Below are 115,343 nucleotides of genomic sequence, written 5' to 3'. Positions count from 1 at the left end.
GCGCGGATCGTAGCGGTCGAGCGTGCGCAGCGCCGCGTCCCAGTTGTCGTCGGAAGGCAGCCCCTGCCGGAACAGATCCGGAATCGTCGCGCCGATCATCGTGTCGTCGCTCCAGGCGGCGGAGCTCGTGTAGCCCCAGCCCTTGGACCACTCCGGCCGCACGGTCGCGTAGCCGCCGCTGTAGTTCGACAGCATCCACTGCTCGATGTCGCGATAGAAGCGGTTCGCATCGGGCGTGCCCGGCAACGTCAGGATGTCGAACCAGATTGCGACGTCCCAGTCGGGATGGTCGGGCCGTGGCCGGAGCGCGGACAGCGACGGCGCCGTCGCGCCCGGAGCGACTTCGTCCGGCGAATCGACGCCCGTCACGCGAATCTCGACGGGGCCGTTCATCGGATAGCTGCCGGCCGCGCGATAGTCGGCGATACGCTGCCGATACGCGCCGACGAACTCGTTGATCGCGCGCTGCACGTTCGCGCGGCTCGTCAGCACCGCATAGCCGTTCGCGGTCACGCGCAGCGTCGTCGGCCGCACGTAGTTCAGCACCGTGCGCGACCACCCCCAGAGATTCGTCGCCGGCGCGAACGGGTTAGTCAGGCCGAGACACGTGATCGCGTATAGCGTCTTGCCGAACAGCGGCGTCAGCTGGAATTCGCCGTTCAACACGATGCGGCTCACCAGATCGGACAATTCCCTCGGTAGCGAATCGGAGAACGGATAGTTGTACGGCTGATCGACGGCGCGCGCGCCGGCCGGCCGGTTCGGCCGGACGCTCCAGACTTTCAGCCACGGAGCGCCGGTGAACGGATACCAGATCGCTTCGATGCGGCCCGAGCGCCGCAGGAACGATTCGACGGTTCGGCCTCGCGCGCCCGCGCGGGCGAACAGCTCGGATGCGGGGATATCGACGAAGCTCTCGCATTGCAGCCGCTGATTCGCGCCCGCCTGCAGCGTCGCTTCGATGATGAACGCGCGGCCGACGTGCGCGAGGAACGGGCCGATGTCCGGATCGGTCCGCTCGAACGTGCGCAGTGCGTAACGGCCCGACGGCGCGTCGTGAACCACCGCGGTCAGCGACAGCACCGCGTTGCTGAGCGAGCCGTACGTGTGCCCCGGCAGCCGCGTTTCGCCCGCGGCCGGCAGCGCGGTGCCGTGCGCGCCGATCGCGAGCGCGCCGCCGAGCGTGATGTCGCCGGGCGCGGGAAACGCCGTCATGCCGAGCCCGTACTGCTCGAGCGTCGCGAGCAGCGTGTCCATCGACACGCCCGCCTGCGCGGTGACGCGCGCGGGCGTAGTCGACGCGTCGACCGACACCGCCGTCAGATGCTTGGTCGTGTCGACGAGCAACACGCGGGCGTTCGCATCGTTCGCCGCGACCGCGAGCGGCGACCAGTTGTGCATGTGGCCGAGCGCTCGCGCGCGATAGCCGTGCTGCGCCGCCCAGTTGGCGATCGCGACGACGTCGGCGGGCGTCGCGGGCGCCGCCGTCCACAGGTTCGCGACGGCGATTTCGCCGCTCCAGTTGCGAAACGCCTGCTTGTAGAGCGCGATGTCGGCGGGGAAATTCGGCGGCGTCGAGCCGGCGGGCTGCGCGTGCGCGGGAATCGGCCGGATCGGCGTCCATCCGGCGACGACGCCCGCGCCGGCGAGACGCGCGAGATCGCTGAGAAACGCGCGGCGACGAAGACGCGGCGTCGGGTCTCCATGGATCTTTTTCATGGTCTTCTCGAAATATTATTTATTGCGTAATAAAGGAGCGAAACGTTGGAGTGAGCCGTAATGCGTTTCCCTCTTCGACTACGTGCTTTTTGTTCGATACGCGTTATTGTTTTTGAAAAGATCGTTGTTGCTCGCTCGGAAGCCATTGGATGATAGGCGCCGAGGCAGGCGCGTCAAGCGGATCGGCGCGGCGATAGCGCGGACGGAAAAAAAGGCGGATGGCGAGATGGCGGGGCGGTGCGACGCGCCGTCGCGACCGCACGAGCGAGCGGATCGCCGTGCGTTTTCAATCGCTCGCCGGCGCGGACGCGAAGCGCCCGACGAGCACGCCGGCGGCGATGCCGATCGATGCCTGCACGCGGTGCGTCGAAAGCGGTTTCCACGGCGCGCCGCGGAACTTCGGAATCCGCACGGTTGTTTGCCCGCGACGCTGGCGTTCGCCGTGCCGCGCTTCGAATGGCTCGAACGTTTCGAATGGTTCGAGTACGTCAAGCGCCTCGAATGCTTCGCTCACGTCACGCGCGACGCGGCGAGCTTCTGGCCGTCGCCGAGCAAGGAGAGCGCCGCGTCGATCCGGCGCAGGTCGTCGTCGAGCGCCGCGCCGCCGATCTTCTTCTTGACGACCGTATAGCCGCGGTCGAGGTCGCTGCGCATCTCGTGCTTCAGCTTGCCGAGATCCCGGCCGGGGTAGTAGTAGCCGCCCGCCGCACAGACGAACACCTTGCGGTTCGGCGTGCCGTCGCCGTGGCGTTCGGCGAGCAGGCGAAAGAGCGGCTTGTCCTCGATCTTCGCGACCGCGTCCCACTCGGCCACGGCGAGCGTGCCGATCGCGACGGCGCGCTCGCCGTGGCCGCCCGGCTTCTCGTTCGCGAAGAGCGCCGCCTAGATCCGGTGCGGATCAAGATTGTCGCGCGCGTCGTCGACGAGGCTCGCGGGGGCGGCGTCGAGCAGACGGGCAATGAAGCGCTCGCGCAGCAGCATGCGCTGGCCGTAGCGGCTGTTCGAGTTGAAGCCGTGGCCGGCGACGGGCTTGTCGTCGCGGACGACGTCGGTGATCACGGCGACGACGCTCGGCGTCATCTTGCTGAAGTCGATATACGCGTTGCGGCTCGGAGAACCGATCGATACGGCTTGCTCGCGGATGTCTACGATTCTCATCGCGTCTCCCGGGCGCATCGGCGGCCGATGCATCGTTGGCGAAGGCGTCGGGGCGCACTCGGGCCCGACGCACTAGGTTGGTCGCGCGAGCCGGGATTGGAATGAACCGCGAGTCACTTGTTTATTGACTTTTAGTGCAAGCCCATCAGAGCGACGGCCCGACGTTCTTCGTGCTCGTCGCGCGCCTGGGCCCGCCGGCGCCGGCGGGCGACACGCCTGCCGCCGCGTGAGGCGGCTGCCGCGCGTGAGATAATCGCCGCTCCATCGCCAACGATGATGCGGCCCCGCCGCGCCCGATACGTTGAATCTCCAGCCCGTTTCCATCGACCAGATCGACGATTTCGACGAGATCGTCGACGTCCGCACGCCGCTCGAGTATGCGGAGGACCATATTCCGGGCGCGCTGAACGCACCCGTCCTCAGCAACGAAGAGCGGGTGATCGTCGGCACGATGTACAAGCAGGTGTCGCCGTTCGAGGCGACGCGCGTCGGCGCGGCGATGGTCGCGCGCAACATCGCCGCGCATCTCGACACGACGTTCGCCGACCGCCCGCGCAACTGGCGGCCGCTCGTCTATTGCTGGCGCGGCGGCAAGCGCTCCGGATCGATGGCCGTCATGCTCAACATGATCGGCTGGCGCGCGCGGCAGCTCGACGGCGGCTACAAGGCGTACCGCCGCTCGGTCGTCGACGCGCTCGGCCGATTGCCCGCCGAGTTTCGTTACGTCGTCCTGACGGGGCACACCGGAAGCGGCAAAACCCGGCTGCTGCACGCGCTCGCGCAGGCGGGCGCGCAAACGCTCGATCTCGAAGCGCTCGCCGCGCACCGCGGCTCGCTGCTGGGCGCGCTGCCGAGCGGCGAGCAGCCGTCGCAAAAGGCGTTCGACACGGCGCTCGTCCGCGCGTTGCGCGGCTTCGCTCGCGAGCGGCCGGTGTTCATCGAGGCGGAGAGCCGGCGCATCGGCTCGATCACGTTGCCGCTCGCGCTGCTCGCCAGCATGCACGAGGCGGATTGCGTGAACGTCGAGACCCAGCGCGAAGAGCGCGTCGAGTTGCTGCTGCAGGATTACGGGCATCTGATCGACCGGAGCGCGTTCTTCAAGGTGCAGCTCGAGAAGCTCGTGCCGCTGCACGGTCACGCGCGCATCCGCAAGTGGCACGAGATGCTCGACGAGGGGCGTCTTGGCGAGCTGTCCGAAGAGCTCGTCGACGTTCACTACGATCCCGCGTATGCGCGCAGCAGCCGCGAACATTTCGTTCGCCTGCCGCGGGCCGAGCATTTCCCGTTCAGGCCGACTGCGGCCGACGTCGTGGAGCAGGCGAGGGCGTTGCTCGCGCATCTCGACGCGATGAGCGCGAGCGTCTGACGCAGGCGGGATTGAGCGGAACGTGGCGCGGATCGCGCGCGAGTGCCGTTTGCAGGACGCTGCGCTGCGCGCGCCGAACGAGCGGGCTGCAGCCGCCGCGCATCGCATGGCGTGAATTCGCGAGCATCCGTTTGGACGGATGACGGCGCACATGCCGGCGCATATGCGCCGATCGAGCGATCAGCGATCCTGAACGACGAGATTCAAACGGCGATTCGAGCGCGCGTTCGAACGACGCATCGGCACGCATGCGCCCGATCGCCCGGCGCTTGCACGGCCGATTCTTTTCGAGCGCGGCCGGTGCCGCTCAATGCCCGATCGCATCGCCGCCGTCCGGCGACGCGGGCTGCTCTCGCACGCCGCTCGCGATCGGCGCGCCTGACGCCGCATGCGTGTCCCGATGCTTGACGGCGTGCTCGACCGCATGCTGCGCGGCGGGCACGACGACGGTCGGAAAGATCGCCGCGAGGGCGACCCACAGCACCACACCTGCAACCATGATCGATCTCCGAAAGAGTCGCGCGGCGGCGACGTGCGCGTCGATGCAATCGATACGAATCGAGCCGCATGCGAGCGCATCCGTCGAGTGCATGGCGATGCGGAAGGCTGATGCACCGCTGCGGTGCGTGCGGCAAGAATCGCGTCGCGCATGCGTTGCACGGCACGGCACGGCGAACGCATCGATGGATCGGTGCGCACTCTCACGCAACCGCCGCGCTCGCCTCGGCATCGGGCGATCCGCGCGCGACGCACAGGCGCTGCGACTCGTTCGGCGCCACGCGCATGACGAGGTACTGCGATCACTGTACGAGCAACGCCGCCTCGGCTTTTGATCGAACTCAATCGGAGCGGACCTGACATCGCGCGGCGCGATGACGGGTGGATGTCGTGCGCTTAGTGCGTTTCGTGCGCGCCGCTCGCGGCGGCGGGCCGCGGGGCGAGGGGCGAGGGCGGTGTGCGTCGGCGTGGAGATGGCGTCGCCTGGTCGAGGCGGCTGCGGCGTTTCGCCATCGCGTAGAGCGGCCGCGATGTCAGACGATTCGTCGCGATCGCGAGGCGCGACATCGCGGCGGCGTCGCGCGCGATTCGCGGATAGTCGCCGGCAAGCGGTCGCGCGCGCGACGGATGCGCTGGGTCCGGTGGCGCCGCACGTCGTCGATCCTTGGCCGACGAGCCTTCGCCCGATGCTCGCATTGCATGCGCGGCCCGATGCGGTGATCGCGCTCGTCACGCGGTACGGCAGGACGCCGGGCGGCGCGACCGCGCGCCGCCAAGCGGGCGGGCGCACGCGCAAGCTCGCCGCCGCCTGTTTCGGATCGTCGGGAAACGCGGTCGGGCCGGCGAATCGCGTTGGACAGGATGCACCGCCGCGTGCCGAGAATTATCGGCGGGCCGAGCCGAAAAGCGGGCGCGAGCCCGACGCGCACGATCGCGAATGCCGCGAGCGCGAACAGCCGGTTCGCGGGGAATGCGGCGGGAAATCACGCGTTCGGTTACGCAAGCGCGGTCGCGCGCGGCCGCGGCCGGACCGGCGCGCCCGCCGCTGCCCGGACGACCGTCGCGACGCCGATCGGCGCGAGCATGAGCACGAGCACGCGCGAGCCTCGGTGCGCCGTTACGCGCGCCGTCGCCGACGTCGGATCACGACGCGCGCGCCCGACTTGCATCAGCGGCATCGAAGCGCCGTTCTCCGGAACGTCGCGCGCTTGCGAAATGACGCGAACGCATGCGTGTAGATCGGGTTATTCGCACTGCAACTTCTGCGCAGAGCGCGTAAATTGAAAGAGACGCGTCGCGCTCGAGCGACGGCGCGACCGTGGCGGCGAGCGTTGACTCAACGCAACGTTTCGGCGAAACCGCGGTCGAGAATGATCGGATCAGCCGCTCTGTGCGGCGTCGCGCGACGGCCTGTCGCGAACGGCGCGCACGCCCGGGCTGCGGTCGTCCGGAGACGATTCATGCATCCTGCGAAGACGCCCTTTCTCGCCGTGCGCGATCTCGCTCGCCCGCTGCGCGGCGACGCGGGGGATTTCGACGAATTGATCGACATCGCGAACGACGCCGATGTGGTGCTGCTCGGCGAGGCGACGCACGGCACGCACGAGTTCTATCGGATGCGCGCGCAGATCACCGCGCGCCTGATCGACGAATGCGGTTTCGACACCATTGCGATCGAAGGCGACTGGCCCGATGCGTGGCGCGTGAATCGCTACGTGCAGGGCGACGCCGCGATCGGCGGCGTCGACGCGGCGCTCGCGGACTTTACGCGTTTTCCCGCATGGATGTGGCGCAATCGCCCGATGCGCGAATTCGTCGGCTGGATGCGCGATCACAACGCGACGCTGCCGCGCGAATCGCGGGCGGGCGTCTACGGGCTCGATCTGTACAGCCTGTACCGCTCGGCCGATGCGGTGATCCGCTATCTCGACGACGTCGATCCCGATGAGGCCGAATTCGCGCGGCGGCGCTACGCGGCGCTCGATCACGTGCGCGAGCCGGGGGCGTACGGCTACGCGGTCGCCACGGGCGCGCGGCCGGCCGCCACCGTCGACGCGGTCGCGCAACTGCTGCGGCTGCGCGCGAACGAGGCGGCGTATCTCGCGCAGGACGGCATCGACGCGCTCGATGCGCAGTTCTTCGCCGAGCGCAACGCGCAGGTCGTCGTCAACGCCGAAACCTATTACCGCGCGATGTTCGGGCCGCGCGCGAACACGTGGAATCTGCGCGATTCGCACATGCGCGACACGCTTTTCGCGCTGCGCCGCTACCGCGCGCGTCGCGGCGGCACGGGGCGCGCGGTCGTCTGGGCGCACAACTCGCACGTCGGCGACGCGCGCGCGACCGAGATGCACCTGCGCGGCGAATGGACGCTCGGCCAGCTCGTGCGCGAGTCGCTCGGCGAGCGCGCGCTGTCGATCGGCTTCACCGCCTACACGGGCCACGTGTCGGCCGCGTCGCAATGGGACGGCGACGTCGAACAGAAATGGATGCGCCCCGCGCTGTCCGACAGCTACGAACGCCTCTTTTATACGACCGGGCTCGACCGTTTCTTCCTGCCGCTGCGCGAGATCGTCGCGCAGCCGCTCGGCGAAGCGCTGCTCGAGCGCGCGATCGGCGTGATCTATCTGCCGCGGACGGAGCGCGACAGCCACTATTTCATGTCGTCGATCACGGGGCAGTTCGATGCGCTGTTCCATCTCGACGAAACGAGCCCGCTCGAACCGCTCGCGCCGCCCGATGCGTGGCATCCGCGCGAAGAGCCGGTGTCCGCGCCGTGACGGCGGCGCGACGTGGAGATGACGATGCAGATTCAGGAAGTACGGATACCTCTCGGAAAGGTCGAATTGAACGGCATACTCGCGACGCCCGAGCATGCGTCGGGAATCGTCGTGTTCGCGCACGGCAGCGGCAGCAGCCGGTTGAGCCCGCGCAATCAGGAGGTCGCGGCGGTGCTGCAGCGCGCGGGTCTCGCGACGCTCCTGTTCGATCTGCTGACGATCGAGGAGCAGCGGCGCGACGCGGTCACGGCCGAGTACCGGTTCGCGATCGCGTTCCTCGCGCGCCGGCTCGTGAGCGCGCTCGACTGGCTGCGCGAGCGGCGCGACGTCGGCGAGTTGCCCGTCGGCCTGTTCGGCGCGAGCACGGGCGCGGCGGCGGCGCTGATCGCGGCGAACGCGCGCGGGCGTGTCGTGCGCGCGGTCGTCTCGCGCGGCGGCCGTCCCGATCTCGCGGGCGACGCGCTGCCGCGCGTGCGCGTGCCGACACTGCTCATCGTCGGCGAGCGCGACGAGGAGGTGATCCGCCTCAACCGCCTCGCGGCCGGCTGGCTCATCGGCGAGTCGAAGCTCGTCGTCGTGCCGGGCGCGACGCATCTGTTCGAGGAGCCGGGCACGCTCGACGAAGTCGCGCGCGTCGCGGCGGATTGGTTCGTCGCGCATCTGCCCGAAGACCGGGATGCGCACAAGAGGCATCGAAGATGACGAAACCCGTTCGCGACGGCGCGCTGCTGACCGACCTGTACGAATTCACGATGCTGCAGTCGTACTTCGACTGCGGCATGAACGACGCGGCGACGTTCGAGTTCTTCGTGCGCAAGCTGCCCGCGCATCGTAATTTCCTGATGGCGGCGGGCCTCGAACAGGTGCTCGACTATCTCGCCGACCTGAAGCTCGACGCCGGCGAGATCGAGGGGCTGGCGAGCACGGGGCTCTTCAGCGACCGGTTTCTCGCGTCGCTCGAATCGCTGCGCTTCACGGGCTCGGTCCGCGCGATGCGCGAAGGCACGCTGTTCTTCGTCGACGAGCCGATCCTGCAGATCACCGCGCCGATGCGCGAGGCGCAGCTGATCGAAAGCCGCGTGATGAACCTGCTGCACTACGAATCGATCGTCGCGAGCAAGGCGGCGCGCGCGGTGCTCGCGGCGCCGGGCAAGACGCTCGTCGATTTCGGCCTGCGCCGCGCGCACGGCGCGGAGGCGGCGCTGCTGTCGGCGCGCGCGAGCTACGTCGCGGGCTTCACCGGCACCGCGACCTTGCTCGCCGGCTTGCGCTACGGCATTCCGGTGTACGGCACGATGGCGCATTCGTACGTGCAGGCGCACGCCGGCGAGTCGCTCGCGTTCGAGCATTTCGCGCGCTCGTTTCCACGCAACGCGATGCTGCTGATCGACACGTACGACACCGAAGCGGCTGCGTACAAGGTGATCGACGTCGCGAAGAAGCTCGCGCGCGACGGCATCGAAGTGAAGGGCGTGCGGCTCGACAGCGGCGATCTCGCGCAGCACGCGATGCGCGTGCGCGCAATTCTCGACCGGGCGGGGCTCGATCGCGTGACGATCTTCGCGAGCGGCAATCTCGACGAATACAAGCTCGAAGAGCTGATCGGCAAGGGCGCGCCGATCGACGGCTTCGGCGTCGGCACGCGAATGAACACGTCGGCGGACGCGCCGTACGCGGACTGCGCGTACAAGCTGACCGAATATGCGGGCGTGCCGCGCCGCAAGCGCTCGGAGGGCAAGGCGACGTGGCCCGGGCGCAAGCAGGTGTACCGCCGCTATCGCGACGACGGCGTCATCGACGGCGACAGCCTCGCGCTCGCCGACGAAGCGCATCCGGGCGGCGCGCTTCTCGAGCCGTTCGTGATCGACGGCGAGCGCGTCGCGCCGCTGCCGAGCCTTGCCGGCATTCGCGCGCACGCGAGCAAGGAGCTCAGCGCGCTGCCCGCGGCGCTGCGCGATCTCACGCACGCGGCCGAGTATCCGGTCGCCGTGACCGACGCGTTGATCGCGCTCGCGCAGCGGATCGACGCGCGCACGGCGAGCGAAGCGCGCGCATAGCGCGACGCGCGGGCCTGCGCGCATTGCGCGTGGACGCGAATCCTTGCATGCGTCGGCATGCATTCGAACGAGCCGCGGCATGACGACTTCGTGCGCGTCGCGGCGAAGGAGGCGTGATGAACGATTATTTTCGCGATCGCGTCGATGCCGGCCGGCAGCTTGCCGCGCATCTCGCCGATTATGCGAACCGCAGCGACGTCATCGTGCTCGCGCTGCCGCGCGGCGGCGTGCCGGTCGCGTTCGAGGTTGCGAAGGCGCTGCGCGTGAAGCTCGACGTGCTGATCGTGCGGAAGCTCGGCGCGCCCGGCAATCCGGAGCTCGCGATGGGCGCGATCGCGACGGGCGGCGTCGTGCAGCTGGAGCGGTCGGTGCTGCACGCGATGCACGTGAGCGATCGCGAGCTCGCCGACACGATCGAGCGCGAGCGCACCGAGCTCGCGAGGCGCGAGGCGGCGTATCGCGGCCGCCGCGCGCCGCCCGATGTCGAGGGCCGCACCGTGATCGTCGTCGACGACGGCATCGCGACGGGCTCGACGATGCTCGCCGCGCTCGAAGCGATGCGCGCGCACAAGCCGGCGAAGCTCGTCGCGGCGGTGCCCGTCGCGTCGCCGAGCAGCGCGGAGAAGGTCGAGGAGGTCGCGGACGCCGTCGTCTGCGTGATGCGGCCGGACTGGCTGATGGGCATCGGTCAGTTCTATCGGAATTTCGACCAGACGAGCGACGACGAGGTGCGCGAGCTGCTCGGCCGCGCGAGCGAGTGGGAATGGTCGGGCGCGGACGGCGCGCCGACGCCGGACGCGGGCCCGTTCTGAGCGCGGCTGGCCGCGCGGCGTCGAGCCGGCGTTCGATCGATCGAACGCGCATCGCGTGCGCTCAGCCCGCGGCGGCGGCCTTACTGCCCACGTCATTCGCACCCGGCTCGGCGGGCGCTTTCAGCAGCGGCTGCAGCGCCGGCGCGAGCGTCTTCAGCAACTGCACCGCCATCGCGCTCGTGAAATCGTAGCGCGCCGCGTACGGCTCGTGAACGTACGCGGTCAGCACGCCGAAGAACCGATCGTCGATCGAGAACGCGAACGTCGCGCTGCGATTGACCTTGCGCGATTCGATGAGGCGCGCGCCGCGCGCGTACACGTTGAAGCGCTGGTCGCCCGTGCCCGTCTTGCCGTACACGGGCAGCGTCGGGCCGTTCGGGAACGCGAGCCCCTGCGCGAGGCGGCGGCCCGTGCCCTTCTGCACGACGTCGCCGAGCAGCGCGTGCACCTGGTTCGAGATTTCCGGCGACAGCAGCGGCTGCGGCGGCGCGGCGGCGCGCACGAAGCGCGTCTCGTACGGCGTGCCGGCCGCGAACTCGAGCGACGAGATCCGCTCGTTCGGCACCTTCTCGCCGTTGTTCGCGATCAGGCCGACGAGCTTCGCGAGCGCGGCCGGCTGATCGCCCGATGCGCCGATCGCCGCCGCGTACGACGGCGTCAGGTGATCGAACGGGTAGCCTAGCGCGCGCCACGATTGCCCGATCTCGTCGTACGCGCGCAGCTCGACCATCCGCTTGATGCGGCGGTCCTGCGTCGCGTGGTAGCGCGTCTTGAATAGCCACGAGTACGACGTGATCCGCGCGTCGCGGCTCGCCTTCTGCACGTTGTCGAGCGATGCGTCCGGATGCTTGCGCAGATACGCGAGCGTCCACAGCGCGAGCGGGTGCACGCCCGCGATGTAGCCGCGGTCGTTCAGGTTGAAGCGGTCGATCGCGTACTTCGTGTAGAGCTTGTCGAGCGCGTCGTCCGACAGCTTCGCGGCGGCCGGCGTGCCGTGCAGCGTCGCGCGCATTTTCGCGTCGAACCACGGGCGCGGCGCTTCGGGCGCGACGCTGCGCAGCACCGTCGCGACGCGCGGCGGCGACTTGCGCACGTTGTCGAGCATCGCGGCGAGCGCGTCGTCGTCGGGCTTGCCCGCGTATTTCGTATAGAAGCGCTTCACGTACACGCGGCTCTCCGCATCGACGAAGCGCATCAGATAGCGCTGGCGCTGCGCGGGATCGTCGAGCCACGACGTCGACGGCCCGCTCGTGCGGATCATCTCGTAATGGACGATGTCGCGCATCAGCCGCACGAACACGAGGTTCACCGAGTTCTGGAACGCGACGTGCACGGTCAGTATCCGGCCGTTGTCGGATTTCTCGAAGTTCGTGAAGCTCTGCGCGCCGCCGCCCGTGTAGAACGTCTCGCCAGGACTCGCCGAATACTTGCGCTCGACGGACGCGGCGAGCATCGCCTGCAGCGAACGATCGTGCGTATGCGCGAGATAGTCGAGCGCCCAGCGCGTGAGCGCGTCGGTCGGATCGGGCTTCACCTTCGCGAGCTCGGCGGCGCTCATGCCCGCGTAGCGCGCGTGCAGCTCGGAGACGATCTGCAGATACGTGACGATCGTGCGCAGCTTCGCGGTCGAGCCGAGATTCAGGCGCGCGCCCTGGTTGATGTCGAACGGCTGATCGACGCTGTCGGTTTGCACGCGCAGGAGGTTCGCGCCGTTGCGTCGTTCGTACAGCGTGAAGCTGTACAGGATCTTCGACGGATCGTCGCCGGCGCGCAGCATCTCGAAGCCGTAGAGGCCGGCTTCGCGCGCGCCGTCGCGCGTCGCCGCGCGCGCGAGGCCCGCCGCGACCGCCTGCTGCACCTTGTTGTTCAGCGTATCGGTCGCGCGCAGGTCGAGGCGGTCGAGCTGATAGACGTTGTCGATGCCGAGCGCGCCGAGCAGGTGCGAGCGCGCGGACGTCACCGCCTTGCGCGTGACGAACGATTGCGCATCGGGCGCGGCGGGCGGCGCGCTGCGCTCGATGCGCGCGGCGAGCGCAGCGTCGCGCAGCGCGGGTGAGATCACGCCGCCCGTCGCGACGAGGCGCAGGTAGCTGTCGGTGAGCCGCTGCAGCGTCGGGAAGCCGCTGTTCAAAAAGTACGACGGCGCGCGCTGCGCGATCATCAGCGACAGCATCTGCCGGAATGCGACGCCTTGCGCTTCGACGTTGTCGGGCGTCGTCGGCGCGGCGAGCAGCCGGTTCACTTCGTCGAAGTCGCGGCCGTACCACGCGGCGAGGCCGTCGCCGATGCCGGTGATTTCGCCCACGCGCGCGCGCGCGGCGAGCGGCACCGAGTTCAGGTAGTGGACGACGATCGCGTGGCGCGCGGCCATCGTTTGCGGGCCGTTCAGATACGCGCGCACGGACGCCGACGCGATCTGCCGGAGCTTTTCGGGCGGCGTCGCCGTGCGGCCGTCGGGCGAGTGGCGGAACTTTTCGAGCTGCGTCGCGAGCGTGCTGCCGCCGGGCGTCGCCTGGCGGCGGTTCACGAAGCGCAGCCCCTGGTCGGCGAGCGCGCGGCTGAAGCGCCCCCAGTCGATCGCCGGGTTGCGGTTCGGCTGATTCGGGTCGAGCAAATAACGATCCTCGATGAAGAGGAGCGATTGCACGACGAGCGGCGGGATCGACTCGAAGCTGTCGTACACGCGGTGCGGATAGACGACGCCGAAGAGCGGCGAGCCCGTCGAATCGACGATCGACAGGCCGGCCTGGTCTTTTTCGCCGTACGGCAGGAACAGGCCGTCGTCGGCGAGCGACAGCATCCGGTCGGACGCGCGCGCCTGCGACGCGACGACGAAGCCGCGCGACAGCAGCCGCTGCTGGAACGACGGCAGCAGCGCATAGCCGAGCCGCAGGTCGTACGGGCCGTTTTCGGGGAAGCGGATGCGGTTGCTCGCGCCTTCGTCGACGCTGTAGCCGACGTCGCGGGTCAGTTCAGACAAGAAACGCGCCTGTAGCCGGGAGGTTTCGATCTCGATCTGAACGACGCGCGCGATGATCGCAAGCGCGACCACGATGATCGCGATCAACGACCATTTGAGCGCCTTCCAGAACGACAGGGTTCCGGTGGGGCGAAGGGGAATCCGAATCAGCGGCCGATTCATGGCGGCGTCTCCCGGAGAGCTGCGGCACTCGCCGAGCCCATTTCGCTTAGTTTAGTACCGAATTGTGGAAGCCACTGTACGGGTTGACTCTGAAAAACCACAGTGGGTGTGGAAACGTTTCCGTATGCGTCGCGCAGCTCGCGGCAGTGGCGGCGGCGATGTCCGGAAATGGTGCGGCGCGCACCGTTCGCGGGACGCACGGCGGCGCTCGCGCCGCCGGCCGCGCGACGGCGGCGTCGCGGAGGGCGCGCGGCGGTGCGATTTGCGCGGTGGACGTCGTCGCGAGGCGACGCGGCAGCGCGAAGGAGGGCGGTAACGGAGGCGGCGCCCTGGATGGCTTGCGTCGCTTGATGCGGCGTCAGCCGGACGGTGTCGTCTGCGCGGACTTCATGTCCGCGCGGGCGGAGGTGACGATCGTTGCTTGCCGCTTGCCGCTTGCCGTCTTTCGCCTGTCGCTTACCGTTTGCCGCAGCATCGCCCGTTGCCCGTCGCCCGTTGCGCGAACGAACGTTGCTACACGAGCTGCGCGATTGCGCCGCGCGGCTCGCATCGGTGCAGCGCGCGGCCGGTGTCCCGCGAATACACGACGAGCCGGATGAAGCCGTTCGGCGGCGCGTGCAGCGCGAAGAAGCCGTCCATCACGTCGATGAACACCTTCAGGCTGTTCGATGCGAACGCGGCTTCGTCGAGCGTCAGCTCGACTTCGAGGCCGCGCACGAACGTCGGCATCGGTTTCACAGCCATCCAGCGCACGGCGGCCTTGTGATCGAGATTCGCGATGCCGTCGATTTGCGCAACCGCGCTCGACGAGCGCGCCGCATATTGAACGAGCAGCGACTTCAGCGCACCAAGCCCCGACGGCCGCAGCAGCAACGCGTGCGGCGTCATCGCCGCGATCAGCCGCCAGAGCGCGCCGTGGTCGCGCGCAAAGCGGCGGGTCGGCGTCGGCCGGCGCAGGATCGCGATCCTGCCCGGCAGATTGTCCTTCTCGTTGAACAGGTCGCCGTCGGGATCGCCGATCGGCAGCGTCTGCGGATAGTCGCCGTTCGTGCAGGTGAGCTCGACGTTCAACTGACCGGCACGGGGCCGCACGAGCGCGCCGTCGGCGTCGACGAGCCTGAGCGCCGCGGGCGCCGCCGGGCGCGCGCCGTGCGCGAACGGATCGCGCTCCGGCGCCCAGTAGAGCGGTTCCTTGCGGCCGCGCTGGCCGTGCAGCAGCGAGTGATACGGCGTCACGTCGACGCTCGCGCCGTGCTCGCCTTCGCGCGCGATGCGCACCGCGTCGATCGATCGCACCTCGATGCCGTTCGACTTCAGCGCCTGCGGCGCGACGGGATAGGCGGCCGCGGCGTCGCGCAGCGAGATCGGCATCGCGTCCTGGCTGAACAGATTGACGATCGGCGTGCAGAAGAGGCGCAGGTTCGAGGCGGACAGCGTGTCGAGCACGCGCGCGCGCCGCGAATCCATCGCGACGTCGACGACGGGCAAGTGCAGCGTCAGGCGCCGGCACGGGCCGGCCGCGCGCGCGATGCGTGCGACGTCGATGTCGACGAAATCGAATTTGGCCGGGAAGGCGAAATATTCCATCAGCAGCCGCAACGGCGACGCGTCGCGCGCGGGGGCGAGCAGCGCGTCTTCGTCCGCGAACCCGACGGGCGCGAGCGGCACCTTCGACAGCGGCTTCCAGCGCCCGTCGCCGTCGAGCTCGACGAACGCGGCGGGCACGTGCATCGCGAACGTGTCGAGAAGCGCGGCGACGAGCGGCGCGTCGCCGTGCAGATGCACGCGCAGGCTGCGCGCGTGCGATGCCGACAGCGCAAGTTGCGCCGGCTGCGCTGTCGGCGAATCGAACGTGATCGACACGATGCCCGTCGACGACGGCGGCATCTGCGCGGCGGCCGGCGCGGCCGACGCCGGCCGAAAGCGTGCGTCGACGATCGACACGGGCGCGAGCGCGACGTCGTACGCGGTGCGGAACCGATTTGCGCCGACCCGGCTTTCGAGTGTCGTGCCGCGCCGGATCGTCACGCTTTCCGTCAATTGGCTGAACAGCGACGCCGCGTCGAACTGCGCGATCGAGCACGCGGGAAACGGGCGCAGATAATCGGGGCACGCGGTTTCGACGAGCGCCTCGGTGAACTCGGGATACTCGTCGTCGAGCGTCTCGCCGATCTGCGCGCTCAGCAGCGCGAACGACTGGAGCATGCGCTCGACGTGCATGTCGTCGGTCTGGCCGTCGGCGATCCCGAAGCGCGTCGCGATCTTCGGATGACGGATCGCGAATTCGCGCACCGCGTTGCGCAGCAGCGCGATCTCGCGTTCGTAGTAGGGAAGGAGGTCGTTCATCGGAAAGAGGCGGTCGGGATTCGGGCCGATCGGCGCGACCGGCCGCGGGGCTCCGTGCGGCGCGCGGTCATGCGCGCGTCGCGCCCGACGCCGACGCGATCGCGCGTTCCGCGAATGGCGGCGGGGCCGCCGGCGTTCAGTCGACGGGCGCATGGCGTCGCAGTGCCCATCGCGCGCCGGACGCCGGAATCGCCGTCGAGATGCGCGGCCGCGCGGCGATGCCGAATACGGCCGAAGCGCGCCGTCTCGAAGCGTTTCGATGCGGCGAGCGAGAAATCATTACCGCGATTGTCGAGGTACGCGTCGAGTGGCCACATTATTGCCGCCTTGCGTTCAAATTCGCGCCGGGGAATGATTCAATATCGTTGTGCAGCCGATATCGGCATGCGCCTGATTAAACCAGGATTCGCGGGCGGCAAGGATGAATATTCCACGTGATCGTGCAACCGCGTGATATGTAAGGTATTTTTAATGCCGGAAACAGTCGTCGCGCCAATCGTGGAGGCGATGCGGCTCGGCCCGGATTCATGCCCGGGGATTTTCGGCGTACGCGCGAATTGGTGCAACCGCTCGTCATTCGTTCGAGTATGGTGCCGCACGATCCGGTCATCGAATTGAACCATCCGGCGAAGGCGGCCGATTATGGTTTGGTTTGCGCCGGCGCGCAGATACGGGCGCGGCGCGGTTCTCGTCATTCGCGATCGCCGCGGGCGGGGCGCGATCGGCGACCGGCCGAGCGGCGCGCCGGCGGACGCGCGCAAGCAACCGTCTCGCAGGCGGGCGCGGCGCCTTGACGGAAGCGCCGCCGCTGCAGAATATTCGGGGCAGGTCGCAACGACGGCACGCGATGCGTTCGATCCGTTCCAGCAGACCGATATCGACGAGCGGCGCCAGGCCGCCCAACCCGCCAGCGCGTTCGCCCTTCGCCCGGAACCGGACGGGCGCCGCGCCGGCGCAACCCACGGACTCGCGCAACCATGGCTTCGACCCGGAATCGCATGCGGCGCCACCTGAAGATCCTGTCGGGCCTGATCCTGCTCTGCGTGCTGCTCGCTTTCGCGGGCGCGACTGCGTATCTGCGCGCGAGTCTTGCGCAACTCGACGGTGACGTCCGCGCGCCGCTGCTCGGCGCGCCGATGACGGCCGAGCGCGACGCGTTCGGCGTGCCGACGATTTCCGCGCGGGAGCGCGTCGACGCCGCGTACGGGATCGGCTATCTGCATGCGCAGGACCGCTTCTTCCAGATGGACATGCTGCGCCGAAGCGGCGCGGGCGAGCTGTCCGAGCTGTTCGGGCCGATCGCGCTCGACGTCGATCGCGACCATCGCCTGTTCCGGTTCCGCGCGCTCGCCGCAGCAGTTGTCGCGCACTTGCCGGCTGACGACTTGCGCGTGCTCGAGCGCTACACGCAAGGCGTGAACGACGGCCTCGCCGCGTTGCGCGCACGCCCGTTCGAATACGCGCTGCTGCGCATGCAGCCGCAGCGGTGGCGGCCCGAGGATTCGCTGCTCGTGATCTGGGCGATGTACTTCGATCTGCAAGGCCGGCTCGCGTCGCGCGAGTTCGCGCGGCACTGGCTGCGAGCGCACTCGACGCCCGAGCAGCTCGCGTTTGTGCTGCCGACGTCGAGCCGCTTCGATGCGCCGCTCGACGCGCCGGGCGTCGCCGCGCCGATCGCGCGGGTGAGCGCGGCCGCGCCGGCATGGCTGCGCGAAACGAAGCCCGCGGCGACGATCAACAGCGTGTCGCTCGACGAGCAGTCGTCGGTCGGCAGCAACAACTGGGTGCTCGCGGGCAGCCGCAGCGTGGGCGGCGCCGCGATCGTCGGCGACGACATGCATCTGTCGCTCGGCCTGCCGAACATCTGGTATCGCGCGGCGTTCAGGTTCGCGGGCGGCGCGGGGCCGGCCGCGCGGGTCGTCGGCGTGACGCTGCCCGGGCTGCCCGCCGTCGTGGTCGGCAGCAACGGGCGCATCGCGTGGGGCTTCACGAACGGCTACGCGGATTGCCTCGATCTGCTGCCGCTCGAGCGCGACGTGCGCGACCCTGATCGCTTCAAGCTCGGCGGCGCGTGGCAGACGGCGCGCGCGCGCGTCGAGACGATACGCGTGCGCGGCGCCGCGCCCGTCGAGCTGACCGTGCTCGAGACGACGGCCGGCCCCGTGCGCGAAATCGGTGGCGAGTTCTACGCGGCGCACTGGATCGCGCAGGCGAGCGGCGCGGCCAACCTCGAATTCATGAAGATGATCGATGCGGCCGGCATCGAGGACGCGATCAGGGTCGCGAACGCGGCGGGCCTTCCCGCGCAGAACATCGTGATCGGCGACAGCTCGGGGCGCATCGGCTGGACGATCGCGGGCGCGCTGCCCGATCGCCGGGGGCGGCCTGACGACGGTGGCGACGACGCCTCGACCTGGCAGGCGGCGCTGCCGTCCGACGCGTATCCGCGCATCGTCGATCCCGCGGGCGGCCAGCTCTGGACGGCGAACAACCGGCAGCTCGCGAGCGACGCGTACCGGCTGATCGGCGACGGCGGCGCGGATCTCGGCGCGCGCGCGAGCCAGTTGCGCGACGGCCTGACGGCGCTCGGGCGCACCGACGAGCGATCCGCATACCGGCTCGATCTCGACGATCGCGCGCGCTTCATGTCGCTCTGGCGCGACCGGGCGCTGCGCGTGCTCGACGAAGCGGCGCTCGCCGGCCATCCCGAGCGCGCGGAGTTCCGGCGCCTGCTCGCGAGCGGCTGGACGGGGCGCGCGAGCGCCGACTCGGTCGGATACACGCTCGCGCGCGGCTATCTGTACCGGCTCTACGACGTGCTCTTCGGCGGACTCGACGCGCGCCTGAAGCAGCAACAGCGCGACGCCGACTACGCGCTGGCGAATCCGCGCTGGCCGGTCGTGATCGCGCGGCTGCTCGACGAGCAGCCGCCCGCGTGGCTGCCCGCCGACACGGCGAGCTGGCGCGACGTGCAACTGATGGCGATCGATCGGACGATTGCCGCGCTGACCTCGAAGGGCGCGCCGCTCGCCGAAGCCACCTGGGGCGAGCGCAACACGCTGCGGATCGCGCATCCGTTCGCGCGCAGCGTGCCGCTCGCGGGGCGCTGGCTGTCCGCACCCGCCGATCAGGTGCCGGGCGATGCGAACATGCCGCGCGTCGCCGCGCCGAAGTTCGGGCAATCGGAGCGGATCGTCGTTTCGCCGGGGCACGAGGAGCACGGGCTCTTCAACATGCCGGGCGGGCAGAGCGGGCATCCGCTCAGTCCGTTTTTCCTCGCGGGACACGAGGCATGGGTGAAGGGCGAGCCGATGCCGTTCCTGCCGGGGCCGACCGAGCACACGCTGCGGTTCGCGCCATAGTTCGGCGCACGAACGATCGGCGTCGGCGCATCAGCGCATCGGTTCACGGCGGCCGTCGATCCGGCCGCGTGCGGGCGGCGCGCCGGATCGCGCGACCCGCAGGACTATTCGGCGAAAGCGAATAGTCGCGAAGCGGCTTGAACCGGCGCCGTCGCGTGCTCTATTCTGTCCTGTTGGCGATTCGAAGGGGGACAGCATGGACCGCATTCAGGCAATGGAAGTTTTCACCCGCGTGGTCGATGCGAACAGCTTCACGCGGGCCGCGGAGACGCTCGGGATGCCGCGCGCGTCGGTGACGACGATCATCCAGAATCTCGAGGCGCTGCTCGGCGTGCGCCTGATGCATCGGACGACGCGCCGGCTGTCGCTGACGCCGGAAGGCGCCGCGTACTACGAGCACTGCATCAAGATCATCACCGAGATCGCGGAAACCGATGCGAGCTTTCAGATCGGCAACCGCAAGCCGAGCGGCGCGCTGCGCGTGCATATGCCGAGCTCGCTCGGGCGGCGGCTCGTGATTCCCGCGCTGCCGATCTTCCGTCAGCGCTACCCGGACATCGTGCTCGATCTCGGGCTGTCCGATCGCCCGGTGGACCCGGTCGAAGAGGGGATCGACTGCATGATCCGCGTCGGGCCGCTCGAGGATTCGTCGATGGTCGCGCGGCGGATCGGGATGCTCAAGCGCGTCACGTGCGCGTCGCCCGATTACCTGAAGCGCTTCGGCGAGCCCACGCAAATCGAGGAGCTGGCCGCGCACCACGCGGTGAACTTCCGCGCGAGCCACGGTTCGCGGCCGGTGCCGTGGGTGTTCGTGATCGACGGCAAGCCGGTCGAGGTCAGGTTGAACGGCGCCGTGACCGTCAACGATTCGGATGCCTACGTGACCTGCGGCGTCGAAGGCTTCGGCATGATCCAGCCGACGCTGTTCATGGTGCTGCCGCACCTGCTCGACGGATCGCTGCGGGAGGTGCTGCCGGGCTTCAATCCGAAGCCGAAGCCGATTTCGATCGTCTATCCGAACAATCGGCATCTGTCCGCGAAGGTGCGCGTATTCGCCGACTGGATCGCCGAGCTGTTCGAATCGACGCCCGCGCTCGAAGGCGGCGAGGATTGGCGCGGCGGCGTCGCGGCGCGGGAAGCGCAGGGGAGGCGCGGGCAGGTGGCGGCGTAGCGTTCGCGATGCGCGCGTCGGCGCGCGCCGAAGGTGCATCGAAGGTGCGCCTAACGCGTGCGGAACGCGCGCCGGCCCGACGAGCGCCGCTCCATGCCTGCCTGCGCGCGCCGCGCCGCGAATCAGTTGCGCAGCCGGCGGACGATGCGGCTGAGCGCGTCCAGATGAACCGGCTTCGGGACGAACTCGTCGAAGATCGCCCGATCGCCCTTGAGCAACGCGGATTCGTACGCGCTCACGCCGAGTATCGACGTCTTCTTTTGCGTGCCGGCCGACGTCGCCCAGCGGATCTGCTCGGCCACTTCGAAGCCGCTCAGATCGGGCAGCTCCAGATCGAGCACGACGATGTCGTGCTGGCGCTCGCCGAAGCATCGCAGCCCTTCCTTGCCCGTGCCGCGCAAATCGACCTGAATGCCGAGGGCCGTCAGCATCGCGCCGAGCGTTTCGCGCGCGTTCTCGTTGTCGTCGACGACGAGCGCATGCAGGCCGCGATGCGGCGTCTGCAATGACGGTTGCGCCGCGTCGCCGGACACATCGGCGCTGCCGGGCAGCTCGACGGGCAGCGTGACGACGAATTCGCTTCCTTCGCCGACGACGCTTCGGACCTCTACATGTCCGTGCAGCGCGACGACGAGCTCCCGCACGACCGCGAGCCCCATGCCGATGCCGTCGACATGGCGGACGCCGGGGGCGTTCACGCGAAAGAACGGCTCGAAGATCTTCTGCAGCATGTTCTTCGCAATGCCGACGCCGGTATCGCGCACGGCGATTCTCATCGCGCGCTTCGCGGCGGTGCCCGTCAGATCCGCCGAAATCGAAATCGTCCCGCTGTTCGTGTATTTGATCGCGTTTTCGATCAGGTTCGATACGATCTGCTGGATCAGCTTGCGGTCCGATTTGACGACGAGATCGGGCGGCTCGACGCGCAGCGCCGCCGTCAGGTGCTTGTCGCGGGCCCTGGCGCGCAGCGGATCGAGGACCTCGGTCAACAGCGGCGCGACCTGGACGGTCTCCGCTTGAACGGATCGATTCGTGGACCGAAGCTTGATGTAGTCGGTGAGCTCCTTCACCTGCGCTTCGAGCGACGCGGCCGAGTTCTGCAAGCGCTTGATCGTCTTCGTGTTGGCTTCGGACTGCGGGCGCGCGAGCAGAACCTCGATCGATCCGCAGATCGCCTGCAACGGCGTGCGCAATTCGTGGCTGACCATGCCGAGGAACGCGTTCTTCGCGGCGATCATCTCGAATGCGCGGTCGGACGCCTGACGTTGCGCGTCGAGCGCCGCCTGTTGCCGTTCGAGCAGGCTGCCGCGCGTGCGTATCGTGTAGAAGAGGAGCAGGAACAGCGCGCCGAGGATGACGCCGAGCACGCCGCCCAGCATGACGATCGCGCGCCGCTTCTCCTTGAGCTGATGGAACGTGAAGTCGCGCTGCTCCATTTCGATCGAGCGAAAGTAATTCGCGAGCGCGTTCACCTTCGGCCAATGTCCGGCAAGATCGCGCAGGACGCGTTTCGCATCGTCCGGGCGGTCGCGCAGCGCGGGAACGTCGCGACGCAGGCTCGTCATGAAGCGGGCCAGCTCGTCGATGTCGTCGCGAGCCTTGGGGATGCTCAGCCAGTAGGCGGACACCTCGGACGGCCGCTGGAGGAAGCCGAACGACGCTTCGAGGCTGTCGAGCTGGAGCAGCACGCCGTCGAAGTCGCGATCCTGACGGGCCGCGTAGAGAATCAGTTGCCGATCGAACCGGCTGAACGAGTTTCGATATTGCGCAGCAGTCCAGAACACACCTTCGCGCGGGCCTTCCAGAATGCCTTCCTTGACCGACGTGCCGAGCAGGTCGTACAGCAGGAACGCCCACGCGGCGAAGCCCAGAATCCACAAGGACCCCAGCGCGACGATGATTTTTTCATTTCGCCATCGAACCTTGCTCATTTCACGGTGAGCCCGATGATCTGCCATGCAAACTTCGCTTCGCTGATCGGCGTCTTCAGCTCGTCGGGGAACCGGTCGCGCGGATACATGATCCACAGCGGCCCATAGCTGTTGTTGTCGAGCACCTTGCCGTTCATCTTCCGCGCGAGAATGACGCCGTATTTGTCGGCATCGGAAATCGGGATCGTGAACGTGTATTCGTCGATGCAGTGGAATTCGATTTGCGTGCCGGTCGCGCCGACGGTCTTGAGGATGTCGGTGAGGCGCGGGCCGGTGAACGTGGCGCTTGGCGTCCAACTCGTGGACGTGGTGATCGAATGCTGCGGCAGGGCCATCAGATCCGCTTCGGAAAAGACGTACGCGTGCCGGCCCGATTGATTGGCATGCCTGATGTTTCCGTCGACCGTGAACTTGAAGGGGGCGGCGTAAGACGAGATCGCGACGCCCAGCAGCAGCGTCAGCGCGAAGCTCTTCATCCATTCGATCGACATTCGCATCGCTTCATCCTCTCAAAGTGGTGGTTCAGCTTGCATGCGCGTTGGGCGGGTACGCGATCTTCAGCGCGCGCGCCACTTCGGCGAACAAGATCGGCAGCCTGATCGGCTTTTCTTCGCAGCGGGCGTTGAAGCTCGATACGACTTCCGCGATTTCGTCCTCGCTTGCCTCGCCGGTCGAGATTTTTCCGGTCAGCAGGAAGATCGGCGCGTCCGCGTTTTCGCTCGTGCGGATGCGGCGCACGAGGCCGGCGGCGGTTTCCGCGCCGAGCATCCAGTCGAGAATGTATCCGTCGAAATCCTCGACTTCCAGCGCGTCGCGAAAGGACGCGCTGTCGTGATATGCGATCGCGGCGACGCCCTTCTCCGCGAAGTACTCGCAGATCGTTTCGGCGATGTCGGGCGAATCGTCGACGACCGCGACCCGCACTTCGTACGCGCTGCTCTCGCTCGATCGAAGCTCGACGACGTCGACGGGATAAGCGCGGCCTTCCGGCGCGTGCTTATTTTCATAGACGACCCAGCTGTCCTGCCATTGGAGCGCGACGAAATCCGAATCGGGCTGGTTGCTGGCCTTCGTCGAAATCGCCGCGCGGCACCGGAAGCGCCGCGTCTCGATGACGAGCGTCGCATCGTGCATCTCGACCGCCGGGCTCGACTGGGCGCCTTTGTCGTCGAGCAGGATCGCGGGCGGCACGCCGAAGTACGAAGCGATGTCCTGAAGCTGCGACAGATTCCATGGAATCTGCCCTTTCATCTTGCGCGTGACGACGGAAAAACTCAGGCCGAGGATATTGGCGATCGTCGTGTTGTGGCTGCGCGGCGCAATGCCCGTCCGGGTGAGGAGATCTCGGACTTTGATCGCGGTGATCAAGTCGGCGTTGGCTGGGTCCGGTTGGGTCATCTTGATGCGCTCCTCGCTGGATTTTTGGGTGGAAGAATAACAAACGTGACGCAATGTGCAAGCTTCTTCCGCCTGAATTGCCTTGACATGCCAATTTTCTGCATTATTATGACGTTTCGCGTCACCATTGTTTGTTGCGTCACATTGGATGACGGACGATGCATGGCGATGCAGGCCTTCGATGCGAGAGAAAAACGAGTGCGTCGGGCCGAAAGATTCGACATAGGGAACCTGAGAGAGTCCTTGAGCGGTGGCGTCCGATGGCGGCGGTGTCGTACCGCTGCGTCGGGCGTGTGGCGTGGTGTGGATTCAAGCGATTTCGATTTGCAGTCCAAATAAAAACTCGAGGTCACACCCAATGCACTGCCGTTTGTCCGCATCGTCGCTGCTGGCCGCGTGTGCGCAGAATTCGTCCGCGAGCGACGCGGTGCGGATATGCGACGACCACGGCTGTTCCGAACGGCCGAAAAATCAGGTTTCCTACGAGTTGGAGAGCGACGTCGTGGATCAGGAAGACTCGCGGATCGCGGCATTGAAGGGGCGCGCGAAGACGCAGCCGAAGGTGGCTTGCGCCCCGGGCCTGCGATGCTTCCGCGGTGACGGCGTGCGGCAGGGCAGCTATCAGGCGCTCATGTGGACGGGCAATGCGGCGTAGCGCGGCAATCTGCGAGCGCAGAAAGCGTTCGGCGTGTTCTATCTGTTCGGTCCCGAGGGGGCGGCCGGATTCGCGCGAGGCGGACAAATGGCTGCGCGATTGCCGCGGGTCGTGACGACAAGGAATCGGAGAAGCTGCTCGAGCAGGTGCGGGGCGGCGAAGCAGGTGGACGGGGACGACTTCAAATGGCGCACGCGATGGCGTGACGTCTATTAGGACTACCGGTATTCGGGCTACCCGTACTTGGGCGTCTGGCGTCAGTCGGACGGGTGCGGGTATTGACCGGGTATCGGCCGAAACGGGGCGATCGCAGGAGACCAACTCATCGCACGTCTTGCCGGGGGCTTCGCGGCGTTTGCACGAGTGCGTGAGCCGAAAACAGAGACCAACGATATCGATAAGCACGTGAAGATCATCCTCTCCAACCTGCTCGTTTTGAAGGCGGCGGGCTTGACGGCGCACGCCTCGCGGCGTGCGGCGTGCGGCGGCATCGTGACGCCCGGCGGCCAGAATGCGGGCGCGACGGGCGCGGCGTGCGGCGCGGTGAACGCAAGCGCCGATTCGATGCTGCAGCATTGCAGCGTGCCGCCCGGCACGATCGCGGTCGACGACGGCCGCAATGCGGAATGGTGGGGGGCGAGGGGAGCTCGAGGGCGACCCATTCAGGCGCGATGCTCGCCGGCTTCGGCGGAAACGTCGGCGGCGGGTCGAGCGGTTTTTCGACGTCGCCGGAAGGCAAGGCGACCGCGGTCGCGTTCGTCGGCGCATGGAACGAACTCGTCGTCGCGGTGCGCAATTACAAGGCGCAGGACGTGAAGGGCGGTTTCGGGCGCGGCGGCCAGTTGCAGGTCAACTGACTAGCTGACGAACCGACGAGCGAGATGGACGCGCCGCCGATGCGCTCGCTTGCGGGCGACGGCGGTCGGCGGCGCGGGGTCTTTCGTCTTCGATGGAGAGAAGCGGCGGCAGGTTGCCGCATCGCCTGCGGTGATTCGCGGGCGGGGTCGAAGGCGAGGGAAGGGCCGGCATCGCAGGCCGAGGTTCGGTTCGGGGACCGGATTTCGGTTTGGCGGGGTTCCGGGTTCGTGACGAACGCGGGCTGCCGCCTGTTTCGGGCGACTCGAAAGCTGCAGCATACGCAGCCGGGCGCTTCGATCGATGCCGGCGATGTGGTGGCGACTTGCGCGCGGGAGCGCTGCGCCAAGTGGCTGGCTGAGTAGTAAAGAGAAAGCCCCCGGCGATCGGCTGATCGTCGGGGGCTTTGAGTTTTCCGGAGAGTCGGGAACTAGAATTCTGGGCCCGGAGATGACGCCGCGCTCAGCGCGGCCCGGTTGGCGTGCACGGCGGCCCGAGCGGCGTGCCGTACAACGGATGATCGCTCATCAGGTCGAGCTTCTCGATCGCCCAGCCCGAAGGTTGACGTCGGAACGTCAGGTAATAGCGGCCTGTCGCGAGCAGCTCGACGCGTCCTTCGGACAGCGTTGCGTCGCGCGTCTGCATCCAGTTGACGGCGGCTTCCGCGCGGTCGCCGGCGATGTCGATGAGCGGCGTCACGAGATTGTGCCGCGCGGTCGCGGTCGGTCGGCTCGTCGCGTTGCCGAACAGCACTTGCGCAAATCGCGTGAGCTGCGCCTGGCCGCGGACGAAACAGCCGGGGCCGTCGTCGGCGGGCTTGCCCGCGTTCCATACATGCTGCGTCCACACGCCGTCGGGCGTGAACATGCGGGTGAACCGGTCCACCCGGCTTTGCGTCGATTCGCCGACGGTGTCGGCGTCGAGCGTCGCAACGTACTGCGCAATGAGGTACTGGATCTCGATCGCGTCGGCCGCTTTCGCCGGCGTCGTTCTCTGGTTGTTGGAGGTCTGGGCGAGGCTGGCGCAGGACAACGCGGCGAACGTGAGCGTGCCGATCAGCCGGCCGGCGCGAAGCGGGATTCGATTCACGATGACGTACCTGTTCTAATGATGACGCGGTAAACGGAAGAAACGGGCGAACTTCGGCGGGTGTTGCGCGGTACGCGCCGACGCGGGCCGGCCGAGCGTCGGCGACAAAAGAGGGCGTTCGCGGGCCGCGAGAGCGCGGGCGGCGCGGCAGACCTTCTGCATGACGAAGGAATGTCGCGCCCGGCCGTTCATCGGTTGCCGAGCCGGAGCAACAGCGCAAGGCCGCCGACGAGCGCGCCCACCGTGCAGATGCCGGGCCAGCCGGCGTGGTTCAACGCGACGTTGCCCGCCTCCGCACCCGCGGCGACGCCGAACATTGCGCCCGTGATCAGGATGCCGTTCAGGCGGCTGCGTGCGGCGGGGTCGATCGTGTTGACGATCGTCTGGTGCGAGACGAGCGCGGCCATCACGCCGAGGTCGAATAGCACGGCGCCGATCGCGAGCGCGATCATCGAGCCCGAGAAAATCCACATGCCGACGAACGAGCTGATGACGAGCAGGCAGCCGAGCCGAATCGCATGGATCGGGCCCGCGCGGTCGGCGAATCGTCCGAAGAGCGGCGCGGCGAGCGCGCCAGCCGCCCCCGCGACGCCGTACGCGCCCGCGACGCCCGAGCCCTGGTGAAATGGCGGTGCGGCGAGGACGAGCGCGAGCGTCGACCAGAACGCACCGAGCGACATCGCGAGCAGGCCCTGCGTGTAGACGGCGCGCCGCAACGCCGCATGCCGGCGCCATAGCTCGAAGAGGCTCGCCATCAGCTTCCCGTAGCGGCCGGCGACGCTCACGCGCAGCGGCGGCAGGAAGCGCCACACCGCGAGCACGATCAGGCCTTCGAGCACCGCCGCGACCGCGTAGATCGCCCGCCAGCCGAGCTGCTGCGCGACGAACCCGCCGAGCGTGCGCGACAGCAGCACGCCCGTCAGGAGTCCTGTCGTCACCGTGCCGACCATGCGGCCGCGATGCGCCTCCGGTGCGAGCTGCGCCGCGACCGGGATGAAATCTTGTCCGACGCTGCTGAACAGGCCGATCGCGGCGCTCGTCGCGAGAAGCGTCGCGTAGTTCGGCGACAGCACCGTGGCGGCGAGCGACACGATCAGCAGCAGCCCCTTGGTCATGATCAGCGAGCGGCGGTTCAGCATGTCGCCAAGCGGCGCGAGCAGCAGGATGCCGAGTGCGTAGCCGATTTGCGTGAGCGTCGGCGCCCAGCCGATCAGTTGCGAAGGGACGTCGAATTCACGTTGGACGAGGCTCAGGATCGGTTGAATGTAGTAGACGTTCGCGACGCCGATTCCGGTCCCGACCGCCAGCAGCAGGACGAGACGTCGAGACAGGGTCTCCTGACCCATGGGCAACGCGGCAGGTGTCGTCAAGATGCGCTCCTTGCTTCCCAGGTTGAACGGGCAACGCCCTCGGACGGGCAGTGCGCAAGTCTCGCGCGAGGGGCGTGCGTGCGCGAACTCACATCAAGTCGAGCCGCCGAATGCAGATGCGGCCGCTTGCGTCGATTAGGTCGCCAAATATGATCTCATGCAAATAAATCTTATGCGATATTTTTTGTGTTGTCTCACGTGATAGTAACCAAATAATTCAATAAAGAGGGCCGACTCCAATTCGAGTTTCTGCCCGATTTGGCATCAAAATTCGGCGATTTTGGTCGAAATTCACCATATCGACTGGAAATTTTGTTGTTGTTGCGAATTGAACATATGCGATCTAATATTGCGCTGCATCTCGTCGAAATCGAAACAACCTACGAAGTCGTTTCCTCGTTAAAGCGGCATTTTGGGAGTGCCTGCGGATGCATATTCCACCCCGTTTTTCCTATCGCCGCCCAGTCGAGCTCGATCGCGACGCAACGGCGCGCGTTCCCGTCGTGATCGTCGGCGCGGGGCTGATCGGCCTCGCGCTCGCTTGCGATCTTGCTCAACGAGGCGTGGCGAGCGTCGTGCTGGAAGCGCGTGACGCGCCGATCGACGGTTCGCGCGCGATCGTTTTCGCCCAGCGCAGCCTCGAGATCCTCGCGCGAATGCAACTCGGCCCGCAGTTGCTCGAGAGGGGCGTGAACTGGAAGGTCGGCCGGCTGTACCACCAGGCTCGGGAGGTGTTCAGCTTCGATTTCCAGCCGGAGCCGGGCTTCGCGTGGCCCGCGTTCATCAACGTCCAGCAGTCGTATATCGAGGAATGGCTCGCGCAAGCCTGCGCGCAGAGCGGTCTCGTCGAGCTGCGCGCGCTTCATCGCGTCACCGACGTGGAGAGCCGCGCCGACGGTGCGACGGTCGCGATCGAGACGCCCGACGGCGAGTACCGCGTCGATTGCGACTGGTTGATCGCGTGCGACGGCGCGCGCTCGACGGTGCGAAAGGTGCTGGACCTGCCGTTCGTCGGCGAGATGTTCCCGGACCGATTTCTGATCGTCGACGTCGAGATGCACGATGCCGAGCTCCGCGCCGAGCGGCGCTTCTGGTTCGACCCGCCGTTTCATCCGAACCGATCCGTACTCCTGCACAAGCAGCCTGACAACTTGTGGCGCGTCGATTTCCAGCTGGGCGTCGACGCCGACCCGGCGCTCGAGCGGCAGCCCGAGCGGGTCGAACGGCGGTTGCGCGCGATGTTCGGCCAGCGCGCGGCATTCAGGATCGATTGGGTGAGCGTCTACACGTTCCGTTGCCGGCGTTTGGAGCGTTTCGTCCAGTCGCGCGTCGTGTTCGCCGGTGACAGCGCGCACGAGGTCAGTCCGTTCGGCGGACGCGGCGGCAATGGGGGATTGCAGGACGTCGACAATCTCGGATGGCGGCTCGCGGCGATCGTGCGTCACGGCGCATCTCCTTCGCTGATCGATTCGTACAACGAAGAGCGGGTGTTCGCCGCTGACGAGAACATTCTCAACTCCACGCGCAGCGCGCGCTTCATCTCGCCGGAGAGCCCGGCCGTCGATACGCTGCGGCGCGCGGCGCTCGCGCTCGCACGCACGACGACGTTCGGACGTGCGCTCGTCAACTCCGGCCGCCTGTCGCGGCCGTCGGTGCTGACGGACGTCGGGCAGTTCGCCGGCGCGTCGGCGCTGCCCGGCGTGCTGAAACCCGGTTCGCCCGCAATCGACGCGCCCGTCAAGCGTGCAGGCGAGCCGGACTGGCTGCTCGCGCACCTGGGCGGTGCCGGTTACACGCTGCTCGTCTACGGCGAGCCCGACGACGCGGCGCTCGATGCGCTCGGCGCGGCGCCGAGCGCGCATCCGCTCGACGTTGTCGTGGTGTCGCCCGTACGTCACGCACACGAGCCGTCGGGCCGCATCGTCCTGTGGGATCACGAAGGCTTCGTCGCGCTCCGCTACGGGCTCGCATGCGGCAACGTGCTGTTGTTGCGCCCGGATCAGCACGTGCTCGGCTCGTTCGCGCGAGTCGATTCGCCCGAGCTACGCGCCGCGCTGCAACGGACGGTCGGCGTATCGGTTCCGATTTCGTCAGAGGAGGCGTAAACATGGGCGCAACCGCAACCGAAAACCTGGCCGGGCACCTGACGGGCGTCCGCGTGCCGGAACTTGCCGATCCGGACGCCCGTTTTTCAATGCTGGCCGATGCGTGCCGCGATCTCGACGACGCGCAAGGGCATCTGTTTCATGCGCAACTCGTTCTCGTGCTGATGCATCACATTGCAGACCCCGAGGTGTTGCGCGAGGCGATCGAGATCGCGCGCGCGGGCCTCGACTGATCCGTCGCAACGAGGGCCGCCGGTCCGCCGCGCGCGCGGCGCGCGCCCCCGCTATTGCGGCGATCCACCGCAACGCGGCCGCCGCACCGCTTCAACCACTTCAATGTGGGTATTCCGTGTACGAGGGCACGAAACCATGTTAAAGACTCCTGAATATCGAAGCGATTCCCTATACCGACAAGGCTTCGAAGATCCTCCCGGGCGCATCTTCGTGAGCGGCCAGCAGGCGCTCGTGCGCCTGCTGTTCGCGCAGGCGGCGGCCGATCGCGCGATGGGCCTGAATACCGCGGGTTTCGTGAGCGGTTATCGAGGCTCGCCGCTCGGCGGCGTCGATCATGAGCTTTGGCGTGCGCGCGAGCGTCTCGAGCAGGCGCACATTCGCTTCCAGCCGGCGATCAACGAGGATCTGGCCGCGACGGCGCTGATCGGCACGCAACGGGTCGAATCCGACGCGACGAGACGCTACGACGGCGTATTCGGGATGTGGTACGGCAAGGGGCCCGGCGTCGATCGATCGGGCGACGCGCTCAAGCACGGCAACGCGTACGGCTCGTCACCGCACGGCGGTGTGCTCGTCGTGACGGGCGACGATCACGGATGCGTGTCGTCGTCGATGTCGCATCAATCGGACCGCACGCTGATCGCGTGGGGCATGCCGGTGATTCATCCGTCCGGGCTGGCCGATTACGAGCGCTGCGGGCTTTGGGGCTGGGCGTTGTCGCGCGCGTCGGGGCTGTGGGTCGGCTTCAAGGCGATCACCGAGACTGTCGAGGCGTCGGCTTCGGTGCCGACGTTCGAGCCGCCGCGCTTCACGATGCCGACCGTCGACTCCGGCCCGGACGGCTTGCATTGGCGCTGGCCCGATTTGCCCGGCATGCAGATCGAGCGACGTCATCCGTACAAGCTAAAGGCCGCGCGCGCGTTCATGCGCGCCAATCCGCTCGACGAAGCGGTGACGACGCCCGCGCGGCCGGCGCTCGTGATCGCGGCGGTCGGCAAGGCGTATCGAGACGTGTGCGAGGTGCTGCGGCAGGGCGGCGTGACGCTCGACCGGCTCGAGCGCGCGGGCGTCGCACTCCTGAAGATCAACGTCGTGTATCCGCTGTCGCCGCTGCTGGAGACGTGGGCGCAGCGAGCGGGCAAGGTTCTCGTCATCGAGGAGAAGCAGCCGGTCGTCGAGGAGCAGCTCAAGAACAGCCTTTACAACGCGCGGCACGATCGGCGCGCGACGATCGTCGGCAAGACCGACGAAAAAGGCGCGCCGATCGTGTCGGAACTCGAGGAACTGCGGCCCTCGCGTATTGCGTCGCTGCTGGAGCGGCAGTTGAAAGCGTTCGACGTCGCGCTGCACGTTCCGGCCAATTGGCGCGAGACGCCCGCGGCGCGTCCGGCCGACTGGCTCAGACGCACACCCTATCTCTGCTCGGGCTGCCCGCACAACACGTCGACGCGAATACCGGAGGGCAGCGAGGCGCGGCTCGGCATCGGCTGCCACGCGATGGCGGCGCGGATGCCCGAGCGCGCGACCACGGGCAGCGTGCAGATGGGGGGCGAAGGCGTCGACTGGCTCGGTCAGGCGCCGTTCGTCGAGACGCCGCACATTTTCCAGAACATCGGCGACGGCACGTTCTTTCACTCGGGCTTTCTCGCGATCCGCCAGGCGATCGCGGCGGGCGCGACGCTCACTTACAAGCTCCTCTACAACGACGCGGTCGCGATGACGGGCGGGCAGCCCGTCGATGGCCAGCTGACCGTGCGCAAGGCCGCCGAGCTCGTGCTGAGCGAGGGCGCGCGGCGCGTCGTCGTGCTCGCCGACGATCCCGCGCGCTATCGTGCGAGCGGCAGCTTGCCGAACGGCGTCGAGCTGCATCATCGCGACGAGCTCGACGACGTGCAGCGGCAATTGCGCGAGACGCGCGGCGTGAGCGTGTTGATCTTCGATCAGGTATGCGCGACCGAGGCGCGGCGCAGACGCAAGCGCGAGCCGGCGCCCGACGTGCAGACTCGCGTCTTCATCAACGAGGCGGTGTGCGAAGGCTGCGGCGATTGCCAGGTGAAATCAAACTGCCTGTCGGTCGTGCCGGTCGACACGCCGTTCGGCCCGAAACGAAAAATCGATGCGCACGCGTGCAATACCGATCTGTCGTGCATAAAAGGCTTCTGTCCGAGCTTCGTGACGGTCACGGGCAAGCCGCGCGGACGGCGGCGCGAGAAGGCGGACCACGCGGACGTGATCGCGCGCGCGGAGGCGCTCGCCGCGCCGGTGTCGCGTGCGCTCGACGATCCGTACGAAGTCATGCTGGTCGGCGTCGGCGGAACGGGCGTCGTGACCGTCGCGGGCGCGATCGGGCTCGCCGCGCATCTGGACCGGCGCGCGGTCAGCGTGCTCGATTTCACGGGCTTCGCGCAGAAGGGCGGCGCGGTGTTGAGCCACATCCGGATCGCGCGCGAGGCGGAGGTGCTGCATCAGTACCGAATCGACCGCGGCGGCGTAGATGCGCTCATCGCCGCCGACCTGCTCGTCGCATCCGAAGACGATGCGCTCGCATCGCTCGCGCGCGACAAGACGGTCGTCATCGCCAGCACCGCGCAGACGCAGACGGGCGCGATGCTGCGCGACGTCGACGCGCGCATCGAGTCGGACGCCATCCGGAAGCTGATCGAAACGATCGTCGGCGCTCAGCGTTACGACGCGATCGACGCGAAGGCGCTCGCCGCGGAGCTGCTCGACCCGATGCAGGCGAACATGCTGTTGTTCGGCTATGCGTGGCAGCGGGGCGCGGTGCCGGTGTCGCTCGCGTCGCTGCGGCAGGCATTGAATCTGCAGGGCGGCGCGACCGCGAAGTATCTCGCGTTTTCGTGGGGGCGGCTGTGGGCGGCCGCCCCCGCGTTTGTCGCCTCCCATCTCGGCGCGGCGGGCGCGGCGCAAGCGGGAGCGTGGCGTCCGGTCGACTTCGTCCGCCGCAAGAAGGAATCCGTCGACGAATTGATCGAATCTCGCGCGGCGTTGCTGGCGCAATATGAGAACGCGAGCTATGCGGCGCGCTACCGTCGAATGGCCGAGCGCGTGCGCGCGGCGGCATCGCCGCTCGGTGACGATTCGTTGGCCGAAGCGGTCGCACGCACGCTGTTCAAGCTGATGGCGTACAAGGACGAGTACGAGGTTGCGCGCCTGCATACGTCGAAGGCGTTTCTTGATGAGCTGCGCGAGCAGTTCGAAGGCCCGGCGAAGCTGACGTTCCATCTCGCGCCGCCGACGCTCGACGCGCTTTCGAAGCCAGGCGAGCAGCCGCCGCGCAAGCGCGCGTTCTCGGGCTGGATCGTTCCGGTATTCCGGGTGCTGGCGGCGAGCCGCGCGTTGCGGCACACGCCGTTCGATCCGTTCGGATGGACGACGGAGCGCCGCGACGAGCGACGACTCGTCCGCGAATACGAGCAGACGCTCGAGCGTCTGTTGCTCAAGCTGGAGCGCGACACGCTGGCGGAGATCGTCGCCTGGGCGAAGGCGCCGGACGCAATTCGCGGCTACGGGCACGTGAAGGCGCGCGCGGTCGAGAAGGTGCGCGAGCGGCAGGCGCGGCTAGTCGAGCGAATCCTTACCGGCCGCGCGGAGGCGGCGGTGCCCGTCGCCGTTCCCGCGCTCGACGAACGCGGCGCGGAAACGGTCGAGTAGGCGCGAGAAAAAGAGAAAAGGCGAGAGCCGATGCGCGGGCCGAACGGCCCCGCGCATCGGCTCTCGTGTCGTTCAGGGCGGCGCGCATCCGCTCCGATCGCGGAGCGGATGTTCTTACGCGGGTGCGTGCAGCAGCTCCGCGAGCCGCGCGTATTTCGGATTCCGATCGGATCGATCGACGATCCAGTCGACGATGGCGAGGCGGTTCGCGCTCACGTGCGCAAGGCCCGAGTATGCGACGCACTTGCCGAACTTCGCGACCAATTCGTCGAGCTTCATCGGATTCTTCGGATTGCCTTTCGCATATGACACTTCACCCGAGAGGACAGCGCCGTTGACGCGCTGAATCGCGATCTTGATCTTGCCGTGCGTGCCGAGCGCGGCGCATTCGCAATCGGGGGCGGCGGCCGGATGGATCTTCCGGCTTACGGCGATCACGTCGGGCCGGCGAATCGCTTCTTCGGTGAAATCGCCGATGAAGAGATCGCCCGTCGCGAGCACCGTCGCGACGTTGTACGCGATGCTGAAGCGCGCCTCGACGACGCTCGTCGGCGCCTGCTTGCGCTCGACGGGCGCGCTGACGAGGTCATGGATCTGCCGGTTGGTCCGGATGTCGACGCGCTCGATCTGCGACGCGCTCAGGCGCTCCCCCTTCGTCAGCTCGAGCGTGAGTGCGGCCGCGGATGTGTTCGGGCGGCAGGTCGGAAACGGTTTGAACGCGATGCCGTCGACGTTGGCGAAGGTCTTGCCGAGATCGGCGTCGATCGTCTCGATCGCGGAACCCGGCTCGAACGCCGAGTAGTAGCCCCAGCGGCCCGTGAGAAAATCGCGCGCGCCCGTGAAGCCGTGTGACGCGAGTACGACCGCGCGAACCGCGTTCGTGGCGACGAGCCCTTGCTGATAGAACACCGTCGGCGCGCCGTCGATCATGCATTGCGTTTCGCCGAGCGCGGACGTATAGGCGATGCCCATCGCATGGCGCAGCGTGTCGCCCTTGAGCCCGTACAGCATGCCGGCCGCGGCCGTCGCGGCGATCACCTTGCATAGGTCGTAGCGTCCGCTTTCGAGCAGCGTCTCGCGGCGCGCGCGCGACAACCGGATCGACAGGTCGAGCCCGGCGATGTATGCGGTGAGAAACGACTGGTGGTCGATTTCGTCGCCGCGCAGATCGGCGATGGCCAGTAGCGGCGGCAGGATCGCGACGCTCGGGTGTGTGCCGAGCGGATCGGCGACGTCGTCGAAATCGAGCGCGCGCGCCGACGCGCCGTTCAGCAGCGCGGCGGCGGGTGCGGGCAGGCGGCTCGCGCGGCCGAGCACGCGCGCTTCGGGCAGCCCGCCCCAGTGCTCGACGATGCCGGCGAGCAGCGCGACCTCGGCGTCGCGCGAGCCGGCGATCGACACGCCGAGAATGTCGATCAGCGAGTGTTTCGCAATCTCGATCGCGGCGGGATCGACGGTCGAATAGGTGAGGGCGTCGCAGTACTCGGTGATGTGGGATTCGAGGCTCACGGCAACTCCGCGGTAGTGTGGAGATTCAGATTCGGGAGAATGACCCGGGTGCGGCGGTCATGCGGAATCGGCGTGTACGTCGGCGAAGCTGACGAGCAGCGCGCCCGCCTCGACGTTGTCCGCGACGGCCACGTGCACGGCTTCGATCCGGCAACGGAGCGGCGCGGACAGCGTCATCAGCATCTTCATCGCTTCGATGCGAACCACGGGTGCGCCTTCTTCGACGACATCAGATTCGGCGACGAGCACTTCCGCGATGCGCGCGGGCATCGGCGCGGCAATCGCCGTGTGCGTCGACCGGCCACCGCCGCGCGATCCGGCTGCGCGTCGCCGCGCGCCGCGCGTGTCGACGGTGCGACGGATGCCGGCATAGTCGAGCGTGACGCCGCCGTTTGCGGCGGGCGAGACGAGGATGTCGTGACGCGTGCCGTTCGCGTCTGCGACGAGCCGAACGACGCCGTCGGGCAGCGACTCGCGAGATACGAGGCGAAGCAGCAACGAGTCGCCGTCGTTGAACGTCGCGCGATAGGTGCCGGCCTCGAGCGTGCGGACGTCGATGCGCGCGGGCGGCTCGTCTTCCGGCGCACCGCTCAACGTGCCCGTGTAAGACGTGTGAAGCAGGGGAAGGCTCATGCCGGGCGCTCCTTCGTCATGGTTGGCATTGCAGATCGATTCGACGCCGTCACGATGCCCAGGCGCGGCGGTCGTTTCGCGTCACCCACGCGGAGGGTGCCGATGCATCGACGGCCGGCTCGCCTGCGCGCGCCGGAAGCGGCGCGCCGCTGCAGTGAGCCGCAAGAGCCGCGAGCGCGTGCAACACGCGCGCGGTGTCGTCCGGCACGCGGTGGGCGAACGGGAAGTCTCGCGTGACCGACAGGTCGTAGCGCCCGAGCTTGAACGGCGGATGATCGACCAGCCACAGATGGAACGGCACGTTCGTGCTGAAGCCCGCGATCATGAGCTCGCGCAGCGCGTTGCGCGCGCGGCGCAGCGCGCGCTCGCGCGTTGCGGCGTCGACGATCAGCTTCAGGCACAGGCTGTCGAAACGCGTCGATTGCCGCGCGCCCGCGTGCACGCCCGAGTCGATCCGGATGCCGGGCCCTTCGGGTACGCGGTAGTGCGTGACGCCGCCGCCCGTCGGCAGGAAGTCCGCGTGCGCGTCTTCCGCGCATATGCGGAATTCGATCGCCGAGCCGCGCAAACGCACGTCGTCTTGCGACAGGCTGAGCGGTTCGCCGGCCGCGGCGCGCAACATCTGCTCGACGATGTCGACGCCCGTCACGGCTTCGCTGACCGGATGTTCGACCTGAATGCGCGCATTCATCTCGATGAAGTAGAACCGCTCGTTGCCGTCGACGAGAAATTCGACCGTGCCCGCGTTGTCGTATCCAACCTCGCGCGCGACTGCAAGCGCGGACTCGTGCAGCCGCTCGCGCAGCGCATCGGACAGCGCGGGCGCGGGCGCCTCCTCGACGATCTTCTGCCGGCGCCGCTGCACGCTGCATTCGCGCGTGCCGAGATGCAGCAGATTGCCGCGACGGTCCCCGAGCACCTGCACTTCGATGTGGCGGATTCGCTCGCCGAGGAAGCGCTCCAGATAGATGTCGTCGCTGCCGAATGCGAGCTTCGCCTCGCGGCGCACCTCGGCCAGCGCGTCGTCGAACTGCTCCGCGCGCTCGACGACGCGTATGCCGCGGCCGCCGCCGCCGAGCGCCGCCTTGATCAGAATCGGAAAGCCGATTTCGGCCGCGGCCGTTGCCGCTTGTGCGTCGTTGGCGACCGTCGCGCCCGGCACGACGGGCACGGCTGCGCGTTGCGCGGCCGCGCGCGCCTCGATCTTGTCGCCGGTGCGGCGAATCGCTTCGGCATGCGGACCGACGAAGACGAGCCCCTCGGCCGCGCAAGCCGCCGCGAACGCCGCGTTCTCGGCAAGCGGGCCGTAGCCGGGCGCGACCGCGTCCGCGCGCACCGCCTGCGCGATCGAGATCACGGTGTCGATCAGCGTCGCCGGATTCCACGCGTCGATGTGGAACGCCGAATCGGCGGCGAGCACGAAGCCGGCGTTGTCGTCGTCGTCGGTGTAGATCGCGACGGTTTCGATGTCGAGCAGCCGGCAGGTGCGCACGAAGCGCAGCGCGATCTCGCCGCGGCAGCAAAGCAGGACGCGTTTCACGCTCATGTCGCGAGCTCCGACGGCGTTTGCTCGGCTTGCTTGAGTCCTCGCCCGAGCACCGTATGCGCGCGCGTGAATTCGCCGGCGCTCACGGCGCCCGCGACCGACACTTCGCCCGCGAGCGCGACGGCGGCAGCGATCTCGGCGAGCTTGCGCGCATCGTCCTCGCAGCCGAGCATGCGCAGGCATTCCTGTTGCGCGGGCAGGCGCGTGCCACCGCCGACGACGCCGACGATCACGTTCGGCAGCGTGACGGCCGCGAGCAGATCGCCGTTGTCCAGAACGTCGAAGGTCGTGCATGCGTTCTTGAACGATACGGTAACGAACGCCGGGTCCTGGCCGCACGCGATGAAAAGCGCGGTCAGCGCGTTCGCGACATGAATGTTCGGCGCGGTTGCGCCGCGCTGCGCGAGCAGCGTGTTGCACGCCTGCAGGAAACGGCGCATCCGCGCCGGAGTCGTGCGCAGACGGGCCTCGACCAGCGCGGCCGGAATGCGCACGCTTGCCGATACGTAGCGGCCCTTCGCCTGATCCGCGACGAAACGCTTGTCGCCGCCGAGCGTGTTCAGGTAGCCGTCGACGAACTGCGGGCAATGCTCGGCGATGTAGCGGCAGGCCGCCTCGTTCGCCTTCGTCGCCATGTTCAGGCCCATCGCGTTGCCGGTCTCGTATGTGAACGCAAGGCCGACGAGATCGCCCTGCAACAGCGGCGTGACTTCGAGCAGGCGCGCGTGACGGCTCGTCGCGTTCGCCGCGTCGACGACTTGCGCGACGTGCTCGCGCAGCCATGCGTCGAATGCGCTTGCGTCGTCGGCCGAGCGCAGCACGATCGCCGAAACTTTGGTGAGCGCGTCGCCGAGAAAGCGGTACGCGGGCCGGGCGTCGGTCGGCTGCGCGTTCGCGAGCAGCGTCGTCGTGCAGCCGCCGCTGTCCGAGATCAGATTCATGCCTCGCGAGAACGACGCGACGAGCGCGCCTTCCGTCGTCGCGAGCGGCACGACGAACTCGCCGCGCGCGTGCGCGCCGTTGATCTTCAGCGGGCCCGCGAGCCCGAGCGGAATGCCGACGAAGCCCGTGAAATTCTCACACGTGCCCTGCACCGCTTCAGGCGCAACGCTCGCGCCGCCGAGATGCGGATAGCGCTTGCCCGTCTCGGCTTCGACCCAGCGCAAGCGCGCGTCGACCTGGGCGGCGGCGTAGTCGTTTTGCGAATCTCTCGGAATGCCCATTTGTTTTCTCTTGTCTAGAGTTGGATGTTCGAATGGCGTCGGCCCGGCGCGCCCGCGATCTTCTCGCGCAGCAGCGTGAACGTCGAGACCACGGCATTGCGCAGTTCCGCGGGCTCGACGAGCCCTTCGATGTACGCGCGGCTCGCCGAATAGCGCGCGCTCGCGTGCGCATTGCGGTATTCGTCGATCAGCGCGCCGCGATGTTCGGCCGCATCCGGCGCGTTCGCGAGCTCCTTGCGGAAAATGACGTCGACCGCGGCCTCCGGCCCCATCACCGAGATCTCCGCGTCGGGAAAGGCATAGATCACGTCCGTCGCGGAGCGGTTCGCGAGCGTCGGATAAGCGCCGCCGTACGCCTTGCGCAACACGACGGCGAGCTTCGGCACGACCGCCTCGCAATACGCGTGCATCAGCTTCGCGCCCGCGCCGATCACGTTCGAGCGTTCCTGCTGTTTGCCCGGCAGATAGCCCGGCACGTCGACGAGCGTGAGGATCGGAATGCCGAACGCGTCGCAGGTGCGCACGAACCGCGCGGCCTTTTCCGACGCGTCGATGTCGAGACAGCCGGCGAGCCACGCGGACTGGTTCGCGACGATGCCGACGCTCTGCCCGCCGATGCGGGCGAAGCCGACGACGATGTTGCGCGCATACAGCCGATGCACCTCGAGGAACACGTGATCGTCGGCGGCCAGCTCGATCAGGCGGCGCACGTCGAACGGCTCGGTCTTGCTCGAGGGCACGATATCGTCGATGCCGTCGAGCGCGCGCGGCAGCGTCGCGGGCCCGAGCGTCGCCGGCACGAGCGACGCGTTGTTCTGCGGCAGATACGACAGGAGCTCGCGCGCGATCGCGATTGCGTCGTCGGCCGATTCGGCCAGAAAGTGCGCGAGCCCGGTTTCGGCCGCATGCAGATGCCCGCCGCCGATTTCCTCCTTCGTGACTTCTTCGCCGGTCGCGCGCCGAATCACCGCGGGGCCCGTCAGGAATAGTGCGGACTCCTTGTCGACCATCACGATGAAATCGGTGAGCGCTGGCGTATAGGCTGCGCCGCCCACACAGTCGCCGAGTATCAGAGAGATCTGCGGCACGACGCCCGACGCGCGCACCGTCTTGTAGAACACGTGGCTGAACTGCGAGTCGGCGTCGACGCCTTCGTGGATGCGCAGGCCCGACGAATGATTGAGCGCGACGATCGGCACGCCGATGCGCAGCGCGAGATCGAGCACCTTGCCGATCTTCAATGCGTGAATGCGGCTCGAACTGCCGCCGAGGAAGCCGCCGTCGTGTGCATAGACGAGCACGGGGCGGCGGTCGATCGTGCCGTGCCCGGTCGCGATGCCGTCGCCCGGCTGCTTGCGGCGATCCGCGCCGAACCATGTGCAGTCGTGTTCGGCGAGCGCGTCGAGTTCGCGGAACGAGCCGGGATCGAGCAGTTCCCGAAGCCGTCGGATATGGACGGGGGGCTCGGCAGCTTGAGGTTGCCGTTCGCGCGAACGTTCTTCTACTCCGGAAAGATCACTCATCGAATCGCCTTGAGATGTGCTTCGATGGCGCAATCGTCTTTCACCCGGTGCAGCAACGAGTCAACGACGATGCTCAGGGTAAGTTGGAGTACTGACCGACTCCGGGAACAATTCACCGGCGAGAATAAATCATGTGCGATTTAGTCGCAATACTCCATATTTTGTCCGCCAAAATGCGAGTCAACGAGTGGGATGAAGGATTGCCGACGCGAGAACGGCCGGGCGGCGAAGGAGGGGAAAGAAAGGCGTGCGGCCGACGGCAGTGCGACGGACGCGAAGAATGGAATATCGGGTGAGCGCGCGGGGGCGGCGCGCGGCTGTTTCGCCGCGGACGTTACTCTTCGGCGGAAGTTGCGATCGTATTCAGCACCGAATCGACGAGCGCGAGCTGATCGGCGCCGACGCCGTGCAGCAGTTTGCCCTTGATGCGCTTGACCATCGTGTCGACCTGCTCGCCGACGCGGCGGCCGGCGTCGGTCAGATACAGCGTTTTCGCGCGGCGGTCCGATGTGTCGTCGCGGCGGACGACGAGGCCGGCTTCCTCGAGCTGATCGAGCAGGCGAACGAGCGAATGGCCCTCGATGCCCAGATGCTCGGCGAGCGTGCGTTGACGCAACCCTTCGCCGAGCTTGTAGATGAGCCAAAGCGGCGTGGACGTCGCTTCCGACAGATTCAGCTTGCTGAGCTCGACGTCCGCGACCTTGCGCCACATGCGCGCCGCTCGCTGGAGGCGCAGGCAGAACGTATCTTCAGCGAGGGAGAGCAAAGTGGAAGACATTCAGTGTGACCAACTCGAAAATGAACGGTATTCGGAGTACGCGGGCCGCCGCGAATCGCGGGGCGCGCAGTGCGCCGCGCCTGCCCGCCCAACGTTCGCGGGACATGCCGTCTCCTGGTTTTGCGGCGCGCATGCTGCGTCTAGAGTAATCAATCCAATATAGCATATGTTTCGCCGCCGCTCGTGTGGGCCCGAGACCTGAAACTACCGGGTTGACGCGCATTCGACTTCCTCGGAGCGATGCTTCGCAAAGGCGAATGCGCGCGCAGTCCGGGTCGTTTGCGCGAGCCGCTCGGACAGGCCCGCGGGCGCGCGCGCGATCAGGTCGCGCCAGTCGGCGAGCCTGCGCTGGAAACGTTCGAGCTGCGCGAGAAGCTCGGACGCGTTGGTTTCGAAGATGCTCGCCCACACCGCGGGTTCGGACGACGCAAGCCGAATCTGCTCGTCAAGACTGCGGCCGATGAACGGCGCGACGTCGCGGCTCTCCGGACGGTCGAAGGCGAGATTCTCGACGAGCGCGAACGCGAGCAGATGCGGTAGGTGCGAAGTCAGCGCGACCATGCGGTCGTGCGTCGCCGGGTCCGAGCGCTGCGGAGTCGCGCCAAGCGATCGCCAGAATGTTTCGACGCGCGCCGTCGCGTCCGCGGGCGTCGCGTTCGTCGGCGTGATCAGGCAGCTCTTGCCCTCGAACAGATCGGCGCGGCCGGCGTCGAGGCCGCCTTTTTCGCCGCCCGCCATCGGATGCGCGGGCACGAACGCGAAGCCGGGCGGCAGCCGTCCCGCGAGCATGCGAATCACCGACTGCTTCGACGACGCGACATCGGTGACGGTCGCTCGCGGATTGCCGCGCGCGAGCCGTTCGACGATGGCGGCCACCGCGCTCACGGGCACGCAGACGACGACGAATTCGGCGCGCGACAGGCCGTCGAGCGAATCCGGCGCGTCGTCGATCACCGAGCCGGCGACGGCGCGGCGCCGAACGTCCTCGTTCGCGTCGAACCCGATCAGCTCGACGCCGGGAAGGCGTTGCCTCGCCGCGCGCGCAATCGAGCCGCCGAGCAGCCCCAGCCCGACGATGCCCACGCGCTGGACCGAAAAGCGTTCCATTCGGCTTTCTCCTCGAGCGAGAAATCGCTCGTCGATCCCAGTATATTCACACTTTACATCTCAAGAGACTAATATTGTTGCGATAAAAAAGAGCGCCCGACGTCGCCGTATCCGGCTGCGCTGGCGGATGACTCCGTCGTTTTCAGGAGAAGCAATGGGTCGGTCCAGATATTCGATCGGCGAGACGCGCAGCGACTGGGTGTCGCTGGCCGCGTCGCACACGCCCGAGCACCGCTTCGCGGCGCAGGCGAAGTTGGCGTCCGCGTTCTCCGCGTTGTTTCTCGCGTTCGCGGCCGAGCATGGCGCAAGTGCGCTGCTGTCGTTCGCCGTCGACTGCAGGAGCACGCCCGAGCCCGGCAGCAAGTGCCTGATCGCATGGAGCGTCGAGGCCGTCGAGCCGCATTCGGGCCTCAACGGCGACGTCGTGCGCTTCAACGGCCGCGCGTGGCTGCCGGATGGCGCGACGGTGTTGTCAGGGACGGCGCGCGCGGTCGTCTTTCCGTCGACTCGCGTCGATTCGACCGATGGTGGGGCCGACGAGAAGCCGTTTCCGCCGCATCCCGCGCCGTTCGCATGAACGTCGCGCGGCAAACGGAAATCGTGCGGCTCGAACGGGGTTTAAATTAGATTGCATGCGATCTAATCTCGTGCGATTATTGGTCGCAAGTGTCGACCGTCCGAGCGATGCGGGCCAGCGAGCCTATCGTTCCGACGGAGCGGCGATGCGCGCGCCAGCCGGTCCGCTCGTCGCTCGCGGGACCTGAGAGTGCGGCGCATCCGATGCGTCGAGCGGCCGTGATGCGCGGCCGCGAGCGATGTCCGGACGTGCGTCGTGACGGCGGCCGAGTCGAACTGCTCGGCCCGCCGATCCAATGATAAGCGGTGCTGAATTGTTGCGGGATCTCATCGATGCCGGGCGAGCGTGCGTCGCTCGTTGCGCCGGTTGCGCGGCGAGCGGCCAAACGATGCGTCTCGGCAATGCGATCAACCATTCCGAAGAGCAGGAGTCAGTCGTGTCCAATGCTTCCGCCGAAAGCCTATTTCGTCCGCCTTATCTGAAGAGCTACCGTTCGTATGCGGAGCCGCTGACGGTCATCTGTTCGCTGTTGTCCCGTGCGGACAACTCGCCGCTCGGCGAACGCCGCAGGGACCCGAACCTGCTGCTCGACGCCCGCGGCGAACTGATCAAGGACCCTGCGGCCGAGACGAGCGCGTTCGAGTCCAACCCGAACGTCGCGTTCGAGAAGTGGACAGAGTACTGGCGAAAAGTACATGGCCCGCGCTTCATCTACGCGCAGCCGCCCGTGGCAAACGGCATTCAGCATCTGCTTCGCTACGACCAGATTCATCGGCTGCCGGCCGGCCCGTCGAGCGGCGCGCCGCTGCCGTACGAGCCGCCCGTCGACGCGAACGGCAAACTGTTCGACACCGTGATCGGCCACATTCCCGAATATCGCCGTCCGCAGTGGGACGGCATCGCGTATCTCGGCTTCGAGAACGTCGCCGGCCTGCAGGCCGTCTTCAGCCAACCGGAGATCGCCGCGAAGGTCTTGCCGGAAGACCAGGCGATCTTTCGCGAGCTGTGCCCGGTGCTCGCGCGCCAGCACATCATCGTGCCGAGCGAGACGCAGCGCGAATCGTTCCTGCTCGTGAAGGTCGCTCGGCGCAATGCGTCGCTGTCCCGCGCGGATTTTCACGACGCCTGGTTGAACCGGTACGCGCCGCGCGTGCTCGAGCAGGCCGCGACGAGCCGCTACGTCAAGCGCTACGTGCAATTGCACAACGTCGGTCCGATTCGGGAAGGCGAGCCGTTCTTCCACTCGGTCGGGCACACGATCGACGGCGTGTCGATTCTCGCGTTCACGTCGATCAACGATCTCGAGGACTTTCTGCTGGACCCCGGTGTGGTGGGGCTCGCCGACGAAGAGGCGAAGCTCGTCGCCGCGGACACGAGCGAATATTGGACCGCACTTGCATATCAAGTGGTCAATCAGATCTTCCCGGAAACGTCGACGCGATGACGACGGCGGCGGGCCCGCGCATCGCGTGCGCCGCGTGGGCCGCTCGAGCGATGCGTCGGCACGCGTGATCGCGCCTGCGCGACGGAGCAACGCTGACGTGCTCGATGCATGACGTATGCAGCGACGAGTGTGGCTGGAGTGAGGCAAGTCCCCGCTGGCGCGAGCCGCGGGCGGTTATCTGCTTTGTCGGAGCCTGACTGTGGATCACTACGATTACGATGTGTTGATCGGCGCCACGCTTCCCGTGGGCCAGGCGCAACCCGAGCCTGCGTTGCATGCCGCCGTCGCGCCGATCGGCGACTGCGGATCGCGTGTCGATCCGGATGGTACGCGAGAGGGCCATCATGACGCACGCTGATTGGTCGCCTTCGTCGTGGCGCGGGCGGCCGATTCATCAGGTGCCGACTTATCCCGACGCCGCGAAACTCGCGGAGTCGGAGGAGCAGTTGCGGCGATTGCCGCCGCTTGTGCTCGCTGCGGAGATTCGCGATCTGAAGGCGCAACTCGCGGACGTCGCGCGCGGCAATGCGTTTCTGCTGCAAGGCGGCGATTGCGCCGAATCGTTCGCCGAATTTCATCCGAATGCGGTGCGTGATCTGCTGCGCGTGTTTCTGCAGATGTCGACCGTGCTTGCGTTCAGCACCGGGCTGCCCGTCGTCAAGGTGGGCAGAATCGCCGGGCAATTCGCGAAGCCTCGCAGTTCGCCCGACGAGACCATCGGTGGTGTCACGCTGCCGAGTTATCGTGGCGACATCATCAACGGCATCGAATTCACGGAAGCGGCGAGGCGGCCCGATCCCGAGCGCGTGCTGAAGGCATACTCGCAAGCGGCAGCGACGCTCAATCTGCTGCGCGCGTTGAGCCACGGCGGCTTCGCCGACATGCGCCACGTGCAGCAATGGAATGCCGGCTTCGTCGCGTCCGCGCCGCAAGGGCAGCGCTATCGGCAGATCGCGTGCCGGATCGAGCAGGCGCTCGTGTTCATGAACGCGTGCCGCGTGTCGCCGGATTCGGTGCGTTCGCTGCGCGAGACCGATCTCTACACGAGCCACGACGCATTGCTCCTGCATTACGAAGAGGCCCTGACGCGGCCGGATGCGCTGACCGAGGATTGGTACGACTGCTCGGCCCACATGCTGTGGATCGGCGAGCGCACGCGCGGCATCGACGACGCGCACATCGAATTCCTGCGAGGCGTCGCGAATCCGATCGGCCTCAAATGTGGTCCCGCGATCAAGCCGGACGATCTGCTGCGCCTGATCGACGCGCTGAATCCCGACAACGAGCCGGGGCGTCTCACGCTGATCGCGAGAATGGGCGCGGAAAAGTTGCCGGAGCTATTGCCGCGCCTCGTGCGAATGACGAAGAGCGAAGGGCGGGAGGTGATCTGGTCGATCGATCCGATGCACGGCAACACGGTCAAGTCGGCGTCCGGCTACAAGACGCGCCGCTTCGAAAGCATCCTGCTCGAGGTCGAACGCTTCTTCGACGTTCACGAAGCCGAGCGCACGCATGCGGGCGGTCTGCATCTCGAAATGACGGGCACCGACGTGACGGAGTGCACGGGCGGCGGACAGCAGATTCGCGACGATCAGTTGTGCGAACGCTATCACACGCATTGCGATCCGCGGCTGAATGGTTCGCAGGCGCTGGAGCTTGCGTTTCTGGTCTCGGAAAAGCTGTCGGCGCGGCGCGATCCGCGCGAGAGCCTGCAGCGCGACGAGCAAGCGGCGTGAGCCGGCCCGGCCGACTGTACGAGTGTCTGTCGTTTCATCCGTCGTGCATGGCGCGCGCGCCCATATGCCGCGCGCTGTGTGCGCCCCATTCAGCCAGCCGACGAGGACTTCATGTCGACGACCAGCGTCTCCAATTTCGATATCGTTTTTGATCCGGTTTCACTCGGCGGCTTACGCGTGCCGAACCGCATCGTCATGGCGCCGATGACCCGGCGGCAGTCGCCGGGCGGCGTGCCGGACCGCGACGTCGCGCGCTACTACGCGAAGCGCGCCGAGGGCGGCGCCGGATTCATCATCACCGAGGGGACGTACGTCGACCATCCGGTGGCGGGCGGGTTCGCCGACGTTCCGCACTTCTTCGGCCGGGAGGCGCTCGAAGGCTGGCGGCGCGTCGTCGACGGCGTGCACGCGGCGGGCAGCGTGATCGCCGCGCAGCTCTGGCATCTCGGCAACGTCAGGCAGCGCGGCACGCCGCCCCATGCGGAGCTGCCGGGCATCGGGCCCGAGCGGGTCGTCAAGGACGGCGTCGTCGCGGTCGAGGCGTTGACGGATGCCGATGCGCGGGATATCGCGGCGTCGTTCGCACGCGCGGCGTACGACGCGGTCGAGGCCGGATTCGACGCGGTCGAACTGCACGGCGCGCATGGCTATCTGCTCGACCAATTCCTGTGGGCCAAGATGAACGCGCGCACCGACGCGTACGGCGGCTCGCTCGAGAACCGGCTGCGCCTGTCGGTGGAAGTCGCCGAAGCGGTGCGCGCGGCCGTCGGCCCGAACATACCGCTGATCTTCCGGTTCTCGCAATGGAAGGTGCAGGACTATACGGGCTTCATCGTCGAATCGTCTGCGGAACTGAAGACGATGCTCGACGTGCTCGTCACCGCGGGCGTCGATATTTTCGACGTCAGCACGCGACGCTTCTGGGAGCCGGCGTTCGCGTCGGAAGGCGACGCCGATTTGGCGTCGCTCGTGCGCGAGCTGTCCGGCAAGCCGGTCATCATGGTCGGCAGCGTCGGCATCGACAGCGCGTTCTCGGCTGCGCAAGTACGCGGCGCGGAGGGTTTGGTGGTCGGCATCGAGAATCTCGATCGCGCGGTCGCGCGCGTCGAGGCGGGGCATGCGGACTGCATCGCGCTCGGACGCGCGCTGCTCGCGGATCCGGAATGGCCGGCCAAAGTGCGGACGGGCGAATTCGATCGTATCGTGCCGTATCGCAAGGACATGTTCTCGACGTTGACGTGACGGCGCCGATGAGACGGCCCGCGAGCGAGCGTCGCGCGCGGCGGGCGGTTTGCCGGCGACGCGTCGCCGTGCGCGACGCACGTCAGCCGCGCACGGCGACGACGATCTTGCCGAACGGTCCGCGGTCGAGATGGGCGAACGCAGCGCGCACATCGGAGAACGGATAGACGAAGTCGATCGTCGGCTTGATCGCATGCCGGTCGGCTGCGCGAACGAACGCTTCGAACGCCTGCCGGCTGCCGACCGATACGCCGTGGATCGACGCGCGCGTCAGCATCAGCGGAATCGCGTCGATGAGCATCTTCGGACTGCCAAGAAAACCGACCTGCACGATATGGCCATGATCCGCGACGGCGGCGACGGAATGTGTGACGTTCTCGCCGCCGATGAGTTCGACGATCACGTTCGCGCCGCGTCCGCCGGTGAGTTCGAGAACCGCATGTTCCCATTCGGGCGCGCGCGTCGTGTTGATGCCGGCCCATGCGCCGAGCGATTTCGCGCGCACGAGCTTGTCGTCGTGACGGGACAGCACGATCGTCTTCGCGCCGAGCGCGCGGGCGATTTGCAGTCCGAACAGTGCGACGCCGCCCGTGCCCTGAACGACGACGGTTTGACCTGCTGCGAGCTGCCCGCGCTCGACGAGGGCGACCCAGGCGGTCACGCCGGCCACGGGCAGCGTCGATGCCTCGACGTCGGACAGCGACGCCGGTGCGCAGACGGCCGCCGATTCCGGCAGCACGACGTATTCGGCGAGCACGCCGGGCAGCGGCCCGCCGAGCGAGCGCTCGCATCGGCGCATTTCGGGAGGCAGCGCGCCGCTGATCCAGGGCGTCCAGAAGTTGCCCATCACGCGATCGCCGCGCTTGAATCGTTCGGTATTCGGGCCGGTTTCGACCACTTCGCCGCACATGTCCGAGACGGGCGTAAACGGCATCGCGGGTTTGGTCGACATCAACTGCCCTTCGATCACGAGCTTGTCTCGATAATTCAATGACGCCGCCGCTACCCGTACCAGCAACTCGCCGTCGCCGGGCTTCGGCACGGGCCGCTGCGCGAGTGCGAGTCGATCGATGCCGAATGCGTCGAGTTCCCACACCTTCATCGTTTGCGCCATTTGGTGTCCCACCCGAAAACGGATTCGCGCCGCCGCGAATTCCCTTGATTCATTCTAGGGGTGGGGCATGCGTGCCGGTGGCGATATCTGTTCCGAACACCTGCGCCATTTCGTCGCCAATTTCATGAATCGAATCAGACTGACTCATCTTCAAGGAATGGTTGCATTCGTGCATGCAGTCGGCGCGGGCAGCTTCACGGCCGCCGCGGCGCGCATGGGGCTGTCCAAGTCGGCCGTCGGCAAGAACGTGGCGCGGCTCGAGGCGCGTCTCGGCGTGCGGCTGCTCGAGCGTACGACGCGCGCACTGACGCCGACGACCGAGGGGCGCCTGTACTACGAAAGTTGCTTGCGGATTCTCGACGAGCTCGGGCATGTCGAATCGGTGCTCGCGCAGCGGCGTCATGAAGTCGCGGGGCCGCTGCGCATCAGTCTGCCGACGTCGTTCGGACGGCGCTGGGTGCTGCCCGTTCTGTTCGGGCTGGCCCGTAGACATCCGCTGCTACAGCTCGACGTATCGTTGACCGATCGATTCGTCGATCTGGTCGATGAGGGAATCGACGTCGTCGTGCGTCTCGGCGAGCTGCGCGACAGCGCGAATCTGGTTTGTCGGCGGCTCGGCGTTCAGCGATCCGTGCTGTGCGCGTCGCCGGCATATGTCGCCACGCGAGGGCGGCCGAGGACGATCGACGAGCTCGAAGCGCACGATTGCATTGTGTTCGCCCGCGACGGGGCGACGATTCCATGGGTGTTTTCCGATGCGTGCAACGGGGCTGTAACGGCGCGAGTGCGTGCGAAGCATACGATCGGGCAGGGCGACGCATTGCGCGATGCGACGCTGGCTGGCGCGGGGCTCGCGTATTTGCCGACGTGGCTCGTCGCCGACGATGTGCATGCGGGCAAGCTCGAAATCGTGCTGTCGGAATTCACCGGGGGCGAGATGCCGATTCATGCGCTTTGGCTCGCGGCGCGCAAACTGTCGCCGAAGGTGCGGGCGGTGATCGACGAGTTGATCGAGTATTTCACGCCGGTTCCGCCTTGGGACAATCGTCCACGCATTACTCTGCCGTGAGTCGACTGCATGCGTCACGGGTATCATCGTGCCTGTGCGTCGCCCGTCGCGGCATTCTTCCGTTTTTCCCCGGTCAATCGATGTCCCAGTCTGCAACGCTCTCCGAGGTTCTTACTCTTGCCGAAGTACAGTCGCTTGCCGACACGAAGACCTTTGCGCGCGGCAAAGCCTATTTCCACGAGGGCGTGGTTTCCCGTCTCGAGGAGCGTGGCGGCGCCGTTCACGCCACTGTACGTGGCACGCATCGTTACCGGGTTGAACTCGGCGTCGATGACGATGGCGAACTCGCTTATGACTGTACCTGTCCGGTGGGAGACGATGGCGTTTTCTGCAAGCACGCTGTCGCTGTTGCGCTCGCCTGGCTCGAGAATTCCGGTGGAGAGGTGTTTCATGCCGAAGAGGCGGCTCCCGGCAAGCCACGCAAGAAGCGGAAGACCTACGAGGAAGTGATTCGCGAATACGTCGCGACGCTCGACAAAAATGAGCTTCAGGAATTGTTGCTCGAAGCCATCGAACGCGACCTGTCGTTTCGTGACAAGCTGCTGTTTGCCGCGCGTGCGACGGGGGCCTCCGACTTGCCCGGCATGAAGGCCGCCGTCAGGCAGGCGACACGCCTTTCCCGGCCACTGGACTGGCGGGAGGCTAGCGCATACGGCGATGGCCTGATGTCGCTGGCCGACATGCTGCGCCGGAGGCTTCACGGACCTCACGCGGCACAGGTAGTCGAGCTATCCGAACTGGCGATTGCGGGCGCCGAAACAAGCCTCGAACAGATTGACGACTCCGGTGGCGACGTGATGCCGGCGATTCTCGAACTGGCGTCTGTGCACCTCGATGCCTGCAAGTTGACTGTCCCCGACCCAGTGAAGCTCGCGGAGCGGCTATTCCGATTTCAGACAGAAGGCAAGTGGGACACCTTTTACAACGTTTTGCCGGCGTATGCGGAGCCACTGGGCAAGAACGGTTTGAGCCGCTACCGCGAGCTCGTCAACGAGGCTTGGGAAGCGCTGCCCGCGCTCGCGCCGGACAAGGAATATCGACGGTCACACGACTCGCCGCGCATGCAGCTCGAACGCGCGATGGGGGCGCTGGCCGAACTCGATGGAGACGTTGATGCGTTGATACGCATTTACTCGAAGGACCTGTCGAGTCCGTACCGCTTTCTGCTGGTGGCGGAGCTTTGTGTCAAGCACGGTCGCCCGGATGAAGGGCTCGCCTGGGCCGAGCGCGGCATCAAGGAGTCCAGCAAGAGCCATGACCAGCGCCTGCTCGACTTCTGTATCGACGCGTATCTGCGTCGCAGTGAATTCGACAAGGCCGATGCGTTCGCGTGGCGCCGCTTCGAAATGCGCCCGACAGCCGAGGCGTTTCCCGCCTTGATGAAGGTTGCCACGGCTACTGGCAGGCATGATGAGATGCGGGAGCGCACTCTTACGCACCTTTGGGCGCTGGTCAGGGAAGAGGAGGCCGCTGCAAAATCGAAGCGCAATGTCTGGCAGCGGTCGACGCGGACCGAACTGGTCAGGATTTTTCTTGCTGGAAAAGAGAACGACGCCGCATGGGAAACGTTTACCGGCGGACCGGTCGTAATGCAGCTATGGCCGGAAATGGCCGCTGTCCGTGGCAAGACACACCCGCACGACGCCATTGCCCTCTATCACAGGCTGCTGCCGGTTGCTGCCGAAAGCGGTACGCGCAACGCCCGATATGACGAGGCGTTTGAAATCGTGCGGGCCATCGGCATGTTGCGGGCGAAGTTGGATGAACGTGCGGAATTCACCCGTGAACTGGAAGAGATTCGGGCAGCATATCGCGCAAAGCGCAACTTCATCAAGCTGCTGGCCAAACTGTCCTGAAGTCGCTCGCAGGTCGTTTCGGGCCGAAGTCGACCGTAACGAACCCATAAGGCGAGACCCCTCGCCACGCATTGCAAGGTCCTCCTGAGAAGGGACGCATCGCAGGAGATATCGCGCTGCATCAGGTGAGACTTTTGGCGTTTAACAGGTGCGGCCGGGCGAAGGTGCGAGGGTAAGCTAAGAAGGTATCGGCGCGGATATAAATCGCCTCTCTATTCTCTTGTGAACGCAGCGCACGGGTGGTAACCGCCGGATAGGCGGCTTAGAAAATACGCAGTCTCGTCTTGACCCTTGTCCCGCTCATCGGACAGCCGGACGTCTCCGTGAAGTCGCTGCGTTCCGTTAGCCGCCGTGCAGGCGGGTTGAACGTAGTAACGAAGAGAGAGCCCGCCTGATGGCGGGCTCTCTCTTTCAATCGCTGTTACGGTCCGTCACTCCTCGCCAAAGTAGTCGAGGTCTATCTTCTTCACGACGTACTGCGTTGTGGCGGCGGCGCACGTGAGCGCACGGGGGCATTGGGCCGGCGAGGTCTCGCGGTATTTCGGGCGGCGGGGGCGCCCTCGCCACTTAGCAGTTAGAACGAAAGCATGACGTTGTGCGCGCTCGCATAGAGGAGGACGATATCGACCTCTCGATGGATTTTGCCGTTACTGCTAGGAAGTGAGGTGACCTTGGCTGCCAGCTCGCGCGCTGCATGGACGACATTCGCGGGACCGTTCGGCGAAGCAAGGTAGTTGCGTGTTTTGCGGCATGCGGCCTCGCTCTTTGTAAGCGCGTTGAAATAGGCAAGAGTGCGCGTCGTGTGGATATCGGGCTTAATGACCTCGAAGCCCGCGTCGACCAGGCCGTGAAACACCGTCGTCTGTCCCCAGCCGATGCCCAAGGTGAAGCACAACGGGGCAATCGCCTGTCGCAAGGCTCTGACATCCGCACACCTTCCGAGGTCTATGCCAATTTTGAACTCGGCAGCACCGGTTTCCTTCGATTGGCTGCGAAACGTGGAATACCGGACCGAAGCAAGGCGTAGGGAGGATATGCCGCGAAAGTTCGCAGCCAATCACCTACGGTCGGGTAAGGGGCGGCGAACTCAGCGGACTGATGCCGTTTCGAGGTCGCGGCCGGGGACGCCGCGCGGCGAGCGCCCAAAGGGCGGAGCCCTCATTCTGGTCTTTGGTGCCGGGTAGTGCTGTGGGAATACGGTCTATCTGTCGGCTGACGCTTTGTGCAGGCGTGCCCGCCGTTGACAGAGGCCAGAAACGACAAAGGGTTAGCCTAAGCTAACCCTTTGATTTGTTTGGTGGCGAATCAGGGACTCGAACCCCGGACCTGCGGATTATGATTCTGCTGGTAAATCCTTGTGGATCAATTGGTTAGGTCGGATTTCGCTCCGCATTCTTGTCGTGCTTGACGGGCGGAAAGGCCCGTCTGATCGTGGCCGGTATCGGCTTTGCGGAGCAAGATTTCGACGTTTTCGGGAAGCTGTTGCTAGCTTGTGCCGGAAGCAGATGAAGCGGCGCTCGTCTATCGCGGTACATCGAATTCAGCGGTCGCCATCGCCGAAGATGGCCGATAAATGGCCGAAATTGCTCGAAATTGCACGAAGGCAAGCGCCTTGGGGAGCATGTGGGCGGTTCTATTCGGTGTACCGCGATAGACGAGTCGGTCGTTGCGGGTTGCAGCCTGTTTGTTATTCGTCGCTATCGCCGGGCTCAGGCTCGAACATTGTGCGATGTCGATTGATTGCTCTGAGCAACGCGTGATTCGGGGTCGGTGGGTTGAGCAGCATGTCGACCAAGCGAGATTGGTCGATCGAGGAGAGATGTATCGCCTCGGTGTCGTCTGGTATGCGTTTCTCATCAGGAGCGTCGGTGCTGTTCATCGATGGTTCTCCTCGTCCGGTGGAAGCTGCCTTATGTATAGCTCAGGCGTTCTTTTTGATCCAGTCGTTCACCGTATCCGCGCTGATCGTTGCTTCATTACGATTGAGATTGGCGACAACGTCGCGTGCGAACTTGATCCGTAGATCCTTCGCTTGCTCGGCGGATACGCCAAAGTGATAAAGCACGTTCGCTGCTAGCTCACATGGCCCGGCTCCAAAGTACCCCCACTCCAATGTGTCGCTAGTAAGTGGCTCGATAGCTCCTGCGGCGTCAGGCGTTCTGAGCTTGAGCACGTGCGGAATGCTGATCTCATTCGCGTCGTTAGGGCGCCGTGCGCGTCTGAGTACAACGTCATCCCCTCGGACTGACGGAGCGTCCTGGTGATCAAACGGCGACAGATTCTCTACCTGCAATGCGGTTCCAGTGACGAGCCATGTTGCGAACCACGGCCACAGCTTGCAGGCCGCCTCAATCAGGTCTTCATTGGCGCGTGATTTCCCGCGGGTGAAGTCGCGCCATCGGCTTTGAGCAATGCCGGTTCTCCGCTCCAGCAGCGCGAGAGTTCGAGCTTCCCCGCGTCGGGATGCGTCGTCAGATTCCGGCGATGCGGTCTGTGTGTTGATCAGGAAACGAAGGCGCTCGGAAATGTTGTTCATAGGACCTTGACAAACAGCTAACGGCTCACAATAATCTCCAACATTGGAATTTATCCAAAATTGGAAAAAGGGAGCGGCGCATGAGAGAACGTGGACATTATGAGGCAACTGGTAGTGCCGTCGTCGTGCCTCTCATGAGTCGGGAGGCTTGGGCGAACGCGATCGGCTTACCGCTGGCGGTCGTGCGGGCGCAATGCAAAAGGGGCCACTGGCCATGCGTGAAGGTTGGCAAGTACAGCCTCGTTAACGTGGAAGCAATTCGTCTGAGGGCGCTAGAACGCGCCGTGGAGTTCGTTTTGTAGTCGAAAGCCGGGCAAGTCCGGTCATTGTTTTGGCCTATCACTAAGGTCTACTAATCGCTAGAGGCGTATATGAGCAAGCAGAAAATTTCGATCCTTCAGGTCACCCATAAAAGCGGTATCTCAAAGAAGACCGGTCGAGAGTGGGAGATGACCGTAGCCGAGTGCATTCTGGAACAAGAGACGAGCGAGGGTAAGCAAATCATCGTCGGTCCGATCAATTTGCCGAAAACGCTTAAGGCTACGACGCCCGGGGACTACCTCGCTGAGTTTGCGATTTCTCGGTCGATGGAAGGCAATTTGGAGCCGTACATCGTATCGCTGACTCCGTTCGGAAGACCGACGGCTAAACCCGCTGCCGGAGCTGCATAGCGAGTTCTGACTCGTTCGCAGCTGGCCCGAGCGAGCGAGTCGTAATCAGTGGGCCAAAAGATAAGGGACACATCTTCTATGAAAAAGCAGATTGCAGCAGTTGGTCTGGTGATGACGAGCGCAGCGGCGTTCGCTGAAACGTCTCCGGTAGCGTCGATGGACGTAACTCCGATCGTGACGTCCATCAATGCAGTTGTTCCGAACCTCGTGTTGGTCGGCGGCGCAGTGCTTGCTGTCGCCGCAGTTGCGTGGGGATACAAGGTGGTCAAGGGCTTCATCGGCCGTTGATGTAGCCAATTACTCGATTGCGCGCGCTCAAAGGCGTTCGGGTAACTGAGCGCCTTTTTTATTTCATCGGTGAGGCGGAGTCATGGCGGTATCGAGCGTGGCATGTGGTCCGGGTGGGGTCGATGGCGTTACGTACGCGCAGGTCGGTGGGCAGCTTGTCGGCTGCGGTACCGATTCGAAGGGGAATGCGCTGTATCTGCATGTCTGGCATCTGGACCCGACGGATGAACCGTTGATAGGTGGGCAGGCGGCGGGGCTCATGGTGGGTGGGGCTGTCTTTCTCGCGCTGAGTGTCGCGTTTGCTATGCGTGCACTTCGCAGGTTCCTCGAATCTTCATCGGAGAGTTGACCGTGCTGTGGTTCTGTGTGGAGTTCTGCGTCGTGGTTGGAACAATCTACGGCGCGGCATTGATCCTGTTTTTGTGAGGCACGAGAATGAAAATCAAACGTGCGCTGTTGGCCATGCTGATTCTCTTCGGAGGAGTCGCGGCATCCAAAGCTGCAAGTGCTCAGGCGTTGCCAAACACAGTCGGAAGCGCGATCGCGGAGGGAATAAAAAGCACTCTGGTGCGACGTGGTTTCGCTGCAAACGATCCCCGCATCTTGGCGACAGTTGAGCAGGTTGGTGCGCGTGTAATACCGCTCGTTGGAGCTACGGGCGCCGGCGCGACATGGCTTTCCGTACTCGGCCGGCTGAACCCGTGGATTGCTTCGGGGCTGCTAATTTATGAGGGCATTAAGTGGATCACCAACAAGGACGGTTCGGTCACGATGCAAGTTGCTCCGCCGCCTCCGAATTCTTATGGAGGAATTGTGAAAGGCGGCGCTTACTGGGTATCGGGCGGGTACATCGGTAGTGATCCATATGCTGTTGGATTTCAGGCGGTGACGCCGACCAATGCCGATGGTGGATGGACGGTATGGACCTTTAACGAGAATACGACGTCTGGTAGCGAGAGCCGGAAGGCATACAGCTACACAATGCATCACGCCAATTACTGTCCGTCGGGGGGATGTCAGGCCGCGACGGTGTACGTGGATTTTCAGGCGAGCGGAGCACCGGTTACATGTCCAGGCGGCTCGTATGCACGCAATGGCGCGTGCTCGCCTTATACGTTTGGGTCGAAGAATCCGAGCGGGGTAACGACCAAAACGTTGCCTTCCATCGAACAAGCGTATGAGTCGTTGCCGCAGACTGCAAAGAGTGCCGCAATGGCACCAGAGTTAGCCGCAGAAGCTGCAAATCGCTTGTGGCGAGACGCGGCTATGCAGCCGAATTTTAAGGGTGAGCCTTGGCTTGCGAGTGATCCGGTGACCGCTCCCGATCTCTCGCCGATTGCCACGAACAAACCGAACAGCTGGCCGCGTACGTCAGCAATCAATACACCGGTTCCGACAAGCACCAATCCAATCGCCCTTCCGGGGCAGCAGAGTCCCGGAAGTGGAAACGGGGGCGACGGCACTCCGTCTACGGAAGCGACAGACATTTGCGCGTTGCATCCTGATTCGTCGGCATGTGCACCTCTCGGTAGTGCTTCCGAAGTTGATGTGAGTCGGAAGGAGCAAAGCGTGGCGATTTCACCCAGATCAATTGGGCTGATGTCGGGCAGCTGTCCTGAGCCGTATCAGGTGTCTGTGATGGGGGCGGATTTGTCGTTTAGTTACGAACCGATATGTACCGTCGCGATAAAGCTCCGCCCGTTGGTGTTGATTCTGTGTGCGCTTGCTGCTGCACTCATTTTCTGCACGGGGCTGAAATCATGAGCTGGGCCGGGATGCTTGTATCTCTGGTTGGGCCGATTGTCACGCGTGTGCTGCTCGCCCTCGGGATAGGTTTTATGGCTGTTGCGGGCGTTGATCTGGCGTTGGACCAAACGATTCAGTGGATGACTCAGAGCGTCGGAGGTCTGGGGGGCGATCTCGCTAACGTGTTGGCTCTCGGTGGGGTCGGTGAAGGGATCTCGTACGTACTCGGTGCGCTCTCTGCACGTGTCTCGTTCTATCTGCTTACGTCCGCAACGAGAATGGTGTTCGGAAAATGATTACTTTGATTACCGGTGTGCCTGGAAGTGGCAAGACTCTGCATGCAGTGTGGCTGTTGACTAAGCTCGCCAAGGGGCGTCGCGTCCTTGTTGATGGCATTCGTGACTTGGCCGTCGAGCACGTCGAAATAGACGAGCAGTGGTTGCGTCAGTGGCATGTGAACGCGGAAGCAGGTGATCTGATTGTTGTGGATGAGGCTCAGAGGATCTATCCGCCGACAACCGTAAGTCAGAAACCTACGCCTGATATTGAGCAGCTGCACGTCCACCGCCACATGGGGGTCGATTTCATCCTCATCACGCAACATCCGCAGCGGATCAGTAAAACCGTTCGTGATCTAGTCGGCCGGCATGTTCACGTTCGAAACTTGTTTGGATTGAAGCGCGCGATGTTGTACGAGTGGGACCACTGCCATAACCCGAGTAGCTTGAAAGATGCGGTTAAGCGTCAATGGCCGTATCCGCGTGATGTATTCAAGCTCTACAAAAGTGCAGAAGTTCATACGAAAAAACAAGCTGTTGTTCCGAAGGCTTTGTTCTTTGCCCCGCTCGCGTTGATCGTGTTTCTAGTCCTCGCGACGAAGATTTATCACAAGTCGCGCGAGGGTTTTGATCTAGTGGGCGAGCAGCCCGTCGCGGGTGTGGCGGCGAATGGCTCCAAGCAAGACGGTCGCGCGGATGCAGTGAGCCAGTCGTCGGGGTGGCGTGTAGCTGGTCAATACTCAATCTCAGGCATCAAGTACATCGTTCTGTCAGCACCGGATGCGCGGTTGCGTGCTGTGCCATCAAGTGGATTCGCTAGCAGCGGGGTGCGGCTGACGGGCGAAGTTGACGGGAGGGCGGTGAGTGGGTGGACGGGTATGACACCGGGTAAATCGGAGCAGGCTGGAGGCACGCGATGAAGCGCCTCGGCGTGTTGGTCGGAGCTTTGGTGTTGTCTACGCAATGGGTCGTGGCTGCTGACGTAATGCCGCCACTACCTACCTTGCCGGCTGATGCGAGTCTGAGCAAAGGCGCTGCCCCGACTGGTAGTGCGCAGGCCATGCCGATTCTTACTCCGTTGAAGCGCGGAAGTGGCGCTGCATTCGATTTGAGGTTTGTCACGGTCGCGCAGGTTGTGGATCTGATCTATCAGGACGCGATGCGCACTCCCTATGTTCTTGGGCCGGACGTGCTGACCGATGTGCGCCTAGTGTCCTTTCGTTTAGACGACAGTAGTCGGGATATTCGTGCTGTTGTTTCCGACTTTCTCGATTCGCTCGGTTTTCAGGTCGCTACGAAAAATGGCGTCGATTACGTGACGAAGAAAACGGGTGCCGTTCTCGCAAGAACTGATCAGGAGGTGTTTGTTTATAAACCCCGCTATCGGAGAGCTAACGATTTGCGCGAGCTGGTCGAGCCGCTGTTCAGTGGGCGTTCGTTGACACCGACCGCTACTAGCGATAGCGCTTTGGTCCAAGCGGCCGGAAGTGTTGCTACACCGCCGGCGTCAAACGTTCCGCCTTTGCAACCAGTCGGTGCAAGGGCGCAGTCTCGCGGCGACGAGTTGGTGCTTTTCGGGTCGCGCGATGAGATTGCAGTGCTGCGAAAGGTGGTGCCCGAACTGGATACCGTGCCCGGTGAAGTCGTTGTTCGCGGCTGGGCGTATGAGGTGACGAACACCGATTCGAGCAATACCGCATGGAGCATCGCTGCGAAGGTGCTGGGCGGGCAACTTCGCATCTCGAGCGGTGACACGGCGTCTGATGCCAGTGCTATGCGTTTCACCGGGCCTGGGCTCGATGCGGCAATCTCTGCGCTGAACGCGGATTCCCGATTCAAGGTTCTCAGTACGCCACATGTTCGTGTCGCGTCTGGCGAGCAAGTCCGGTTGAACGTTGGTCAACAGGTGCCGACTCAATCGAGTGTCAGCTATCAGGGTGCGAGCGGGACGCCCGTGCAGTCGATTACGTATCAGGATGCCGGGCTGATCTTCGATGTTCAGCCGACGGTGATGCGTGATGTGATCGAACTGCGCGTTCACGAAGAGATTTCTGATTTCGTAGCGACGAAAACCGGTGTCGATACTTCTCCTACCAAGAACACACGCCAGTTGCAGACGGTTACCCGACTTAAGGATGGGGAGGTCGTCGTCCTAGGTGGGCTAGTGCAGGACAGGAACACCAGCGCACGCAGCGGCTATGCGTGGCTTCCCAGCTTCCTCGACGGCCGGTCGAGTTCGAAGCAGCGCACGGAGGTTCTCTTGGTGCTTCAAGTTCAGCGAATCTGAGCGATTAGCGTTAGGAGTGTCCGGCCGGGATCGAAGCGACGTAGAGCAGGGGCGGCAATACGGAGTTGTAGCGATGTTCGCGCGGCTCAGCGCGGCTTGCCGGACCGAGTAGCGGGTACTCGCGATTGCTGGTAACGAAGGCACGGCATGGGGGCGTTCTTCCATTCTGAAGGCTCGCCGCGGCGGATGAGGTTTCGGAACACTAAGCAAGAGCGTAGGCGGTTGGAGGCATAGGGGTATGGCTGCGTGCGGCTCGCCCAGCGCAGCAGAGCGCGCCGGGCGGGCCGCGCGCAGCGCGGCCCCTAAACTTGTATCAGGGACACTTAACGTACGGGGACGTAAATGAACAAAAGGGACTGGACTGAAGCCGACTGCTTGAAACAGTGAATGGGAATTTAGGAAAAGAAAAAGCCCCGGCCGCTGGAACGGTTCGGGGCTTGTGTAACAGCATTACAAGGACAAGTTGCAATGCACGACGCAAGTATAGGTGACTTCTCGGCATTTCGCCGAGAGTGGGTGATTCGTGGTCGGAATTTCGGTGATGGTCAGGTGGAGGTCACGGCGACGCGCTTCGATAGATACATGGGCGCACTGTCCCTCAACGCTATGCCCAAGGCCAAGCGCGGCGAGTCCGACAACAGTGAAGCAAATTTGCTCGACGCTGCGAAGCGGGCTAAGCAGCAGGTTCGGCTTCGATGCAAGGCGATCGGTGCGGACAGGATGATCACGTTGACGTATCGGGAAAACATGCTGGACAAGGCCCGGCTCAAGCGAGATTTCGACAAGCTGCGGCGGCGTCTCGGGCGACTGGCCGAATTCCAATATGTTGCTGTCGCGGAAAAGCAAAAGCGAGGAGCGTGGCATTTGCACGTCGCGGTGCGAGGGCGGCAAAACTATCGCGTTCTGCGCTCGATCTGGCAAAGCATTGTCGGGATCGGGAACGGTCAAATCAACGTCCGGAATCCGTTCAAGGAAAAGGGATTGCGGCACAAGCTCGCGGCCTATCTGGCGAAGTACATCACGAAGGATTTCGCGGAACACGCGATGAACGAAAAGCGGTACTGGACGAGCCGTGGCGTCATCGTTCCGGAGGTCATGCCAATCGATCATGTGCTTTCCGATAATCCAGCGGATGCGTTGCAGATCGCCATGCGAGCCGCGTTGCGTGTTGGGGCAACGCTTGATCGCTGCCAGATCTACTGGAATCAGGAGCTAGGGTGTTTTTGGGTGTCGACGAGGGAGTGTCGATGAGCTGCGACACTTTTCTCTCCACTGATGAGCTTGCGGTGCTGACGGGGCGGAAGTTGAAGTCGAAACAAGTCGACGCGCTGCGGAGAATGGGGATCGCCTTCTTTGTGAACGCAGCTGGTCGGCCGATTGTTGCGCGATCCGCTATTGAAGGGAAGAAGGAGAGCGCACCTCGAAATGCGCGGCGTGCGTGGGAACCTCGAGTAATGGTCGGGTGAGATGGGGCGACGCAGAACAAAGAACTTAAATCTTCCACCGCGCATGAGAGCGAGGGTGCAGCGTAGCGGGGTCGTCTACTACTACTACGATACGGGTGGAGTCCCGCGCAGGGAGGTTCCGCTTGGTGCTGATTTTGTTGAAGCTGTGCGCAAGTGGTCCGAGCTGGAGCTGGAAAGTCGATCGCGTCACACTGAGCTGGTGACGTTTCGTTATGCGGCTGAGCGATACATGAGAGACGTGCTGCCGCTGAAGTCGCGGCGAACGCAGCGCGATAACCTGGTCGAGTTGGAGAATCTGTTTAAGTTTTTTGATGATCCTCCCGCATTGTTGAACGATATCCGGCCGGTGCATGTTCGGCAGTATCTGACGTGGCGGATGGAGCAGGCAAAGGCGTGGTACGTCGAGCGGAGTAAGCCAGTGCCAGAGAAGGCCGGCCATGTTCGAGCAAACCGGGAGGTCGCTTTGTTTTCGCACATCTTCAATTTTGCTAGAGAGCACGGATTGACCGATGCAACCAATCCGAGCACTGGAGTACGGCGGAACAAGGAAACAGGTCGGAATGTGTACGTTGAGGATGACATGTTCCAGAAGGTGTGGGAGGCGGCCGATCAGCCGCTGCGCGATGCGATGGATCTCGCCTATCTGACTGGACAGCGGCCGGCCGATACGTTGAAATTCGATGAACGTGATATCAAGGATGGCGAACTATGGGTCGAGCAGGGTAAGCGCGGCAAGCGGCTGCGGATTTCGGTTACAGGGCATTTGGCGGCGGTCGTAGAGCGAATCCGTGCTCGTAAGAGGGGGTATAGGGTTGTCAGCACGGCGCTGGTGGTGAATGAAACTGGCGGGCGATTAATGGCCGACGCGCTGCGGTTTAGGTTCGATCGTGCGCGCGAGTTGGCCGGGGTGTCGAAGGATCTGTTCCAATTTCGCGACCTCCGAGCGAAGGCCGGGACCGACAAGACGGATGCTGTTGGCGATATTCGAGCGGCACAACGACAGTTGGGGCATAAGTCGTTGGCTATGACTGAGCACTACGTGCGCGAGCGTAAAGGCGATCGCGTTGAGCCGACGAAGTGAGCGGTGGTTCTGAAAAGTGCCGATGTCGGACTTTCGCGTGCGAAAGTATGTGAGGCGACTTTCGCACGCGAAAGTGTGCGAGGTGACATTGAAGCTGTAGGAGTGTTCGATCAGGCGGTTTCGAAGCCCTCGCCGAAGCTCATTTGTGCCGCCGTTGTGGTCATCCATGATGTCCACCCTTGGCGTCTGCGTCATGTAGCCGAACCACAGCTTGGTGGGGCCGTGGTGCGTGGTGGCCGTTTCGGCTCAGGATATCAAAGCTGGCTTTGGAGGTGGCCAGATTTCTGGCTTTTGGCTGACTGTTTGCGGAGCAAAGCCGCTTTTGCGGAGCAATGAAAAAGGGCCCAGCTTGCGCTGAGCCCTTTCTGCATTTGGTGGCGAATCAGGGACTCGAACCCCGGACCTGCGGATTATGATTCCGTCGCTCTAACCGACTGAGCTAATTCGCCAACAGGAGGCGAATTATGGAGGGCGAGTTGGGGAGTGTCAAGCCCTTTTTGTCGATTCCCTTAAAAAAGGCCGAAGGCATCGATGCAGGGGCTCCCGCCCAGCCCGATCCGTCGACGAGGCGATCGGCTGGTTGCCCAACTGTCGATCGCCATTCGCCGTCTGCCGGACGCCCCGCTTCCCGCACCTCCCGCGGCGCGCCCCCATCAATCCCGCGCGTAAATATTCGAATCCTTGGTTTCCTTCACGAACAGCAGCCCGATCACGAACGTGACGAGCGCGACGCCGATCGGATACCAGAGCCCGGAATAGATGTCGCCCTTCGCCGCGACGATCGCGAACGCGGTCGCGGGCAGGAAGCCGCCGAACCAGCCGTTGCCGATGTGATACGGCAGCGACATCGACGTATAGCGGATGCGCGTCGGGAACATCTCGACCAGCATCGCCGCGATCGGACCGTACACCATCGTCACGTAGATCACGAGAATCGCGAGAATCACCGTCGTCATCGGCCAGTTGAGCTGCGCCGGATCGGCCTTCGCCGGGTAGCCGGCTGCCTTCAGCGTCGACGCGAGCGTCTTGTCGAAGGTCTTCGCCTTGTCCTTCGCGTCGGCGGCCTTGCCGTCGTACGTGTCGATCGCCGTGTCGCCGATCCGTACCTGCGCGAGCGTGCCCGCCGGCGCGGCGACGTTCTCGTAGTTGAGGCCCGCCTTCGCGAGCGCGCTTTTCGCGATGTCGCACGACGTCGTGAACTTCGCGGTGCCCACCGGGTTGAACTGGAACGAGCACTCGCCGGGGTTCGCGATCACCGTGATCGGCGCTTTCTGCGTGGCCGCCTCGAGCGCCGGATTCGCGAAGTGCGTGAGCGCCTTGAAGAGCGGGAAGTAGGTGAGCGCCGCGATCAGGCAGCCGGCGAGGATGATCGGCTTGCGGCCGATCCTGTCCGACAGCGAGCCGAAGAACACGAAGAACGGCGTGCCGATCAGGAGGGCGAGCGCGATCAGGATGTTCGCGCTCGCGCCGTCGACCTTCAGCGTCTGCGTGAGGAAGAAGAGCGCGTAGAACTGGCCCGTGTACCAGACGACCGCCTGGCCGGCCGTCAGCCCGACGAGCGCGAGGATCACGATCTTCAGGTTGTTCCATTGGCCGAACGCTTCGGTCAGCGGCGCCTTCGACGTCTTGCCCTCGGCCTTGATCCGCAGGAACACGGGCGATTCGTTCAGTTGCAGCCGAATCCACACGGACACGGCGAGAAGCAGGATCGACGCGACGAACGGCACACGCCAGCCCCAGTTGCCGAACGCTTCCTCGCCGATCGCGGTGCGCACGCCGAGGATCACGAGAAGCGACAGGAACAGGCCGAGCGTCGCCGTCGTCTGTATCCACGACGTGTAGAAGCCGCGGCGATGCGAGGGCGCGTGCTCGGCGACGTAGGTCGCCGCGCCGCCGTATTCGCCGCCGAGCGCGAGGCCCTGCATCAGCCGCATCGCGATGAAGATCACGGGCGCGGCGATGCCGATCGATGCGTAGCCCGGCAGGAAGCCGACGACGAACGTGGAGATCCCCATGATCACGATCGTGATGAGGAACGTGTGCTTGCGGCCGACGAGGTCGCCGAGGCGTCCGAACACGATCGCGCCGAACGGCCGGACGGCGAAGCCCGCCGCGAAGCCGAGCAGCGTGAAGATGAACGCCGCGGTCGGATTGACGCCTGAAAAGAAGCTCTTGCTGATGTAGGCGGCGAGCGAGCCGGCCAGATAGAAGTCGTACCACTCGAACACGGTGCCGAGCGACGACGCGAAGATCACGCGCTTTTCGTCGCCCGTCATCGGCGTGTGCGCAATTTGTCCGCCAACCGTTGCCATGAATGTCTCCAATTTTGATATAGGGGCGCGCGCCCTCGCGAGAGGGCGGCTCCGAGTCGATTATTGGAGGGCAAACTTACGGCGCACTGACTCGGCGCGTCAAAATCTCGCACCTTCGATTTGTGGTTTATGTCGATCTTCGTCGCTTAAGTGTATTTATTTTTGCCTCAAAAGTCTCGTACGTGCTTTTTTGGCCGTGCGGGCGGCCGGGCCGCTTAGGGTTATTCCGGGGCCGCCGGCCGTAAGCTGAGGCTCACGCGCACGAGCGTGCCGGCGAGGCGCGGCGACGTTTGATACACGTTGTCGTCGATCGTCAGCGTGCCGCCGTGCTGCGCGACGATCTCGCGAACGATCGCGAGGCCGAGCCCGCTGCCGTCGCCTTCGCGGCCGAGGATTCGGTAGAAGCGCTCGACGACGCGCTCGCGCTCGTTCGCCGGAATGCCGGGGCCCGTGTCCTCGACTTCGACATGCACGACGCGGGCCGCGCGATCGGCCCGCACGCGCACGGTGATGCGGCCGCCCGCCGGCGTGTAGCGGATCGCGTTGTCGATCAGGTTGCCGAGCATCTCGCGCAGCATCACCGGGTGACCGTCGATGCGAAGCGGCCCGGCGGCGGCGTCCGGGCCTTCGTAGCCGAGGTCCATTTGCTTCGCGAGCGCGGCCTGCACCCAGTCGCGCACGGCCTGCCGCGCGAGCGTCGCGATTTCGACGGGCTCGAACGTGAGCCCCGTCGCGCGGTTTTCCGCGCGCGCGAGCGCGAGCAACTGGGTGACGAGCCGCGCCGCCTGCTCGGAGCTCGTCGCGATCTGCTCGAGCGAGCGCGCGACGTCGTCCGGCACTTCGTGGCGCAGCGCGAATTCGGCCTGCGTGCGCAAGCCGGCGAGCGGGGTTTTCATCTGATGCGCGGCGTCGGCGATGAAGCGCTTTTGCAGCGTGATGTTCTGCTCGAGGCGCGCGAGCAGATCGTTGAACGACGTGACGAGCGGCTCGATCTCGGGCGGCGCGCGCTTCGCCTCGACGGGCGACAGGTCGTCCGGGCGCCGGTTGCGGATGTGCGCCTGCAGCGCGGTGAGCGGCGCGAGCCCGCGCGACAGCCCGAACCAGACGAGCAGGATCGCGAGCGGCAGGATCACGAACTGCGGCAGGATCACGCCCTTGATGATGTCGTTCGCGAGCGCGTTGCGCTTGTCGAGCGTCTCGCCGACCTGCACGAGCACGGGCTGCGAGCCCGTCGCGCCCGGCAGCGCGACGGTCGTGTACGCGACGCGCACGTCGTTGCCGCGCAGCATGTCGTCGCGGAACACGACGACGCCGGGCGACGGCCGGTCGTCGTCGCGCGGCAGCGGCAGGTCGGCCTCGCCCGCGACGAGCTCGCCGCGCGTGCCGAGCACCTGGAAGTACAGGCTGTCGACGTTGTCGGCGCGCAGGAAGTCGAGCGTCGCCTGCGGCAGTTTCAGTTCGGCGACGCCGTTGACCGGCGTGATCTGCCGCGCGAGCACGTACGCGTCGGTTTCGAGCGCGCGGTCGAACGGGCCGTTCGCGATCGTTTTCGCGACGAGATAAGTGACGGCGATGCTCATCGGCCAGAGCAGGAGGAGCGGCGCGAGCATCCAGTCGAGAATCTCGCCGAACAGCGAGCGCGGGCGGGGGCCTTCGGCGGCATCGGTTTCGTCTGGCGGCGCGAACGGGTTCTCGTAGCGCGCGTCGCGCGCGGCGTCCGCATCGGATGCCGCATCGGCCGGGCCGCGCGCGGCGTGAGGGGAACGGACCGGCGTGGCCATCGGCCGCTCGCTCGCGGGTGGGCTCAGCGCAGCGACGGGCTCGCGGCGGAGGCGGCCGGCTGCGGCGCGGCTGCGGCCGGCGCGTCGTTCGCCGCGGGCGCGGCTTTCTCGAGGCAGTAGCCGAGGCCGCGCACGGTGGTGATGCGCACGCCGCTCGGCTCGATCTTCTTGCGCAGCCGGTGGACGTAGACTTCGATCGCGTTGTTGCTGACTTCCTCGCCCCATTCGCACAAGTGATCGACGAGCTGCTCTTTCGACACGAGCCGGCCGATCCGCTGCAGCAGCACCTCGAGCAGCCCGAGCTCGCGCGCGGACAGCTCGAGCACGCGGTCGTTCGCATAGGCGATCCGGCCGACCTGGTCGAACGACAGCGAGCCGTGCCGCACGACGGTCGGCCCGCCGCCCGCGCCGCGCCGCGTCAGCGCGCGCACGCGCGCTTCGAGCTCGTTGAGGGCGAACGGTTTCGCCATGTAGTCGTCGGCGCCGAGATCGAGCCCCTTCACGCGCTCGTCGACGCTGTCGGCGGCCGTCAGGATCAGCACGGGAAGGTTCGAATTGCGCGCGCGCAGGCGCCGCAGCACGTCGAGGCCGGACATTTTGGGCAGGCCGAGATCGAGGATCAGCAGGTCGAACGCCTGCATCGACAGGGCCGTGTCGGCCTCGACGCCGTTCCTCACGTGATCGACGGCATAGCCCGATTGGCGGAGTGACCGGGTGAGACCGTCCGCGAGTATGCTGTCGTCTTCGGCGATGAGAATTCGCATGATGCGCAACCGATTGCTGCTCCGCGGCGATGGCGCTGCGCGCGGCTGTCTCCGAAATATGGGCGATGCCTGCCCGCAACGCGGGCTTGCATAAACCACTGTTTTTTTATACAGTGTCTGCATCGCGCACCTAACGGCTTGCTGGCCGTGTCGAAGCCGGTGCGTTTGTATCAGACGCTGCTCATCATAGCAAAGGACGATTCATGGAAGAAAGCAAGAAAGGCTCCGGGCTGACTGCCGAAAAGAGCAAGGCGCTTGCCGCCGCGCTCGCGCAGATCGAGAAGCAGTTCGGCAAAGGGTCGATCATGCGGCTCGGCGACGGCGAGGCGGTCGAGGATATCCAGGTGGTGTCCACGGGGTCGCTCGGCCTCGACATCGCGCTCGGCGTCGGCGGCCTGCCGCGCGGTCGTGTGGTCGAAATCTACGGGCCGGAATCGTCCGGCAAGACGACGCTCACGCTGCAGGTGATCGCCGAGCTGCAGAAGCTGGGCGGCACCGCGGCGTTCATCGATGCGGAACACGCGCTCGACGTTCAGTACGCATCGAAGCTCGGCGTGAACGTGCCGGAGCTGCTGATCTCGCAGCCGGACACCGGCGAGCAGGCGCTGGAAATCACCGACGCGCTGGTGCGCTCGGGCTCGATCGACATGATCGTCATCGACTCAGTCGCGGCGCTCGTGCCGAAGGCCGAAATCGAAGGCGAGATGGGCGATTCGCTGCCGGGCCTGCAGGCTCGCCTGATGTCGCAGGCGCTGCGCAAGCTGACGGGCACGATCAAGCGGACGAACTGCCTCGTGATCTTCATCAACCAGATCCGGATGAAGATCGGCGTGATGTTCGGCAACCCGGAAACCACGACGGGCGGCAACGCGCTGAAGTTCTATTCGTCGGTGCGCCTCGACATCCGCCGGATCGGCTCGATCAAGAAGAACGACGAGGTGATCGGCAACGAAACGCGCGTGAAGGTCGTCAAGAACAAGGTGTCGCCGCCGTTCCGCGAAGCGATCTTCGACATCCTGTACGGCGAAGGCATTTCGCGTCAGGGCGAGATCATCGATCTCGGCGTGCAGGCGAAGATCGTCGACAAGGCGGGCGCGTGGTACAGCTATAACGGCGAGAAGATCGGCCAGGGTAAGGATAACGCGCGCGAATTCCTGCGCGAGAATCCGGAAATCGCGCGTGAGATCGAGAATCGCATTCGCGAATCGCTCGGCGTCGCCGCGATGCCGCAGGGTGCCAATTCCGAAGCCGAGATCATGGACGAAGAGGAGTAATGCGCAAGAACCGGGAGGGCGCGGATTCGCGGCAGGCAGGGCACGGTGCGCGGACGGTGTCCGCCGACGAGCCCCGCGTCGAACGCGAAGCGCGCACGACGGTTTCGAGCGAAGGGCGGCCGGTCGGCCGCCCGGCAGCGAGGGCATCCGATGATGCCCTCGTTTCGTTTGGGCGAACGGTTGCGCTGGAATCGGACGATTCCTTCGATCCGTACGAATCGTTCGATGCTCACGACGCTGCGCGGCGGCGTTCGTCGGCAAGCGTCGTCGGTGCGAACGACGATGTGTCCGGCGGCGGTCGGGCAGGCGGCTTGCGTACCGAAGGCCGCTCGCGGGCGTCGTCAGCGTTTTCGTCCGTGAAGGAGCGGGGGGAGACGGCGGGCGACGTCTATACGCGAACGAGTCAGGCCGGGCCCCGGTCGCGTCGGCGCGCGCCGCCTTTTCATTCCGATTCGTCCGCGCCCGCGTCCGGGGGCGCCGAGCGCTCGCCGGCATCGCAGCGTCCCGCGCGCACGCTTAAAGGGCGAGCGATTGCCTATCTGTCGCGCCGCGAATACAGCCGCGCGGAGCTTGCACGCAAGCTCGCGCTGCACGCCGAAGAAAGTGACGATATCGAGTCGTTGCTCGATGCGCTCGAGCGGGAAAACTGGCTGTCCGACTCGCGGTTCGCCGAAAGCCTCGTGCATCGGCGCGCGTCGCGCGTCGGTTCGGCGCGCATCGTCGGCGAGTTGAAGCGTCATGCGGTCGGCGACGCGCTCGTCGAGGCCGTCGGCACTCGATTGCGCGAGAGTGAATTCGAGCGCGCTCAGTCGGTTTGGCGCAAGAAGTTCGGCACTGTGCCGCAAACACCTGCCGAGCGCGCGAAGCAGGCGCGCTTTCTTGCGATGCGCGGTTTTTCGAGCGCGACGATCGCCAAGTTACTGAAAGGCGACGTCGACGAATTCGGCGGCGATTGAACGCAACGAGCCGGTTGCGCCGGTGCGCTTTCGCTGATTCGCTTTCTCCAGCTTGCGTCGGACGGCAGGGCACGATGCAAGAATTTGCACGAATGCCTTGCAACGGCCCCGTGAGCCGCTACGCTGACTAATCGACCATCGACCATCGACCATCGACCATCGACCATCGACCATCGACCATCGACCATCGACCATCGACCATCGACCATCGACCATCGACCATCGACCATCGACCATCGACCATCGACCATCGACCATCGACCATCGACCATCGACCGCCGACCGCCGACCGCCGACCGCCGACCGCCGACCGCCGACCGCCGACCACCGACCGCATCGCGCCCCGAAACCCTCGAAACCTCGCACGGGGCCAGACCGGGCACGGGCGGGCGATATGCTAAAATCGCCGAGTTTCCCTCTTCGGCTTCACCTTCCCGCATGCCGCTATCCGAGCCCGTATCCCGTCAGTTGCGCCATCGCCGCGCAATTCGAGCGGAAGCCTACGAGCGTGCCGACGGCTTGTGGGACATCGAAGCCTGCCTGACCGATCACAAGCCGCGCGACGTCGCGCCCGCGTCTGGCGCCAGGCCGAACGGCCTGCCGATTCACGAGCTCTGGCTGCGCGTCACGATCGATCGCGAACTCAATATCGTCGACGTCGACGCGTCGTCCGACTGGGTACCCTATCCCGGTCAATGCGAATCCGCCCAATCCGCCTACCGCGTCCTCATCGGGCTCAACCTCTTCCGCCATTTCCGTCGCGACGTCTCCCGGCTGCTGTCGGGCGTCGCCGGCTGCTCGCACCTGACCGAGCTGTGCGCGGTGTTGCCGACGGCCGCGATCCAGGCGTTCGCGGGCGACGTATGGGACGTGCGCGAGCAATTGGGCGGCCAGACGGACGGGCGAGGCCAGCCGGCCGCGGAGCCGCCGTTCCAGCTCGGCCGTTGTCACGCGCTGCGGTTCGACGGAGAAGCGGTTCGGCAGTTCTATCCGCGTTGGTACGGCACGAGCCGCCCCGCGCGCGAGGGCTTGGACGGTGCGAAGGAATGAGGGCGAACGCTTGAATCGTCAGAAGAAGCGATCGTCAATCGACTTTTTTTAGCCAACTCACAGACTGAAGGAATCACGCATGAAGATTCACGAGTACCAGGGTAAGGAAATCCTGCGGAAATTCGGAGTCGCGGTACCGCGCGGCAAGCCGGCGTTCTCGGTGGACGAGGCCGTCAAGGTGGCGGAAGAGCTGGGCGGCCCGGTCTGGGTCGTCAAGGCCCAGATTCATGCGGGCGGCCGCGGCAAGGGCGGCGGCGTGAAGGTCGCGAAGTCGCTCGAGCAAGTGCGCGAGTACGCGAACCAGATCCTCGGCATGCAGCTGAAGACGCACCAGACCGGTCCGGAAGGCCAGAAGGTCAACCGTCTGCTGATCGAAGAAGGCGCGGACATCAAGAAGGAACTGTATGTCGGCATCGTGATTGACCGCGTGTCGCAGAAGGTCGTCGTGATGGCGTCGAGCGAAGGCGGCATGGACATCGAGGAAGTCGCGGAAAAGACGCCGGAAGCGATCCACAAGGTCGCCGTCGAGCCGTCGCTGGGCCTGCAGGACGCCGAAGCCGACGATCTCGCGAAGAAGATCGGCGTGCCGGACGCGTCGCTTGCGCAAGCGCGCGAAATCCTGAAGGGCCTGTACAAGTCGTTCTGGGAAACGGACGCGTCGCTCGCCGAAATCAACCCGCTCGTGCTGACGGGCGACGGCAAGGTGATCGCGCTCGACGCGAAGTTCAACTTCGATTCGAACGCGCTGTTCCGTCATCCGGAAATCGTCGCGTACCGCGATCTGGACGAGGAAGATCCGGCTGAAATCGAGGCGTCGAAGTTCGATCTCGCGTACATCTCGCTCGACGGCAACATCGGCTGCCTCGTGAACGGCGCGGGCCTCGCGATGGCGACGATGGACACGATCAAGCTGTTCGGCGGCGAGCCGGCTAACTTCCTCGACGTGGGCGGCGGCGCGACGACCGAGAAGGTCACCGAAGCGTTCAAGCTGATGCTGAAGAACCCGGGCCTGAAGGCGATCCTCGTGAACATTTTCGGCGGCATCATGCGCTGCGACGTGATCGCGGAAGGCGTGATCGCGGGCTCGAAGGCCGTGAACCTGAACGTGCCGCTCGTCGTGCGCATGAAGGGCACGAACGAAGACCTCGGCAAGAAGATGCTCGCGGAATCCGGCCTGCCGATCATCTCGGCGGACAGCATGGAAGAAGCGGCGCAGAAGGTCGTCGCCGCGGCTGCGGGCAAGTAACGAGCCGCCCGCACCTGGCGCTGCGCGCCAGGCCCCCAAGCGGGGCGGGAGGATTCGGGGCAGCCCGGCGTTTTCCCGAGCGCAACATTGAACACGCATGGCGGCGCGGTTTTCTCGCGACGCCGATCGAACAGAGGTCATTACATGTCGATTCTGATCAACAAAGACACGAAGGTCATCACGCAGGGCATCACCGGCAAGACCGGCCAGTTCCACACGCGCGCCTGCCGTGAATACGCAAACGGCCGCGAAGCGTTCGTCGCGGGCGTGAACCCGAAGAAGGCCGGCGAGGATTTCGAAGGCATTCCGATCTACGCGAGCGTCAAGGAAGCGAAGGAAGAAACCGGCGCGACCGTGTCGGTCATTTACGTTCCGCCGGCGGGCGCCGCGGCTGCGATCTGGGAAGCGGTCGAAGCCGATCTCGATCTCGCGATCTGCATCACGGAAGGCATCCCCGTGCGCGACATGATCGAAGTGAAGGACCGCATGCGCCGCGAAGGCCGCAAGACGCTGCTGCTCGGGCCGAACTGCCCGGGCACGATCACGCCGGACGAACTGAAGATCGGCATCATGCCGGGTCACATCCACCGCAAGGGCCGCATCGGCGTCGTGTCGCGTTCGGGCACGCTGACGTATGAAGCCGTGGCGCAGCTCACCGCGCTCGGCCTCGGCCAGTCGTCGGCGGTCGGTATCGGCGGCGATCCGATCAACGGCCTGAAGCACATCGACGTGATGAAGATGTTCAACGACGATCCGGATACGGACGCGGTCGTGATGATCGGCGAAATCGGCGGTCCGGACGAAGCGAACGCCGCGCAGTGGATCAAGGACAACATGAAGAAGCCGGTCGTCGGCTTCATCGCGGGCGTCACGGCGCCTCCGGGCAAGCGCATGGGCCACGCCGGCGCGCTGATCTCGGGCGGCGCGGATACGGCCGAAGCGAAGCTGGAAATCATGGAAGCGTGCGGCATCACGGTTACGCGCAATCCGTCGGAGATGGGCCGCCTGCTGAAGGCAGCGCTGTAAGCATCGGTTTCATCGCCACGAAAAACGCCGGCTTAGCCGGCGTTTTTTGTTATGCTCGCGCAATCGTTCCGTAAGCCTTGCGCCGGGCCGCCCGGCGCGGGCGGAACGCATGCCGGCCCCACTTCCTTCGCTTCGCTCTCATGTTCGAATTCTTCGCCTCGCTCCATTGGGGCGCCGTCGCGCAAATCGTCGTCATCGACATCCTGCTCGGCGGCGACAACGCGGTCGTGATCGCGCTCGCCTGCCGCAACCTGCCCGCGCAACAGCGCGTGCGCGGCGTGCTGTGGGGGACGGCGGGCGCGATCGTGCTGCGCGTGGTGCTGATCGCGTTCGCGGTGCTGCTGCTCGACGTGCCGCTCCTGAAGTTCGCGGGCGGCGTGCTGCTGCTGTGGATCGGCGTGCGGCTGATGGCGCCCGCCGACGACGCGCACGACAGCATCAAGCCCGCCGACAGGCTGTGGGACGCGGTGAAGACAATCGTGATCGCCGACGCGGTGATGAGCCTCGACAACGTGATCGCGATCGCCGGCGCGGCCGAACAGGCGGACCCGGGCCACCGGATCGCGCTCGTGATCTTCGGCCTGCTCGTGAGCATTCCGATCATCGTCTGGGGCAGCACGCTCGTCCTCAAGCTGCTCGATCGGTTCCCGATCTTCATCACGCTCGGCGCGGCGCTGCTCGGCTGGATCGCCGGCGGCCTGATGGTCAACGATCCGGCGGGCGACCGCTGGCCGCTCCTCGACACGCCCGCCGCGATCTACGGCGCGAGCGTCGCGGGCGCGCTCTTCGTCGTGATCGCCGGCTACGCGCTGAAGAAGCGGCGCGCGGCATCGGGCGCGGCGGGCTCCCGCTGACCGACGCACGCGTTTCGCGGCGTCGGCCGTCCGGCCGACTGCCCGCGTCGCCGGCCGCTGGCTACGATCGACACGCCTGCCTCATCCGGCAGGCGTGTTTCGTTTTCGGAGCCTGTCATGAGCGAAGTTCTTTCCGTTTTATCGTCGTTTTCGGCGCTTTCATTGCCGCGCGTGGGCGGCGTGCGCGCGCTGCGCCGGATGTGGCGCGCATCGAGGCTCGCGGCGGGGCGTGGCCGCGGCTTCACGTTGATCGAATTGATGATCGTGCTTGCGATCGTCGGTGTCGTCGCGGCGTACGCGATTCCCGCGTATCAGGATTACCTCGCGCGCAGCCGGGTCGGCGAGGGGCTCGCGCTCGCGGCGTCCGCGCGGCTCGCGGTCGCGGAGAATGCAGCGAGCGGCGGCGGTTTCGCGGGCGGCTACGTGTCGCCGCCGGGCACGCGCAACGTCGAATCGATTCGCGTCGACGACGACACCGGGCAGATCGTGGTCGCATTCACGACGCGCGTCGCGGCGGCGGGCGCGAATACGCTCGTGCTCGTGCCGTCGGCGCCGGACCGGGCGGACACGCCGACGGCGCGCGTCGCGTTGTCGAAGGGCGTCGTCCAGGCGGGCGCGATCACGTGGGAGTGCTTTGTCGACGGCAAGGCGTCGTCGTCGCTTCCCGCGCCGGGCGCCGGGCCGATGCCGACCGACGCGCCGACCCTGGCCGGCAAGCTCGCGCCGCCGGAATGTCGCGCGTGAAGGGCGGCGGCGGGCGGCGGCGAAGCGCCGGAAGGGCACGGCGGGGTGCGTAGCGAGGGGACGGGGCGAGCGATGGGCGGGGGCCGCGCCGGACGTCGCGGGCATTGGCCGACAAACGGGCCATTGCCGCGGCACCGCATTGGTGCGTGACGCGATGACGAGGTGCGACCGGTGCTCCGGGCCCGCACAGCGGGAGGTTTTTTTTGTATAGTGCGCCGGTTGCTGACACCCGGTTCGCTCATGCCTTCCTCTTTTCTGCGTTCTTTGTCGCTGATCGCGCTTGCAGTCGCCCTGATCCTGCCGTATGCGGTCACGAACCACACGTATCCGATCCCGACCTTCTATTCCGAATTCGCCGCGTTCGCGCTGTATTGGGTGCTCGGCGCGACCGTCGTCCTGCTCGTGAAAGCCGAGCGCACCGCGCAGCCTTTCGCGGCGCCGTTGGCGCTCGTCGCGCCGCTCGGGTTCGGCGCGGTGCTGCTCGCGCAGGTCGCGCTGCTGCCGCTGCGTCAACCGTCGATGAACTGGCTCGCGGTGGGCTATTTGCTCGGCGCGCTCGTCGCGATGCAGTCGGGCTACGCGCTCGCGCGCGCGAACATGGCCGATATGGTCGCGCGGATGATCGCGGGCGCGACCATCGTCGGCGGCATCTTCGCCGTCGCCAGCCAGCTCGTGCAGCTGTTCCATCTGGAGCCGACGTTCTCGCCGTTCGTCGTGTCGTACGGCGTGAGCGTCGATCGCAGGCCGTACGGCAACATGGCGCAGGCGAATCACCTCGCGACCTACATCGCGTTCGCGCTCGCGGGGGCACTCTATCTCGTGCAGACGCGCCGAATGCCGGCGCTCGCGTGGGCGGCGCTGTCGGTGTTCCTGTCCGTCGGGCTCGCGCTCACCGTGTCGCGCGGGCCGTGGCTGCAGGTGGGCGTGATGGTCGTCGCCGGCTTCTGGATGGCATTCGCGCAGGGCCGGCGCGATCCGGCAGCAAGCCGGGCGCGCGCGTGGGCGATTCCGATCGTGCTCGGTGCGTTGTTCGTCGCGGTCAACGTCGCGGTGCGCTGGGTGAACGTGCACTACCACCTCGGCCTTGCCGAATCGGCCGCCGACCGCATGCGCGACGCTGGCCAGATCGCGCCGCGCCTCGCGCTCTGGAAATACGGCCTCACGATGTTCCGCGAGCATCCGCTGCTCGGCGTCGGCTGGGGCGAGTTCCCGATTCACCAGTTCGAGCTCGTGCGCAAGCTGGGCGGCGTCGAGATCGCGAACAACTCGCACGACATCTTCATCGATCTGCTCGCGAAGTCCGGCTTGCTCGGCATCGGCGTGCTGGTGGTCGCGCTCGTCGCGTGGTTCGTACGCGCGCTGCGCGTGCCGCACACGGAGAGCCGCGTGTTCGGCTTCGCGCTCGTCGGCATTCTGCTGATGCACGCGCTGGTCGAATATCCGCAGCAGTACACGTTCTTCCTGCTGCCCGTGATGTTCGTGATCGGCCTGCTCGAGACGAAGCCGCTGCGCGTGCTGCCGGGCCGCGCCGCGTTCGCGTTGTTCGCGGCGCTGTCCGTGGCGGGCCTCGTATCGCTGTATCCGGTGCTGCGCGATTACCAGCGCGCGGAAGTGCTGTACTACGGCACGAATCCGGCCGAGCAGTACCGCGAAAATCCGTCGCTCCTGTTCGGCGCATGGGGCGATTACGGCGCGGCGACGCTGCTCGCGATCTCGCGCGACAACCTGCCGGCGAAGCTCGCCGCGCACGAACGCGCGATCGCGCTGCTGCCGGGCGAAACCGTGCTGCGCCGCTACGCGGTGTTGCAGGCGCTCGACGGCCGTGAGGCCGACGCGCTCGACACGGTCGAGCGGCTGCGCGTGTTCGCGGAAGAACTGCACGACTGGCCGGTGCAGCTCGCCGCGCTGTACAAGCTGCTCGACGATCAGCCGTCGCTGAAGTCGTTCAAGGCGGCGCTCGTCGCGACGTACGGCACGCCTGCTTCGACCGTATCGGCAGACGATGAGGAAGACGACAGCGACGATTGATATCGAAGCGCTCGGCGCTTCGGGGCCGGAACCCGCCGCAGGCCGTGAAACCGCCGCTTCTTGCGGCGGTTTTTTATTGGACGGCGCGAAGACAGAGGGGCGCGATTGCGTGATGCGGCACCGGCAACGCGTGACGCGCGATGCGCGGCGGCGCGCTCCGCCGGCTCGTCACGCGCGCGAAACGGTGAGCGCCGCGGCGCCGATGCAGCGAATCGCATCGCGCGCGACGCATGAGCCGGCATCGCTTTGCCGACGTGCATCGTTGGAGTTGGCCGCCGTCGCGAGAATTCGCGACGACGAGAAATCGGCGCGGCGGGCACCCCGAGAGACCGCGCGCAACACGCCAGTCATCCGCCGCGTGCGGGCGATGACGTCAAGCAGTGTCAAATCGCGCCGCATTCGTTCGCGACGAACCGGGATGAACGGATGCGCGCCGCGTCGTTCGGGTATCCTTTGGCGCGGTGTTCACCGACTGGAACGATTTCTTGCCCTGAGAGGAAGCCCATGAAAACGCGTACTCATCGTATTGCCGCCGCCGGTATCCTGGTTGCCAGCATCGTGTCATTGCCGACCGCGCACGCGCAGCTCGGCGATCTACTCAAGCAAGGCGGCGACGCCGGTAACGGCGCGGGCGGCATCGCCGGCGCGCTCGGCAATCTCGGCGGCGCGGGCGGAGCGGCATCGGCAGGCTCGCTGCTCACGCCCGGCAGTACCGGCAACGTCGCGGGCCTGTTGCAGTTCTGCATCAAGAACAACTATCTCGGCGACGGCGGCGCTTCGTCGGTGAAGGACGCGCTGATGGGCAAACTCGGCGGCGGCGTCACGTCGGACAGCAGCTACGCGAGCGGCGCGAACGGCATTCTCGACGCCGGCAACGGCCGCACGCTCGACCTGAGCGGCGGACAGAACTTCAAGCAGCAGTTGACGAAGCAGGTTTGCGACAAGGTGCTGTCGCAGGCGAAGTCGCTGTTGTAAGCGGGACGCCGGCGCCGCGCCGCCGGTGCGGACGACGGGCGATCGGCGTGCGGCTGATGCGCGGACCAAGCGCAATCGAAACGCAATCGAAGCGCGCTGCGCATGCGATGCGCGTCGCGCCGGCGTGCGGCATGGCGCGCGTCGCCCGAAGTCGGGCGCCGGTGCGCAAGAAGAACGGAAAGCCAGAACAAGAATCGGGGTGCGCAATCGCACGGCGGTCGCCATGCGGGCGCCGTCGGTTCGCGCGACGGACGCTGCAGATTGACCAGAACGAACATGAAGACCAAGACGACGTACCTGACGCTTCCTCTTGCCGCATCGCTGCTCGCCGGCTGCGCGGCGTTCGCGCCGCGCGATGCGGCGAAGCTCGAATGCACGATGCCCGTCGCGGTGTATCCGGACAGCGCGAAGCCGCTCGAGCGCCGGGCGACCGTGCTCGTGCGCGCGATGATCACGGCATCGGGCAATGCGGAGAACGTCGCGGTGACGACGAGCAGCCGGAACGCGGCGGCGGATCGCGCGGCCGTCGACGCGATGTCGAAGGTCGAATGCACGCAGACGCCCGCGCGCGGCGGCGAACGGTATCCGTTTACGCTGACGCGGCCGTTCGTCTTCGAGCCGGCGGCGAAGACGGCTCGGTGATGCGGATCGCAAACGTCTGTGGGAAAGGCGGCGAGCGCGCGATATCGTTCCAACTCGAAGCCGCTGTCGGCCGCGACGCGCTCAACGAAGTTGCATGACCCACGCCGGGATTCGACGGTGCGTTGCTCATGTGCTTGCGCAGACGAGATCGATGGCGTCACGCACCCGCTTCGCCGGCCTTCCAATCCCCCGACTTCCCGCCGCGCTTTTCCGTCACGCTCACGTCGGTGATCGTCATTCCCCGGTCGACGGCCTTGCACATGTCGTAGACCGTCAGGAGCCCGACCTGCACCGCGGTCAGCGCTTCCATCTCGACGCCGGTGCGTCCGAGCGTCTCGACTTGCGCGGTGCAGCGCACGCCGGGCAGCGCGTCGTCGAATTCGAAGTCGACCGCGACGCGCGTCAGCGCGAGCGGGTGGCAGAGCGGAATCAGATCGGCCGTGCGCTTCGCGCCCTGGATCGCCGCGATCCGCGCGACGCCGAGCACGTCGCCTTTCTTCGCGCGTCCTTCGCGGATCAGCGCGAGCGTGTCGGGCAGCATCCGGATCGCGCCGCGCGCCACCGCGATGCGCTTGGTCTCCTGCTTGTCGCCGACATCGACCATGTGCGCGTGGCCGGCGGCGTCGAAGTGTGTGAATCCAGACATGTCTTGCTCCGTTAGAGGGCGCCTATCATAGCAGCGCGGCCTGTCGGCCGGCCCGGCCAATCCGACCGCCCCGACCGCCCCGATCGAACCGATCGAACCGATCGAACCGATCGAACCGATCGAACCGACCGAGCCGACCGAGCCGACCGAGCCGACCGAGCCGACCGAGCCGACCGAGCCGACCGAGCCGACCGAACCGACCGAACCGACCGAACCGACCGAACCGACCGAACCGACCGAACCGACCGAACCGACCGAACCGACCGAACCGACCGAACCGACCGAACCGATCGAACCGATCGAACCGATCGATCCAACCACGTCAACCGCTTCAACAGGTGCCGGCGTCGCGAGCATGGCGCCCGCGCGCCGTTACAATGACGCAGCTCCATCGAACAATTACGCCACGGCCGCTCAGATCCTTGCCCATGCGCGTCAAATCGTCGTTTGCTGTCTTGCTGTCCGCGGCGCTCGCCCTGCCGCCCGGCGGCCACGCGCAGCCGCGGGCCGATGCGCCGCCGCTCGAATCCGCGCCTGCCGCCGGCATCGTCGACGCCGCGCCGCTCGCGCGTGACGCGATCTCGACCGTGCCGTCGGGCATCGCGCCCGGCGTGTTCGGCACTTATGGCGGCGCGCAAAGCCGGCTCGCCGATCCGGCGTCGGGCACGCCCAGTTTGCGCGCGCCGCTTCGCTCGTTGCAACTGCCGGATCTCGGCGACGGCTCGGGCGGCTCGCTGACGCCGCAGGCGGAGCGCCGTCTCGGCGAGCGCGTGATGCGCGAAGTGCGGCGCGATCCCGACTATCTCGACGACTGGCTCGTGCGCGACTACCTGAATTCGGTTGCGGCGAAGCTGTCGGCGGCCGCCGCCGCGCAGTTCATCGGCGGCTACATGCCCGATTTCGATCTGTTCGCGATGCGCGATCCGCAGATCAACGCGTTCTCGCTGCCGGGCGGCTTCATCGGCATCAACAGCGGGCTCGTCGCGACGACGCAGACCGAATCCGAGCTCGCGTCGGTGATCGGCCACGAGATGGGGCACGTGCTGCAGCGGCACATCGCGCGGATGATCGGCGCAAGCGAGAAGAGCGGCTACGCGGCGCTCGCAACGATGCTGTTCGGCGTGCTCGCGGGCATTCTCGCGCGCAGCGGCGATCTCGGCAGTGCGATCGCGTTGGGCGGTCAGGCGTTCGCCGTCGACAGCCAACTGCGCTTTTCGCGCTCGGCCGAGCGCGAGGCGGACCGCGTCGGCTTTCAATTGCTCGCGGGCGCCGGCTACGATCCGTACGGGATGCCCGGCTTCTTCGAGCGGCTCGAGCGCGCGTCGTTGGGCGACGCGGGCGTGCCGGCGTACGCGCGCACGCACCCGCTGACGGGCGAGCGGATCGCCGACATGGACGATCGCGCGCGACGCGCGCCATACAAGCAGCCGCGTCAATCGCCGGAATACGGCTTCGTGCGCGCGCGCCTGCGGATGCTGCAGAACCGCTCGCCGACCGATTACGCGAACGAGGCGCGGCGGATGCGCGCGGAGCTCGACGACAGGATCGCGCCGAACGTCGCGGCGAACTGGTACGGGATCGCGCTCGGCGAGATGCTCGGCGGCCGCTACGACGACGCGGACCGCGCGCTCGCCGCGGCGCGCGACGTGTTCGCGCGCACGGCGGCCAGCGAGGGCGATTCGGCGCGCAATTCGCCGAGCCTCGACGTGCTCGCGGCCGAGATCGCGCGCCGAGCGGGCCGCACCGACGACGCGGTGCGGCTCGCCGCCGCCGCGCGCGAGCGCTGGCCGGGCTCGCACGCGGCGATCGCCGCGCACCTGCAGGCGCTGCTCGCCGCGCGCCGCTACGCGCAGGCGCAAACGCTCGCGCAGTCCGAGGCGAGCACCGATCCCGGCCAGCCGGATTGGTGGAGCTTTCTCGCGCAGGCGAGCCTGGGCAACGGCGACGCGGTCGCGCAGCGACGCGCGCTCGCGGAGAAGTTCGCGCTCGAAGGCGCATGGCCGTCGGCGATCCGGCAGCTGCGCGAGGCGCGCGACCTCAAGTCGGCGAGCTTCTACGAGCAGTCGATCATCAGCGCGCGGCTGCACGAGATCGAGGCGCGCTACAAGGAAGAGCGGGAAGACGACAAGGACAACCGGCGCGGGTGACGCGCGGCGCGACGCCGCGATCGTCGCGGGCGACGTGCCGGCCCGCGCGGCTCGTCACGCTGCCGGCCGACGAATGTCCTGATGGAATCCGGACGAATCGAACGGCATGAACGGCATATGCGGCGCGAACGGCATGCGCGGCGCGAACGGCGCGAACGAAGCGGCCAAGCGCCGCGCGCGGTTCGCCTGCCGCTGACGCACATGCAGCGTGCGGCTGTCCGCGGCCCGCGTCAGCCCGCCCGCGTCAGCCGCCCGTATCAGCCGCCCGCATCAGCCCGCCCACGTCAGCCCGCCCACGTCAGCCCTCCGGCCGTTCGGCCGCGCGCGCGGCCGGACTCGCGACGAACCGGAACCGCTGGGCGACGTCGTCGCGCCGGATCGGCTCGAGCGGCAGGTCGACGCCGCCGCCGAGATGCAACACGCCGTGCGCGCCGTCGTCGTCGAGGTCGGCGTGATCGGCGAAGAGCCCCAGATCGTGATCGTGCAGCGCGGCGACGCGCGGCGGCACCGACGCGTCGGCGAACAGCACGCCGCCCGCGTCGTCGAGCCACGCGCGCGCCGGCTCGAACGCGCGGCCCGTGTGGTCGGTGAGCGCGACGCGCGCCGGAGTGTCGCGATCCGCCGCGAGCCTGACGATCCACGGCGTGTACGCGAGCTCGACGTACACGCGCTGCGGCCCGTTCTGGAAGAACCATTGCCCTTCGTCGTCGCGCTCGTAGTTGCGGGCGATGAACTCGACGAGCGCCGGGTGCCGGACGGGCGAGCCGAGCGCGCCCGCCGCCTGCGCGGCGTCGTCGCGCATCCGCCAGCCGCCGCGACGGTCGAGCAGCAGCCATCCGGTGCAGTGCGGGACGTTCGGCCACTTGGCGAGCGCCTGTTTGACGATGTCATCCATGATCGGTGAACCGTGAGCAGAATTCGAAGACGCGCGCCGGGAGCCAGTCGATGCGCCCGGGGAACGGGCCCGTCATGAAGCCCGCGTGGCCGCCGTGCTCGGGCTGGTCGAGCACGACCGCGCGCGACACGTCGCGCGGGCCGGGCAGCGCCGACGCCGGCAGGAACGGATCGTTGCGCGCGTTGAGGATCAGCGTCGGCACGTCGATCGCCGCGAGGAGCGGGCGCGTCGTCGCCTGCGTCCAGTAGTCGTTCGCGTCGACGAAGCCGTGCAGCGGCGCGGTGACGATGTCGTCGAAGTCGTGCATCGTGCGCGCGGCGAGCATCGCGTCCTTGTCGAAGAGCCCGGGGTATTGCTCGAGCTTCAGGAGCGCCTTGAGCTTCAGCGTCTTCAGGAAGCTGCGCGTGTAGACCATCGAGAAGCCTTGCGACAGCGCGCGCCCGCCCGCGTGGACGTCGAGCGGCGCCGAGATCGCCGCGGCCGCCGCGACGAACGAGGCGTCGCCGCGCCGCTCGCCGAGCCAGCGCAGCAGCACGTTGCCGCCAAGCGACACGCCGACCGCGACGAGCGGCCCGCGGTGGCTTGTCGCGAGCCGTGCCAGTATCCAGTCGACTTCGGCGCTGTCGGCGAGGTGATAGAAGCGCGGCATCCGGTTCATCTCGCCGCTGCAGCTGCGGAAATGCGGGACGACGCCGTGCCAGCCGCGCGCGCGGGCGGCCGCCATCACCACGCGCGCGTAATGCGAATCGGAGCTGCCTTCGAGGCCGTGGAACAGCACGACGAGCGGCGCGTTCGGCTCGGGCGCGGCGCCCGCCGGATGCGCGAGCCAGTCGACATCGATGAAGTCGCCGTCCGGCGTGTCCCAGCGCTCGCGCCGGTACGGAATATCGGGACGGCGCGCGAGGAGCGCGGGGACGATCGTCTGCGCGTGGCTCGTCGGCAGCCAAAGCGGCGCGCGATAGAAGGACGAGGCTGCCGGGCGGGCGGTCTCGTCGGCAGCGGGAAGGGGGGGTAGCGCGGTGCTCATCGCTGCGAACGCCTCTCGCTCAGTGGAGCGGCCCCTGCGCGTGGCGGATCTTCGCGGCGAACTGGGCCGCCGTCTGCTCGGGGATCGGGCTCGCGTGGATGTGGGCGATCCGCCATTCGCCGCGCTCGTGGATCATCACGTAGGTCGTGAACACCATCTGCGGCTCGGCCGTGAGATCGGCCTGCTGGTGCGCTTCCGCGACCGTGTAGACGACGGTGCCGAGGCTGTCGTAGACGCGGATGTCGAGCGGCTCGATCGTCACGGGCTGCGTCGACATGCGCTCGCCGAACCCGCTTCGGATCTGCTCGAGGCCGTGCAGGTGCGTGCCGTCCGACCAGATGCAGCTGGCGAAGTCCTCGTCGATCCAGAGGACCATCAGCGCGTCGAGGTTGGCGTCGGCGACTGCCTGGTAGTACGCGTTCAGCGTGTCGGCGGCGGCTTCGAAGAGGCGGGCAAAACGTGGCATCGGGTCTATCTCTCGCGCGCGGCGCGCGCCGTTTCATCAAGGCGGCCCGTGCATCGGCAGGGCCGCCCGCTTAGCGGTGAGTCGGGTGCGGGGTGCGCGCCGCGCGACGGGCGGCCTTGCGGCCGCGGGCGTCAGCGCTGTCCGACGAGCATCCCGCGCAAATCGCCGAACACCTGCTCCGGGCTCAGCTCGCGCAGGCACTTCAGGTGGCCGAGCGGGCATTCGCGTTCGAAGCAGGGACTGCATTCGAGATGCAGCCATTGTACCTTTGCCAGCTCCGACAGCGGCGGGGTATGACGCGGATCGGTCGACCCGTAGAGCGCGACGAGCGGCCGGCGCAGCGCCGCCGCGACGTGCATCAGCCCGGAATCGTTCGTGACGACCGCGTTCGCCCGCGCGATCAGCGCGCACGCCTCGGTGAGCGACGTCTGGCCGCAGAGATTGCGCACGTTCGGCGCGCGCTCGGCGATCGCCTGCGCGGCGGCGGCGTCCTTCGGCGAGCCGAGCGCGACGATCTGCGTGTAGGGAAACGACTGGCTCACGCTTTGCGCGAGCGCGGCGAAATGCTCGGGCGGCCAGCGCTTCGCGGGGCCGTATTCGGCGCCCGGGCAGAACACGACGAGCGGCTTGCGCGTGTCGAGATTGAAGCGCGCGGATACGCGCGCCGTCTCGTTCAAGTCCGCTTCGAGCCTAGGCGGCGGCAGCGCGTTGAACGACTCGGGCAGCTTCGCGCCGGGCGCATATGCAAGCGTTGCGTAATGTTGGGCCATCGGCGGGCGCTCGTCGCGCGCCTTGCTCGGGTTTGCGTGGCGCACGTTGAGGAGCGCGTAGCGATGCTCGCCCGTGTAGCCGACCCGCAGCGGGATGCCCGCGAGCCACGGGATGAGCGCGGACTTCAGCGAGTTCGGCAGCACGTACGCGGCGTCGTAGCCGAGCTCGCGCAGATCGCTCGCGAGCTGCCAGCGGCGCAGCATCTGCAGCTTGCCGTGCGCGAGGTCGGTTGCATGGACATCGTGAATCTCGGGCATCCGCTCGAGCACGGGCGCGACCCACGCCGGGGCCACGGCGTCGATGACGATGCGGGGATGCAGCTTCCTCAGCAGCGCGAAAAGCGGCTGCGCCATCAATGCGTCACCGATCCAGTTCGGTGCGATAACCAACGCTCGACGCATCAGGGGGATTTCCGATGTCGTAATAAAGCGCGACGCTCATGCGCCGCGCTCGGGTTGCTGGGGAGGGGCGGCGGCGCGTGCCGGTCGGCCGGTGCGCGCCGCGTCGGGCGGTGAAACCGCCGCGCGCTCAATGGTGGCCGCGGAGGACTTCGCCGTCGCGCAGCTTGTAGCGTGTGCCGCAGTACGGGCAGCGCGCCTCGCCGTGCGAGACGTCGATGAACACGCGCGGATGTGCGCTCCAGCGCGGCATCGCCGGGTTCGGGCAGTAGGCGGGCAGATCCTTGGCCGTCAGTTCGATGAGCGGCATTTCCTTGATTTCACTCATGGGGCTTTCTCGTTATGGCGATGGCGAGGCGCGCGCGCCCGGCGACGGGCGCGCCGCGCGTTCAGATTTTGGTGAGCCAGTCCGCGTGCTTCGCGCTCTTGCCGTTCACGACGTCGAAGAACGCGCTTTGCAGCTTCTCGGTGATCGGGCCGCGCGCGCCGTTGCCGATCGTGCGGTTGTCGAGCTCGCGGATCGGCGTGACTTCGGCCGCGGTGCCGGTGAAGAACGCCTCGTCGGCCGTGTAGACTTCGTCGCGCGTGATGCGCTTCTCGATCACTTCGATGCCGGCTTCCTTCGCGAGCGTGATGACCGTGTCGCGCGTGATGCCGTCGAGGCACGACGCGAGATCGGGCGTGTACAGCTTGCCGCGGTTCACGAGGAAGAAGTTTTCGCCGGAGCCTTCGGACACGTAGCCGTCGACGTCGAGGAGGAGCGCCTCGTCGTAGCCGTCGGCCGTCGCTTCCTGGTTCGCGAGGATCGAGTTCACGTACCAGCCCGACGCCTTCGCGCGCACCATCGCCACGTTCACGTGATGGCGGGTGAACGACGACGTCTTCACGCGGATGCCCTTCGCGAGGCCTTCCTCGCCGAGGTACGCGCCCCACGGCCAGGCCGCGATCGCGACGTGGATCGTGTTGCCCTTCGCCGACACGCCGAGCTTCTCCGAGCCGATCCAGATGATCGGGCGCAGGTAGCACGACTCGAGCTTGTTCTCGCGGACGACGTCGCGCTGCGCGGCCTCGAGCGTTTCCTGGTCGAACGGCACGTCCATCTGGAAGATCTTCGCCGAGTTCAGCAGGCGCTTCGTGTGCTCCTTCAGGCGGAAGATCGCCGTGCCGCCGTCGGCCGTCTTGTATGCGCGCACGCCCTCGAAGACGCCCATGCCGTAGTGCAGCGTGTGGGTCAGCACGTGGATCTTGGCGTCGCGCCATTCGATCAGCTTGCCGTCCATCCAAATCTTGCCGTCGCGATCGGCCATTGACATAGGTCTTCTCCTAGTGGATGCGGGGATGCGCAGAAAGCGCGCGCGGCGGCTCGAAACGGCGGCGCGTCGCAAAGACGCTCATTTTAGCGTTTTTGTGCGGGCAACGGTCGGTACGGCGGGGTCCGGCGCTATAATCGACGCGCAACCTGCGTGAAAAAATAACGGGCGGCGGCGGCGCGACGCGCGCGAGCGGCCCGGCTTTTCGCCTTCGCGGCGCCTCCCCGATGCTCGCTCGCCTTTCCGCCACCGACCGCTTCGCCCTCGCCCAGGGTTTCCGCGATTTTTCCCCGACGCTGATGGCGATCCTGTCGTGGGGGCTCGTCACCGGCATCGCGATGAGCAAATCGGTGCTGTCGACGGGGCAGGCGGTCGGCATGTCGATTTTCGTCTACGCGGGCTCGTCGCAGCTCGCGGTGCTGCCGCTCTTCGCCGCGAAGCTGCCGGTCTGGACGATCCTCCTCACGGCCGCGATGGTCAACATGCGGTTCGTGATCTTCAGCGCGGGGCTCGCGCCCCATTTCTCGTACCTGCCGCTGTGGCGGCGCCTCGCGATCGGCTATTTCAACGGCGACGTGATTTATCTGCTGTTCCAGAAGCAGGGCTTCGCGACGGGCCAGGTGCCCGGCAAGGAAGCGTACTTCTGGGGCATGGCGCTCACGAGCTGGCTTGCGTGGCAGGCGTCGTCGCTCGTCGGCATCGCGCTCGCGAGCGCGTTTCCCGACAGCTGGGGGCTCGCGCTCGCCGGCACGCTCGCGCTGATCCCGATCATGGTGTCGGCGATCTCGAACCGATCGACGCTCGCGGCCGTCGCGGTCGCCGGCGTCGTGTCGCTCGTCGCGTTCGAGCTGCCGTACCGGCTCGCGCTGCCGCTCGCGGTGGTCGCGGCGCTCGCGGCGGGCAGCGTCGCCGACTGGTTCGTCGAGCGCGCCGACTGGCGGCGCATCCGCGCGGCCGGCCGCGCGACGCACACGGAGGACGCCGAATGAGCGACTGGCAGATCTGGCTCGCGATCGCGGGGATGACGCTCGTTACCGCGATCACGCGCGCGCTCTTTCTCGTCGGCGGCGAGCGCACCGTGCTGCCCGAGCGCGCGCAGCGCTCGCTGCGCTATGCGCCTGCCGCCGCGCTCGTCGCGGTTGTCCTGCCCGACGTGCTGGAGACGCCCGCGGGCCTCTCGTTCGCGCTGTCGAACCACGATTTCTATGCGGCGGCGGCCGGCCTCGCGTGGTTCCTGTGGCGGCGCAGCATGCTCGGCACGATCGTCGTCGGGATGCTCGTGTTCACCGCGCTGCGCATCCTGTTCTGACGTGCGCCGCCGCGCGCGCCGCGCCCGGCTCGAAGGCGCGACCCAACGGCCCACGTCGCCTCCGGATCGCAGCAATTCGCCGCCTCGCGGGGCAGCGCGCGGGGCGGATCGGCTAGAATGACCCCTTCCGGAATTTTTTCGCGCGCGCGCCGCGCGGGCCTTGCCGTGCGAAGCCGGCGGGCCGCGCCTGGCGCTGGCGAGGCAGCCCGCGCGCGTCGAACCGCTTTCCTTCATCAACCTTCATCAGTCCCATGAGCCAAGTAAAGCGTCTTACCGACCTGATCGCCGAAGGCAAGCTCTCCGGCAAACGCGTGTTCATCCGCGCTGATCTGAACGTGCCGCAGGACGATCACGGCAACATCACCGAAGACACGCGCATCCGCGCGTCGGTGCCCGCGATCCAGGCGGCGCTCGACGCGGGCGCGGCCGTGATGGTCACGTCGCACCTCGGCCGCCCGACGGAAGGCGAGTTCAAGCCCGAGGATTCGCTCGCGCCCGTCGCGAAGCGCCTGGCCGAGCTGCTCGGCCGCGACGTGCCGCTCGTCGCGAACTGGGTCGAGAACGGCGTCGAAGTCGCGCCGGGCCAGGTCGTGCTGCTCGAGAACTGCCGCGTGAACAAGGGCGAGAAGAAGAATTCGGACGAGCTTGCGCAGAAGATGGCGAAGCTCTGCGACGTCTACGTGAACGACGCGTTCGGCACCGCGCACCGCGCGGAAGCGACCACGCACGGCATCGCGAAGTACGCGGGCGTCGCGTGCGCGGGCCCGCTGCTCGCGGCCGAGCTCGACGCGCTCGGCAAGGCGCTCGGCAACCCGAAGCGCCCGCTGGTGGCGATCGTCGCCGGCTCGAAGGTGTCGACGAAGCTGACGATCCTGAAATCGCTCGCGGAGAAGGTCGATCAGCTGATCGTCGGCGGCGGCATCGCGAACACGTTCATGCTCGCGGCGGGCCTGCCGATCGGCAAGTCGCTCGCGGAGGCCGATCTCGTCGGCGAGGCGAAGGCGATCATCGACGAAGCGAGGAAGCGCGGCGCATCGGTGCCGATTCCGACCGACGTCGTTGTCGCGAAGGGGTTCTCGCCGACGGCCGCGGCCACGGTGAAGAAGGTGGCCGACATCGAGGCGGACGACATGATCCTCGACATCGGGCCGGATACCGCGAAGGCGCTCGCCGGTCAGCTCGAGAAGGCGGGCACGATCGTCTGGAACGGCCCCGTCGGCGTGTTCGAGTTCGACCAGTTCGGCAACGGCACGAAGACGCTCGCCGACGCGATCGCGAACTCGGCCGCGTTCTCGATCGCGGGCGGCGGCGACACGCTCGCCGCGATCGCGAAGTACGGCATTCACGACAAGGTCAGCTACATCTCCACGGGCGGCGGCGCGTTCCTCGAATTCCTCGAGGGCAAGAAACTGCCCGCCGTCGAAGTGCTGGAAACGCGCGCGTAAGCGCGCAAGCCGGCGCGCCGCGCGCGCGTGTCTTTGCCGCGTGCGGCGCGCAGTGCTGACGGGCGGCGGGCCGCGCCGGCCGCCCGCGCACGCCGGCGGGCACGCGCGTTGCGCGCCGTCGGCGCGGCGGCCCGGGTCGGGCCGCCGGGCGGGCCGCCCGACGCGGGCCCGCCGAACCCGAAACAACGATGCGGCGCCGGCCGTCAACGCCGGCGATCGCGGACAAAGCGACGCCGGGCGCATGCACCGGCGCGCGTTCCGGAGCGGCGGCGGCTGGGCCGCGCGGCTCCGGCTCTCGCGGCGGTACTTCCAGCGCTTTCACTCAGTCAGACGAGGAGATTCATGCATCGCGCCACCAAGATAGTCGCCACGATCGGTCCGGCATCCAGCTCGCCGGAGGTCCTGTTGCAGATGATGCACGCGGGTCTCGACGTCGTGCGGCTCAATTTCTCGCACGGCTCCGCCGACGATCACCGCGAGCGTGCCGAGATGGTTCGCGAGGCCGCGCGCCGGGTCGGCCGGGAAATCGCGATCATGGCGGACTTGCAGGGGCCGAAGATTCGCGTCGGCAAGTTCGAGGGGGGCAAGACGACGCTCGCGCCCGGCCAGCCGTTCATCCTCGACGCGACGTGCGAGCTCGGCAACGACGAGCGGGTCGGCCTCGACTACAAGGATCTGCCGCGCGACCTGAAGCCGGGCGACGTGCTGCTGCTGAATGACGGCCTCATCGTGCTGAAGGTCGACCGCGTGCTCGGCGACGAGATCCACACGACCGTCAAGGTGGGCGGCGACCTGTCGAACAACAAGGGCATCAACCGGCAGGGCGGCGGGCTGTCGGCGCCCGCGCTGACCGCGAAGGACATGGAGGACATCCGCACGGCGATGTCGCTCGGCGCGGATCTCGTCGCCGTGTCGTTCCCGAAGAACGCGACCGACATGGAGATGGCGCGCCAGCTCGCGAACATCGCGGGCGCGCCTTACGGCATCAAGCCGAAAATGATCGCGAAGATCGAGCGCGCGGAGGCGATTCCGGCGCTGCAGGAGATTCTCGACGCGTCGGACGGCATCATGGTCGCGCGCGGCGATCTGGCGGTCGAGGTCGGCAACGCGGCCGTGCCCGCGCTGCAGAAGCGGATGATCCGGATGGCGCGCGAATCGAACAAGCTCGTGATCACCGCGACGCAGATGATGGAATCGATGATCCACGCGCCCGTGCCGACGCGCGCGGAGGTGTCGGACGTCGCGAACGCGGTGCTCGACGGCACCGACGCGGTGATGCTGTCCGCCGAAACGGCGACGGGCAAGTATCCGGCCGTCACGATCGAGGCGATGGCGGCCGTCTGCGTCGAGGCGGAGAAGTCCGAGCACGTCGAGCTCGACAAGGACTTTCTCGACCGCACGTTTACGCGGATCGACCAGTCGATCGCGATGGGCGCACTCTTCACCGCATACCACCTCGGCGCGAAGGCGATCGTCGCGCTGACCGAATCGGGTGCGACGGCGCTCTGGATGTCGCGCCACTACACGCACGTGCCGATCTTCGCGCTGACGCCGCGAGTCGGCAGCGAGCGCGCGATGGCGCTGTTCCGCAACGTGACGCCGCTGCACGTCGACTTCAACAGCGACCGCGATTCCGCGCTGCAGCAGGCGCTCGAGCTGATCGTGCGGCGCGGCTACGTCGCGCACGGCGACATGGTCGTGCTGACGGTCGGCGAGCCGATGGGGCAGGCGGGCGGCACGAACACGCTGAAGATCGTGCGCGTCGGCGAACACTACTGAGGGCGCAATCCGGCGCGAGCGGGATGCCCGCCGGGCATGCCGCTTGCGTTGTCGGAAAGCCGCGTGGGGTCGGACGGCCCCCGCGGCTTTTTTGCTTGAAGGTGGTCTGAAAGACGTAACAAATTGCCCCCGAATCCGCCATTTGGTCGGATTCGGGGGCGCTTCGCGATAAAATGCGGCTATTCGACGCTCGGCCGCGCCGGTCCGCCCGCCTTTCAGCCGGGACGGGGCCGTAAGACGCCGCGTAGGGCGCAAGGTTTTCATTCAAGGAGTACCACAATGCCTCTCGTATCAATGCGTCAACTGCTGGATCACGCAGCGGAGCACGGCTACGGCCTGCCCGCGTTCAACGTGAACAACCTCGAGCAGGTGCAGGCGATCATGGCGGCGGCCGACGAAGTCGGCGCGCCCGTGATCATGCAGGCGTCGGCCGGCGCCCGGAAGTACGCGGGCGAGGCGTTCCTGCGCCACCTGATCGAAGCGGCGGTCGAGTCGTACCCGCACATCCCCGTCGTGATGCACCAGGATCACGGCCAATCGCCCGCCGTCTGCATGGCGGCGATCAGGAGCGGCTTCACGAGCGTGATGATGGACGGCTCGCTCGAAGCCGACGGCAAGACGGTCGCATCGTACGAATACAACGTCGACGTGTCGAAGAAGGTGGTCGAGATGGCGCACTCGATCGGCGTGACGGTCGAGGCCGAGCTCGGCGTGCTCGGCTCGCTCGAGACGATGAAGGGCGACAAGGAAGACGGCCACGGCGCGGAAGGCACGATGACCCGCGAGCAGCTGCTGACGGACCCGGAGCAGGCCGCGGACTTCGTCAAGCTCACGCAGTGCGACGCGCTCGCGATCGCGATCGGCACCTCGCACGGCGCGTACAAGTTCACGAAGAAGCCGACGGGCGACATCCTGTCGATCCAGCGGATCAAGGAAATCCACGCGCGCATCCCGAACACGCACCTCGTGATGCACGGCTCGTCGTCGGTGCCGCAGGATCTGCTCGCGGAAATCCGCGAATTCGGCGGCGACATGAAGGAAACCTACGGCGTGCCCGTCGAGGAAATCCAGGAAGGCATCAAGCACGGCGTGCGCAAGATCAACATCGACACCGACCTGCGTCTCGCGATCACGGGCGCGATCCGCCGCTACATGTTCGAGAATCCGGGCAAGTTCGATCCGCGCGATTACCTGAAGCCCGCGCGCGAAGCGGCGAAGAAGATCTGCGTCGCGCGCTATCTGGCGTTCGGCTGCGAAGGCCAGGCGTCGAAGATCAAGCCGGTGCCGCTCGAGAAGATCGCCGAGAAGTACAAGGCCGGCGACCTCGCGCAAGTGGTGCGTTGAGTCTGTAGTACGATCTGGCCGGCCCGCGAGCGGGGCGGCCGGATGAGCCCGGTCCGGCTCCGAAGCCGGCCGGCCCCGCCGGGCCAAGCCGTCCGGCCGGTTCGCCGAAGTATCGCAAGGCCGCCGTTCCCGCCAGCCGCGGGGAACGGCGTTTCCCTTTTTGTTTGGCTCCTTATCTGCGAAAAGACGATGTCTACCCTTTACGAATCCACGCTGCGCTCGCTGCCGCTCCTCGGTCGCGGCAAGGTCCGCGACAACTACGCGGTCGGCAACGACAAGCTCCTGATCGTCACGACCGATCGCCTGTCGGCGTTCGACGTCATCATGGGCGAGCCGATTCCGAACAAGGGCCGCGTGCTGAACCAGATGGCGAACTTCTGGTTCGACAAGCTCGCGCACATCGTCCCGAACCACCTGACGGGCGTCGCGCCCGAGACGGTCGTCGCCGACGACGAAGTCGAGCAGGTGAAGGGGCGCGCGGTCGTCGTCAAGCGCCTCGAGCCGATCCTCGTCGAGGCGGTCGTGCGCGGCTATCTCGCGGGCAGCGGCTGGAAGGACTACCAGGCGACGGGCAAGGTGTGCGGCGTCGAGCTGCCGGCCGGCCTGCAAAACGCGCAGAAGCTGCCCGAGCCGATCTTCACGCCCGCGGCTAAGGCCGAGATGGGCCATCACGACGAGAACATCTCGTTCGAGGAAACCGAGCGCCGCATCGGCACCGAGCTCGCCGCGACGATTCGCGACATCTCGATCAAGCTGTACAAGGAAGCGGCCGATTACGCGGCGACGCGCGGCATCATCATCGCCGACACGAAGTTCGAATTCGGCCTCGACGAGCACGGCAAGCTGTTCCTGATGGACGAGGCGCTGACGGCCGATTCGTCGCGCTTCTGGCCGGCCGACGAGTACCGGGTCGGCACGAATCCGCCGTCGTTCGACAAGCAGTTCGTCCGCGACTGGCTCGAGGCGCAGGACTGGAGCAAGGAGCCGCCCGCGCCGAAGCTGCCCGACGACGTCGTTGCGAGGACGAGCGCGAAGTACCAGGAAGCGCTCGAGCGCATCACGGGCAAGACGCTCGACTGACCATCGTCCGATTCACCGAAACGAGGAAGCGCACGATGAGCGAAATCCCGACCGCCCACACGCACAGCGCGCCGCTCGTCGGCGTGCTGATGGGTTCCAGCTCCGACTGGGACGTGATGAAGCATGCCGTCGCGATCCTGCAGGAGTTCGACGTGCCGTACGAGGCGAAGGTCGTGTCCGCGCACCGGATGCCCGACGAGATGTTCGACTACGCGCAGAAGGCGCGCGAGCGCGGCCTGCGCGCGATCATCGCGGGCGCGGGCGGCGCGGCGCACCTGCCCGGCATGCTCGCCGCGAAGACGACGGTGCCCGTGCTCGGCGTGCCGGTGGCGAGCAAGTACCTGAAGGGTGTCGATTCGCTGCACTCGATCGTGCAGATGCCGAAGGGCGTGCCCGTCGCGACCTTCGCGATCGGCGAGGCCGGCGCGGCGAACGCGGCGCTCTTCGCCGTGTCGATGCTGTCCGGCACGTCGACCGACTACGCGAACCGGCTCGCCGCGTTCCGCGTGCGGCAGAACGAGGCCGCGCACGCGATGGTGCTGCCGCCGCTGTGAGGCCGCGCGGCCGCCGGCGGCATCGATCGTCCCGCCCGCGGCGGGCGCAGCCGCCCGCCGCCACCGATCCTAGGGGCCATTTGCATATGGAACGCACATGCGAATGCCCGAAATCGCTCGTAGGGCAGGAAGCGAGGAGCGCCGTTTGGCCGAGCCAAGCAAGCAACGAGCGACGCCGCCATGCGGGCGATTTCGGGCATTCCCCTAGAATGTATTTTTGTATCGGGGTTGCCGCGAGAACCGCCGCTCGCCGCGTTGCGCGCCTTGCGAATACGTCCATTCGCAGCGTTGCGCGCCTTGTGAGCGGCCGTTCTCGTGGCAACGCTTGTGCGTTCCGTATGTAAATTGACCCTAGACATGACTGCACTCCCCACCCCGAATTCCCCGATCCTGCCGGGCGCCTGGCTCGGCATGGTCGGCGGCGGCCAGCTCGGCCGCATGTTCTGCTTCGCCGCGCAGGCGATGGGCTACCGCGTCGCCGTGCTCGATCCCGATCCGACGAGCCCCGCGGGCGCCGTCGCCGACAAGCATCTGCGCGCCGCGTACGACGACGAGGCCGCGCTCGCCGAGCTCGCGCAATTGTGCGACGCCGTCTCCACGGAATTCGAGAACGTGCCCGCCGCGAGCCTCGACTTTCTCGCGCAATCGACGTTCGTCGCGCCGGCGGGCCGCTGCGTCGCGATCGCGCAGGACCGGATCGCCGAGAAGCGCTTCATCGCGGCGTCCGGCGCGCCCGTCGCGCCGCACGTCGTGATCGAGTCGGTCGCGCAGCTCGAGGCGCTTGCCGACGCGGAGCTTGCCGCGGTGCTGCCCGGCATCCTGAAGACCGCGCGCCTCGGCTACGACGGCAAGGGGCAGGTGCGCGTCGAGACCGTGCGGCAGGCGCGCGACGCGTATGCGTCGCTCGGCGGCGTGCCGTGCGTGCTCGAGAAGCGCCTGCCGCTCAAATACGAAGTGTCGGCGCTGATCGCGCGCGCCACGAACGGCGAATCCGCCGTGTTCCCGCTCGCGCAGAACACGCATCGCGGCGGCATCCTGACGCTGAGCGTCGTGCCCGCGCCCGCCGCGAGCGAGGCGCTCGTGCGCGAGGCGCAGCAGGCGGCCGTGCGGATCGCCGATTCGCTCGGCTACGTCGGCGTGCTGTGCGTCGAGTTCTTCGTGCTCGAAGACGGCTCGCTCGTCGCGAACGAAATGGCGCCGCGGCCGCACAATTCCGGCCACTACACGGTCGATGCATGCGAGACGAGCCAGTTCGAGCAGCAGGTCCGCGCGATGACGCGGCTGCCGCTCGGCAGCACGCGCCAGCATTCGCCCGCCGCGATGCTCAACGTGCTCGGCGACGTGTGGTTCGCGAACGGCGCGTCGGGCGAGTCCGTCGCGCCGCCGTGGGACCAGGTCGCCGCGATGCCGACCGCGCGGCTGCATCTGTACGGCAAGGAGGAGGCGCGCGCCGGCCGCAAGATGGGCCACGTGAATTTCACCGCGGCGACGCTCGACGAGGCGGTCGCGGGCGCGACCGCCTGCGCGCGCCTGCTGCGCATTGCGCTCGACTGACGGGGCGTACGATGTCGAACGATCGACCGATTCCGACCGCCGAAGAGATCGACGAAGCCGCCGCGCTGCTCGACGCGGGCGAGCTCGTCGCATTTCCGACCGAGACTGTCTATGGCTTGGGCGGCGACGCGCAGAACCCGGTCGCCGTCGCGCGCATCTACGAGGCGAAAGGGCGGCCGGCGAACCATCCGGTGATCGTCCACCTCGCGCCCGGCAGCGATCCGGGCTATTGGGTCGACTCGCTGCCCGCCGACGCGAAGAAGCTGATCGACGCGTTCTGGCCCGGCCCGCTCACGCTGATTCTCAAGCGCGCCGCGCACATTCCGGACGCGGTGAGCGGCGGGCAGGACTCGGTCGGGCTGCGCTGTCCGTCGCATCCGGTCGCGCAGGCGTTGCTGCGCGCGTTCGACGCGCGCCGCGGCGGGCACGGCGGCGTCGCCGCGCCGTCCGCGAACCGCTTCGGCCACGTGAGCCCGACGACCGCGCAGCACGTGCGCGACGAGTTCGGCGATGCCGTCCATGTGCTCGACGGCGGCCCGTCCGACGTCGGGATCGAGTCGACGATCGTGGATCTGTCGCGCGGTTTTCCGGCGCTGCTGCGCCCGGGCCACGTGAGCCCGCAGCAGATCGCCGACGTGCTCGGCGTCGCGCCGCGCCTGCCCGACGGCAGCGACGCGACCGCGCCGCGCGCATCCGGCACGCTGAAGGCGCATTACGCGCCGCGCACGCCGCTCGCGCTCGCGCCGTTCGAGCGGCTCGAGGGGCGGCTCGCGGCCGCGCGCGACGCGGGCGAGCGGGTCGCGCTCGTCGCACGCGCATCGCGCGCCGGCGCGTGGGCGCACGCGGGCGGCGTGCACTTCGTCGCGGCGCCTGAGGACCCGCAGGTCTATGCGCGCGAGCTCTACGGGCTGCTGCGCGCGCTCGATCGCGCGCAGGTCGCGCGCATCCTCATCGAGAAGCTGCCGGATACGGTCGAATGGATCGCGGTGAACGACCGGCTCGGCCGCGCGGCAGCCGCGTTCGAAGCGCAGGCGTGAGCGTTGCGCGGTCGGGCGGCTGAGGCGGGCGGAGCCGCGCCGGCTTCGTCATGCTGCTGTCGCCGAAGCGCCGAAGCGCCGAAGCGCCGAAGCGCCGAAACGCCGAAACGCCGAAACGCCGAAACGCAAAAAGCACCTGAAAACGCCCGGCACAACGAGAAACGCCCGGTTCGCATCACGCGAACCGGGCGTTTTCACTTGAAGCGGCGGAACGTCGCCGCGTGGCGACCGGGGGCGGGGCGCGCGAGACGCCCCCCGCGTCGCGGCGCGGGCTTGCTTACTTGCCGACGCCCGTCTTCGCGATCTGCTGCTCGACGTACTGCGCGAAGAGCGCGTGCAGGCGCGTCGTCGGATGGACCGTGTCGGCGAACATGTACGTCTGGTCGGCGTTCGCGACCGTGTACATCTGCGGCGAGCAGAACAGCGACGAGCCGAACGCGGTCGGGTTCGACACGCCCGACTTCGTCGCCGCGGCGATCATCGATTGCAGGTTGCACGCGGTGCCCGTGTTCGACACGGAGAAGCCGTTCGCCTGGTAGTTCGCGGTGATGCCGTCCTGCCACGTGAACGCGTCGATCAGCACGGCCTTCGTCGGATCGACGTTGAGCGCTTTCAGCGCCGCGGCGAGCGTGCTGTTGAAGATCGTCGACAGTTGCGTGAGCGCGGCCTGCTGGTCCGTCGACACCGCGAGCGGCGTGCCGCCGATGTCCGGCACGTTCGACACGAACACGTGCGTCGCGCCCGCCGCGACGATCTGCTGGACGATCCCCGCGAGCTGCTGAGCGGCGAGGCCGATCTGCTGCGCCGCGGCGAGCTGCGCGGCCGGCGTGTTGCCCTGCGCCTGCGCGACCTGCACCTGATAGAAGATGTCGTTCGCGCCGCCGTTGATCAGCACGATCTGGTTCGGGTTGAAGCTGCCGTGCTGCTGCAGGTATTGCTGCACCTGCGTCGCGACCGGCACGGTGGTCGCCTGCGCGTAGTCGGCGTTCGCCACGCTCGCGTCCGCGTGGCCGATGCCCGGCTGCTGCGTGACGCGCGAGCCGCCCTGCGCGTAGCCGAGGCCGCCCGCCGCCTGCAGCGGCACGCCGAAGCCGCCTTCGAACGCGGGCGTGAGCGTGCCGCCGTAGTAGGCGGCGACGTCCTGCGTCCACACCTGGCCCGGATTCGTCGTGAAGCGGCCGCCGCCGAAACCGATCAGGATCTGCGGCGAATAGGTGCCGGTGTCCGACAGACTGTCGCCGAAGGACACGACCTGCATGTTCACGCCGGCGCTCGGCTGCGACGAGCCGTTGTCGTCGCCCCCGCCGCAGGCGGCGAGGATGGCGAACGCGGCGCTCGCGAGCGCGACTTGCGCGCCGCGCCAGAGGCGGCGGCGTGCGGTGCGGGCGGGTTGCTGTTGTCGTTGCGGCTGATTCATGCGGGTCTCTCCTCGTAGATATGCTTGTGTTGCATGGCCTGCGCCGTGCTGCGACGCACGGCGGCGACGCGGCTCGGCGCAATGGTTTGGAATCCGTGTTTCGTTATCGTTCGCGGGGCGCGGCGGCGAGCGCGGACGGCTCGGGCGACGGCGCGTGCGCGCTCGCAACCCGTGCATGATAAGCGCTCGCCCATTCGGGCGGACCGAAAACCGCGCGGAGCTTGTTGCGCCAGCCTTCGACGCCGAGCGCGTCGAGCGCCATCGACCGCCATTCGTGGAACGTCGCCACGAGCGGATTGTTCGAGCGAAGCGGCTCGACGATCCCGTATTCGGGCGGGTCCTGCGGGTCTTCTTCGACGTAGCTGCCGAACAGGCGATCCCAGATCACGAGCACGCCGGCGTAGTTGCGGTCGATGTAGCGCGGGTTGCGCGCATGGTGCGCGCGGTGGATCGACGGCGTGTTCAGCACGTACTCGAGCCAGCCGAGTTTCGGGATCGTCTGCGTATGGACGAAGAACTGGAACGCGAGGTTGATGAGCACGATGCCGACGATCTGCTGCGGCGGGAAGCCGAGGAACGCGAGCGGCAGCCAGAACGCCCACATGCCGGCGATCGGGTACATCAGGCTTTGCCGCATCGCGGTCGAGAAGTTCAGGCGCTCGGACGAATGATGGACGACGTGCGCGGCCCACAGCCAGCGCACGCGATGGCTGCAGCGGTGGAACACGTAGTAGAGCAGGTCCTGCGCGACGAACAGCACGGCGAACGACAGCCACGTGGCGTCCCACGTGAAGAGCCGGTAGTGCGTGTAGCAGTACGCATAGAGCGGGATCACGAAGATCCAGGCGATCTTGTCCGCGCCCTGGTGCATCAGCGCGAGCGCCGCGTTGCAGAGCGTGTCGCGCAGGTTGTAGACGTGCTCGCCGGGGCGTGTGCGCGCGAGGTGCCACGCTTCCCAGCCGATGCAGAGCAGGAAGACAGGCGCGAGCGCGAGCAGAAGCAATTCGACGTTGAATTGCATGAGTGTCTCCCTCTTGTTGTGGTTCGAGCGACCCGGTGCGTGCGGCGTGCGAAACGCGTGCGCGGCTCGTCGACGTCAATTGCAGCCAAAAGGGTACGCAATCGGCGTACCGGGCGCGAGGGTGTTTCGTAGAGGGAGTCTTCGACGGGCGCGCGGCATGGGGCGGCGCACCGAGCCGCGGCGGCGGCCGTGGGCAAGACGCGCGAAGGCCGGTGATCCGCGCGGAGTCCGGCGAGAAACGGCAAGGGCGAGGGAAACGGCGAGGGAAACGGCGAGGGAAACGGCGAGGGAAACGGCGAGGGAAACGGCGAGGGAAACGGCGAGGGCGGAATCGGTTCCGGCCGGCTCTCGGCGGCGCGCCGGGGCGCCGCCGAGAGCCGCGCGCCGCTCAGCGCGGCCCTTCGTACACCCATTCGAGCAGCGCGTCGTGCGCCGCGCGCGCGGCCGACGCGCGCTCGTCGTTGATGAAGCTGACGACGACGTAGCTCGACCCGTCCGCCGACGCGACATAGCCCGCGATCGCGCGCACGTCGCGCAGCGTGCCTGTCTTGATGTGCGCGTTGCCGCCGACGGGCGCGTTCGTCAGCCGGTTTTTCATCGTGCCGTCGACGCCCGCGATCGGCAGCGAATCGACGAACGCCTGCGCGATGGGGCTCGCGTTCGCCGCCTGCAGCATGTCGGCGAGCGACAGCGCGCTCACGCGCTCGTCGCGCGAGAGCCCCGAGCCGTTCTCGAGCGCGAGCCCGTCGGTCGGCAGCCCGCTGTGCGCGAGGAACGCGCGGATCGTGTCCGCCGACTGCGCGGGCGTCGCGGGCGGCCGGTGCTCGACCGCGCCGATCGTGAGGAACAGGTTGCGCGCCATCACGTTGTTGCTGAACTTGTTGATGTCGTGCACGACGCTCGACAACACCGGGCCGTGGTGCGACGCAACGGGCCGCGCGCGGCCCGGCACCTTGCCCTCGGCGATCGTGCCTGAGAACGCGCCGCCCGTCTGCCGCCACAGCGCGAGAAAGCCGCGCGCGAAGAACGCGGAATGGTTCAGCACGGCGAGATTGGTCGTGGTCGGGCCGCAGCGCGGCGGATAGTCGCCCGCGAACGACGCGGTGAGCGCGCCGTTCGCGTCGGTCATGAGCGTCGGGCGCGCGGCGCCGCACGAGCCTTCGCCCTCGACGAGCTGGTTGTCGACGTTCAGGTTCGCGAGCGGCGGCACGACGTCGATCGCGATCGCGCCGTTGTCGGTCGGCGTCACCGTGAACGACAGCGCCTTGAACGCGTAGAGGAGCGGATCGGGGCCGACGTTGTACGGCGCGCTCGCGTCGTCGTCGAGCGGCGGCAGGTCGCGCGTCTCGGGCGCGAAGAAGGTCTTGTCGAGCACGAGCGAGCCGTCGACGTTGACGATGCCCGCGCGGCGGATCTTGTCGACGAGGTCGATCAGCTCTTCCGGCACGAGCTTCGGATCGCCCGTGCCCTTCACGTACAGCGTGCCGTGCAGCGTGCCGTTCTCGTCGACCGCGCCGTCCGCGTACGCGCTCGTGCGCCAGCGATAGTCGGCGCCGAGCAGCGACAGCCCGGCGTAGGTGGTGACGAGCTTCATCGTCGACGCGGGCTGCATCGGCCGGCTCGCGTTCCATGCGACGACGGGCGTTCGCTCGCCGATCCGCTCGATGACGACGCTCAGGCTCGACGCCGGCACGCGCGCGCGCTGCAGCGCGACGAGCACCGACGCCGGCAGCACGTTGCGCGCGGTCGAGACCGCGGCTGGATACCGCGGGGGCTTCTTGCGGGCGTCGGCGGGCGCGGCGAACGCGAGCGCGGCGCACGCGGCGACGAGCGCCGCGCCGCGCAGAATGGCGCGCGGCGCGCGGGCGGCGGGGCGGCTTGGGCGGGGCGAAGCGGCGATGCGGGCGGCGTTGGGATTCATCGACGAATACGGAACGGAAGCGCGGAACGGAATATGACGTGTGCAAAAGGCGTGCGCGCTGCGGCGCAAGCCGCCCATTGTAGAGAAAACGGCGCGCAAGCAGCGTCGAAATCGGCAGATGGTCCGTTTGCGCACGAGGCGGCGCTACAATGTCCGCCATCTCGAACGCATGCGACGGACGTTTTTCAGGATGCGGATATTGCTGGTTGAAGACGATCGGATGATCGCCGAAGGGGTGCGCAAGGCGCTGAAGGCCGACGGCTGCGCGGTCGACTGGGTGCAGGACGGCGACGCGGCGCTCACCGCGCTCGGCGGCGAGGCGTACGATCTGCTGCTGCTCGATCTCGGGCTGCCGAAGCGCGACGGCATCGACGTGCTGCGCACGCTGCGCGCGCGCGGGCTCGCGCTGCCCGTGCTGATCCTGACCGCGCGCGACGCGGTCGCCGACCGCGTGAAGGGCCTCGACGCCGGCGCCGACGACTATCTCGTCAAGCCGTTCGACCTCGACGAGCTCGCGGCGCGCATGCGTGCGCTGATCCGACGCCAGTCGGGGCGCAGCGAATCGGTGATCCGCCACGGCGCGCTGACGCTCGATCCGGCGTCGCACCGGGTGACGCTCGACGGCGCGCCCGTCGCGCTGTCGGCGCGCGAATTCGCGCTGCTCGAGGCGCTGCTCGCGCGTCCGGGCGCGGTGCTGTCGAAGAGCCAGCTCGAAGAGAAGATGTACGGCTGGGGCGAGGAGATCGGCAGCAACACCGTCGAAGTCTATATCCACGCGCTGCGCAAGAAGCTCGGCTCGGACCTGATCCGCAACGTCCGCGGCCTCGGCTACATGGTCGTGAAGGAAGCGTAGCGCGTGAGGTCGATTCGCCATCAATTGCTGATCTGGCTGCTCGCGATCGTCGTGGCCGGGGTGGGGCTCGCCGGCTGGATGATCTACCGGCAGGCGCTCGCCGCCGCGAACGAGCTGTTCGACTACCAGTTGCAGCAGATCGCGGCCGCGCTGCCGTCCGAGCCGTTCTCGCAGGTGCTCGGCTCGCAGACGAACGGCGACGAAGGGATCGTGATCCAGATCTGGAACCGCAACGGGGTGCTGATGTACTTCTCGCATCCGCGCGCGCCGATCGCGCCGCGCGCCGAGCTCGGCTTTTCGACCGAGCGCACCGAGCGCGGCGCATGGCGCGTGTACGGCGCGATCGTCGGCGACAACGTCGTGCAGCTCGCGCAGCCGCTTTCGGTGCGCAACCGGCTTGCCGCGAGCGTCGCGCTGCGCACGCTGTGGCCGCTCATCGTGCTGCTGCCGTTCCTCGGCGCGGCCGTCTGGATGATCGTCGGGCGCGGGCTCGCGCCGTTGCAGCGCGTGACCCGCGCGGTCGAAGCGCGCCGGCCCGAGGCGCTCGATCCGCTGCCCGATTCGCCGCTGCCGCTCGAAGTGCGCCCGCTCGTGCACGCGCTGAACGGGCTGCTCGCGCGGCTCTCCGCCGCGCTCGACACGCAAAAGGCGTTCGTCGCGGATGCCGCGCACGAGCTGCGCACGCCGCTCGCCGCCGTGCAGATTCAGGCGCAGCTCGTCGCACGCGCGCAGGACGACGCGTCGCGCCGCGAGGCGATCGCCGATCTGCAAAGCGGCGTCACGCGCGCGACGCGCCTCGCCGAGCAACTGCTCGCGCTCGCGCGCGCGGAGCCAGGCGACGCGACGGTGCGCGAGCGCGTCGATCTGCGCTCGATCGTCGAGGAGTGCGTCGCCGCGCACGCGCCGCTCGCGCAGCGGCGCGACATCGATCTCGGCTTCGAGGAAGTCGAGGACGCGGCCGTGAACGCCGATCCCGCCGCGCTGCGCGTGATGTTCAACAATTTGCTCGACAACGCGGTGAAGTACACCCCGGAGGGCGGCCGCATCGACGTGTCGCTCACGCGCGGCGACGGCGCGCGGGCGCGCGTGCAGATCGGCGACAGCGGCCCGGGCATTCCGGCCGCCGAGCGCGAGCGCGTGTTCGATCGCTTTTACCGCGACACGTCGGCGCGGGCGCGCACCGACGTGTCGGGCAGCGGCCTCGGCCTCGCGATCGTCAAGCGGGTGGCCGCGCAGCAGCGCGCGACCGTGACGCTCGGCGAAGCGGCGGCGGGGGGGCTACTCGTGAGCGTCGTGCTGCCGTGCGCGGCCGACGCGTGACGGACCTGCGCGGGACGCGGCGGACGCGGGCCGCGCGCGGCGAAACGCCCGATGCTCGTTGCGAACCGCGAACCGCGAACCGCGAACCGCGAACCGCGAACCGCGAACCGCGAACCGCGAACCGCGAACCGCCAATCGCCAATCGCGAACTATGTTTCGTTGCGCCGCGCCACCGCACATCGGTTTTGCCCCCGACCGCGCCCGTCGTCCGGCCAATACGCCGCGCCCGGCGCGGCCCGGGCCCCAAGCTTGCTCGACAATTTTCGTCCGTTTAAGGGTTCCCGAAACCGATTAAGCCTGCTTTAAGACAGGGTCGCTACGCTTCGAACCATTAGACGAGGAGAACGATCGATGACTACCCGAATCCTTGCGCGTGGCGCAGTTGCCGCGGCCGTCGCCGCGGCGTTGGCGGCGGGGTACGTGGCGGGCACCCGTCACTCGGAGCCGCAGATCATCACGCCGGCCGTCGCCGCGCTGATGCCGGCCGAAGCGGCCGCGAAAACCGGCATTCCCGACTTTTCCGGGCTGGTCGAGACCTACGGGCCTGCCGTCGTGAACATCAGCGCGAAGCACGTCGTGCAGCGTACCGCGCAGCGTCGCGCGGCGCCGCAACTGCCGATCGACCCGGACGATCCGTTCTACCAATTCTTCCGACATTTCTACGGGCGGATTCCGGGGATGGGCCCCGGCGGTCAGCCGCAGCCGGACGACCAGCCGAGCACGAGCCTCGGCTCGGGGTTCATCATTAGCCCGGATGGGTATATCCTGACCAACGCGCACGTGATCGACGGTGCGAACGTCGTCACCGTGAAGCTCACCGACAAGCGCGAGTATAAGGCGAAGGTCGTCGGCGCCGACAAGCAGTCCGACGTCGCGGTGCTGAAGATCGACGCGTCGAGCCTGCCGACCGTGAAGATCGGCGATCCGGCGCAGAGCAAGGTCGGCCAGTGGGTCGTCGCGATCGGCTCGCCGTACGGGTTCGACAACACGGTCACGTCGGGCATCATCAGCGCGAAGTCGCGCGCGCTGCCCGACGAGAACTACACGCCGTTCATCCAGACCGACGTGCCGGTGAACCCCGGCAACTCGGGCGGCCCGCTCTTCAACCTGAACGGCGAGGTGATCGGCATCAACTCGATGATCTACTCGCAGACGGGCGGCTTCCAGGGCCTGTCGTTCGCGATCCCGATCAACGAGGCGATGAAGGTGAAGGACGAGCTCGTGAAGACGGGCCACGTGAGCCGCGGCCGGCTCGGCGTCGCCGTCCAGGGGCTCAACCAGACGCTCGCGAGCTCGTTCGGCCTCACGAAGCCCGACGGCGCGCTCGTCAGCTCGGTCGATCCGAAGGGGCCGGCCGCGAAGGCGGGGCTGCAGCCGGGCGACGTGATCCTGTCGGTCGACGGCGTGCCGGTGCAGGACTCGACGATGCTGCCCGCGCAGATCGCGAGCATGAAGCCCGGCACGAAGGCCGATCTGCAGATCTGGCGCGACAAGTCGAAGAAGACGGTGTCGGTGACGCTCGCGTCGCTGACCGAAGACCAGGCGAAGGCGGGCGTCGACGAGCCCGTCGAGCAGGGACGCCTGGGCGTCGCGGTGCGGCCGCTTTCGCCGCGCGAGCGCAACGGCTCGTCGCTCACGCACGGCCTCGTCGTCCAGCAGTCGGCGGGCCCTGCCGCGAGCGCGGGCATCCAGCCGGGCGACGTGATTCTCGCGGTGAACGGCCGGCCGGTCACGAGCGCGGAACAATTGCGCGATGCGGTCAAGCGCGCGGGCAACAGTCTTGCGTTGCTGATCCAGCGCGACGACGCCCAGATTTTCGTGCCGGTCGATCTGGGCTGAGCCGGGCCGATGTCCCGGCCGGCATGGCGGGCCGGCGCGACGGCCACGCGGCCGCCGCCCGCCGCCCGTCTTTGTTCGTCGCCGCCGCCGGTGGTCCCTGCGGGGCCTCCGGCGTCCGGCTGACAGATTCAAGGAGCGAATCATGCGACAGCAAACCATTTCCCACTACCTGATCGCGGCGGCGCTGGCTTTCGGCGTCGCGGGCGTCGCGCGCGCGCAGCCCGGCTTGCCGGACGTGCAGCATCAGGGCGATGTCGGCTTCGTGTCGGGCGGGGTGGGGCAAGACGAATCCACCGCGTTCCAGCGCAACGAGAGCAACTGGCCGCTCGCGCTGCGCTTCACGGGCGCGGGCGGCGAGTATCTCGCCGACGTCCACGTGTCCGTGGTCGATGCGAAGGGCGCCGAAGTGCTGAAGACCGACGCGCGCGGTCCCTACATGCTCGTCAGGCTGACGCCGGGGCGCTACACCGTGCACGCGAGCTACAACGGCAACGAGCAGACCCATGCGGTCACGGTGCCGGCGAAGGGCGGCGTGAAGGCGGCATTCTCGTGGAAGGCGCAGTGACCCCGCTGCGACGATGACGCCGCGCAATTTGCGGCGGTTTGGCCGATAATGCGATTACAAGCGGCGTTTCGCCGCGGCCATGCTAATTTTCGGCCGGCGCGTGCGCGCAGCGGCCGTAGGGGAAACCGATGTCCGACGCCGCAGGCCATCGCATCGAAATCGAGCCGAACCGCCATCGCGTTCGCGTGATCCATCGGGGGATCACCTATGCCGATTCGCTTGCCGCCTACACGCTGAGGGAATCGGGCCTGCCCGACGTCCAGTATCTGCCGCGCGGCGACGTCAACATGTCGCGGCTCGCGCCGTCCGATCGCGTGACGCGCTGCGAGCGCAAGGGGCCGGCAACCTATTTCCATCTGCATACCGAAGACGGCGTGATAGAGAACGCCGCATGGAGTTACGAGGAGCCGCCGGAGATCGCGGATGCGATCCGGCACTATGTCGCGTTCGATGCCGCGTGCGTCGACCGCATCGACGTGACGTCCTGACGCGGCGGCTCATCGGGGGAGGCGATCATGGAACTGAACGATGCGTTGTGCATTCCGCTCGCACCGTCCGTCGTCTGGGACGCGCTGCAGGATCTCGCGCTCGTGCGCGCGAGCCTCGATCATTGCGAGTCGTTTTCGCGGCTGGCGCGCGGCGAGTACGCGCTCGCGCTGACCGTGCCGCTCGGCCCGCTGCGCGCGCGCTACGACGTGCGTGCACACGTCGTCAGCGAGCGCCACGACGAGCCGGAGCACACGAGACGCACGCTGAACTTCCGGGCGCGTGCGGACGGCATCGGCGCGCTGCGCGGCCAGATCGACGTCGTGCTCGCGCCCGCCGACGATGCGCCGGACGCGATCCGCGGCGAGCCCGCGACGCGGATCGAATACGCGGTGTGGGCGACGGCGTCGGGCCCGCTCGCCGAGCTGCCGGGCCGCCAGATCCAGAATGCGCTGCACGAGCTTGCCGACGATTTCTTCACCGAGTTCTGCGAGGTCGTGCAGGCGAAGCACGGGCTCGCGCCGAACCGCGCGCGCGACGGTGCGCCGCGGCGGCAGCACGTGTTCCTGCGGCCAGCCGGGTTCACGGGCATCGCGCGCCGCGCGCATGCGCAGCATCTGGGCGGCGCGCTGACGGGGCGCGCGGCGAGCGCGCTCCACCATCGCGAATCGAACCCGGTGCCGCTGTGGGCGTGGGCCGCGATGATCTTCTTCGTCGCGCTGCTGCTGTATGTGGCGCGCTGGTTCAACGGCGGCTGAGCCTCGCCGTTTCTGACGCTTCGGCCCCGCTTCGGCCCCGCTTCGGCCGCTGCGCCGTGCCGGCGCTTCGCCGCGACGCCCAATCGGGCGCACACGGCGTTTCGCGCTGCTCGTCCGGCGCCGCGCATTTCGAGCATCTCGCGCATCTCGATTTCTCGCCCGATTCCCTTTCCGGCCTAGCGCGGCGAACGCCCGGCGCACGGCCGCTTCGTCACGCCGCGCCGCCCGCTCAGCCGTCCTTGCGCATCGCGGAGCTCGTGCGCAGCATGTCGAAGCAGCCGTCGACGAGCTTTTCCGCGTGCCGCTCCGCATCGATCTCGCCCGGCAGCATCAGCATGTCGCGCACGAAGCCGCTCACGAGCGTGTGCAGCATCAGCGTCGCGCGCCACGTGTCGAGATCGGCCGGCAACTGGCCGTTCGCGACGCCCTGCGCGAGATCCGCTTCGATGTTGCGCAGCGCGTCGCGCATTCCTTCGCGGTTGCGCTGCAGGAGCGGCCCCATGTCCGCGACGTACTCGCACTTCATGAACAGGATGCTGAACACGCGCCGCAGCTGCGGATCGCGCGCGACGCCAAGCAGGCACCAGATCAGGATCTCGCGAATCCGGCCGAGCGGGTCGGCGTGCGGCGCGCCCGTGTCCGCCTTCAGCTCGTCGATCGGCAGCAGCACGCGGTCGAACATCGCGTCGAACAGCTCGCTCTTGCTCGCGAAGTGCCAATAGATCGCGCCGCGCGTGACGCCCGCGTGCTGGGCGATGTCGGCGAGCGACGTGTGCGACACGCCTTTTTCGAAGAAGACGTGTTCGGCGGCGTCGAGGATGCGGTCGCGCGTCGCGAGCGCCTCCTCCTTCGTGCGTCTGGCCATTCAGAAGCTCGTCATGTGCAAAGTCGAGGTCATTGCGTTAATAATAAGGGTTGCATCACAGGCGCCGCATGCCGGTCGTCCCCGTCCGGCAGTTGTAAACCTTGGTAATTTGTAAGAAATTGTGCGGCGCATGAAGGACTTTTACATACATTCGTGAATGTATATACAATGCCAGCTTACGGCCGAATGGCTTTCGAGGCAATCAGTTAATATCCGTCTCTGCTGATTTCCCTCCTCATTGTTGTTCCGCGCGTACCGCGGTTGCTCCGCGCGGCGGCATCCCGGCACGGCAGTCACGTGCCGCTGTTGTATTCGCAGTCAAGCAATTCAGTTGTCCGATCCGCGCCGCAAGGCGCGTTCGTGTTGCGTCCCCGAGGGCCGGCACTTATTTCATCCAGTTACAAACGAGGTCGCTCCATGCGCGTCGAACGGGTTCCATACCGCTTAATCACTGTCGCGACAGCCGCCGTCTTCCTGGCCGCGTGCGGAAAAAAAGAATCGGCTCCGCCTCCTCAAACGCCGGAGGTCGGCGTCGTCACCGTGCAGCCGCAATCCGTGCCGGTGGTCTCGGAGCTGCCGGGCCGCACGAGCGCGTATCTCGTCGCGCAAGTGCGCGCGCGGGTCGACGGCATCGTGCTGCGGCGTGAGTTCACCGAGGGCGGCGACGTCAAGGCCGGCCAGCGCCTTTACAAGATCGATCCCGCGCCGTACGTCGCGCAGCTGAACAGCGCGAAGGCGACGCTCGCGAAGGCGCAGGCGAACCTCGCGACGCAGAACGCGCTCGTCGCGCGCTACAAGGTGCTCGTCGCCGCGAACGCGGTGAGCAAGCAGCAGTACGACGATGCGGTCGCCGCGCAAGGGCAGGCGGCCGCCGACGTCGGATCGGGCAAGGCGGCGGTCGACACCGCGCAGATCAACCTCGGCTACACGGACGTGGTCTCGCCGATCACGGGCCGCGTCGGGATCTCGCAGGTCACGCCGGGCGCCTACGTGCAGGCGAGCCAGGCGACGCTGATGTCGACCGTCCAGCAGCTCGATCCGGTGTACGTGGATCTCACGCAGTCGAGCCTCGACGGCCTGAAGCTGCGCCAGGACATCCAGAGCGGGCGCATCAAGACGGAAGGCCCGGGCGCGGCGAAGGTCACGCTGATCCTCGAGGACGGCAAGCCGTACTCGGAGCAGGGCAAGCTGCAGTTCAGCGACGTCACGGTCGACCAGACGACGGGCTCGGTCACGATCCGCGCGATCTTCCCGAACAAGCAGCGCGTGCTGCTGCCGGGCATGTTCGTGCGCGCGCGCATCGAAGAGGGGGTCAACGACAACGCGTTCCTCGTTCCGCAGATCGGCGTCACGCACGATCCGAAGGGCCAGGCGATCGCGATGATCGTCGACGAGAAGGGCAAGGTCGCGTCGCGCGTGCTCACGACGAGCGGCACGCAGGGCCAGAACTGGGTGGTCGAGGGCGGCCTGCAGGCGGGCGACCGCGTGATCGTGCAGGGCATCGACAAGGTGCGTCCGGGCATGTCCGTGAAGACCGCCGACGCGCAGTTGCAGGCCGCGTCGGGCGCAGCGCAAGCGGGCGCCTCGCCCGCCCAGGCCGCGGCGGCGAGCGCGGCCGCATCGGGTGCCGCGCCGTCGAGCGCGGCCGCCGCGTCGAGCGCGCAATAACAGGGGGCCTGTTTCATGGCAAAGTTTTTTATCGATCGCCCGATCTTCGCGTGGGTGATCGCCATCATCCTGATGCTGGCCGGGGTCGCGGCGATCTTCACGCTGCCGATCGCCCAGTATCCGACGATCGCGCCTCCGTCGATCCAGATCACCGCGAACTATCCGGGCGCTTCGGCGAAGACTGTCGAAGACACGGTCACGCAGGTGATCGAGCAGCAGATGAGCGGTCTCGACAACTTCCTGTACATGTCGTCGACGAGTGACGACTCGGGCAACGCGACGATCACGATCACGTTCGCGCCGGGTACGAACCCGGACATCGCGCAGGTCCAGGTGCAGAACAAGCTGTCGCTCGCGACGCCGATCCTGCCGCAGGTGGTTCAGCAGCTCGGCCTGTCGGTGACGAAGTCGAGCAGCAGCTTCCTGCTCGTGCTCGCCTTCAACTCCGAAGACGGCAGCATGAACAAGTACGACCTGGCGAACTACGTCGCGTCGCACGTGAAGGACCCGATCAGCCGGATCAACGGCGTCGGCACCGTCACGCTGTTCGGCTCGCAGTACGCGATGCGGATCTGGCTCGATCCGACGAAGCTCACGAACTACGGGCTCACGCCGGTCGACGTGACGAGCGCGATCTCCGCGCAGAACGTGCAGATCGCGGGCGGCCAGCTCGGCGGCACGCCGGCCGTGCCGGGCACCGTGCTGCAGGCGACGATCACCGAGCAGACGCTTTTGCAGACGCCCGAGCAGTTCGGCAACATCCTGCTGAAGGTGAACCAGGACGGCTCGCAGGTGCGCCTGAAGGACGTCGCGCAGATCGGCCTCGGCGGCGAAACGTACAACTTCGACACGAAGTACAACGGCCAGCCGACCGCGGCGCTCGGCATCCAGCTCGCGACGAACGCGAACGCGCTCGCGACGGCGAAGGCGGTGCGCGCGAAGATCGACGAGATGTCGTCGTACTTCCCGCATGGCCTCGTCGTCAAGTATCCGTACGACACCACGCCGTTCGTGCGCCTGTCGATCGAGGAAGTGGTGAAGACGCTGCTCGAGGGTATCGTCCTCGTGTTCCTCGTGATGTATCTGTTCCTGCAGAACCTGCGGGCGACGATCATCCCGACGATCGCCGTGCCCGTCGTGCTGCTCGGCACGTTCGCGATCATGTCGATGGTCGGCTTCTCGATCAACGTGCTGTCGATGTTCGGCCTCGTGCTCGCGATCGGCCTGCTCGTCGACGATGCGATCGTCGTCGTCGAGAACGTCGAGCGGGTGATGGCGGAAGAGGGCTTGTCGCCCAAGGAAGCGACGCGCAAGGCGATGGGCCAGATCACGGGCGCGCTCGTCGGCGTCGCGCTCGTGCTGTCCGCGGTGTTCGTGCCGGTCGCGTTTTCCGGCGGGTCGGTCGGCGCGATCTATCGCCAGTTCTCGCTGACGATCGTGTCGGCGATGGTGCTGTCCGTGCTCGTCGCGTTGATCCTGACGCCGGCGCTGTGCGCGACGATCCTCAAGCCGATCCCGCAGGGGCACCACGAGGAGAAGAAGGGCTTCTTCGGCTGGTTCAACCGAACCTTCAACGCGAGCCGCGACAAGTATCACGTCGGCGTCCACCACGTGATCAAGCGCTCGGGCCGCTGGCTCATCATCTATCTGGCGGTGATCGTCGCGGTCGGCCTGCTGTTCGTGCGTCTGCCGAAATCGTTCCTGCCCGACGAGGATCAGGGGCTCATGTTCGTGATCGTCCAGACGCCGTCGGGCTCGACGCAGGAGACGACCGCGCGCACGCTCGCGAACATTTCCGATTACCTGCTCACGCAGGAAAAGGACATCGTCGAATCCGCGTTCACGGTGAACGGCTTCAGCTTCGCGGGCCGCGGCCAGAACTCGGGCCTCGTGTTCGTCAAGCTGAAGGACTACTCGCAGCGGCAGAGCGCGAACCAGAAGGTGCAGGCGCTGATCGGCCGGATGTTCGGGCGCTATGCGGGCTACAAGGACGCGCTCGTGATTCCGTTCAACCCGCCGTCGATTCCCGAACTCGGCACGGCGGCCGGCTTCGACTTCGAGCTGACCGACAGCGCGGGTCTCGGCCACGACGCGCTGATGGCCGCGCGCAATCAGCTGCTCGGAATGGCCGCGAAGGACCCGACGCTGCAAGGCGTGCGCCCGAACGGCCTGAACGACACGCCGCAGTACAAGGTGAACATCGACCGCGAGAAGGCGAACGCGCTCGGCGTCACGGCGTCGGCGATCGACCAGACGTTCTCGATCGCCTGGGCATCGAGCTACGTGAACAACTTCCTCGATACCGACGGCCGGATCAAGAAGGTGTACGTGCAGGCCGACGCGCCGTTCCGGATGTCGCCGGAAGACCTGAACATCTGGTACGTGCGCAACGGATCGGGCGGGATGGTGCCGTTCAGCGCGTTCGCGACCGGCCACTGGACGTACGGCTCGCCGAAGCTCGAGCGCTACAACGGCATCTCGGCGATGGAAATCCAGGGCCAGGCCGCGCCGGGCAAATCGACCGGCCAGGCGATGGCGGCGATGGAAACGCTCGCGAAGAAGCTGCCGACGGGTATCGGCTATTCGTGGACGGGGCTGTCGTTCCAGGAAATCCAGTCGGGCTCGCAGGCGCCGATCCTGTATGCGATCTCGATCCTCGTCGTGTTCCTGTGTCTCGCCGCGCTGTATGAAAGCTGGTCGATTCCGTTCTCGGTGATCATGGTGGTGCCGCTCGGCGTGATCGGGGCGCTGCTCGCCGCGACGATGCGCGGGCTCGAGAACGACGTGTTCTTCCAGGTGGGGCTCTTGACGACCGTCGGCCTGTCCGCGAAGAACGCGATTCTGATCGTCGAGTTCGCGCGCGAGCTGCAGCAGACGGAGAAGATGGGGCCGATCGAGGCGGCGCTGGAGGCGTCGCGGCTGCGGCTGCGTCCGATTCTGATGACGTCGCTCGCGTTCATTCTCGGCGTGCTGCCGCTCGCGATCAGCAACGGCGCCGGCTCGGCGAGCCAGCACGCGATCGGCACGGGCGTGATCGGCGGGATGATCACGGCGACGTTCCTCGCGATCTTCATGATCCCGATGTTCTTCGTGAAGGTGCGGGCGGTGTTCAGCGGCGAGAAGGAAGACGCCGACGAAGCGCTGCGCCTCGCGCACGAGCACATGCACCGTGACGAAAAGCCGGAGCACGGCGACGACGCTGGCAAGAAGGATTAAGTGATGAAGCGAAAACATGCTTTGACTGCGCTCGCAGTCGCCCTGCTCGCGACGGGCTGCACGCTCGCGCCGCGCTACGAGCGTCCGGCCGCGCCCGTGTCGGGCGCGTTCCCGACCGACGGCGTCTACGCCGCGCAGCCGGGCGCCGCGTCCGGCGCGCGCAGCGCGAACGGCCAGTCGGCCGTCGACATCGGCTGGCGCGAGTTCTTCGTCGATCCGCGCCTGCAGCGGCTCGTCGAGATCGCGCTGAGGAACAACCGCGATCTGCGCGTATCGGTGCTGAACGTCGAGGCCTCGCGCGCGCAGTATCAGATCACGCGCGCCGGCCTGTTCCCGACGCTCGACGGCACCGGCACGGGCTCGATCCAGCGCTATCCCGCCGGCGTGTCGACGACGCGCCAGCCGCTCATCTCGCGCGCCTACAACGTCGGCGTGTCCGCGTCGTGGGAGCTCGACCTGTTCGGCCGCGTGCAGAGCCTGAAGGACCAGGCGCTCGCGCAATATTTCGCGACCGCGCAGGCGCGCAAGGCCGCGGAGATCTCGCTCGTCGCGAGCGTCGCCGATCAGTACCTCTCGCTCCTGTCGACCGACGACCTGCTGCAGGTCACGGAGAACACGCTGAAGACGGCGCGCGCGTCGTACGACCTCACGAAGCTGCAGTTCGACAACGGCACCGGCTCGGAGCTCGATCTGCGGCAGGCGCAGACGGTCGTCGAGACGGCGCTCGCGAACCAGCAGGCGCAGGCGCGCGCGCGTGCGCAGGCGGTCAACGCGCTCGTGCTGCTGATCGGCGAGCCGCTGCCCGACGATCTGCCGGCCGGCCTGCCGCTCAACGCGCAGAACCTGCTGACCGACGTGCCGGCCGGGCTGCCGTCCGATCTGCTGACGCGGCGCCCCGACATCATGCAGGCCGAGGAGGCGTTGCGCGCGGCGAACGCGAACATCGGCGCGGCGCGCGCGGCGTTCTTCCCGAAGATCTCGCTGACGGCGGCGTTCGGCACCGCGAGCCCGACGCTCGGCGGCCTGTTCAAGGCCGGCACGGCGGCGTGGTCGTTCGCGCCGAGCATCGCGTTGCCGATCTTCGAGGGCGGGCAGAACATCGCGAACCTCGATCTCGCGCACGTGCAGAAGCGCATCGAGATCGCGAACTACGAGAAGGCGATCCAGAGCGCGTTCCGCGAGGTGTCGGACGGGCTCGCCGCGCGCGGCACGTACGATCAGCAGATCGCGGCGCTCGAGCGCAACGAGCACGCGCAGCAGCGCCGCTACGATCTGTCGGACCTGCGCTACAAGAACGGCGTCGACAGCTATCTGTCGGTGTTGACCGCGCAGACCGATCTGTACACGGCGCAGCAGCAGTTGATCAGCGCGCGGCTCGCGCGCTGGACGAACCTCGTCGATCTGTACCGCGCGCTGGGCGGCGGCTGGATCGAGCGCGCGGGCGAGACGCCGCGCCCAGCGGATGCGCCCGTCGACTACGGACGTGCGGCCGTGCCTGCGGCGGCGTCGGCCGTGCCCGCCGCGTCCGCCGGCGCGACGACGGCCGGCTAAGCGGTCGCCCGCGCCGCTCGGCGAGCGAACGCGGTTGGTTCGCCCGTCGCGCGGTGCGTGAGCGGCGACGGATGCGTCGCCGCGTGAATGAAAAAACCCCGCGTTCTTCGGAACGCGGGGTTTTTGTTTGGCGGTCGCGATCCGATTCCCGCCGCCGTCGCGCCGCGTCGTCGATGCAACGTCGGCGCGGCCGCTGCGCGCGCAAGCGGCACGCCCGTATGTTCGGTCGGCGCTTCGACTGCCGCATGGGGCGAAAACGAGAAACGCCGCGAAACGAGCCGCGCCATGAAGACCGGATTGCTCGCGGGCTTTTCGCCGCGCGCTTCACGAAGCGGGGTAGTCGTTCGATTCGCGGCGCGCGGCGCCGTACGCCGTGCAATCGCCACGCGATGATCGGATCGAGGCCCGACTTCGGCGAGGCGATTCAACGCGCGGCGTTCGTGTTCGATTGCCTGCACGGCGGCACGGCGGCACGGCGGCACGGCGGCACGGCGGCACGGCGGCGCGCCGTCGATTCAATGCAGATCGGCGGGCCTTCCGTCGAAGTCGCGGCCTGCGCGGCGGATGTCGCAGCGCGCGTCCTGTTCGCCCTTCATCCCGTTGAACACGAGATTGAGCACGACGGCCGACACCGACGCGAGCAGGATTCCGCTGTGAAGGATCGGCGCGAGCGCGGCGGGCAGCTTCGAGAAGAAGTTCGGCGACACGACGGGCACGAGGCCGAGGCCGATGCTCACCGCGACGATGAACAGATTGTGATGGTTGCGCACGAAATCGACTTTCGACAGCACCTTCACGCCGTTCGCGGCCACCATCCCGAACATCACGATGCCCGCGCCGCCGAGCACGAAGGGCGGCACCGACGCGACGAGCTGCGCCATCTTCGGAAAGAGGCCGAGCAGCACGAGGATCATGCCGCCCGTCGCGCAGACGAAGCGGCTCTTCACGCCGGTCACGCCGATCAGCCCGACGTTCTGCGAGAACGACGTGTGCGGAAACGAATTGAAGATGCCGCCGATCAGCGTGCCGAGCCCGTCGACGCGCAGGCCGCGCACGAGCGTGTCCTGATCGACGGGCCGCTCGACCATGTCGCCGACCGCGAGGAACATCCCGGTCGATTCGATGAACGTGACGAACATCACGATCACCATCGTCGCGATCGCCAACGGATCGAAATGCGGGAGTCCGAAATGGAACGGCGCGACGAAGCCGAGCCACGGCGCCGCCGCGACGCCGTCGGTGTTCACGCGGCCCGCGGCGAACGCGATCGCGAAGCCGGCGACCATGCCGAGCAGCACCGAGATGTTCGCGACGAAGCCCCGGCCGAACTTGTTGATGAGGAGAATCAGCGCGAGCACGAGGAGCGACAGGCCGAGGTAGACGGGGTCGCCGTAGTTCGGATTGCCGACGCCGCCCGCCGCCCAGTTGATCCCGACTTCCATCAGCGACAGCCCGATCACCGAAATCACGGTGCCGACGACGACGGGCGGGAAGAATCGCAACAGCTTGCCGATCATCGGCGCGAGCACGATGCCGATCGCGCCCGCGGCGATCGTCGAGCCGAAGATGTCGAGGATGCCGAGGCCGGGGTTCGTGCCGATCGCGATCATCGGGCCGACGGCCGCGAACGTGCAGCCCATGATGACGGGCAGGCGGATGCCGAAGATCCACACGCCGAGCGTCTGGATCAGCGTCGCGATCCCGCACGCGAACAGGTCCGCGCTGATCAGGAATGCGATCTGGTCTTTCGGCAGCTTGAGCGCGCCGCCGACGATGAGCGGCACCGCGACGGCGCCCGCGTACATGACGAGAACGTGCTGTAGCCCGAGCGTCAGCAGCTTGCCGGAAGGCAGCAGCTCATCGCACGGATGGACCGTGTTCGATTGCATCTGTCTCACTCCATGATCTTGTTTTGAAGATGGTTCAACGTTATGCGCATTGACGAATCGCAACAAGAGCGCTGGTTTCTATTCCGTGCTTTGCTGCGTCGATATGCGCGCCGTGCGTCGGACAGCGGTGCGTTCATCACGGGGGCCTGCGGCTGGAGTGGGTGTCCCGGTTTTATCGCCGTTCAATATTGATCGGTCGACGTCGCCAAATATCGTCTGGTTTATGGTCTGTATCGGCTGGCCGGCATAGTGGCCGCGCGCGATGCGCGAAAGCCGCACTGGGTTAACCCGCGACGAGCCGCTTCCAGCCGGCTTGAACGCGCATCCGGGCCGCGGATGCCGATCGTGCGGGCGCGGCCGGGCAGGGCGGTTATCATCGGCGTCGGCTCATTCGAATCCATGTTCCGTTATGCGATTTCTCGGCATCGATCTGGGGACCGGTTCTCTCAAGCTCGCGATCGTCGACGGCGACGGCCGCGTGCGCGCGTCGTCGGGCGCCGCGTATGCGGTCGCGACGCCGCAGCCCGGCTGGGCGGAGATCGACGTCGCCGCGTGGTGGCGCGCGCTCGTCGACGCGGCCAGGCGGCTGCCCGAGCACGAGCGCGCGCAGGTGCGGGCGATCGGCTTGTCGGGGCAGATGCACGGCGTCGTGCTGGCCGACGCGTGCGGCCGCGCGCTGCGGCCCGCGATGCTGTGGCCGGACGCGCGCGCGACCGCGCTCGTCGCGCGCTGGCCCGCGTCGCCGAATCCCGTGTCGCCGGGCATGGCGGGGCCGCTTCTCGCGTGGCTCGCCGCGCACGAGCCGGATGTGCTGCGCGCCGCGCGCTGGGCGCTGCAGCCGAAGGACTGGCTGCGCGTCGCGCTGGGCGGCGACGTCGCGAGCGATCCGTCCGACGCGTGCGCGACCGCGCTCGCCGGCCCGGACGGAGACTGGGACGATGCGCTGATCGCATCGCTCGGCCTGCCGCGCGCGCTGTTCGCCGCGCCGCGTGCATCGGATGCGCGGTGCGGCGCGTTGTCGGCCGACGCGGCGCGCGCGCTCGGGCTGCCGGCAGACGTCGCGCTCGCGACGGGCGCGGGCGATACGCCGTGCGCGGCGCTCGGCAGCGGCCTCGCGCGCGACGGCGACG

General features: G+C 66.9%; 95 protein-coding genes, 1 tRNA gene and 4 pseudogenes (2 of these 100 only partly in view). 58 read left to right on the top strand and 42 right to left on the bottom strand.

Going from position 1 to position 115,343, the window contains the following annotated elements; translation table 11 throughout:
* The 3 genes and pseudogenes from WS78_RS16045 to WS78_RS16035 form a co-directional block, all read right to left on the bottom strand.
* Positions 1–1,719, bottom strand: the 5' portion of a protein-coding gene (locus tag WS78_RS16045; protein ID WP_059575245.1) for a cholesterol oxidase substrate-binding domain-containing protein. 42 nt of this gene lie to the left of the window's left edge; only the first 1,719 of its 1,761 coding nucleotides appear in the window; the start codon lies at positions 1,717–1,719; its stop codon lies beyond the left edge, outside the window.
* A 286-nt stretch (positions 1,720–2,005) separates the two neighbouring features.
* The gene (locus WS78_RS16040; RefSeq protein ID WP_038748862.1) at positions 2,006–2,233 is read right to left on the bottom strand and encodes a hypothetical protein; all 228 of its coding nucleotides are present in this window, start codon (positions 2,231–2,233) and stop codon (positions 2,006–2,008) included.
* Positions 2,234–2,247: 14 nt separating this feature from the next.
* Positions 2,248–2,877 (bottom strand): annotated as a pseudogene (locus tag WS78_RS16035) (mandelate racemase); the annotation flags it as partial.
* A gap of 301 nt (positions 2,878–3,178) precedes the next feature.
* Between WS78_RS16035 and mnmH the strand changes: the two are divergent.
* Positions 3,179–4,243 carry a tRNA 2-selenouridine(34) synthase MnmH gene (gene mnmH, locus WS78_RS16030; RefSeq protein WP_059575243.1) on the top strand — a complete coding sequence of 355 codons (1,065 nt, stop codon included), beginning with the start codon at positions 3,179–3,181 and terminating at the stop codon, positions 4,241–4,243.
* Between the two features lie 307 nt (positions 4,244–4,550).
* On the opposite strand, the gene WS78_RS16025 is transcribed toward mnmH, so the two are convergent.
* Both WS78_RS16025 and WS78_RS37620 read right to left on the bottom strand, forming a co-directional pair.
* Entirely contained in the window at positions 4,551–4,742 is a 192-nt protein-coding gene (locus WS78_RS16025) for a hypothetical protein (RefSeq protein ID WP_038748946.1), read from the bottom strand.
* Positions 4,743–5,227: 485 nt separating this feature from the next.
* Positions 5,228–5,884: pseudogene (locus WS78_RS37620) on the bottom strand (sulfonate ABC transporter permease); the annotation flags it as partial.
* Positions 5,885–6,201: 317 nt separating this feature from the next.
* Between WS78_RS37620 and WS78_RS16005 the strand changes: the two are divergent.
* From WS78_RS16005 to WS78_RS15990, 4 genes are all read left to right on the top strand, one after another.
* The gene (locus WS78_RS16005; RefSeq protein ID WP_038748868.1) at positions 6,202–7,521 is read left to right on the top strand and encodes an erythromycin esterase family protein; all 1,320 of its coding nucleotides are present in this window, start codon (positions 6,202–6,204) and stop codon (positions 7,519–7,521) included.
* A 24-nt stretch (positions 7,522–7,545) separates the two neighbouring features.
* Positions 7,546–8,223 carry a dienelactone hydrolase family protein gene (locus WS78_RS16000; protein WP_038748949.1) on the top strand — a complete coding sequence of 226 codons (678 nt, stop codon included), beginning with the start codon at positions 7,546–7,548 and terminating at the stop codon, positions 8,221–8,223.
* Positions 8,220–9,578 carry a nicotinate phosphoribosyltransferase gene (locus WS78_RS15995; RefSeq protein WP_059575240.1) on the top strand — a complete coding sequence of 453 codons (1,359 nt, stop codon included), beginning with the start codon at positions 8,220–8,222 and terminating at the stop codon, positions 9,576–9,578. Before WS78_RS16000 ends, WS78_RS15995 begins: the two co-directional genes overlap by 4 nt.
* Before the next feature lie 116 nt (positions 9,579–9,694).
* Positions 9,695–10,390 carry a phosphoribosyltransferase gene (locus tag WS78_RS15990; RefSeq protein WP_038748871.1) on the top strand — a complete coding sequence of 232 codons (696 nt, stop codon included), beginning with the start codon at positions 9,695–9,697 and terminating at the stop codon, positions 10,388–10,390.
* Between the two features lie 61 nt (positions 10,391–10,451).
* Here WS78_RS15990 and WS78_RS15985 read toward each other — a convergent pair whose 3' ends face one another.
* The 3 genes from WS78_RS15985 to WS78_RS35955 all read right to left on the bottom strand — a co-directional run bounded on the left by WS78_RS15985 (position 10,452) and on the right by WS78_RS35955 (position 16,573).
* On the bottom strand, positions 10,452–13,532 hold the full coding sequence (locus WS78_RS15985; RefSeq protein ID WP_059575237.1) for a transglycosylase domain-containing protein: 3,081 nt from the start codon (positions 13,530–13,532) through the stop codon (positions 10,452–10,454).
* Positions 13,533–14,045: 513 nt separating this feature from the next.
* Complete coding sequence (gene tssF, locus WS78_RS15980; RefSeq protein WP_038748875.1) at positions 14,046–15,878, bottom strand: type VI secretion system baseplate subunit TssF; 1,833 nt, start codon at positions 15,876–15,878, stop codon at positions 14,046–14,048.
* A gap of 356 nt (positions 15,879–16,234) precedes the next feature.
* The gene (locus tag WS78_RS35955) at positions 16,235–16,573 is read right to left on the bottom strand and encodes a hypothetical protein (protein WP_156437486.1); all 339 of its coding nucleotides are present in this window, start codon (positions 16,571–16,573) and stop codon (positions 16,235–16,237) included.
* A 282-nt stretch (positions 16,574–16,855) separates the two neighbouring features.
* Between WS78_RS35955 and WS78_RS15965 the strand changes: the two genes are divergently transcribed.
* Complete coding sequence (locus WS78_RS15965; protein WP_059575230.1) at positions 16,856–19,240, top strand: penicillin acylase family protein; 2,385 nt, start codon at positions 16,856–16,858, stop codon at positions 19,238–19,240.
* Positions 19,241–19,436: 196 nt separating this feature from the next.
* Positions 19,437–20,411 (top strand): LysR family transcriptional regulator, encoded by a 975-nt coding sequence (locus tag WS78_RS15960; protein ID WP_059575228.1) that lies wholly within the window; start codon positions 19,437–19,439, stop codon positions 20,409–20,411.
* Positions 20,412–20,533: 122 nt separating this feature from the next.
* Here WS78_RS15960 and atsR read toward each other — a convergent pair whose 3' ends face one another.
* Genes atsR through WS78_RS15945 form a run of 3 tightly spaced genes read right to left on the bottom strand, consistent with a single transcriptional unit; the run spans position 20,534 to position 23,740 of the window.
* Positions 20,534–22,342 (bottom strand): hybrid sensor histidine kinase/response regulator AtsR, encoded by a 1,809-nt coding sequence (gene atsR / locus WS78_RS15955; protein WP_059575226.1) that lies wholly within the window; start codon positions 22,340–22,342, stop codon positions 20,534–20,536.
* The gene (locus WS78_RS15950; protein WP_038748886.1) at positions 22,339–22,839 is read right to left on the bottom strand and encodes a molybdopterin-dependent oxidoreductase; all 501 of its coding nucleotides are present in this window, start codon (positions 22,837–22,839) and stop codon (positions 22,339–22,341) included. The genes atsR and WS78_RS15950 overlap by 4 nt, the downstream gene beginning before the upstream one ends.
* A gap of 25 nt (positions 22,840–22,864) precedes the next feature.
* Positions 22,865–23,740, bottom strand: a complete 876-nt coding sequence (locus WS78_RS15945; RefSeq protein ID WP_059575224.1) for a helix-turn-helix domain-containing protein — start codon at positions 23,738–23,740, stop codon at positions 22,865–22,867.
* 358 nt (positions 23,741–24,098) lie between these two features.
* On the opposite strand from WS78_RS15945, the pseudogene WS78_RS37615 reads away from it, so the two are divergent.
* Together WS78_RS37615 and WS78_RS38205 are read left to right on the top strand one after the other, a co-directional pair.
* A pseudogene (locus tag WS78_RS37615) lies at positions 24,099–24,677 on the top strand (sel1 repeat family protein).
* Between the two features lie 132 nt (positions 24,678–24,809).
* Positions 24,810–25,252: pseudogene (locus WS78_RS38205) on the top strand (hypothetical protein).
* A gap of 460 nt (positions 25,253–25,712) precedes the next feature.
* Here WS78_RS38205 and WS78_RS15925 read toward each other — a convergent pair.
* On the bottom strand, positions 25,713–26,339 hold the full coding sequence (locus WS78_RS15925; RefSeq protein WP_038748891.1) for a nuclear transport factor 2 family protein: 627 nt from the start codon (positions 26,337–26,339) through the stop codon (positions 25,713–25,715).
* 188 nt (positions 26,340–26,527) lie between these two features.
* Complete coding sequence (locus WS78_RS15920; protein ID WP_226377158.1) at positions 26,528–27,709, bottom strand: MFS transporter; 1,182 nt, start codon at positions 27,707–27,709, stop codon at positions 26,528–26,530.
* A 428-nt stretch (positions 27,710–28,137) separates the two neighbouring features.
* Between WS78_RS15920 and WS78_RS15915 the strand changes: the two genes are divergently transcribed.
* From WS78_RS15915 to WS78_RS15905, 3 genes are all read left to right on the top strand, one after another.
* Positions 28,138–29,814, top strand: a complete 1,677-nt coding sequence (locus tag WS78_RS15915) for an FAD-dependent monooxygenase (RefSeq protein WP_038748896.1) — start codon at positions 28,138–28,140, stop codon at positions 29,812–29,814.
* A gap of 2 nt (positions 29,815–29,816) precedes the next feature.
* The gene (locus WS78_RS15910; protein WP_052145100.1) at positions 29,817–30,047 is read left to right on the top strand and encodes a DUF2783 domain-containing protein; all 231 of its coding nucleotides are present in this window, start codon (positions 29,817–29,819) and stop codon (positions 30,045–30,047) included.
* Positions 30,048–30,183: 136 nt separating this feature from the next.
* Positions 30,184–33,720 (top strand): indolepyruvate ferredoxin oxidoreductase family protein, encoded by a 3,537-nt coding sequence (locus tag WS78_RS15905; RefSeq protein WP_059575222.1) that lies wholly within the window; start codon positions 30,184–30,186, stop codon positions 33,718–33,720.
* 114 nt (positions 33,721–33,834) lie between these two features.
* Here WS78_RS15905 and WS78_RS15900 read toward each other — a convergent pair whose 3' ends face one another.
* From WS78_RS15900 to WS78_RS15870, 7 genes are all read right to left on the bottom strand, one after another.
* Positions 33,835–35,229 (bottom strand): MmgE/PrpD family protein, encoded by a 1,395-nt coding sequence (locus WS78_RS15900; protein WP_059575220.1) that lies wholly within the window; start codon positions 35,227–35,229, stop codon positions 33,835–33,837.
* Between the two features lie 57 nt (positions 35,230–35,286).
* On the bottom strand, positions 35,287–35,862 hold the full coding sequence (locus WS78_RS15895; RefSeq protein ID WP_226377157.1) for an acetyl-CoA carboxylase biotin carboxyl carrier protein subunit: 576 nt from the start codon (positions 35,860–35,862) through the stop codon (positions 35,287–35,289).
* Positions 35,863–35,911: 49 nt separating this feature from the next.
* A complete protein-coding gene (locus WS78_RS15890; protein WP_059575216.1) occupies positions 35,912–37,408 on the bottom strand; it encodes an acetyl-CoA carboxylase biotin carboxylase subunit in 1,497 nt (498 codons plus the stop codon).
* A complete protein-coding gene (locus WS78_RS15885) occupies positions 37,405–38,631 on the bottom strand; it encodes a hydroxymethylglutaryl-CoA reductase (RefSeq protein ID WP_059575214.1) in 1,227 nt (408 codons plus the stop codon). Before WS78_RS15885 ends, WS78_RS15890 begins: the two co-directional genes overlap by 4 nt.
* Positions 38,632–38,645: 14 nt before the next feature.
* Positions 38,646–40,154 carry an acyl-CoA carboxylase subunit beta gene (locus tag WS78_RS15880; RefSeq protein ID WP_038748913.1) on the bottom strand — a complete coding sequence of 503 codons (1,509 nt, stop codon included), beginning with the start codon at positions 40,152–40,154 and terminating at the stop codon, positions 38,646–38,648.
* Positions 40,155–40,488: 334 nt separating this feature from the next.
* Complete coding sequence (locus tag WS78_RS15875; protein ID WP_226377156.1) at positions 40,489–40,932, bottom strand: MarR family transcriptional regulator; 444 nt, start codon at positions 40,930–40,932, stop codon at positions 40,489–40,491.
* 204 nt (positions 40,933–41,136) lie between these two features.
* Positions 41,137–42,039 (bottom strand): prephenate dehydrogenase, encoded by a 903-nt coding sequence (locus WS78_RS15870; RefSeq protein ID WP_059575212.1) that lies wholly within the window; start codon positions 42,037–42,039, stop codon positions 41,137–41,139.
* Positions 42,040–42,193: 154 nt separating this feature from the next.
* Between WS78_RS15870 and WS78_RS15865 the strand changes: the two genes are divergently transcribed.
* The 5 genes from WS78_RS15865 (at position 42,194) to WS78_RS15850 (ending at position 47,038) form a co-directional block, all read left to right on the top strand.
* A complete protein-coding gene (locus tag WS78_RS15865; RefSeq protein ID WP_038748915.1) occupies positions 42,194–42,616 on the top strand; it encodes a hypothetical protein in 423 nt (140 codons plus the stop codon).
* A 436-nt stretch (positions 42,617–43,052) separates the two neighbouring features.
* The gene (locus WS78_RS15860; RefSeq protein WP_226377155.1) at positions 43,053–44,060 is read left to right on the top strand and encodes an EthD domain-containing protein; all 1,008 of its coding nucleotides are present in this window, start codon (positions 43,053–43,055) and stop codon (positions 44,058–44,060) included.
* 199 nt (positions 44,061–44,259) lie between these two features.
* The gene (locus WS78_RS35945; protein WP_156432257.1) at positions 44,260–44,418 is read left to right on the top strand and encodes a hypothetical protein; all 159 of its coding nucleotides are present in this window, start codon (positions 44,260–44,262) and stop codon (positions 44,416–44,418) included.
* Complete coding sequence (locus WS78_RS15855; RefSeq protein ID WP_038748917.1) at positions 44,405–45,796, top strand: class II 3-deoxy-7-phosphoheptulonate synthase; 1,392 nt, start codon at positions 44,405–44,407, stop codon at positions 45,794–45,796. Before WS78_RS35945 ends, WS78_RS15855 begins: the two co-directional genes overlap by 14 nt.
* Before the next feature lie 111 nt (positions 45,797–45,907).
* A complete protein-coding gene (locus WS78_RS15850; RefSeq protein WP_038748918.1) occupies positions 45,908–47,038 on the top strand; it encodes an oxidoreductase in 1,131 nt (376 codons plus the stop codon).
* Between the two features lie 82 nt (positions 47,039–47,120).
* Here the strand turns inward: WS78_RS15850 and WS78_RS15845 are convergent, their stop codons facing one another.
* Positions 47,121–48,152: a zinc-dependent alcohol dehydrogenase family protein gene (locus WS78_RS15845; protein WP_059575211.1), complete on the bottom strand. Its 1,032-nt coding sequence runs from the start codon at positions 48,150–48,152 to the stop codon at positions 47,121–47,123.
* A gap of 124 nt (positions 48,153–48,276) precedes the next feature.
* Between WS78_RS15845 and WS78_RS15840 the strand changes: the two genes are divergently transcribed.
* Positions 48,277–49,221, top strand: a complete 945-nt coding sequence (locus WS78_RS15840) for a LysR family transcriptional regulator (protein ID WP_038748966.1) — start codon at positions 48,277–48,279, stop codon at positions 49,219–49,221.
* A gap of 80 nt (positions 49,222–49,301) precedes the next feature.
* Positions 49,302–51,077 carry an SWIM zinc finger family protein gene (locus WS78_RS15835; protein WP_059575209.1) on the top strand — a complete coding sequence of 592 codons (1,776 nt, stop codon included), beginning with the start codon at positions 49,302–49,304 and terminating at the stop codon, positions 51,075–51,077.
* Positions 51,078–51,651: 574 nt separating this feature from the next.
* Here the strand turns inward: WS78_RS15835 and WS78_RS15830 are convergent.
* The 3 genes from WS78_RS15830 to WS78_RS35940 all read right to left on the bottom strand — a co-directional run bounded on the left by WS78_RS15830 (position 51,652) and on the right by WS78_RS35940 (position 53,613).
* A complete protein-coding gene (locus WS78_RS15830) occupies positions 51,652–52,134 on the bottom strand; it encodes a hypothetical protein (RefSeq protein WP_059575207.1) in 483 nt (160 codons plus the stop codon).
* A gap of 630 nt (positions 52,135–52,764) precedes the next feature.
* The gene (locus WS78_RS15825) at positions 52,765–52,956 is read right to left on the bottom strand and encodes a type II toxin -antitoxin system TacA 1-like antitoxin (protein WP_082717505.1); all 192 of its coding nucleotides are present in this window, start codon (positions 52,954–52,956) and stop codon (positions 52,765–52,767) included.
* Positions 52,957–52,998: 42 nt separating this feature from the next.
* Positions 52,999–53,613: a DUF6166 domain-containing protein gene (locus tag WS78_RS35940; protein ID WP_156437485.1), complete on the bottom strand. Its 615-nt coding sequence runs from the start codon at positions 53,611–53,613 to the stop codon at positions 52,999–53,001.
* Between the two features lie 371 nt (positions 53,614–53,984).
* Between WS78_RS35940 and WS78_RS15820 the strand changes: the two genes are divergently transcribed.
* From WS78_RS15820 to WS78_RS15780, 9 genes are all read left to right on the top strand, one after another.
* A complete protein-coding gene (locus WS78_RS15820; protein WP_059575205.1) occupies positions 53,985–54,284 on the top strand; it encodes a hypothetical protein in 300 nt (99 codons plus the stop codon).
* Between the two features lie 78 nt (positions 54,285–54,362).
* Entirely contained in the window at positions 54,363–54,572 is a 210-nt protein-coding gene (locus WS78_RS15815) for a major capsid protein (RefSeq protein WP_059608756.1), read from the top strand.
* A 435-nt stretch (positions 54,573–55,007) separates the two neighbouring features.
* On the top strand, positions 55,008–56,336 hold the full coding sequence (locus WS78_RS35935) for a virulence factor TspB C-terminal domain-related protein (protein ID WP_156437484.1): 1,329 nt from the start codon (positions 55,008–55,010) through the stop codon (positions 56,334–56,336).
* Positions 56,333–56,614, top strand: a complete 282-nt coding sequence (locus WS78_RS15805) for a DUF2523 domain-containing protein (RefSeq protein WP_059575201.1) — start codon at positions 56,333–56,335, stop codon at positions 56,612–56,614. Before WS78_RS35935 ends, WS78_RS15805 begins: the two co-directional genes overlap by 4 nt.
* Positions 56,611–57,516 carry a zonular occludens toxin domain-containing protein gene (locus WS78_RS15800; RefSeq protein WP_059575199.1) on the top strand — a complete coding sequence of 302 codons (906 nt, stop codon included), beginning with the start codon at positions 56,611–56,613 and terminating at the stop codon, positions 57,514–57,516. Before WS78_RS15805 ends, WS78_RS15800 begins: the two co-directional genes overlap by 4 nt.
* Positions 57,513–58,883, top strand: coding sequence for a type II secretion system protein GspD (locus WS78_RS15795; RefSeq protein ID WP_059575197.1), 1,371 nt, complete (start codon positions 57,513–57,515; stop codon positions 58,881–58,883). Before WS78_RS15800 ends, WS78_RS15795 begins: the two co-directional genes overlap by 4 nt.
* 468 nt (positions 58,884–59,351) lie before the next feature.
* Positions 59,352–60,134 (top strand): rolling circle replication-associated protein, encoded by a 783-nt coding sequence (locus tag WS78_RS15790; RefSeq protein ID WP_059575195.1) that lies wholly within the window; start codon positions 59,352–59,354, stop codon positions 60,132–60,134.
* Positions 60,131–60,349, top strand: coding sequence for a DUF4224 domain-containing protein (locus WS78_RS15785; protein ID WP_082717506.1), 219 nt, complete (start codon positions 60,131–60,133; stop codon positions 60,347–60,349). The genes WS78_RS15790 and WS78_RS15785 overlap by 4 nt, the downstream gene beginning before the upstream one ends.
* Positions 60,350–60,404: 55 nt before the next feature.
* Positions 60,405–61,430 carry a tyrosine-type recombinase/integrase gene (locus WS78_RS15780; protein ID WP_231752740.1) on the top strand — a complete coding sequence of 342 codons (1,026 nt, stop codon included), beginning with the start codon at positions 60,405–60,407 and terminating at the stop codon, positions 61,428–61,430.
* A 372-nt stretch (positions 61,431–61,802) separates the two neighbouring features.
* On the opposite strand, the gene WS78_RS15775 is transcribed toward WS78_RS15780, so the two are convergent.
* The 4 genes from WS78_RS15775 to WS78_RS15760 all read right to left on the bottom strand — a co-directional run bounded on the left by WS78_RS15775 (position 61,803) and on the right by WS78_RS15760 (position 66,287).
* Positions 61,803–61,879 (bottom strand) — tRNA-Met (locus WS78_RS15775).
* A 204-nt stretch (positions 61,880–62,083) separates the two neighbouring features.
* A complete protein-coding gene (locus WS78_RS15770; RefSeq protein ID WP_059575191.1) occupies positions 62,084–63,742 on the bottom strand; it encodes an MFS transporter in 1,659 nt (552 codons plus the stop codon).
* A 221-nt stretch (positions 63,743–63,963) separates the two neighbouring features.
* Positions 63,964–65,523 (bottom strand): sensor histidine kinase N-terminal domain-containing protein, encoded by a 1,560-nt coding sequence (locus WS78_RS15765; RefSeq protein WP_059575189.1) that lies wholly within the window; start codon positions 65,521–65,523, stop codon positions 63,964–63,966.
* Between the two features lie 23 nt (positions 65,524–65,546).
* On the bottom strand, positions 65,547–66,287 hold the full coding sequence (locus WS78_RS15760; RefSeq protein ID WP_038748972.1) for a response regulator transcription factor: 741 nt from the start codon (positions 66,285–66,287) through the stop codon (positions 65,547–65,549).
* Positions 66,288–66,490: 203 nt separating this feature from the next.
* On the opposite strand from WS78_RS15760, the gene recA reads away from it, so the two are divergent.
* Both recA and recX read left to right on the top strand, forming a co-directional pair.
* Positions 66,491–67,561, top strand: a complete 1,071-nt coding sequence (gene recA, locus WS78_RS15755; protein ID WP_038748937.1) for a recombinase RecA — start codon at positions 66,491–66,493, stop codon at positions 67,559–67,561.
* A complete protein-coding gene (gene recX, locus WS78_RS15750; protein WP_059575187.1) occupies positions 67,561–68,517 on the top strand; it encodes a recombination regulator RecX in 957 nt (318 codons plus the stop codon). The genes recA and recX overlap by 1 nt, the downstream gene beginning before the upstream one ends.
* A 127-nt stretch (positions 68,518–68,644) precedes the next feature.
* Here the strand turns inward: recX and WS78_RS35930 are convergent, their stop codons facing one another.
* Complete coding sequence (locus WS78_RS35930) at positions 68,645–68,782, bottom strand: YXWGXW repeat-containing protein (RefSeq protein WP_198174677.1); 138 nt, start codon at positions 68,780–68,782, stop codon at positions 68,645–68,647.
* 173 nt (positions 68,783–68,955) lie between these two features.
* On the opposite strand from WS78_RS35930, the gene WS78_RS15740 reads away from it, so the two are divergent.
* From WS78_RS15740 to WS78_RS15715, 6 genes are all read left to right on the top strand, one after another.
* Positions 68,956–69,567, top strand: coding sequence for a DUF2889 domain-containing protein (locus WS78_RS15740; RefSeq protein ID WP_059575185.1), 612 nt, complete (start codon positions 68,956–68,958; stop codon positions 69,565–69,567).
* Positions 69,568–69,646: 79 nt separating this feature from the next.
* Entirely contained in the window at positions 69,647–70,813 is a 1,167-nt protein-coding gene (gene sucC / locus WS78_RS15735; protein WP_038751706.1) for an ADP-forming succinate--CoA ligase subunit beta, read from the top strand.
* A gap of 144 nt (positions 70,814–70,957) precedes the next feature.
* Positions 70,958–71,839 (top strand): succinate--CoA ligase subunit alpha, encoded by an 882-nt coding sequence (sucD, locus tag WS78_RS15730; RefSeq protein WP_038713009.1) that lies wholly within the window; start codon positions 70,958–70,960, stop codon positions 71,837–71,839.
* 140 nt (positions 71,840–71,979) lie between these two features.
* Positions 71,980–72,693 carry a TerC family protein gene (locus WS78_RS15725; protein WP_038751703.1) on the top strand — a complete coding sequence of 238 codons (714 nt, stop codon included), beginning with the start codon at positions 71,980–71,982 and terminating at the stop codon, positions 72,691–72,693.
* A gap of 198 nt (positions 72,694–72,891) precedes the next feature.
* The gene (pilA, locus tag WS78_RS15720; protein WP_081989928.1) at positions 72,892–73,437 is read left to right on the top strand and encodes a type IV pilus assembly protein PilA; all 546 of its coding nucleotides are present in this window, start codon (positions 72,892–72,894) and stop codon (positions 73,435–73,437) included.
* Between the two features lie 240 nt (positions 73,438–73,677).
* A complete protein-coding gene (locus WS78_RS15715; protein WP_038751698.1) occupies positions 73,678–75,465 on the top strand; it encodes a PglL family O-oligosaccharyltransferase in 1,788 nt (595 codons plus the stop codon).
* 168 nt (positions 75,466–75,633) lie between these two features.
* On the opposite strand, the gene WS78_RS15710 is transcribed toward WS78_RS15715, so the two are convergent.
* The gene (locus tag WS78_RS15710) at positions 75,634–75,864 is read right to left on the bottom strand and encodes a hypothetical protein (protein WP_038751695.1); all 231 of its coding nucleotides are present in this window, start codon (positions 75,862–75,864) and stop codon (positions 75,634–75,636) included.
* Between the two features lie 105 nt (positions 75,865–75,969).
* Here WS78_RS15710 and WS78_RS15700 point away from each other — a divergent pair, with 105 nt between their 5' ends.
* A complete protein-coding gene (locus WS78_RS15700) occupies positions 75,970–76,440 on the top strand; it encodes a DUF2501 domain-containing protein (RefSeq protein ID WP_038751692.1) in 471 nt (156 codons plus the stop codon).
* 276 nt (positions 76,441–76,716) lie between these two features.
* On the top strand, positions 76,717–77,082 hold the full coding sequence (locus WS78_RS15695) for a TonB family protein (RefSeq protein ID WP_059575183.1): 366 nt from the start codon (positions 76,717–76,719) through the stop codon (positions 77,080–77,082).
* 157 nt (positions 77,083–77,239) lie between these two features.
* On the opposite strand, the gene moaC is transcribed toward WS78_RS15695, so the two are convergent.
* The gene (gene moaC, locus WS78_RS37605; RefSeq protein ID WP_038751717.1) at positions 77,240–77,728 is read right to left on the bottom strand and encodes a cyclic pyranopterin monophosphate synthase MoaC; all 489 of its coding nucleotides are present in this window, start codon (positions 77,726–77,728) and stop codon (positions 77,240–77,242) included.
* 428 nt (positions 77,729–78,156) lie between these two features.
* Here moaC and WS78_RS15685 point away from each other — a divergent pair, with 428 nt between their 5' ends.
* Positions 78,157–79,875 (top strand): M48 family metalloprotease, encoded by a 1,719-nt coding sequence (locus WS78_RS15685; RefSeq protein ID WP_059575181.1) that lies wholly within the window; start codon positions 78,157–78,159, stop codon positions 79,873–79,875.
* Between the two features lie 298 nt (positions 79,876–80,173).
* Here WS78_RS15685 and WS78_RS15680 read toward each other — a convergent pair whose 3' ends face one another.
* From WS78_RS15680 to WS78_RS15655, 6 genes are all read right to left on the bottom strand, one after another.
* A complete protein-coding gene (locus WS78_RS15680; RefSeq protein WP_059575179.1) occupies positions 80,174–80,770 on the bottom strand; it encodes a DUF2946 family protein in 597 nt (198 codons plus the stop codon).
* Positions 80,763–81,797: a hydrolase gene (locus WS78_RS15675; protein WP_059575177.1), complete on the bottom strand. Its 1,035-nt coding sequence runs from the start codon at positions 81,795–81,797 to the stop codon at positions 80,763–80,765. Before WS78_RS15675 ends, WS78_RS15680 begins: the two co-directional genes overlap by 8 nt.
* Before the next feature lie 19 nt (positions 81,798–81,816).
* A complete protein-coding gene (locus WS78_RS15670; RefSeq protein ID WP_038751681.1) occupies positions 81,817–82,263 on the bottom strand; it encodes a nuclear transport factor 2 family protein in 447 nt (148 codons plus the stop codon).
* 131 nt (positions 82,264–82,394) lie between these two features.
* Positions 82,395–83,435: a lipopolysaccharide heptosyltransferase II gene (waaF, locus tag WS78_RS15665; protein WP_038751679.1), complete on the bottom strand. Its 1,041-nt coding sequence runs from the start codon at positions 83,433–83,435 to the stop codon at positions 82,395–82,397.
* Between the two features lie 127 nt (positions 83,436–83,562).
* Positions 83,563–83,760: a zinc-finger domain-containing protein gene (locus tag WS78_RS15660; protein WP_004197553.1), complete on the bottom strand. Its 198-nt coding sequence runs from the start codon at positions 83,758–83,760 to the stop codon at positions 83,563–83,565.
* Positions 83,761–83,821: 61 nt separating this feature from the next.
* Entirely contained in the window at positions 83,822–84,745 is a 924-nt protein-coding gene (locus tag WS78_RS15655) for a branched-chain amino acid transaminase (RefSeq protein WP_038751676.1), read from the bottom strand.
* A gap of 224 nt (positions 84,746–84,969) precedes the next feature.
* Here WS78_RS15655 and WS78_RS15650 point away from each other — a divergent pair, with 224 nt between their 5' ends.
* The 9 genes from WS78_RS15650 (at position 84,970) to WS78_RS15600 (ending at position 94,844) form a co-directional block, all read left to right on the top strand.
* Positions 84,970–85,731, top strand: coding sequence for an AzlC family ABC transporter permease (locus tag WS78_RS15650; protein WP_038751675.1), 762 nt, complete (start codon positions 84,970–84,972; stop codon positions 85,729–85,731).
* A complete protein-coding gene (locus WS78_RS15645; protein ID WP_038751672.1) occupies positions 85,728–86,051 on the top strand; it encodes an AzlD domain-containing protein in 324 nt (107 codons plus the stop codon). Before WS78_RS15650 ends, WS78_RS15645 begins: the two co-directional genes overlap by 4 nt.
* Before the next feature lie 251 nt (positions 86,052–86,302).
* A complete protein-coding gene (locus WS78_RS15640) occupies positions 86,303–87,496 on the top strand; it encodes a phosphoglycerate kinase (protein WP_059575172.1) in 1,194 nt (397 codons plus the stop codon).
* A 342-nt stretch (positions 87,497–87,838) separates the two neighbouring features.
* A complete protein-coding gene (gene pyk / locus WS78_RS15630; protein WP_038751667.1) occupies positions 87,839–89,275 on the top strand; it encodes a pyruvate kinase in 1,437 nt (478 codons plus the stop codon).
* Between the two features lie 279 nt (positions 89,276–89,554).
* Positions 89,555–90,619, top strand: a complete 1,065-nt coding sequence (fba, locus tag WS78_RS15625) for a class II fructose-bisphosphate aldolase (protein ID WP_038751664.1) — start codon at positions 89,555–89,557, stop codon at positions 90,617–90,619.
* Between the two features lie 189 nt (positions 90,620–90,808).
* The gene (locus WS78_RS15620; protein WP_038751661.1) at positions 90,809–91,699 is read left to right on the top strand and encodes a phosphoribosylaminoimidazolesuccinocarboxamide synthase; all 891 of its coding nucleotides are present in this window, start codon (positions 90,809–90,811) and stop codon (positions 91,697–91,699) included.
* A gap of 35 nt (positions 91,700–91,734) precedes the next feature.
* Entirely contained in the window at positions 91,735–92,253 is a 519-nt protein-coding gene (purE, locus tag WS78_RS15615; RefSeq protein ID WP_038751659.1) for a 5-(carboxyamino)imidazole ribonucleotide mutase, read from the top strand.
* 357 nt (positions 92,254–92,610) lie between these two features.
* A complete protein-coding gene (locus WS78_RS15605; RefSeq protein WP_038751656.1) occupies positions 92,611–93,807 on the top strand; it encodes a 5-(carboxyamino)imidazole ribonucleotide synthase in 1,197 nt (398 codons plus the stop codon).
* An 11-nt stretch (positions 93,808–93,818) separates the two neighbouring features.
* The gene (locus tag WS78_RS15600) at positions 93,819–94,844 is read left to right on the top strand and encodes an L-threonylcarbamoyladenylate synthase (RefSeq protein ID WP_059575171.1); all 1,026 of its coding nucleotides are present in this window, start codon (positions 93,819–93,821) and stop codon (positions 94,842–94,844) included.
* A gap of 277 nt (positions 94,845–95,121) precedes the next feature.
* On the opposite strand, the gene WS78_RS15595 is transcribed toward WS78_RS15600, so the two are convergent.
* The 3 genes from WS78_RS15595 to dacB all read right to left on the bottom strand — a co-directional run bounded on the left by WS78_RS15595 (position 95,122) and on the right by dacB (position 99,203).
* Positions 95,122–96,261: an SGNH/GDSL hydrolase family protein gene (locus WS78_RS15595; RefSeq protein WP_038751650.1), complete on the bottom strand. Its 1,140-nt coding sequence runs from the start codon at positions 96,259–96,261 to the stop codon at positions 95,122–95,124.
* A gap of 103 nt (positions 96,262–96,364) precedes the next feature.
* Entirely contained in the window at positions 96,365–97,282 is a 918-nt protein-coding gene (locus tag WS78_RS15590) for a sterol desaturase family protein (protein ID WP_059575169.1), read from the bottom strand.
* Between the two features lie 388 nt (positions 97,283–97,670).
* Positions 97,671–99,203 (bottom strand): D-alanyl-D-alanine carboxypeptidase/D-alanyl-D-alanine endopeptidase, encoded by a 1,533-nt coding sequence (dacB, locus tag WS78_RS15585; RefSeq protein ID WP_059575272.1) that lies wholly within the window; start codon positions 99,201–99,203, stop codon positions 97,671–97,673.
* Positions 99,204–99,393: 190 nt separating this feature from the next.
* Here dacB and WS78_RS15580 point away from each other — a divergent pair, with 190 nt between their 5' ends.
* The 6 genes from WS78_RS15580 to WS78_RS15550 all read left to right on the top strand — a co-directional run bounded on the left by WS78_RS15580 (position 99,394) and on the right by WS78_RS15550 (position 105,024).
* Positions 99,394–100,056: a response regulator gene (locus WS78_RS15580; protein WP_038751711.1), complete on the top strand. Its 663-nt coding sequence runs from the start codon at positions 99,394–99,396 to the stop codon at positions 100,054–100,056.
* Between the two features lie 3 nt (positions 100,057–100,059).
* Positions 100,060–101,376, top strand: coding sequence for an ATP-binding protein (locus WS78_RS15575; RefSeq protein WP_038751646.1), 1,317 nt, complete (start codon positions 100,060–100,062; stop codon positions 101,374–101,376).
* A gap of 351 nt (positions 101,377–101,727) precedes the next feature.
* Complete coding sequence (locus WS78_RS15565) at positions 101,728–103,215, top strand: DegQ family serine endoprotease (protein ID WP_038751643.1); 1,488 nt, start codon at positions 101,728–101,730, stop codon at positions 103,213–103,215.
* A 142-nt stretch (positions 103,216–103,357) separates the two neighbouring features.
* Positions 103,358–103,780 (top strand): carboxypeptidase-like regulatory domain-containing protein, encoded by a 423-nt coding sequence (locus WS78_RS15560; protein ID WP_038751641.1) that lies wholly within the window; start codon positions 103,358–103,360, stop codon positions 103,778–103,780.
* Between the two features lie 128 nt (positions 103,781–103,908).
* The gene (locus WS78_RS15555; protein WP_038751638.1) at positions 103,909–104,268 is read left to right on the top strand and encodes a DUF427 domain-containing protein; all 360 of its coding nucleotides are present in this window, start codon (positions 103,909–103,911) and stop codon (positions 104,266–104,268) included.
* 27 nt (positions 104,269–104,295) lie between these two features.
* Positions 104,296–105,024: a CoxG family protein gene (locus tag WS78_RS15550; RefSeq protein WP_038751636.1), complete on the top strand. Its 729-nt coding sequence runs from the start codon at positions 104,296–104,298 to the stop codon at positions 105,022–105,024.
* Positions 105,025–105,253: 229 nt separating this feature from the next.
* Here WS78_RS15550 and bpeR read toward each other — a convergent pair whose 3' ends face one another.
* Positions 105,254–105,889, bottom strand: coding sequence for a TetR family transcriptional regulator BpeR (gene bpeR, locus WS78_RS15545; RefSeq protein ID WP_059575167.1), 636 nt, complete (start codon positions 105,887–105,889; stop codon positions 105,254–105,256).
* A 417-nt stretch (positions 105,890–106,306) separates the two neighbouring features.
* On the opposite strand from bpeR, the gene bpeA reads away from it, so the two are divergent.
* The 3 genes from bpeA to WS78_RS15525 are packed head-to-tail and all read left to right on the top strand — an operon-like array spanning position 106,307 to position 112,324.
* Entirely contained in the window at positions 106,307–107,557 is a 1,251-nt protein-coding gene (bpeA, locus tag WS78_RS15535) for an efflux RND transporter periplasmic adaptor BpeA (RefSeq protein WP_059575164.1), read from the top strand.
* 15 nt (positions 107,558–107,572) lie between these two features.
* Positions 107,573–110,773: an efflux RND transporter permease BpeB gene (gene bpeB / locus WS78_RS15530; protein ID WP_038751627.1), complete on the top strand. Its 3,201-nt coding sequence runs from the start codon at positions 107,573–107,575 to the stop codon at positions 110,771–110,773.
* 3 nt (positions 110,774–110,776) lie between these two features.
* Positions 110,777–112,324, top strand: a complete 1,548-nt coding sequence (locus WS78_RS15525; protein ID WP_060821232.1) for an efflux transporter outer membrane subunit — start codon at positions 110,777–110,779, stop codon at positions 112,322–112,324.
* Between the two features lie 515 nt (positions 112,325–112,839).
* Here the strand turns inward: WS78_RS15525 and WS78_RS15515 are convergent.
* Positions 112,840–114,213 (bottom strand): nucleobase:cation symporter-2 family protein, encoded by a 1,374-nt coding sequence (locus tag WS78_RS15515; RefSeq protein WP_038750869.1) that lies wholly within the window; start codon positions 114,211–114,213, stop codon positions 112,840–112,842.
* A gap of 409 nt (positions 114,214–114,622) precedes the next feature.
* Here WS78_RS15515 and WS78_RS15510 point away from each other — a divergent pair, with 409 nt between their 5' ends.
* Positions 114,623–115,343, top strand: the 5' portion of a protein-coding gene (locus tag WS78_RS15510) for a xylulokinase (protein ID WP_059581333.1). 704 nt of this gene lie beyond the right edge of the window; only the first 721 of its 1,425 coding nucleotides appear in the window; its start codon is at positions 114,623–114,625; its stop codon lies off the right edge, out of view.

The sequence above is a fragment of the Burkholderia savannae genome (assembly GCF_001524445.2).
GTDB lineage: Bacteria > Pseudomonadota > Gammaproteobacteria > Burkholderiales > Burkholderiaceae > Burkholderia > Burkholderia savannae.
Note: the sequence above shows the minus strand (reverse complement) of the source record. Positions and strands in the feature narration are given on the sequence as shown.

Bases quoted from the DNA above. Each gene is read 5' to 3' on its own strand.
- WS78_RS16025 (WP_038748946.1), bottom strand. From the start codon at position 4,742: ATGGTTGCAGGTGTGGTGCTGTGGGTCGCCCTCGCGGCGATCTTTCCG.
- WS78_RS16005 (WP_038748868.1), top strand. From the start codon at position 6,202: ATGCATCCTGCGAAGACGCCCTTTCTCGCCGTGCGCGATCTCGCTCGC.
- WS78_RS16000 (WP_038748949.1), top strand. From the start codon at position 7,546: ATGCAGATTCAGGAAGTACGGATACCTCTCGGAAAGGTCGAATTGAAC.
- WS78_RS15995 (WP_059575240.1), top strand. From the start codon at position 8,220: ATGACGAAACCCGTTCGCGACGGCGCGCTGCTGACCGACCTGTACGAA.
- WS78_RS15990 (WP_038748871.1), top strand. From the start codon at position 9,695: ATGAACGATTATTTTCGCGATCGCGTCGATGCCGGCCGGCAGCTTGCC.
- WS78_RS15985 (WP_059575237.1), bottom strand. From the start codon at position 13,532: ATGAATCGGCCGCTGATTCGGATTCCCCTTCGCCCCACCGGAACCCTG.
- tssF (WP_038748875.1), bottom strand. From the start codon at position 15,878: ATGAACGACCTCCTTCCCTACTACGAACGCGAGATCGCGCTGCTGCGC.
- WS78_RS35955 (WP_156437486.1), bottom strand. From the start codon at position 16,573: ATGACGAGAACCGCGCCGCGCCCGTATCTGCGCGCCGGCGCAAACCAA.
- WS78_RS15965 (WP_059575230.1), top strand. From the start codon at position 16,856: ATGGCTTCGACCCGGAATCGCATGCGGCGCCACCTGAAGATCCTGTCG.
- WS78_RS15960 (WP_059575228.1), top strand. From the start codon at position 19,437: ATGGACCGCATTCAGGCAATGGAAGTTTTCACCCGCGTGGTCGATGCG.
- atsR (WP_059575226.1), bottom strand. From the start codon at position 22,342: ATGAGCAAGGTTCGATGGCGAAATGAAAAAATCATCGTCGCGCTGGGG.
- WS78_RS15950 (WP_038748886.1), bottom strand. From the start codon at position 22,839: ATGCGAATGTCGATCGAATGGATGAAGAGCTTCGCGCTGACGCTGCTG.
- WS78_RS15945 (WP_059575224.1), bottom strand. From the start codon at position 23,740: ATGACCCAACCGGACCCAGCCAACGCCGACTTGATCACCGCGATCAAA.
- WS78_RS15915 (WP_038748896.1), top strand. From the start codon at position 28,138: ATGCATATTCCACCCCGTTTTTCCTATCGCCGCCCAGTCGAGCTCGAT.
- WS78_RS15910 (WP_052145100.1), top strand. From the start codon at position 29,817: ATGGGCGCAACCGCAACCGAAAACCTGGCCGGGCACCTGACGGGCGTC.
- WS78_RS15905 (WP_059575222.1), top strand. From the start codon at position 30,184: ATGTTAAAGACTCCTGAATATCGAAGCGATTCCCTATACCGACAAGGC.
- WS78_RS15895 (WP_226377157.1), bottom strand. From the start codon at position 35,862: ATGAGCCTTCCCCTGCTTCACACGTCTTACACGGGCACGTTGAGCGGT.
- WS78_RS15890 (WP_059575216.1), bottom strand. From the start codon at position 37,408: ATGAGCGTGAAACGCGTCCTGCTTTGCTGCCGCGGCGAGATCGCGCTG.
- WS78_RS15885 (WP_059575214.1), bottom strand. From the start codon at position 38,631: ATGGGCATTCCGAGAGATTCGCAAAACGACTACGCCGCCGCCCAGGTC.
- WS78_RS15880 (WP_038748913.1), bottom strand. From the start codon at position 40,154: ATGAGTGATCTTTCCGGAGTAGAAGAACGTTCGCGCGAACGGCAACCT.
- WS78_RS15875 (WP_226377156.1), bottom strand. From the start codon at position 40,932: ATGTCTTCCACTTTGCTCTCCCTCGCTGAAGATACGTTCTGCCTGCGC.
- WS78_RS15870 (WP_059575212.1), bottom strand. From the start codon at position 42,039: ATGGAACGCTTTTCGGTCCAGCGCGTGGGCATCGTCGGGCTGGGGCTG.
- WS78_RS15865 (WP_038748915.1), top strand. From the start codon at position 42,194: ATGGGTCGGTCCAGATATTCGATCGGCGAGACGCGCAGCGACTGGGTG.
- WS78_RS15855 (WP_038748917.1), top strand. From the start codon at position 44,405: ATGACGCACGCTGATTGGTCGCCTTCGTCGTGGCGCGGGCGGCCGATT.
- WS78_RS15850 (WP_038748918.1), top strand. From the start codon at position 45,908: ATGTCGACGACCAGCGTCTCCAATTTCGATATCGTTTTTGATCCGGTT.
- WS78_RS15845 (WP_059575211.1), bottom strand. From the start codon at position 48,152: ATGGCGCAAACGATGAAGGTGTGGGAACTCGACGCATTCGGCATCGAT.
- WS78_RS15840 (WP_038748966.1), top strand. From the start codon at position 48,277: ATGAATCGAATCAGACTGACTCATCTTCAAGGAATGGTTGCATTCGTG.
- WS78_RS15835 (WP_059575209.1), top strand. From the start codon at position 49,302: ATGTCCCAGTCTGCAACGCTCTCCGAGGTTCTTACTCTTGCCGAAGTA.
- WS78_RS15825 (WP_082717505.1), bottom strand. From the start codon at position 52,956: ATGAACAGCACCGACGCTCCTGATGAGAAACGCATACCAGACGACACC.
- WS78_RS35940 (WP_156437485.1), bottom strand. From the start codon at position 53,613: ATGAACAACATTTCCGAGCGCCTTCGTTTCCTGATCAACACACAGACC.
- WS78_RS15820 (WP_059575205.1), top strand. From the start codon at position 53,985: ATGAGCAAGCAGAAAATTTCGATCCTTCAGGTCACCCATAAAAGCGGT.
- WS78_RS15815 (WP_059608756.1), top strand. From the start codon at position 54,363: ATGAAAAAGCAGATTGCAGCAGTTGGTCTGGTGATGACGAGCGCAGCG.
- WS78_RS35935 (WP_156437484.1), top strand. From the start codon at position 55,008: ATGAAAATCAAACGTGCGCTGTTGGCCATGCTGATTCTCTTCGGAGGA.
- WS78_RS15805 (WP_059575201.1), top strand. From the start codon at position 56,333: ATGAGCTGGGCCGGGATGCTTGTATCTCTGGTTGGGCCGATTGTCACG.
- WS78_RS15800 (WP_059575199.1), top strand. From the start codon at position 56,611: ATGATTACTTTGATTACCGGTGTGCCTGGAAGTGGCAAGACTCTGCAT.
- WS78_RS15795 (WP_059575197.1), top strand. From the start codon at position 57,513: ATGAAGCGCCTCGGCGTGTTGGTCGGAGCTTTGGTGTTGTCTACGCAA.
- WS78_RS15790 (WP_059575195.1), top strand. From the start codon at position 59,352: ATGCACGACGCAAGTATAGGTGACTTCTCGGCATTTCGCCGAGAGTGG.
- WS78_RS15785 (WP_082717506.1), top strand. From the start codon at position 60,131: ATGAGCTGCGACACTTTTCTCTCCACTGATGAGCTTGCGGTGCTGACG.
- WS78_RS15770 (WP_059575191.1), bottom strand. From the start codon at position 63,742: ATGGCAACGGTTGGCGGACAAATTGCGCACACGCCGATGACGGGCGAC.
- WS78_RS15765 (WP_059575189.1), bottom strand. From the start codon at position 65,523: ATGGCCACGCCGGTCCGTTCCCCTCACGCCGCGCGCGGCCCGGCCGAT.
- WS78_RS15760 (WP_038748972.1), bottom strand. From the start codon at position 66,287: ATGCGAATTCTCATCGCCGAAGACGACAGCATACTCGCGGACGGTCTC.
- recA (WP_038748937.1), top strand. From the start codon at position 66,491: ATGGAAGAAAGCAAGAAAGGCTCCGGGCTGACTGCCGAAAAGAGCAAG.
- recX (WP_059575187.1), top strand. From the start codon at position 67,561: ATGCGCAAGAACCGGGAGGGCGCGGATTCGCGGCAGGCAGGGCACGGT.
- WS78_RS35930 (WP_198174677.1), bottom strand. From the start codon at position 68,782: ATGGTCGATGGTCGATGGTCGATGGTCGATGGTCGATGGTCGATGGTC.
- WS78_RS15740 (WP_059575185.1), top strand. From the start codon at position 68,956: ATGCCGCTATCCGAGCCCGTATCCCGTCAGTTGCGCCATCGCCGCGCA.
- sucC (WP_038751706.1), top strand. From the start codon at position 69,647: ATGAAGATTCACGAGTACCAGGGTAAGGAAATCCTGCGGAAATTCGGA.
- sucD (WP_038713009.1), top strand. From the start codon at position 70,958: ATGTCGATTCTGATCAACAAAGACACGAAGGTCATCACGCAGGGCATC.
- WS78_RS15725 (WP_038751703.1), top strand. From the start codon at position 71,980: ATGTTCGAATTCTTCGCCTCGCTCCATTGGGGCGCCGTCGCGCAAATC.
- pilA (WP_081989928.1), top strand. From the start codon at position 72,892: ATGTGGCGCGCATCGAGGCTCGCGGCGGGGCGTGGCCGCGGCTTCACG.
- WS78_RS15715 (WP_038751698.1), top strand. From the start codon at position 73,678: ATGCCTTCCTCTTTTCTGCGTTCTTTGTCGCTGATCGCGCTTGCAGTC.
- WS78_RS15710 (WP_038751695.1), bottom strand. From the start codon at position 75,864: ATGCGGCGCGATTTGACACTGCTTGACGTCATCGCCCGCACGCGGCGG.
- WS78_RS15700 (WP_038751692.1), top strand. From the start codon at position 75,970: ATGAAAACGCGTACTCATCGTATTGCCGCCGCCGGTATCCTGGTTGCC.
- WS78_RS15695 (WP_059575183.1), top strand. From the start codon at position 76,717: ATGAAGACCAAGACGACGTACCTGACGCTTCCTCTTGCCGCATCGCTG.
- moaC (WP_038751717.1), bottom strand. From the start codon at position 77,728: ATGTCTGGATTCACACACTTCGACGCCGCCGGCCACGCGCACATGGTC.
- WS78_RS15685 (WP_059575181.1), top strand. From the start codon at position 78,157: ATGCGCGTCAAATCGTCGTTTGCTGTCTTGCTGTCCGCGGCGCTCGCC.
- WS78_RS15680 (WP_059575179.1), bottom strand. From the start codon at position 80,770: ATGGATGACATCGTCAAACAGGCGCTCGCCAAGTGGCCGAACGTCCCG.
- WS78_RS15675 (WP_059575177.1), bottom strand. From the start codon at position 81,797: ATGAGCACCGCGCTACCCCCCCTTCCCGCTGCCGACGAGACCGCCCGC.
- WS78_RS15670 (WP_038751681.1), bottom strand. From the start codon at position 82,263: ATGCCACGTTTTGCCCGCCTCTTCGAAGCCGCCGCCGACACGCTGAAC.
- waaF (WP_038751679.1), bottom strand. From the start codon at position 83,435: ATGCGTCGAGCGTTGGTTATCGCACCGAACTGGATCGGTGACGCATTG.
- WS78_RS15660 (WP_004197553.1), bottom strand. From the start codon at position 83,760: ATGAGTGAAATCAAGGAAATGCCGCTCATCGAACTGACGGCCAAGGAT.
- WS78_RS15655 (WP_038751676.1), bottom strand. From the start codon at position 84,745: ATGTCAATGGCCGATCGCGACGGCAAGATTTGGATGGACGGCAAGCTG.
- WS78_RS15650 (WP_038751675.1), top strand. From the start codon at position 84,970: ATGCTCGCTCGCCTTTCCGCCACCGACCGCTTCGCCCTCGCCCAGGGT.
- WS78_RS15645 (WP_038751672.1), top strand. From the start codon at position 85,728: ATGAGCGACTGGCAGATCTGGCTCGCGATCGCGGGGATGACGCTCGTT.
- WS78_RS15640 (WP_059575172.1), top strand. From the start codon at position 86,303: ATGAGCCAAGTAAAGCGTCTTACCGACCTGATCGCCGAAGGCAAGCTC.
- pyk (WP_038751667.1), top strand. From the start codon at position 87,839: ATGCATCGCGCCACCAAGATAGTCGCCACGATCGGTCCGGCATCCAGC.
- fba (WP_038751664.1), top strand. From the start codon at position 89,555: ATGCCTCTCGTATCAATGCGTCAACTGCTGGATCACGCAGCGGAGCAC.
- WS78_RS15620 (WP_038751661.1), top strand. From the start codon at position 90,809: ATGTCTACCCTTTACGAATCCACGCTGCGCTCGCTGCCGCTCCTCGGT.
- purE (WP_038751659.1), top strand. From the start codon at position 91,735: ATGAGCGAAATCCCGACCGCCCACACGCACAGCGCGCCGCTCGTCGGC.
- WS78_RS15605 (WP_038751656.1), top strand. From the start codon at position 92,611: ATGACTGCACTCCCCACCCCGAATTCCCCGATCCTGCCGGGCGCCTGG.
- WS78_RS15600 (WP_059575171.1), top strand. From the start codon at position 93,819: ATGTCGAACGATCGACCGATTCCGACCGCCGAAGAGATCGACGAAGCC.
- WS78_RS15595 (WP_038751650.1), bottom strand. From the start codon at position 96,261: ATGAATCAGCCGCAACGACAACAGCAACCCGCCCGCACCGCACGCCGC.
- WS78_RS15590 (WP_059575169.1), bottom strand. From the start codon at position 97,282: ATGCAATTCAACGTCGAATTGCTTCTGCTCGCGCTCGCGCCTGTCTTC.
- dacB (WP_059575272.1), bottom strand. From the start codon at position 99,203: ATGAATCCCAACGCCGCCCGCATCGCCGCTTCGCCCCGCCCAAGCCGC.
- WS78_RS15580 (WP_038751711.1), top strand. From the start codon at position 99,394: ATGCGGATATTGCTGGTTGAAGACGATCGGATGATCGCCGAAGGGGTG.
- WS78_RS15565 (WP_038751643.1), top strand. From the start codon at position 101,728: ATGACTACCCGAATCCTTGCGCGTGGCGCAGTTGCCGCGGCCGTCGCC.
- WS78_RS15560 (WP_038751641.1), top strand. From the start codon at position 103,358: ATGCGACAGCAAACCATTTCCCACTACCTGATCGCGGCGGCGCTGGCT.
- WS78_RS15555 (WP_038751638.1), top strand. From the start codon at position 103,909: ATGTCCGACGCCGCAGGCCATCGCATCGAAATCGAGCCGAACCGCCAT.
- WS78_RS15550 (WP_038751636.1), top strand. From the start codon at position 104,296: ATGGAACTGAACGATGCGTTGTGCATTCCGCTCGCACCGTCCGTCGTC.
- bpeR (WP_059575167.1), bottom strand. From the start codon at position 105,889: ATGGCCAGACGCACGAAGGAGGAGGCGCTCGCGACGCGCGACCGCATC.
- bpeA (WP_059575164.1), top strand. From the start codon at position 106,307: ATGCGCGTCGAACGGGTTCCATACCGCTTAATCACTGTCGCGACAGCC.
- bpeB (WP_038751627.1), top strand. From the start codon at position 107,573: ATGGCAAAGTTTTTTATCGATCGCCCGATCTTCGCGTGGGTGATCGCC.
- WS78_RS15525 (WP_060821232.1), top strand. From the start codon at position 110,777: ATGAAGCGAAAACATGCTTTGACTGCGCTCGCAGTCGCCCTGCTCGCG.
- WS78_RS15515 (WP_038750869.1), bottom strand. From the start codon at position 114,213: ATGCAATCGAACACGGTCCATCCGTGCGATGAGCTGCTGCCTTCCGGC.